This is a genomic window from Pseudomonas cedrina subsp. cedrina (genome assembly GCF_001983175.1).
Classification (GTDB): Bacteria; Pseudomonadota; Gammaproteobacteria; order Pseudomonadales; family Pseudomonadaceae; genus Aquipseudomonas; species Aquipseudomonas cedrina.
Map to the genome: position 1 here is coordinate 171,253 of NZ_MNPW01000002.1, position 111,030 is coordinate 282,282.

Annotated in this window: 113 protein-coding genes, 2 tRNA genes and 3 pseudogenes (2 of these 118 cut by a window edge); 57 read left to right on the plus strand and 61 right to left on the minus strand. The window is 60.3% G+C overall.

The features are described 5' to 3' along the window. Window positions 1–1,251 carry the 5' portion of a beta-glucosidase BglX gene (bglX, locus tag BLL36_RS03840; protein ID WP_076950148.1) on the minus strand. Its footprint begins 1,041 nt before the window's first position, so 1,251 of the gene's 2,292 nt are visible here — the first part of the coding sequence; it begins with the start codon at window positions 1,249–1,251; the stop codon falls past the left edge of the window. Window positions 1,252–1,489: 238 nt separating this feature from the next. Between bglX and BLL36_RS03845 the strand changes: the two genes are divergently transcribed. From BLL36_RS03845 to BLL36_RS03860, 4 genes are all read left to right on the plus strand, one after another. Then, window positions 1,490–2,101 (plus strand): LemA family protein, encoded by a 612-nt coding sequence (locus tag BLL36_RS03845; RefSeq protein WP_010212287.1) that lies wholly within the window; start codon window positions 1,490–1,492, stop codon window positions 2,099–2,101. A gap of 18 nt (window positions 2,102–2,119) precedes the next feature. Continuing rightward, window positions 2,120–2,848 (plus strand): TPM domain-containing protein, encoded by a 729-nt coding sequence (locus tag BLL36_RS31460; protein ID WP_076950149.1) that lies wholly within the window; start codon window positions 2,120–2,122, stop codon window positions 2,846–2,848. Window positions 2,849–2,876: 28 nt separating this feature from the next. After that, window positions 2,877–3,494, plus strand: coding sequence for a TPM domain-containing protein (locus BLL36_RS03855; RefSeq protein WP_076950151.1), 618 nt, complete (start codon window positions 2,877–2,879; stop codon window positions 3,492–3,494). 225 nt (window positions 3,495–3,719) lie between these two features. After that, the gene (locus BLL36_RS03860; RefSeq protein ID WP_076950152.1) at window positions 3,720–4,922 is read left to right on the plus strand and encodes a class I SAM-dependent methyltransferase; all 1,203 of its coding nucleotides are present in this window, start codon (window positions 3,720–3,722) and stop codon (window positions 4,920–4,922) included. 37 nt (window positions 4,923–4,959) lie between these two features. Here BLL36_RS03860 and BLL36_RS03865 read toward each other — a convergent pair whose 3' ends face one another. The 4 genes from BLL36_RS03865 to BLL36_RS03880 form a co-directional block, all read right to left on the minus strand. Then, window positions 4,960–7,530: a TonB-dependent receptor gene (locus BLL36_RS03865; RefSeq protein ID WP_076950153.1), complete on the minus strand. Its 2,571-nt coding sequence runs from the start codon at window positions 7,528–7,530 to the stop codon at window positions 4,960–4,962. A 126-nt stretch (window positions 7,531–7,656) separates the two neighbouring features. After that, window positions 7,657–8,625: a FecR family protein gene (locus BLL36_RS03870; RefSeq protein WP_076950155.1), complete on the minus strand. Its 969-nt coding sequence runs from the start codon at window positions 8,623–8,625 to the stop codon at window positions 7,657–7,659. Then, window positions 8,622–9,161 (minus strand): RNA polymerase sigma factor, encoded by a 540-nt coding sequence (locus BLL36_RS03875; RefSeq protein ID WP_076950156.1) that lies wholly within the window; start codon window positions 9,159–9,161, stop codon window positions 8,622–8,624. The genes BLL36_RS03870 and BLL36_RS03875 overlap by 4 nt, the downstream gene beginning before the upstream one ends. A gap of 83 nt (window positions 9,162–9,244) precedes the next feature. Then, window positions 9,245–10,261 (minus strand): DUF4917 family protein, encoded by a 1,017-nt coding sequence (locus tag BLL36_RS03880; protein WP_076950157.1) that lies wholly within the window; start codon window positions 10,259–10,261, stop codon window positions 9,245–9,247. Between the two features lie 123 nt (window positions 10,262–10,384). Between BLL36_RS03880 and yiaY the strand changes: the two genes are divergently transcribed. Further along, window positions 10,385–11,533 (plus strand): L-threonine dehydrogenase, encoded by a 1,149-nt coding sequence (gene yiaY / locus BLL36_RS03885; RefSeq protein WP_076950158.1) that lies wholly within the window; start codon window positions 10,385–10,387, stop codon window positions 11,531–11,533. Here the strand turns inward: yiaY and BLL36_RS03890 are convergent. Continuing rightward, the gene (locus BLL36_RS03890) at window positions 11,500–12,687 is read right to left on the minus strand and encodes an MFS transporter (RefSeq protein WP_076950160.1); all 1,188 of its coding nucleotides are present in this window, start codon (window positions 12,685–12,687) and stop codon (window positions 11,500–11,502) included. The two genes, yiaY and BLL36_RS03890, sit on opposite strands and share 34 nt — an antisense overlap. Window positions 12,688–12,781: 94 nt before the next feature. Here BLL36_RS03890 and BLL36_RS03895 point away from each other — a divergent pair, with 94 nt between their 5' ends. The 5 genes from BLL36_RS03895 (at window position 12,782) to BLL36_RS03915 (ending at window position 18,048) form a co-directional block, all read left to right on the plus strand. Further along, complete coding sequence (locus BLL36_RS03895; protein ID WP_076950162.1) at window positions 12,782–13,456, plus strand: NAD-dependent epimerase/dehydratase family protein; 675 nt, start codon at window positions 12,782–12,784, stop codon at window positions 13,454–13,456. Further along, window positions 13,456–14,394 (plus strand): LysR family transcriptional regulator, encoded by a 939-nt coding sequence (locus BLL36_RS03900; protein ID WP_076950163.1) that lies wholly within the window; start codon window positions 13,456–13,458, stop codon window positions 14,392–14,394. Before BLL36_RS03895 ends, BLL36_RS03900 begins: the two co-directional genes overlap by 1 nt. A gap of 118 nt (window positions 14,395–14,512) precedes the next feature. Beyond that, window positions 14,513–15,706, plus strand: coding sequence for a CaiB/BaiF CoA transferase family protein (locus tag BLL36_RS03905; RefSeq protein WP_076950165.1), 1,194 nt, complete (start codon window positions 14,513–14,515; stop codon window positions 15,704–15,706). Continuing rightward, window positions 15,703–16,656 (plus strand): hydroxymethylglutaryl-CoA lyase, encoded by a 954-nt coding sequence (locus BLL36_RS03910; protein ID WP_076950166.1) that lies wholly within the window; start codon window positions 15,703–15,705, stop codon window positions 16,654–16,656. The genes BLL36_RS03905 and BLL36_RS03910 overlap by 4 nt, the downstream gene beginning before the upstream one ends. A gap of 60 nt (window positions 16,657–16,716) precedes the next feature. Next, on the plus strand, window positions 16,717–18,048 hold the full coding sequence (locus BLL36_RS03915) for an MFS transporter (RefSeq protein ID WP_076950168.1): 1,332 nt from the start codon (window positions 16,717–16,719) through the stop codon (window positions 18,046–18,048). Here the strand turns inward: BLL36_RS03915 and BLL36_RS03920 are convergent, their stop codons facing one another. Then, the gene (locus BLL36_RS03920; protein ID WP_076950169.1) at window positions 18,049–18,537 is read right to left on the minus strand and encodes a DMT family transporter; all 489 of its coding nucleotides are present in this window, start codon (window positions 18,535–18,537) and stop codon (window positions 18,049–18,051) included. Window positions 18,538–18,614: 77 nt separating this feature from the next. On the opposite strand from BLL36_RS03920, the gene BLL36_RS03925 reads away from it, so the two are divergent. Then, window positions 18,615–19,538 carry a LysR family transcriptional regulator gene (locus BLL36_RS03925; protein WP_394329470.1) on the plus strand — a complete coding sequence of 308 codons (924 nt, stop codon included), beginning with the start codon at window positions 18,615–18,617 and terminating at the stop codon, window positions 19,536–19,538. 92 nt (window positions 19,539–19,630) lie between these two features. Next, entirely contained in the window at window positions 19,631–20,158 is a 528-nt protein-coding gene (locus BLL36_RS03930) for a DUF4142 domain-containing protein (RefSeq protein ID WP_076950172.1), read from the plus strand. Between the two features lie 52 nt (window positions 20,159–20,210). On the opposite strand, the gene BLL36_RS03935 is transcribed toward BLL36_RS03930, so the two are convergent. From BLL36_RS03935 to BLL36_RS03955, 5 genes are all read right to left on the minus strand, one after another. Beyond that, window positions 20,211–20,636: a low affinity iron permease family protein gene (locus tag BLL36_RS03935; protein ID WP_076950173.1), complete on the minus strand. Its 426-nt coding sequence runs from the start codon at window positions 20,634–20,636 to the stop codon at window positions 20,211–20,213. Window positions 20,637–20,742: 106 nt separating this feature from the next. After that, entirely contained in the window at window positions 20,743–21,243 is a 501-nt protein-coding gene (locus tag BLL36_RS03940) for a methylated-DNA--[protein]-cysteine S-methyltransferase (RefSeq protein WP_076950174.1), read from the minus strand. Window positions 21,244–21,334: 91 nt separating this feature from the next. Continuing rightward, on the minus strand, window positions 21,335–21,745 hold the full coding sequence (locus BLL36_RS03945) for a type II toxin-antitoxin system HicB family antitoxin (RefSeq protein ID WP_076950176.1): 411 nt from the start codon (window positions 21,743–21,745) through the stop codon (window positions 21,335–21,337). Window positions 21,746–21,767: 22 nt separating this feature from the next. Beyond that, window positions 21,768–21,950, minus strand: a complete 183-nt coding sequence (locus tag BLL36_RS03950; RefSeq protein WP_012722731.1) for a type II toxin-antitoxin system HicA family toxin — start codon at window positions 21,948–21,950, stop codon at window positions 21,768–21,770. A gap of 168 nt (window positions 21,951–22,118) precedes the next feature. After that, window positions 22,119–23,012: a LysR family transcriptional regulator gene (locus BLL36_RS03955; RefSeq protein ID WP_076950177.1), complete on the minus strand. Its 894-nt coding sequence runs from the start codon at window positions 23,010–23,012 to the stop codon at window positions 22,119–22,121. Window positions 23,013–23,107: 95 nt separating this feature from the next. Here BLL36_RS03955 and BLL36_RS03960 point away from each other — a divergent pair, with 95 nt between their 5' ends. Both BLL36_RS03960 and BLL36_RS03965 read left to right on the plus strand, forming a co-directional pair. Continuing rightward, window positions 23,108–24,271: an MFS transporter gene (locus BLL36_RS03960; protein ID WP_076950178.1), complete on the plus strand. Its 1,164-nt coding sequence runs from the start codon at window positions 23,108–23,110 to the stop codon at window positions 24,269–24,271. A gap of 318 nt (window positions 24,272–24,589) precedes the next feature. Then, window positions 24,590–24,829, plus strand: coding sequence for a DUF6124 family protein (locus tag BLL36_RS03965; protein WP_076950179.1), 240 nt, complete (start codon window positions 24,590–24,592; stop codon window positions 24,827–24,829). Between the two features lie 80 nt (window positions 24,830–24,909). Here the strand turns inward: BLL36_RS03965 and BLL36_RS03970 are convergent, their stop codons facing one another. The 8 genes and pseudogenes from BLL36_RS03970 to BLL36_RS04005 form a co-directional block, all read right to left on the minus strand. After that, window positions 24,910–25,215, minus strand: a complete 306-nt coding sequence (locus BLL36_RS03970; RefSeq protein WP_076950181.1) for a DUF6482 family protein — start codon at window positions 25,213–25,215, stop codon at window positions 24,910–24,912. Window positions 25,216–25,309: 94 nt separating this feature from the next. Next, entirely contained in the window at window positions 25,310–25,675 is a 366-nt protein-coding gene (locus tag BLL36_RS03975) for a BrnA antitoxin family protein (RefSeq protein WP_076950182.1), read from the minus strand. A gap of 3 nt (window positions 25,676–25,678) precedes the next feature. Continuing rightward, window positions 25,679–25,960 (minus strand): annotated as a pseudogene (locus BLL36_RS03980) (BrnT family toxin). A gap of 269 nt (window positions 25,961–26,229) precedes the next feature. Further along, window positions 26,230–26,303: transfer RNA gene (locus tag BLL36_RS03985), tRNA-Gly, on the minus strand. A gap of 93 nt (window positions 26,304–26,396) precedes the next feature. Beyond that, complete coding sequence (locus BLL36_RS03990; protein ID WP_076950184.1) at window positions 26,397–27,281, minus strand: alpha/beta fold hydrolase; 885 nt, start codon at window positions 27,279–27,281, stop codon at window positions 26,397–26,399. 112 nt (window positions 27,282–27,393) lie between these two features. Beyond that, window positions 27,394–28,086: a pseudouridine synthase gene (locus BLL36_RS03995; protein WP_076950185.1), complete on the minus strand. Its 693-nt coding sequence runs from the start codon at window positions 28,084–28,086 to the stop codon at window positions 27,394–27,396. After that, window positions 28,086–28,298 carry a cysteine-rich CWC family protein gene (locus BLL36_RS04000; RefSeq protein WP_076950187.1) on the minus strand — a complete coding sequence of 71 codons (213 nt, stop codon included), beginning with the start codon at window positions 28,296–28,298 and terminating at the stop codon, window positions 28,086–28,088. The genes BLL36_RS03995 and BLL36_RS04000 overlap by 1 nt, the downstream gene beginning before the upstream one ends. An 83-nt stretch (window positions 28,299–28,381) precedes the next feature. Beyond that, on the minus strand, window positions 28,382–30,004 hold the full coding sequence (locus tag BLL36_RS04005; RefSeq protein ID WP_076950188.1) for a methyl-accepting chemotaxis protein: 1,623 nt from the start codon (window positions 30,002–30,004) through the stop codon (window positions 28,382–28,384). Window positions 30,005–30,267: 263 nt separating this feature from the next. On the opposite strand from BLL36_RS04005, the gene BLL36_RS04010 reads away from it, so the two are divergent. Further along, window positions 30,268–30,630: a hypothetical protein gene (locus BLL36_RS04010; RefSeq protein ID WP_076950190.1), complete on the plus strand. Its 363-nt coding sequence runs from the start codon at window positions 30,268–30,270 to the stop codon at window positions 30,628–30,630. A 54-nt stretch (window positions 30,631–30,684) separates the two neighbouring features. Here BLL36_RS04010 and BLL36_RS04015 read toward each other — a convergent pair whose 3' ends face one another. Then, a complete protein-coding gene (locus BLL36_RS04015) occupies window positions 30,685–31,797 on the minus strand; it encodes an enoyl-CoA hydratase/isomerase family protein (RefSeq protein WP_076950191.1) in 1,113 nt (370 codons plus the stop codon). Window positions 31,798–31,931: 134 nt separating this feature from the next. On the opposite strand from BLL36_RS04015, the gene ung reads away from it, so the two are divergent. The 4 genes from ung to BLL36_RS04035 all read left to right on the plus strand — a co-directional run bounded on the left by ung (window position 31,932) and on the right by BLL36_RS04035 (window position 39,502). After that, window positions 31,932–32,624, plus strand: coding sequence for a uracil-DNA glycosylase (gene ung, locus BLL36_RS04020; RefSeq protein ID WP_076950193.1), 693 nt, complete (start codon window positions 31,932–31,934; stop codon window positions 32,622–32,624). 212 nt (window positions 32,625–32,836) lie between these two features. Beyond that, window positions 32,837–34,858: a hypothetical protein gene (locus tag BLL36_RS04025; RefSeq protein WP_076950194.1), complete on the plus strand. Its 2,022-nt coding sequence runs from the start codon at window positions 32,837–32,839 to the stop codon at window positions 34,856–34,858. Between the two features lie 193 nt (window positions 34,859–35,051). Continuing rightward, the gene (locus tag BLL36_RS04030) at window positions 35,052–37,013 is read left to right on the plus strand and encodes a hypothetical protein (protein WP_076950196.1); all 1,962 of its coding nucleotides are present in this window, start codon (window positions 35,052–35,054) and stop codon (window positions 37,011–37,013) included. A gap of 197 nt (window positions 37,014–37,210) precedes the next feature. Then, window positions 37,211–39,502, plus strand: a complete 2,292-nt coding sequence (locus tag BLL36_RS04035; protein ID WP_076950197.1) for an autotransporter outer membrane beta-barrel domain-containing protein — start codon at window positions 37,211–37,213, stop codon at window positions 39,500–39,502. 520 nt (window positions 39,503–40,022) lie between these two features. On the opposite strand, the gene BLL36_RS04040 is transcribed toward BLL36_RS04035, so the two are convergent. The 5 genes from BLL36_RS04040 to BLL36_RS04060 form a co-directional block, all read right to left on the minus strand. Further along, a complete protein-coding gene (locus BLL36_RS04040) occupies window positions 40,023–43,178 on the minus strand; it encodes a carbohydrate binding domain-containing protein (RefSeq protein WP_076950198.1) in 3,156 nt (1,051 codons plus the stop codon). A gap of 141 nt (window positions 43,179–43,319) precedes the next feature. Further along, entirely contained in the window at window positions 43,320–44,348 is a 1,029-nt protein-coding gene (locus tag BLL36_RS04045) for an AbrB family transcriptional regulator (RefSeq protein WP_076950199.1), read from the minus strand. Next, window positions 44,341–45,855 carry a tripartite tricarboxylate transporter permease gene (locus tag BLL36_RS04050; protein ID WP_076950201.1) on the minus strand — a complete coding sequence of 505 codons (1,515 nt, stop codon included), beginning with the start codon at window positions 45,853–45,855 and terminating at the stop codon, window positions 44,341–44,343. Before BLL36_RS04050 ends, BLL36_RS04045 begins: the two co-directional genes overlap by 8 nt. Before the next feature lies 1 nt (window position 45,856). Further along, window positions 45,857–46,315, minus strand: coding sequence for a tripartite tricarboxylate transporter TctB family protein (locus BLL36_RS04055; protein WP_076950202.1), 459 nt, complete (start codon window positions 46,313–46,315; stop codon window positions 45,857–45,859). 164 nt (window positions 46,316–46,479) lie between these two features. Continuing rightward, window positions 46,480–47,463, minus strand: coding sequence for a Bug family tripartite tricarboxylate transporter substrate binding protein (locus BLL36_RS04060; protein ID WP_076950203.1), 984 nt, complete (start codon window positions 47,461–47,463; stop codon window positions 46,480–46,482). A gap of 230 nt (window positions 47,464–47,693) precedes the next feature. On the opposite strand from BLL36_RS04060, the gene BLL36_RS04065 reads away from it, so the two are divergent. Both BLL36_RS04065 and BLL36_RS04070 read left to right on the plus strand, forming a co-directional pair. Then, on the plus strand, window positions 47,694–48,365 hold the full coding sequence (locus tag BLL36_RS04065) for a response regulator (protein ID WP_076950204.1): 672 nt from the start codon (window positions 47,694–47,696) through the stop codon (window positions 48,363–48,365). After that, entirely contained in the window at window positions 48,358–49,746 is a 1,389-nt protein-coding gene (locus tag BLL36_RS04070) for a sensor histidine kinase (RefSeq protein WP_076950206.1), read from the plus strand. The genes BLL36_RS04065 and BLL36_RS04070 overlap by 8 nt, the downstream gene beginning before the upstream one ends. A 49-nt stretch (window positions 49,747–49,795) precedes the next feature. Here the strand turns inward: BLL36_RS04070 and BLL36_RS04075 are convergent, their stop codons facing one another. Beyond that, window positions 49,796–50,617, minus strand: coding sequence for an HDOD domain-containing protein (locus BLL36_RS04075; RefSeq protein ID WP_076950207.1), 822 nt, complete (start codon window positions 50,615–50,617; stop codon window positions 49,796–49,798). 36 nt (window positions 50,618–50,653) lie between these two features. Next, window positions 50,654–51,595 carry a CAF17-like 4Fe-4S cluster assembly/insertion protein YgfZ gene (gene ygfZ, locus BLL36_RS04080; protein ID WP_076950208.1) on the minus strand — a complete coding sequence of 314 codons (942 nt, stop codon included), beginning with the start codon at window positions 51,593–51,595 and terminating at the stop codon, window positions 50,654–50,656. A 139-nt stretch (window positions 51,596–51,734) separates the two neighbouring features. Between ygfZ and BLL36_RS04085 the strand changes: the two genes are divergently transcribed. Beyond that, complete coding sequence (locus BLL36_RS04085; RefSeq protein WP_076950210.1) at window positions 51,735–51,989, plus strand: FAD assembly factor SdhE; 255 nt, start codon at window positions 51,735–51,737, stop codon at window positions 51,987–51,989. Then, on the plus strand, window positions 51,973–52,419 hold the full coding sequence (locus BLL36_RS04090) for a protein YgfX (RefSeq protein WP_076950211.1): 447 nt from the start codon (window positions 51,973–51,975) through the stop codon (window positions 52,417–52,419). Before BLL36_RS04085 ends, BLL36_RS04090 begins: the two co-directional genes overlap by 17 nt. Here BLL36_RS04090 and nadB read toward each other — a convergent pair. Further along, complete coding sequence (gene nadB, locus BLL36_RS04095; RefSeq protein WP_076950213.1) at window positions 52,388–54,004, minus strand: L-aspartate oxidase; 1,617 nt, start codon at window positions 54,002–54,004, stop codon at window positions 52,388–52,390. The two genes, BLL36_RS04090 and nadB, sit on opposite strands and share 32 nt — an antisense overlap. Window positions 54,005–54,467: 463 nt before the next feature. Between nadB and rpoE the strand changes: the two genes are divergently transcribed. From rpoE to BLL36_RS04115, 4 genes are all read left to right on the plus strand, one after another. Further along, the gene (rpoE, locus tag BLL36_RS04100) at window positions 54,468–55,049 is read left to right on the plus strand and encodes an RNA polymerase sigma factor RpoE (protein ID WP_003172477.1); all 582 of its coding nucleotides are present in this window, start codon (window positions 54,468–54,470) and stop codon (window positions 55,047–55,049) included. A 32-nt stretch (window positions 55,050–55,081) separates the two neighbouring features. Continuing rightward, window positions 55,082–55,669 (plus strand): sigma-E factor negative regulatory protein, encoded by a 588-nt coding sequence (locus BLL36_RS04105; protein WP_016975168.1) that lies wholly within the window; start codon window positions 55,082–55,084, stop codon window positions 55,667–55,669. A gap of 15 nt (window positions 55,670–55,684) precedes the next feature. Next, on the plus strand, window positions 55,685–56,647 hold the full coding sequence (locus BLL36_RS04110) for a MucB/RseB C-terminal domain-containing protein (RefSeq protein ID WP_076950214.1): 963 nt from the start codon (window positions 55,685–55,687) through the stop codon (window positions 56,645–56,647). Window positions 56,648–56,871: 224 nt separating this feature from the next. Next, entirely contained in the window at window positions 56,872–58,308 is a 1,437-nt protein-coding gene (locus BLL36_RS04115; RefSeq protein ID WP_076950215.1) for a DegQ family serine endoprotease, read from the plus strand. A 61-nt stretch (window positions 58,309–58,369) separates the two neighbouring features. On the opposite strand, the gene BLL36_RS04120 is transcribed toward BLL36_RS04115, so the two are convergent. Next, complete coding sequence (locus BLL36_RS04120; RefSeq protein WP_076950216.1) at window positions 58,370–59,803, minus strand: M48 family metalloprotease; 1,434 nt, start codon at window positions 59,801–59,803, stop codon at window positions 58,370–58,372. A 94-nt stretch (window positions 59,804–59,897) separates the two neighbouring features. Here BLL36_RS04120 and BLL36_RS04125 point away from each other — a divergent pair, with 94 nt between their 5' ends. Both BLL36_RS04125 and BLL36_RS04130 read left to right on the plus strand, forming a co-directional pair. Further along, window positions 59,898–60,137 carry a sulfurtransferase TusA family protein gene (locus tag BLL36_RS04125; RefSeq protein WP_010212198.1) on the plus strand — a complete coding sequence of 80 codons (240 nt, stop codon included), beginning with the start codon at window positions 59,898–59,900 and terminating at the stop codon, window positions 60,135–60,137. Window positions 60,138–60,166: 29 nt separating this feature from the next. After that, window positions 60,167–61,237, plus strand: a complete 1,071-nt coding sequence (locus BLL36_RS04130; RefSeq protein WP_076950218.1) for an AI-2E family transporter — start codon at window positions 60,167–60,169, stop codon at window positions 61,235–61,237. Between the two features lie 164 nt (window positions 61,238–61,401). On the opposite strand, the gene BLL36_RS04135 is transcribed toward BLL36_RS04130, so the two are convergent. Both BLL36_RS04135 and BLL36_RS04140 read right to left on the minus strand, forming a co-directional pair. Next, entirely contained in the window at window positions 61,402–61,875 is a 474-nt protein-coding gene (locus BLL36_RS04135) for a peroxiredoxin (protein ID WP_076950219.1), read from the minus strand. 10 nt (window positions 61,876–61,885) lie between these two features. After that, window positions 61,886–62,446 (minus strand): glycine cleavage system protein R, encoded by a 561-nt coding sequence (locus tag BLL36_RS04140; protein ID WP_012722773.1) that lies wholly within the window; start codon window positions 62,444–62,446, stop codon window positions 61,886–61,888. Between the two features lie 273 nt (window positions 62,447–62,719). Between BLL36_RS04140 and dapA the strand changes: the two genes are divergently transcribed. From dapA to hepT, 7 genes are all read left to right on the plus strand, one after another. Continuing rightward, complete coding sequence (dapA, locus tag BLL36_RS04145) at window positions 62,720–63,598, plus strand: 4-hydroxy-tetrahydrodipicolinate synthase (RefSeq protein WP_076950220.1); 879 nt, start codon at window positions 62,720–62,722, stop codon at window positions 63,596–63,598. 17 nt (window positions 63,599–63,615) lie between these two features. Beyond that, window positions 63,616–64,731, plus strand: a complete 1,116-nt coding sequence (gene bamC, locus BLL36_RS04150; protein WP_076950221.1) for an outer membrane protein assembly factor BamC — start codon at window positions 63,616–63,618, stop codon at window positions 64,729–64,731. 4 nt (window positions 64,732–64,735) lie between these two features. Next, complete coding sequence (locus BLL36_RS04155) at window positions 64,736–65,494, plus strand: MBL fold metallo-hydrolase (protein WP_076950222.1); 759 nt, start codon at window positions 64,736–64,738, stop codon at window positions 65,492–65,494. A gap of 27 nt (window positions 65,495–65,521) precedes the next feature. Next, the gene (purC, locus tag BLL36_RS04160; protein WP_027604309.1) at window positions 65,522–66,235 is read left to right on the plus strand and encodes a phosphoribosylaminoimidazolesuccinocarboxamide synthase; all 714 of its coding nucleotides are present in this window, start codon (window positions 65,522–65,524) and stop codon (window positions 66,233–66,235) included. 83 nt (window positions 66,236–66,318) lie between these two features. Next, a tRNA-Ser gene (locus BLL36_RS04165) sits at window positions 66,319–66,408 on the plus strand. A 121-nt stretch (window positions 66,409–66,529) separates the two neighbouring features. After that, window positions 66,530–66,925, plus strand: a complete 396-nt coding sequence (gene mntA, locus BLL36_RS04170) for a type VII toxin-antitoxin system MntA family adenylyltransferase antitoxin (protein WP_076950223.1) — start codon at window positions 66,530–66,532, stop codon at window positions 66,923–66,925. Further along, window positions 66,915–67,343, plus strand: coding sequence for a type VII toxin-antitoxin system HepT family RNase toxin (hepT, locus tag BLL36_RS04175; RefSeq protein WP_076950224.1), 429 nt, complete (start codon window positions 66,915–66,917; stop codon window positions 67,341–67,343). The genes mntA and hepT overlap by 11 nt, the downstream gene beginning before the upstream one ends. A 482-nt stretch (window positions 67,344–67,825) precedes the next feature. On the opposite strand, the gene BLL36_RS04185 is transcribed toward hepT, so the two are convergent. The 3 genes from BLL36_RS04185 to BLL36_RS04195 all read right to left on the minus strand — a co-directional run bounded on the left by BLL36_RS04185 (window position 67,826) and on the right by BLL36_RS04195 (window position 69,964). Continuing rightward, window positions 67,826–69,052, minus strand: a complete 1,227-nt coding sequence (locus BLL36_RS04185; protein ID WP_076950225.1) for an MFS transporter — start codon at window positions 69,050–69,052, stop codon at window positions 67,826–67,828. 234 nt (window positions 69,053–69,286) lie between these two features. Continuing rightward, entirely contained in the window at window positions 69,287–69,658 is a 372-nt protein-coding gene (locus tag BLL36_RS04190) for a helix-turn-helix domain-containing protein (protein ID WP_076950227.1), read from the minus strand. A 3-nt stretch (window positions 69,659–69,661) separates the two neighbouring features. Next, window positions 69,662–69,964, minus strand: coding sequence for a type II toxin-antitoxin system HigB family toxin (locus BLL36_RS04195; RefSeq protein WP_076950228.1), 303 nt, complete (start codon window positions 69,962–69,964; stop codon window positions 69,662–69,664). Window positions 69,965–70,264: 300 nt separating this feature from the next. On the opposite strand from BLL36_RS04195, the pseudogene BLL36_RS31605 reads away from it, so the two are divergent. Both BLL36_RS31605 and BLL36_RS31610 read left to right on the plus strand, forming a co-directional pair. Beyond that, a pseudogene (locus BLL36_RS31605) lies at window positions 70,265–71,032 on the plus strand (MCP four helix bundle domain-containing protein); the annotation flags it as partial. A gap of 48 nt (window positions 71,033–71,080) precedes the next feature. Further along, window positions 71,081–71,890, plus strand: coding sequence for a methyl-accepting chemotaxis protein (locus BLL36_RS31610; protein ID WP_394329471.1), 810 nt, complete (start codon window positions 71,081–71,083; stop codon window positions 71,888–71,890). A gap of 9 nt (window positions 71,891–71,899) precedes the next feature. On the opposite strand, the gene BLL36_RS04205 is transcribed toward BLL36_RS31610, so the two are convergent. The 8 genes from BLL36_RS04205 to BLL36_RS04240 all read right to left on the minus strand — a co-directional run bounded on the left by BLL36_RS04205 (window position 71,900) and on the right by BLL36_RS04240 (window position 78,138). Continuing rightward, window positions 71,900–73,825, minus strand: a complete 1,926-nt coding sequence (locus BLL36_RS04205) for a response regulator (RefSeq protein ID WP_076950230.1) — start codon at window positions 73,823–73,825, stop codon at window positions 71,900–71,902. Continuing rightward, entirely contained in the window at window positions 73,815–74,678 is an 864-nt protein-coding gene (locus BLL36_RS04210) for a sensor histidine kinase (protein WP_076950231.1), read from the minus strand. Before BLL36_RS04210 ends, BLL36_RS04205 begins: the two co-directional genes overlap by 11 nt. Continuing rightward, window positions 74,671–75,678 (minus strand): ATP-binding protein, encoded by a 1,008-nt coding sequence (locus BLL36_RS04215; protein ID WP_083735257.1) that lies wholly within the window; start codon window positions 75,676–75,678, stop codon window positions 74,671–74,673. The genes BLL36_RS04210 and BLL36_RS04215 overlap by 8 nt, the downstream gene beginning before the upstream one ends. Further along, window positions 75,669–76,073 (minus strand): ATP-binding protein, encoded by a 405-nt coding sequence (locus tag BLL36_RS04220; protein WP_076950232.1) that lies wholly within the window; start codon window positions 76,071–76,073, stop codon window positions 75,669–75,671. The genes BLL36_RS04215 and BLL36_RS04220 overlap by 10 nt, the downstream gene beginning before the upstream one ends. After that, window positions 76,070–76,432: an STAS domain-containing protein gene (locus BLL36_RS04225; RefSeq protein WP_017254285.1), complete on the minus strand. Its 363-nt coding sequence runs from the start codon at window positions 76,430–76,432 to the stop codon at window positions 76,070–76,072. Before BLL36_RS04225 ends, BLL36_RS04220 begins: the two co-directional genes overlap by 4 nt. A 2-nt stretch (window positions 76,433–76,434) precedes the next feature. Beyond that, window positions 76,435–77,286, minus strand: a complete 852-nt coding sequence (locus BLL36_RS04230) for an STAS domain-containing protein (protein ID WP_076950233.1) — start codon at window positions 77,284–77,286, stop codon at window positions 76,435–76,437. A gap of 133 nt (window positions 77,287–77,419) precedes the next feature. Beyond that, the gene (locus tag BLL36_RS04235) at window positions 77,420–77,737 is read right to left on the minus strand and encodes a type II toxin-antitoxin system RelE/ParE family toxin (protein WP_076950234.1); all 318 of its coding nucleotides are present in this window, start codon (window positions 77,735–77,737) and stop codon (window positions 77,420–77,422) included. Continuing rightward, entirely contained in the window at window positions 77,734–78,138 is a 405-nt protein-coding gene (locus BLL36_RS04240) for a ribbon-helix-helix domain-containing protein (RefSeq protein ID WP_083735258.1), read from the minus strand. Before BLL36_RS04240 ends, BLL36_RS04235 begins: the two co-directional genes overlap by 4 nt. Before the next feature lie 207 nt (window positions 78,139–78,345). On the opposite strand from BLL36_RS04240, the gene BLL36_RS04245 reads away from it, so the two are divergent. Next, a complete protein-coding gene (locus tag BLL36_RS04245) occupies window positions 78,346–79,248 on the plus strand; it encodes a LysR family transcriptional regulator (RefSeq protein WP_076950506.1) in 903 nt (300 codons plus the stop codon). Here the strand turns inward: BLL36_RS04245 and BLL36_RS04250 are convergent. Further along, on the minus strand, window positions 79,240–79,998 hold the full coding sequence (locus BLL36_RS04250; RefSeq protein ID WP_076950236.1) for a substrate-binding domain-containing protein: 759 nt from the start codon (window positions 79,996–79,998) through the stop codon (window positions 79,240–79,242). The two genes, BLL36_RS04245 and BLL36_RS04250, sit on opposite strands and share 9 nt — an antisense overlap. Continuing rightward, window positions 79,995–81,302 (minus strand): MFS transporter, encoded by a 1,308-nt coding sequence (gene tcuC / locus BLL36_RS04255; RefSeq protein WP_076950237.1) that lies wholly within the window; start codon window positions 81,300–81,302, stop codon window positions 79,995–79,997. The genes BLL36_RS04250 and tcuC overlap by 4 nt, the downstream gene beginning before the upstream one ends. Window positions 81,303–81,498: 196 nt before the next feature. Between tcuC and BLL36_RS30960 the strand changes: the two genes are divergently transcribed. Continuing rightward, a complete protein-coding gene (locus tag BLL36_RS30960; protein WP_165448103.1) occupies window positions 81,499–81,642 on the plus strand; it encodes a hypothetical protein in 144 nt (47 codons plus the stop codon). A gap of 159 nt (window positions 81,643–81,801) precedes the next feature. On the opposite strand, the gene BLL36_RS04265 is transcribed toward BLL36_RS30960, so the two are convergent. Beyond that, window positions 81,802–82,236, minus strand: a complete 435-nt coding sequence (locus BLL36_RS04265) for a hypothetical protein (protein ID WP_076950239.1) — start codon at window positions 82,234–82,236, stop codon at window positions 81,802–81,804. Between the two features lie 183 nt (window positions 82,237–82,419). Here BLL36_RS04265 and BLL36_RS31960 point away from each other — a divergent pair. After that, window positions 82,420–82,560 (plus strand): annotated as a pseudogene (locus BLL36_RS31960) (MFS transporter); the annotation flags it as partial. A 137-nt stretch (window positions 82,561–82,697) separates the two neighbouring features. Here the strand turns inward: BLL36_RS31960 and BLL36_RS30965 are convergent. Beyond that, entirely contained in the window at window positions 82,698–82,874 is a 177-nt protein-coding gene (locus tag BLL36_RS30965) for a hypothetical protein (RefSeq protein ID WP_165448104.1), read from the minus strand. Between the two features lie 128 nt (window positions 82,875–83,002). Between BLL36_RS30965 and BLL36_RS04270 the strand changes: the two genes are divergently transcribed. Continuing rightward, on the plus strand, window positions 83,003–83,926 hold the full coding sequence (locus BLL36_RS04270) for a LysR substrate-binding domain-containing protein (protein WP_076950240.1): 924 nt from the start codon (window positions 83,003–83,005) through the stop codon (window positions 83,924–83,926). A 49-nt stretch (window positions 83,927–83,975) separates the two neighbouring features. Next, the gene (locus BLL36_RS04275; RefSeq protein ID WP_076950241.1) at window positions 83,976–84,338 is read left to right on the plus strand and encodes a 5-carboxymethyl-2-hydroxymuconate Delta-isomerase; all 363 of its coding nucleotides are present in this window, start codon (window positions 83,976–83,978) and stop codon (window positions 84,336–84,338) included. A 3-nt stretch (window positions 84,339–84,341) separates the two neighbouring features. Here the strand turns inward: BLL36_RS04275 and BLL36_RS04280 are convergent, their stop codons facing one another. The 4 genes from BLL36_RS04280 to BLL36_RS04295 form a co-directional block, all read right to left on the minus strand. Continuing rightward, window positions 84,342–85,277: a LysR family transcriptional regulator gene (locus tag BLL36_RS04280; protein ID WP_076950242.1), complete on the minus strand. Its 936-nt coding sequence runs from the start codon at window positions 85,275–85,277 to the stop codon at window positions 84,342–84,344. A 136-nt stretch (window positions 85,278–85,413) separates the two neighbouring features. Continuing rightward, window positions 85,414–86,601, minus strand: coding sequence for a cyanate transporter (locus BLL36_RS04285; RefSeq protein ID WP_076950243.1), 1,188 nt, complete (start codon window positions 86,599–86,601; stop codon window positions 85,414–85,416). A gap of 290 nt (window positions 86,602–86,891) precedes the next feature. Further along, window positions 86,892–87,506, minus strand: coding sequence for an NAD(P)-dependent oxidoreductase (locus BLL36_RS04290; protein WP_076950244.1), 615 nt, complete (start codon window positions 87,504–87,506; stop codon window positions 86,892–86,894). Between the two features lie 33 nt (window positions 87,507–87,539). Next, entirely contained in the window at window positions 87,540–88,406 is an 867-nt protein-coding gene (locus BLL36_RS04295) for an MBL fold metallo-hydrolase (protein WP_076950245.1), read from the minus strand. Window positions 88,407–88,510: 104 nt separating this feature from the next. Between BLL36_RS04295 and BLL36_RS04300 the strand changes: the two genes are divergently transcribed. Next, window positions 88,511–89,425, plus strand: coding sequence for a LysR family transcriptional regulator (locus BLL36_RS04300; protein WP_076950246.1), 915 nt, complete (start codon window positions 88,511–88,513; stop codon window positions 89,423–89,425). A 90-nt stretch (window positions 89,426–89,515) separates the two neighbouring features. Continuing rightward, window positions 89,516–89,692: a hypothetical protein gene (locus BLL36_RS30970; RefSeq protein ID WP_165448105.1), complete on the plus strand. Its 177-nt coding sequence runs from the start codon at window positions 89,516–89,518 to the stop codon at window positions 89,690–89,692. A gap of 180 nt (window positions 89,693–89,872) precedes the next feature. On the opposite strand, the gene BLL36_RS04305 is transcribed toward BLL36_RS30970, so the two are convergent. Beyond that, entirely contained in the window at window positions 89,873–90,730 is an 858-nt protein-coding gene (locus tag BLL36_RS04305) for a helix-turn-helix domain-containing protein (RefSeq protein ID WP_076950247.1), read from the minus strand. A gap of 188 nt (window positions 90,731–90,918) precedes the next feature. Between BLL36_RS04305 and pobA the strand changes: the two genes are divergently transcribed. Both pobA and BLL36_RS04315 read left to right on the plus strand, forming a co-directional pair. Further along, on the plus strand, window positions 90,919–92,103 hold the full coding sequence (gene pobA / locus BLL36_RS04310) for a 4-hydroxybenzoate 3-monooxygenase (RefSeq protein WP_197678478.1): 1,185 nt from the start codon (window positions 90,919–90,921) through the stop codon (window positions 92,101–92,103). A gap of 66 nt (window positions 92,104–92,169) precedes the next feature. Beyond that, a complete protein-coding gene (locus tag BLL36_RS04315) occupies window positions 92,170–93,687 on the plus strand; it encodes an MDR family MFS transporter (protein ID WP_197678451.1) in 1,518 nt (505 codons plus the stop codon). Between the two features lie 337 nt (window positions 93,688–94,024). Here BLL36_RS04315 and BLL36_RS04320 read toward each other — a convergent pair whose 3' ends face one another. Both BLL36_RS04320 and BLL36_RS04325 read right to left on the minus strand, forming a co-directional pair. Next, window positions 94,025–94,864, minus strand: a complete 840-nt coding sequence (locus BLL36_RS04320; protein WP_076950249.1) for a cache domain-containing protein — start codon at window positions 94,862–94,864, stop codon at window positions 94,025–94,027. A gap of 50 nt (window positions 94,865–94,914) precedes the next feature. Beyond that, entirely contained in the window at window positions 94,915–95,685 is a 771-nt protein-coding gene (locus BLL36_RS04325) for a transporter substrate-binding domain-containing protein (protein ID WP_076950250.1), read from the minus strand. Between the two features lie 126 nt (window positions 95,686–95,811). On the opposite strand from BLL36_RS04325, the gene BLL36_RS04330 reads away from it, so the two are divergent. From BLL36_RS04330 to BLL36_RS04350, 5 genes are all read left to right on the plus strand, one after another. Continuing rightward, window positions 95,812–96,411, plus strand: a complete 600-nt coding sequence (locus tag BLL36_RS04330) for a class I SAM-dependent methyltransferase (protein WP_076950251.1) — start codon at window positions 95,812–95,814, stop codon at window positions 96,409–96,411. A 122-nt stretch (window positions 96,412–96,533) separates the two neighbouring features. Then, window positions 96,534–97,664 (plus strand): ribonuclease D, encoded by a 1,131-nt coding sequence (rnd, locus tag BLL36_RS04335; RefSeq protein WP_076950252.1) that lies wholly within the window; start codon window positions 96,534–96,536, stop codon window positions 97,662–97,664. Further along, complete coding sequence (locus BLL36_RS04340; protein ID WP_076950253.1) at window positions 97,661–97,954, plus strand: YcgL domain-containing protein; 294 nt, start codon at window positions 97,661–97,663, stop codon at window positions 97,952–97,954. The genes rnd and BLL36_RS04340 overlap by 4 nt, the downstream gene beginning before the upstream one ends. A gap of 107 nt (window positions 97,955–98,061) precedes the next feature. Beyond that, on the plus strand, window positions 98,062–98,994 hold the full coding sequence (locus BLL36_RS04345) for a D-2-hydroxyacid dehydrogenase (protein WP_076950254.1): 933 nt from the start codon (window positions 98,062–98,064) through the stop codon (window positions 98,992–98,994). Window positions 98,995–99,146: 152 nt separating this feature from the next. Next, a complete protein-coding gene (locus BLL36_RS04350; protein WP_231998952.1) occupies window positions 99,147–102,617 on the plus strand; it encodes an OspG family effector kinase in 3,471 nt (1,156 codons plus the stop codon). 81 nt (window positions 102,618–102,698) lie between these two features. Here the strand turns inward: BLL36_RS04350 and BLL36_RS04355 are convergent, their stop codons facing one another. After that, on the minus strand, window positions 102,699–103,283 hold the full coding sequence (locus BLL36_RS04355) for a nitroreductase family protein (protein WP_076950256.1): 585 nt from the start codon (window positions 103,281–103,283) through the stop codon (window positions 102,699–102,701). Between the two features lie 155 nt (window positions 103,284–103,438). Between BLL36_RS04355 and BLL36_RS04360 the strand changes: the two genes are divergently transcribed. Continuing rightward, complete coding sequence (locus BLL36_RS04360) at window positions 103,439–103,888, plus strand: YcgN family cysteine cluster protein (RefSeq protein ID WP_003172524.1); 450 nt, start codon at window positions 103,439–103,441, stop codon at window positions 103,886–103,888. A gap of 137 nt (window positions 103,889–104,025) precedes the next feature. Here the strand turns inward: BLL36_RS04360 and BLL36_RS04365 are convergent, their stop codons facing one another. The 4 genes from BLL36_RS04365 to BLL36_RS04380 all read right to left on the minus strand — a co-directional run bounded on the left by BLL36_RS04365 (window position 104,026) and on the right by BLL36_RS04380 (window position 106,196). After that, window positions 104,026–104,367, minus strand: coding sequence for a YgaP family membrane protein (locus BLL36_RS04365; RefSeq protein WP_076950257.1), 342 nt, complete (start codon window positions 104,365–104,367; stop codon window positions 104,026–104,028). 68 nt (window positions 104,368–104,435) lie between these two features. After that, window positions 104,436–104,903, minus strand: coding sequence for an RNA methyltransferase (locus BLL36_RS04370; RefSeq protein WP_003189607.1), 468 nt, complete (start codon window positions 104,901–104,903; stop codon window positions 104,436–104,438). Window positions 104,904–105,075: 172 nt separating this feature from the next. Then, window positions 105,076–105,450, minus strand: a complete 375-nt coding sequence (locus BLL36_RS04375; RefSeq protein WP_003210675.1) for a YajD family HNH nuclease — start codon at window positions 105,448–105,450, stop codon at window positions 105,076–105,078. A 59-nt stretch (window positions 105,451–105,509) separates the two neighbouring features. Continuing rightward, window positions 105,510–106,196: a spermidine synthase gene (locus BLL36_RS04380; protein ID WP_076950258.1), complete on the minus strand. Its 687-nt coding sequence runs from the start codon at window positions 106,194–106,196 to the stop codon at window positions 105,510–105,512. A 78-nt stretch (window positions 106,197–106,274) separates the two neighbouring features. Here BLL36_RS04380 and BLL36_RS04385 point away from each other — a divergent pair, with 78 nt between their 5' ends. Beyond that, window positions 106,275–106,553 (plus strand): hypothetical protein, encoded by a 279-nt coding sequence (locus BLL36_RS04385; RefSeq protein WP_076950259.1) that lies wholly within the window; start codon window positions 106,275–106,277, stop codon window positions 106,551–106,553. Here the strand turns inward: BLL36_RS04385 and BLL36_RS04390 are convergent. Beyond that, the gene (locus tag BLL36_RS04390) at window positions 106,550–107,023 is read right to left on the minus strand and encodes a cyclic nucleotide-binding domain-containing protein (RefSeq protein WP_076950260.1); all 474 of its coding nucleotides are present in this window, start codon (window positions 107,021–107,023) and stop codon (window positions 106,550–106,552) included. The genes BLL36_RS04385 and BLL36_RS04390 overlap by 4 nt on opposite strands. 69 nt (window positions 107,024–107,092) lie before the next feature. Continuing rightward, window positions 107,093–109,135, minus strand: coding sequence for a S9 family peptidase (locus BLL36_RS04395; protein ID WP_076950261.1), 2,043 nt, complete (start codon window positions 109,133–109,135; stop codon window positions 107,093–107,095). A 24-nt stretch (window positions 109,136–109,159) separates the two neighbouring features. Between BLL36_RS04395 and BLL36_RS04400 the strand changes: the two genes are divergently transcribed. The 3 genes in view from BLL36_RS04400 to BLL36_RS04410 are tightly spaced (at most 30 nt apart) and all read left to right on the plus strand, a layout consistent with a single transcriptional unit that may run on beyond the window. Beyond that, window positions 109,160–109,696 (plus strand): MFS transporter, encoded by a 537-nt coding sequence (locus BLL36_RS04400; RefSeq protein WP_076950262.1) that lies wholly within the window; start codon window positions 109,160–109,162, stop codon window positions 109,694–109,696. Between the two features lie 30 nt (window positions 109,697–109,726). Then, window positions 109,727–110,503, plus strand: a complete 777-nt coding sequence (locus BLL36_RS04405; RefSeq protein WP_076950263.1) for a class II glutamine amidotransferase — start codon at window positions 109,727–109,729, stop codon at window positions 110,501–110,503. An 11-nt stretch (window positions 110,504–110,514) separates the two neighbouring features. Continuing rightward, window positions 110,515–111,030, plus strand: the 5' portion of a protein-coding gene (locus BLL36_RS04410) for a DUF2937 family protein (protein ID WP_076950264.1). 27 nt of this gene lie beyond the right edge of the window; 516 of the gene's 543 nt are visible here — the first part of the coding sequence; it begins with the start codon at window positions 110,515–110,517; its stop codon lies off the right edge, out of view.

A 111,030-nucleotide genomic window follows, 5' to 3' on the forward strand; every position in this document is an offset into this window, starting at 1 on the left:
TGCCTTGGCCAGCGGGCCGACCAGGGCGATGGTCGCGGATTTTTTCAGCGGCAGGGTGTTGTTGTGGTTTTTCAGCAGGACCAGGCTGCGGCGTGCGATGTCGCGCGCCTCGCTGCGATGCAGGCGGCTTTCGGCGTAGGTGTCGGCCGGGTCATCCTCGGCCTTGCCGATGCGCAGGTACGGGTCCTTGAACAGGCCCATGTCGTACTTGGCGCCGAGCACTTCGCGCACGGCGTTATCGATGTCGCTCTGCTCGATCTCGCCGGATTTGAGCAGGCCGGGCAATTCCTTGCCGTACAGTGAGTCGTTCATGCTCATGTCGATGCCGGCCTTGATCGCCAGCTTGGCGGCTTCACGCCCGTCCTTGGCCACGCCGTGCTTGATCAGCTCGAAGATCGCGCCATGGTCGCTCACGGCCAGGCCCTTGAAGCCCCAGTCCTTGCGCAGCAGGTCGTTCATCAGCCAGGTGTTGGCGGTGGCGGGCACGCCGTTGATCGAGTTGAGCGCCACCATCACGCCGCCGGAGCCGGCCTTGATTGCCGCGTGGTACGGCGGCAGGTAGTCCTGGTACATCTTGACCGGGCTAATGTCGACCACGTTGTAGTCACGCCCGCCTTCCACCGCGCCATACAGGGCGAAGTGCTTGACGCTGGCCATGATGCTGTCGGCATTCGCGGCGCTCACGCCCTGGAACGCCTTGACCATCACTTCGGCAATCCGCGAGACCAGGTAGGTGTCTTCGCCGAAACCTTCGGAGGTGCGGCCCCAGCGTGGGTCGCGGGAGATGTCGACCATCGGCGCGAAGGTGATGTCGAGGCTGTCGGCGGCGGCTTCCTGTGCGGCGATGCGCCCGGAGCGGCCGATGGCGTCCATGTCCCAGCTGGACGCCAGGGCCAGGCTGATCGGGAAAATCGTGCGGTGACCGTGGATCACGTCGTAGGCGAAGAACATCGGGATCTTCAGCCGGCTGCGCATGGCCGCGTCCTGCATCGGACGGTTTTCCGGGCGGGTGATGGAGTTGAACGTGCCGCCGATGCGGCCGGCGGCGATTTCCTTGCGGATCAGCTCGCGCGGCATCTCGGGGCCGATGCTGATCAGGCGCAACTGGCCGATCTTTTCGTCCAGGGTCATCTGCTTGAGCAGGTCGCTGACAAAGGCGTCCTTGTCTTTAAGCGCGACAGGCGTTGTTTCTGCCCATACGGGCTGGGTGGCCAGAGTGGCAACAAGGCCGAGCAAGCACAGCTTCTTCATGAATATCCTTTTTCGGCTCACTGCACAGCGATTAGGCTGGTCGGCCAAAATGTGGGGAGCGTCTATTGTTGTTCGGGTGTTGTTCAGATAAATGCAGCACACTCTGAACTCTTTTTCGCGCTGGGCATCTTTGTAGCTGATTGGCTCGACGCAATCCAGTGGTGGCGGATTATGCCCCAAGCGCGTGGTTTATAGGGTTAGTCGTCAAATTCCATCAAGATTGGGCAGGAGAAACACCATGCAAGCAGCACAAGGTTACCGCTGGGGCTTGAAAGCCGCGGCTTTGCTATTGATCAGCACGGTGCTGAGCGGTTGCGGGATCAACAACATCCCGACCCTGGATGAACAGGCCAAAGCCGCTTGGGGCCAAGTGCAGAACCAGTACCAGCGCCGCGCCGACCTGATCCCCAACCTGGTGGAAGTGGTCAAGGGCTACGCCGCCCATGAGCAGGACACCCTCACCGCCGTGATCGAAGCGCGCGCCAAGGCCACCTCGATCCAGGTGGATGCCAGCACCCTCGACAACCCGGAAAAACTCAAGCAGTTCCAGCAAGCCCAGGACGGCTTGAGCGGTGCACTGAGCCGCTTGATGGTGGTGTCCGAGCGCTACCCGGACCTGAAGGCCAACCAGAACTTCCTGGCCCTGCAATCGCAGCTTGAAGGCACCGAAAACCGTATCGCTGTGGCCCGCCGCGACTTTATCCAGGCGGTGCAGGCCTACAACACCGAGATCCGCACCTTCCCCGGCCGCCTGTGGCACAGCGTGATGTACAGCGACTTGCCGATCCGCGCCACGTTTGAAGCCACCAGTGCCGATGCCGATAAAGCGCCGCAAGTGAAGTTCAAATAAGGCTGCATTGAGGTGTCGATGCGTTTATTAAGGATAGGCCTGGCGCTGTGGCTGTTGGCCTGCGTAGGCGTGGCCCAGGCGGCGCTGACCTTCCCGGCGCTGACCGGGCGGGTGGTGGATAACGCCCAAATGCTGGACGAGGCCACGCGCCAACGGCTGACGCAACAATTGCAGGCGCTGGAGCAGACCACCGGCAACCAGGTCGTGGTGGTCACCGTGCCAGATTTGCAGGGGGTGCCGATTGAAGACTTCGGTTATCAATTGGGCCGCCACTGGGGCATCGGCCAGAAGGGCAAGGACAACGGCGCGCTGTTGATCGTCGCCCGCGATGAGCGCAAATTGCGCATCGAAGTCGGCTATGGCCTGGAAGGCGTGCTCACCGATGCGCAGTCGTGGGTGATCATCAACCAGGTGATTGCACCCAAGTTCAAGGCCGGCAATTTCAGCCAGGGCATCAGCGACGGTGTGGCGGCGATGGTGCAGGTGGTGGGCGGCGAGCCATTGGCGGTGCCGGCCCATGTGGCGGACGCCAACTTTGCCAAGGATAATCCTGGGTTTTCCATTGGCCTGTTTATTCTGTTGATCGGCGTATTGTGGCTGTGCAATCGCATGGGGCTGCCGGTCGGCGCGATCCTGCTGGCGATTCTCAGCAGCAGCGGTCGTGGCGGCGGAGGCGGGGGAGGTGGCGGCGGTTTCCGCGGCGGCGGTGGCGGCTTCGGCGGCGGCGGGGCTTCGGGCGGGTGGTGATGACAATAATCAGAGAGCAACTACAACCATGGCATTACTGACTGAACACGAGCAGCGCCAAGTCGCCGAAGCGATCGCCCGCGTGGAAAAAACCACCGACGCGGAACTGGTGACCGTATTGGCCGCCCGCGCGGATGACTACGCCTACATCCCGCTGTTGTGGGCCAGCCTGATCGCGTTGGTGGTGCCGGGTGTAGTGCATTACTTGTCGGGTTACCTGACCATGTACACCTTGCTGTTGGCGCAATGGGCGACGTTCATCGTGTTGTGCCTGGTGTTCCGCTTGCCCAAGGTCACCACGCGGTTGATCCCCCGCTCGGTGCGCCACTGGCGCGCATCCAACCTGGCGCGGCGGCAGTTCCTGGAGCAGAACCTGCACCACACCGTGGGCAGTACCGGGGTGCTGATTTTTGTCAGCGAGGCTGAGCGGTATGTGGAGATTCTGGTGGATAACGGCATCTCCACGCGCCTGGATGACAGCTGCTGGGATGCGATCGTCAAGGTATTTACCCAGCAGGTGAAACAGGGGCAGACGCTGGCCGGGTTTATCAGTTGCATTGAAGCCTGCGGCGAGTTGTTGAAGGTGCATGTGCCAGTGACGCAGGCGCGTAATGAATTGCCCAATCGCCTGGTCGTACTCGAATAGCCCAGGCAACGTATCTTACTGTGGGAGCTGGCTTGTCGGGTCGCCGCATCGCTGCGATTGCATCACCTCGGTTTGCCTGATGGACCGAGGTGCCCGCATCGCAGGCAAGCCAGCTCCCACATTTGTTCTGCAGTGTCTGATCGACCGTTGATCAAATAACCCCGTGCCCAAAACCCCCATCCCCTCTAAAATGCCCGGCATTCCCTGCCCGAGGCGTTTTTGTTCATGTCTGTCACCGCTCAACCGGATCATTACGCCCAGTTCATCGAACTGCTCAGCGCAAGCCTCGCGCAGAACGCCTTCATCAAACTGGTGCTGGCCAAGTACGTCGGTACCGAGGCCGAGTTGCAGCGGCTGATCATCAAGCCTGTGACGGTCAAGGAGCAGCCATGCCTGTCCTTCGTCTATCGCTACAAGACCCGCGACATCACCAAGAATTTTCCTGTGGCAGAAGGCGTGGCGGTGATTGTCGAACTGCTGCCGGCTCAGTTCAAGAACGCGCACTTGCTGTCGCTGACCGACGAAGCCCAGCTCGAATACAGCAAGAAGAACAAAAGCTCGCTGTTCAAAAGTAAGCCGCAGCAACTGCGCGAAGCGCCTTCGGCCGAGCATAACCGCGAGAAGCATCGGTTTCTCGACCTGAGCCGGCCGTTCCTTGCCGACCTGGGCGTGACCGATGCCAGGCAGGCGCTGATCCCGTCGATGTCGCGCAAGTGGAAGCAGATCAACAAGTTCATCGAAGTGTTCAGCCATGCGCTGACTTCTTCACCCTTGAAGCTGGATCAGCCCGTGCGCGTGGCCGACTTTGGCTCGGGCAAGGGTTACCTGACGTTCGCCATCCACGACTACCTGCGCAACACCCTCAAGGCCGAAGCCGAAGTGACCGGTGTTGAATTGCGCGAAGACATGGTGACCCTGTGCAACACCGCCGCCGCCCGCCTGGAACATCCGGGGCTGGTGTTCAAATGCGGCGATGTGCGCAGCGTGGCGCCAAGCGAGCTGGACGTGATGATCGCCCTGCATGCCTGTGACATTGCTACCGACTATGCGATTCACACCGGCATCCGCTCCGGTGCGTCGATCATCATGTGCTCGCCGTGCTGCCACAAGCAGATCCGCCTGCAGATCCAGAGCCCGGTGCTGCTCAAGCCGATGCTGCAATACGGCCTGCACCTGGGCCAGCAGGCGGAGATGGTCACTGACAGCCTGCGCGCGTTGTTCCTCGAAGCCTGCGGTTACGAGACCAAGGTGTTTGAGTTCATCTCGCTGGAACACACCAACAAGAACAAGATGATCCTCGCGGTCAAGCGCGCCGAGCCTTTGGGCAACGCGCAGTTGCTGGAGAAAATCCAGGAGCTGAAGGCGTTCTACCACATCACCGAGCACTGCCTGGAAACCCTGCTGCGCGCCGATGGTTACCTGACCTGAACCCTGGCGCGCTCCTACACATTGACCTTGCCTGTTTTCAGAAGAAACGCGTGATGCTGATCTTGGCATTGCGTCCTTCGCTGAAGGCGCGGTCGCCGCTGAGCGCTGGGCGGTAGTTGCGGTTGAACAGGTTGTCGACAGTGAAGTTGACTTCGGTGCCTTTGAGGCCTGCCTGCTGGGGCTTCCAGCTGGCAAACAGGCCCTGAGTATCATAGCTGGGGTTTTCATACTGGTCGTAGAAGCTGTCACCGGCCACGCTGTTGAGGCTGCTGGAATATTTATCGCTGGGCAGGCGGTCGGTCTTGCGCACGAACTGCCCCTGCCAGCCCACTTGCGCGTCCCAGCTCGGAATTTTGGTGCCCAGCACCACCACCCATTTGGCAGGTGGAATATCACGGGCCCACACATGCGTGCTGGTGGCCCAAGGGTTGGTGTAAGGGTTGTCGCGTTTCCCGGTGGCCCAGGAATACGACAGCGAGCCGAACACGTAAGTCGAGTCGTAGTAACCCTCAACCTCGAAGCCCTTGATGGTCATGCCGCCGACGTTGCGGTAATTGGATTTGGCCGCCATGTCGCCGCCGCAGACGGTGTCGATATTGCCTGAAACCCAATTCTGCCGGTTACAGCCGATTCCCGTGGCCTTGAAAATTTCATCCTCGATGCGGTTGTGAAACAGGGTGGTACGTAGTTGCAGGCTGTCATCGCGGCTGAAAACGTTGGAAAAGTGGGTAACGTTACCCGCTGTGATCGCCGTAATGCGCTCCGGGTCAAGGTCGACGCTGGTGGCGGTTCGGCTGCCAACGCCTTGCACTTCATACTGCTCGTCGATTACCGGGGCGCGCCAGGTTTTGTTCCAGCTCGCGAACATCGCCACGTCCGGTGTGATGTTCCAGTAGGCCGCCAGGCGCGGCGACCAGCCGGTGTAGGTGCGGTTGCTGTAGTCATGCCCGAAAGACGGGTTTGGGTTGCTGTAGAACGGCGCATCGTTGGCTTCGCCGCGGTTTCGCACGTGGTCATAGCGCAGCGACGGCGTGAGGGTGACGTCGCCGATAGTCACCGCATCCTGCAGGTAGAACGAATGGGTGTCGACTTTGCCATGGGGCATGAAATACGGCTGAAAGTGCCCGTAGTTGTAACGGGGCGTGTTGTAGGTTGCGCCCGGCATCCAGCTTTCGGTCTCACGGATGTGTTTGCGAATCTGCACACCGCTGGTCACCGCGTGTTCAAGTGACCCTGTGGTAAACAGGCTGATGTTGCGCGCTTCCAGAATCTTGTCGTTGTAGGCGGTGTCCATTTTGCGTCCGCCGGTGGCGAGGGAGAACGATGCATTTTCGTTGCGCTCATCGGTCTGGTCGGTATTGGACAGGGAGTAGCTGAGTTTCAAGTCCACCAACGGGTTGTCCAGTGGCTGGTATTCATACTTGCCCGAGTAAGTGGTGTCGATGGTCTCGCGATCCGCCAGGAAACGTTTGAGGGCGCCTTCGTAGCCATAACGGTCAATCGCCGACTGCAGCGGTGGCGTGGGATAGCTTTTGGCCGAGAAAGGCGTCCAACGCTGGCTTCGCGAGCGCGAATACGACAACCCCACGCTGTGTTCGTCGGTGAAGTGCGCGTTGAACTTGAACAAGGCACCGTCGACGTTCTGCGCACTGTTGGGTAAGCGTTTGGGATTGATCGGGTACTCGTTGCGAGTGTCTGGCGGGGTAGCCGCCAGCTTCATGTCGCCGCCGTCGCGCTGGGTAATATAGGCCAGGCCGTCGAAGCGAGCATCGTCGGTACGCCCATAGAGGGCAGAGCTGTAGACTTGTTCGTGATTGTTGCTGGAGTAGCCATATTTGAGCATGGCACCGGCATCGCGACCGTTTTCAAGCAGGTCCGGGGCGTCCTTGGTTTCCATATGCACCGTGCCGCCGAATCCGCCGTTGCCGGTAAAGGCCGAGTACGGGCCTTTCTCCACTTCGATGCGCTTGATCAGTTCCGGTTCGATGAAGATGGTGCCTTGCTGATAGCGCTCGAAGCCACTCTTGGTCGCGCCGTCCACGGTCATCGGCACATCTTCGGCCTCGGCCATGCCGCGGATGTTGATGGTCTGGCCACCCGGCTTGGGCGAACCGCCCATGAACACGCCGGGCAGGGTTTGCAGCAAAGAAGGGATATTGCTCGGCTGGTAGCGGTCGATATCCGCCTGGCTCAGGGTCGAGCGGCCCACAGTGCTGGAGTCTACCCGATTACCAGTACCGATCACGCTCAGGGCATCCAGCTGGATCGCTCCGCTTTGGGTGGTCTTTGCCTCTTCGGGCCTCACCACGTAGGTGCTGCCGACCTTGACCAACGTGAATTGGGCGTTTTCCAGCAGCGTACGAATCGCCACTTCCGGGGTGTAATCACCGTTGAGCGCCGGCGCCTGCATGTTCTTGAGCAGCTCTTCATCGAACAGCAGCTGTATCTGTGCCTGTTGCGCGACCTGACTCAAAGACGTAGCCAGCGGCTGGGCGGGCAGTTGCAGCTTGAGCGACTGAGCCTGGGCGCTGAGGCTAAAAGCCAGGCAAGTGGCGATGAGGGTCGGTCGAAAAAACAGATACGAAGCGTGGCAAGGCGCGCGAAACATGAAATCCCCCGGTGTGGCCAAATGGCCGAAAAGTGTGCGTATCAAACGCAGACCGGAGGAAGACGGGGCAGATGAACAAATCCACACCTGCGAATGCAAAATATTCTCAAATAAGGCTTGGGCAGATTATTTGCTCGGCTCGATCCTGATACCGCCATCCGCCGACGCCACGGTTTTCACCGGCAGCAGGGCGGGCAGGGCGTTTAGCAGGGCGTCCGGATCATTCACATCAAGATTGCCCGAAACTTTCAGGTGCGCCACCGCATTACTGACCTGCAGCGATGCCTGAGGGCGGTACAGGCTCAACTCATCGACGAGACTGGCCAGTTCACGGTTGCGAAACGACAGATGTCCGCTGCGCCAGCCGGCAACCTCCCCGGCGGTAAGGGTTTGCTGTTGCAGTGTGCCGTCGGCGTAGCGGTAGACGGCGCTCTGCCGGGCGCCCAGCAAAGTGACGGGGTTCTTCGCATCGGGCGCGAAAGCGACCTGGCCATGGGCAACGCTGACCACCAGTTGCTGCTGGCTGCGTCGTACGTCAAGGCCAGTGCCGACCACGCGCACGCTGGCCTCTCCCGCTTGCACGAACAGCGGTCGTTCCTTGTCGGCGGCCACTTCGATATACAGTTGGCCCTTGTCCAGGCGCACGATGCGCTGGTGCGCGGTGAAGTCTACGCGCGCGCGCGTGTTGGCATTTACATACAAGGTGCTGCCATCGGGCAGGTTCAGGCTGCGCATGCCTTTGGCGTGGGCCGATACCTGGGTGTGATACAGCTCGCGGGGCGCGCCGATCGGGGTGGCGAGCACCGCGCACAGTAAGGCGGCGGCAATGGCCAGGGCAGGTCGCCATATCGACGTTGTGCGCTTGGGCGGTGCCACGGGTTTGTTCAGTGGCTGCAACTGGGCCAGGTCCGCCCACAGTTGCTCGACTTCGGCATAAGCACGGGCATGGGCGGGCTCGGCTTGCCAGGCAGCAAAGGCCTTGCGATCGGGGCTTGCTGTGTGATTGCGGTTGCGAGCAAACCAGCTGGCAGCTTGGGCATCGATGGCGTCGCTGTCCTCGATAGCCAGGACTTCGGTGTCCTTCAGGCGGTTCATTCTGGCTGCTCCGTGCCGGGTTCGGGTTGAAGGCGTCGCTTGCAGTGCAGCAGGGCAATGGCAATGTGCTTTTCCACCATGCTGGTCGAGATACCCATGCGCTTTGCGATCTGTGCCTGGCTCAAGCCTTCAAAGCGGTGCAGCATAAGGGCTTCTCGCCTGCGGGGCGAGAGTTCGGCGAGGACATCTTTCAACTGTTCCAGGCGTTGCAAGCGTTGCGCGGCGGCCATGGGATCGTTTTGTTCGTCGGTGGCTGGTTCCATGGCCACTTCAGCCTGATCCTGGTACACGGTCTGCCGAACCCTCTGTCTGCGCCAGTGATCACGCAGCAGATTGCGCGCCATCTGGAACAGGAACGCCCGCGGCTGCTCAACCTTCGCCCGGTCGTGGTAATCCAGCCATCGGGTGAAGACATCCTGTGTCATATCCGCCGCATCGCAGGCGTTGTCCGTGCGTTTGCGCAGGAAATACAGGATATCCGTATAAAACCCGCGAAAGGCATCGGCCGATGAAGGGTCGGGCTTGTGACGAGACATGGATATCCTTCTTGACGAAGCACGGCTTGGAAAAGTCGCGAATGATATCGAGAATTATTGTCATTTGTCTCGTTGGATTTTGATCAGCGCTCCACAGGGACGGACAGTGCCGGATTGCCCAATGGATGCGTACGCGCCGCAAAGAACTTCAGTTCCACTCCCGTGCCATCAAACAACTCCGAGTACCGCCGCTTCTGCTGGCGAATAAACCCGTCGCTGCGCCCCGAGACCGAGATCGCCAGGGTCGTCAATTTGGCCTGGCGAATCGCATCCACCAAGTGTGCGTCCTGCGGCCCCAGACCATGACCGAAGATGCACAGCGCGCCTTTGTGGTTCAGCAACTGCTCATAACAAAACGACAGATAATCCGAACTGCGGATGGTCTTGAGCTTTTCCTCAACCTTGCCCTCGCTGACAAACAACGGCACGTCGTCCAGGGTCTTGAGGGTGTTGTTGATCGCAAAACTGCTGAGCAAGGTGCTGTCGGTGGTCGGCAATTTGCGCGCGGTGCCGTCGAGGTTACGCACCAGGTGCAGGCCGCCGTGCAGGTAGAGAATGCGTGTGGCGCTTGTGCGATTGTCGCGCAGGTCAAAGCTGGCGTCGGCGCTGCGGAACAGGTCGTCGATGCCCGGCGTGTGCAGGATCGCCCAGTAGTTGAGCAGGTCGTAGTTGCTGGTGAACACCGTGGGGTAATTCATCAGTTCGCTGCTGATTGTCGCCAAGGTCGAGGGCTGCACCAGGCGCCACGGGATGTGCACGGCGTGGATGGTGTTGATCAGGGCTTCCTTGATTGCGTAGTAGCGATTGCGCGGCGCCGCCGAACTGACTGCCAGGGCCTTGTTGACCCGGCTGGTGGTCTTCAGCGCGCCCAGCGCTTGTTCGAAACTGCGGGTTTGCAAGGCGTCGAACACGCTGAGCTCGGATTGGCTCAGGGGTTTTTCTTCGATGGTGCGTGCGTTTTCGAACAGTGAGTCGTAGGCAAAGTCTTCCCAAATCGTGCGGCTGGCGCCGTTGCCGATCAGAATCCCGTTGAAGTCGAGGATCGCGCGCACTGCGCTCCAGTCTTCAAGGTGGGCGTCAATATCCTGGAAATCCTTCATTGGTGCGGCTCTACTCGAAATCGGCTGAGCGGTGACTTTATCACGGCCAGGCGTTGATCCTGATCAAGATGCCGCACGCGTCACCGGTTGATCCTGTGGGCATAACGCCTCTGAGGATTCGCCATGAGCAGCACCTTTTTCATTCCCGCCGTGAACATCATGGGCACCGATTGCCTCGACGAAGCCATGATCGCTATTCGTAACTATGGTTTTCGCAGGGCGCTGATCGTCACCGACACCGGCCTGGCCAAGGCCGGTGTAGCAAGCATGATTGCCGAGAAACTGGCGATGCAGGACATCGATTCGGTGATCTACGACGGCGCCAAACCCAACCCCAATGTGGACAACGTCGAGAAAGGCCTGGCGCTATTGCAGCAGAGCGACTGTGACTTCGTGGTGTCCCTGGGCGGCGGTTCGCCCCACGACTGCGCCAAGGGCATCGCCCTGTGCGCCACCAACGGCGGGCATATCGGCGACTATGAAGGCGTCGACCAATCGAGCAAACCGCAATTGCCGCTGGTGGCCATCAACACCACTGCCGGCACCGCCAGCGAGATGACCCGTTTCTGCATCATCACCGATGAAAGCCGCCACGTGAAAATGGCCATCGTCGACCGCAACGTCACGCCGCTGCTGTCGGTCAACGACCCAAGCCTGATGGTGGGCATGCCCAAGGGCCTCACCGCCGCCACCGGCATGGACGCGCTGACCCATGCCATCGAAGCCTACGTATCCACCGCCGCCACACCGATCACCGATGCCTGCGCAATCAAGGCCATCGAACTGATCAGCGCCAACCTGCGCCTGGCCGTTCGCGACGGCAGCGACAAGGCTGCACGGGAGAACATGGCCTATGCGCAATTTCTTGCCGGGATGGCCTTCAACAATGCGTCCCTGGGGTTCGTGCATGCCATGGCGCACCAACTGGGTGGTTTCTATGACCTGCCCCACGGCGTGTGCAACGCAGTGTTGCTGCCCCACGTGCAAAGCTTCAACGCCAGCGTCAGCGCCAAGCGCCTGAGCGATGTGGGCCGCGCGCTGGGCGCCGACATCAAGGGCAACACTGACGAAGAGGGCGCCCAGGCGGCCATCGCGGCCATTCGCAGCCTGGCCCATGACGTTGAGATTCCCGCCGGGTTGCGCGAGTTGGGCGCCAAGTTGCAAGACATTCCACTGCTGGCAACCAATGCGCTGAAGGATGCGTGCGGGCTGACCAACCCGCGCAGGGCGGATCAGCGTCAGATCGAGGAGATCTTTCGCAACGCGTTCTGACCTTCGCGACAGCGGGCGACGCACAGGCATGCGGCGCCCGCCAACGCCATACATAGAACCGCCATCGGCCATGCCTGATGACTCACCAGTAGGCTCGCCATTGCGCCAATCAACGCCGCCAGGAGTTGGTGCATGAAGCCACTTAACGCCATGGCGTAAGCACCGTTTACGGGTGACGTATCGTTGGCCAATGACAAGCTGATCGGGTAGCTCATTGACTGACCCAACACTGCCAGGCAATACGGCAGCCACAACAAGATGGCGAGCCCACCAGCAAATACACTGCCCAGCAACATCGCGGCTGTACCCGTCAGTACCAGTGACACACCCCAGCCCATCATCCTCAACCGTCCCGCGCGAGTGACGAAGCGATTGACCATCAACGCCCCCGCCAGATACGCCGCGCTGATTGGCCAGCCCAACCAGCCATACTGCGCGGCGCTCCACTCGAACCGCCCTTGCATTATCAAGGGCGCGCAAGTGTTGAACGTAATGATCACCCCATAACCCAGGCCGCCAGCCAATGCCGCATACAGAAATGGCGGATGCCGCGCGATCGTGGCGTAGATGCGCCAGGCGCAAACCGACGAATCCGCCTTTGTCCACGTGGGAAATTCCAGCCGTTGTAACACTCCCATCAACATGATGGCCCCAATCGCCAACCCGTAAAAAATCGACTTCCAGCCGAACACCACCTGCAATAACGAACCTATGAATTGGCCGATACCCAAGGCGATCACAAAGGTCATTCCCAGCCACGATAAACCCTTGGCCAACAATGCACCGCTGAAACTGTCCCGCGCCAACACCCGCGCCATCACCGAAACACCGCCTGCGCCAAAACCTTGAATCAGCCGTAATGACAGGAAGGCTTCAATGCTCAGCGCCAATGGAATTGCCGCGCTTGCCAGCGCATACACCGCGAGCGCCGCCAACAGCACGGGCTTACGCCCAAAACGTTCGCCCAGACTGCCGCACACCAACATCGGTAATGCCATGCCAATCAGGTAGAACGCCAGGGCCAGCGCAACGTGATCTTCGGCGGCGGTGAGCGAGTGGGCGATGACGGGGACGGCAGGCAGATAACTGCTGATGCCCACTTGGGCGAGAAAGGCGGCACTGCAGGCGAGGGTGAGGGTAGTAGTATTGTTCAAGGGCCAGCTTTTCCTTTTTCAGCGGTAAGCTACAAGCTGATAGTGTGTTTGTCTGTAACGTGCGGCTAATCGTTTGTAACCAAGGAACTAATCCATGAGAGTTCTGCTATTCGGCGCCACCGGCATGGTCGGCCAGGGTGTGCTACGCGAGTGCCTGCTGGCCGCCGACGTTCAGGAGATCGTCACCGTTGGCCGCACGCCGTTGACCCAGGAGCATGGCAAGCTGCACCAGGTGTTGCACAGCGACATGCTGGATTTCCAACCGCTGGAAAACCTGCTGCAAGGCTTTGATGCGTGCTTCTTTTGCCTCGGTGTTTCGTCGGCGGGGATGAATGAAGCCCGGTACACCCACCTCACGTATGACCTCACCCTCGTTGCCGCCAGCACCCTGGCGCGGCTCAACCCGCAGATGACATTTTTGTATATTTCCGGCGCGGGCACCGACAGTTCCGAGGCGGGCAAATCGATGTGGGCGCGGGTCAAGGGCAAGACGGAGAACGCCTTGTTGCGCCTGCCGTTCGAGGCGGTGTATCTGTTTCGCCCTGGGCTGATTCAGCCGTTGCACGGTGTGCGTTCGAAGACGCCGTTGTACCGGCTCTTTTATGGCGTGCTTGGGCCATTGCTGTCTTTGGTACGTCGGGTAAAACCGGATTGGGTGGTGAGCACCGAGACGGTGGGGCGGGCGATGTTGCAGGCTGCAAGCCACGGCGCGCCGCAGCCGGTGGTGGAGCAGGCGCAGATCAATCGCTTGGCCAACGAGCGTCGCTGATGCTGCACAAGAGCCTGGTGCGCCGCCTGGACCTGATCACGCTGCAGCTGTTCGTTGCGGTGTTCGAGGAGGGTACGCTGACGCGCGCCGCCAACCGTGAGGCGATTGCCGTGTCGGCTGCCAGCAAGCGCCTGATGGAACTTGAGCAGGTGCTGGGCGTGAGCCTGTTCGTGCGCCGGGCCAAGGGCATGGACCTGACGGCCGCCGGCGAAACCTTGCTGCACCACGCGCGGCAGATGCTGTTCAACGTCGAGAAGATGGGGTTGGAGCTGGGCGAGCACAGCCACGGCGTGCGCGGGTATGTGCGGATGCTGGCGAATCTGTCGGCGATCATTCAGTTTCTTCCCGAGGACCTGCGGGATTTTTCCGAGTTGCATCCCGAGGTGAAAACCGATCTGGAGGAGCGCCCCAGCAATGGCGTGGTGCAGGGCGTTCTGGATGGCGTGGCGGACCTCGGGATCTGCTCCAGTGACACCGACACCAAAGGCCTGCCCGGCGTGACCTATCGCCATGACAAACTGGTGGTGCTGATGCCGGCTGATCACCCGCTGGCGGCACGCGAAAGCCTGGCTTTTGCCGAAACCCTGGGCAGCGATTACGTCGGCCTGCACGCCGCCAGCTCCATTAATATGCGCACCCACGCCGCCGCGCGCGAGGCCGGCAGGATGCTGCGCCTGCGTATTCATGTGCCGGGGTTCGATGCCATGTGCCGGATGGTCCAGGCCCATATGGGCATCGGGATCCTGCCGCATAAGGCGTATGAGTTGTTTGGTCGCGCGCTGGGGTTGCATGCCGTGCCCCTGACGGATGCCTGGTCGGATCGCAGCTTGATCCTGGTGGTGCGCGATGAAGCGATGCTGTCGCCCGTCAGTCGATTGCTGTTCGATTACCTCAGAATGGCCGCGCCTGTTCTAGAGCGGCCCGACAGTCTGGTCTGACAGACTATTCCTTGATCGTTCGCGTTTCGCGAACGCTCCTTGCCAACTGACGGTTGGATTTCCTGGGCGGCTGTCCTCTAGCCTTGGCCGTACATTCCAAGAATAAGAGGTACACCCCATGACGGCTCCCCTGAGCGGTATCAAGGTGATCGAGATCGGCACGCTGATTGCCGCGCCGTTCGCCGCCCGGCTGATGGCCGACTTCGGCGCCGAGGTGATCAAGATCGAAGCCATGGGGCAGGGCGATCCGCTTCGCAAATGGCGAAAGCTGCACGAAGGCACGTCGTTGTGGTGGTACCTGCAGTCGCGCAACAAGAAGTCGCTGGCGCTGGACCTGAAGTCGCCTGAAGGCCTGGAGCTGGTCAAGCAACTGCTGAGTGACGCCGATGTGCTCATCGAAAACCTGCGCCCCGGCGGCCTGGAAAAACTCGGCCTGGGCTGGGACGTGTTGCACGCGCTCAACCCCAAGCTGACCCTGGTGCGCATCTCGGGCTACGGCCAGACCGGCCCGTATCGCGACCGTCCGGGCTTCGGTGCCATCGGCGAGGCCATGGGCGGCATTCGCTACACCACCGGCCACCCGGATTCGCCGCCGGCGCGGGTCGGCGTGAGCCTGGGTGATTCGCTCGCTTCGCTGCACGGCGTGATCGGCGCGTTGATGTCATTGTTGCGCGTCAAGACTGGTCAGGGTGATGGGCAGATTGTGGATGTGTCGCTGGCCGAAAGCGTGTTCAACCTGATGGAAAGCCTGGTGCCGGAATACGACATGCTCGGCCATGTGCGTGAACGCAGCGGCGGCGCCTTGCCCGGCATTGCACCGTCCAATACCTACCTGACCGCCGACGGCGCCTACGTGGTGATCGCCGGCAACAGCGACCCGATCTACAAACGCCTGATGACCGCCATCGGCCGTGTCGACCTGGCCGACGCCCCCGAATTCGCCCACAACGATGGCCGCGCCGCCCAAAGCGGTTTGCTCGATGCCGCCATTACCCACTGGACCAGCAGCTTGCCCATCGATCAGGTGCTCAGTGCCCTGGAAGCGGCGCAAGTGCCGGCCGGGCGTATCTACTCGGTGGCCGATATCGTCAGCGACCCGCATTACCAGGCGCGCGATATGTTGCTTAATGCCCAGTTGCCCGGCGGCGTGTCGGTGAAGATGCCCGGCATTGTGCCCAAACTCTCGGACACCCCCGGCGGTGTGAACTGGCAGGGCCCGAGCCTGGGCCAGCACACGGATGACATCCTTGGCGACCTTGGCCTGACGGCTGCCGATATTCAACGCCTGAAAACCTCGGGAGTGGTGCAATGATCACCGACTATGGCGACCCGCTGATCGTGCAGGAAGTGTCCCCGCGCGACGGCCTGCAAATCGAGCCGACCTGGGTCGAAACGGCTGACAAGATTGCCTTGATCGACCAGCTTTCCCTGGCGGGTTTTTCGCGGATCGAAGCCGGTTCATTTGTATCGCCCAAGGCCATCCCGGCGTTGCGCGATGGCGAGCAGGTGTTCCATGGCATTGAGCGCAAAGCCGGTGTGATCTATGTGGCGTTGATCCCCAACCTCAAGGGCGCGCAGCGTGCCATCGAGTCCCGCGCCGATGAGTTGAACCTGGTGATGTCCGCCAGCCAGACGCATAACCTGGCCAATATGCGCATGCGCTGCGAGGCCTCGTTGGCCGCGTTCGCCGATATCACACGCTTCGCCGCCGACCATCCGGTGCGCCTCAACGGCAGCATCGCCACCACGTTCGGTTGCCCGTTCGAAGGCAAGATCGATGAAGACCGTGTGCTGCACATTGTCGAGGCGTATCAGCAACTTGGCATCCAGGGCATCAGCCTGGCCGACACCACGGGCATGGCCAATCCGCGTCAGGTGGAGCGCCTGGTCAAGCGTGTGCTGGAGCGCGTATCCGCCAGTGACCTGACCCTGCATTTCCACAATACCCGCGGCCTCGGGTTGTGCAATGTGCTGGCCGCTTACGAAGCCGGGGCCCGCCGGTTTGACGCGGCGCTTGGCGGCTTGGGCGGCTGCCCGTTTGCGCCAGGGGCGTCGGGCAATATCTGCACCGAGGATTTGGTCAACTTGTGTGACGAAGTTGGCATCCACACCGGTATCGACCTGCCGCACTTGCTGCAAATGTCCCGCCGCTTGCCGGCCCTGCTGGGTCATGAACTGCCGGGCCAGGTGGCCAAGGCCGGGCGCAATTGTGACCTGCACCCACCACCGGGCCACATAGCAGGTTCTATCGCCACGCTGTAACGCCCTGCCAGACAACAAAAACAATCGGACGCCCTGTGAGCAGTCCGCTGGAGAGAAACCATGAGCACTAATACGTTGGAGGCCGGCATGCGCCCGGCTGCTGAGATCACTGCCGAAAAAGCCCTGGTCAGCAAGGTCGCCTGGCGCCTGATGCCGCTGATCATGGTGTGCTACCTGTTTGCGTTTTTTGACCGGATCAACATCAGCTTCGCCAAGTTCCAGCTGCAAGCGGACCTGAGCCTGAGCGATACCGCCTATGGCCTGGGTGCCGGGTTGTTTGTGGTGGGCTATGTCATCTTCGAAGTGCCGAGCAACATGATGCTCTACAAGGTCGGCGCCCGGCGCTGGATCGCGCGGATCATGATGTCGTGGGGCCTGGCGACGGCGGCCATGGTGTTTGTCACGGCGGAATGGCAGTTTTATGTGCTGCGTTTCATCATCGGTGCGATGGAAGCGGGTTTCGCGCCCGGCGTGTTGTATTACCTGACGTTGTGGTTCCCGCAACACTTCCGTGGGCGGATCACGTCGATGCTGTTCCTCGCGTCGGCTTTTGCCGGGCTGGTGGGCGCGCCGTTTTCGGGGTTGGTGCTTGAGCATCTCGACGGCGTGCTGCAGATGCGTGGCTGGCACTGGCTGTTCCTGCTCGGCGGCTTGCCGTGCGTTGGCCTGGGCTTTCTGGTGTTGACGTTGCTCAAGGATCGCATTGAAGACGCCCAGTGGCTGAGCCCGGCGGAGAAGACCTTGTTGGCGAGCCGTATCGCCAAGCATGAGCCGAACCAGCATGGTGGCTCGCTGTTATCGGCGATCCGCATTCCTGGCTTCCTGATGCTTGGCTTTATCTACTTCCTGATCCAGGTGGCGTCGTACGGGCTCAATTTCTGGGCGCCGCAACTGATCCGCAGCGCCGGCACCCAGAGCCCGGTGATGATTGGCTTGCTCACGGCGATTCCTTACGTGTGCGGCGCGATCACGATGGTCGTGATCGGGCGGCTGTCGGACGCTACCGGTGAGCGTCGCAAGTTTGTCTGCGGTCTGGTGGTGCTCGGCGCGCTGGGGTTCTTCAGCGCCGGGATCTTTGCCGACCACACCACCTTCCTGATCATCGCATTGGGCATGTTGGGCGCCGGCATCATTGCCTCTATCCCGACCTTCTGGACCCTGCCACCCAAGTTGTTGGCCGGCGCGGGGGCAGGCGCGGCCGGCGGTATTGCGGTGATCAATACCCTCGGTCAATTTGGTGGCATTGTCAGCCCGGTGATGGTGGGGCGGATCAGGGACCTCACCGGCAGCACCACGCCGGCGCTGTACGTGATCGGTGTGTGCGCGCTGCTGGCCGCGGCGCTCCTGCTGTGGGGGTTGCCGCAGAAGCTGCGCACTCTGGACAAGGGCTGATCAGCCAGCGGTTGCCAATGCGCGGGCGGGCGTGGCGCTGAACTGAATCAACACCACCCCGCCGATCAACAACAACGCCCCCAGCACCCGGGGCGTTGTGAGTTGGCGCTCAGCCAGTCCGAACAGGCCGAAGTGATCCAGCACCAGCGACGCCAGGATCTGCCCGGCCATGGCCAGGGCGATAAATCCCGATGCGCCCAGCTTTGGCAGCAACATTAACGCCAGAGAAATAAAGCACACGCCAAACGCGCCCCCCGCCCACATCCACAGCGGTGCCTGGGTGATAAACGCCAGGCTCGGCAACGGCAAGCGCAGCGCCAGGATCACCGGCAGCAATACGATGATGCTCACCAGCAGCGAAGCCAGGGTGGCCCATAACGGATGGCCGAGCCCGCGCCCGAGGTTAGCGTTGATCGCGCTCTGAAACGGAACCACCGCCCCGGCGAGGGCCGCCAGCGCCAGCAAACCTACCCAATGCAACGTCGTCATGTCAGATCTCCCAGAGGTTTTGCTGGACTCTAGGCTATTCGTCGTGCAAATTTAAATTCCAAATTATTATGCCGGGCATGCAGCCGATGAATGATCTGCGTCGCATCGACCTTAACTTGCTGGTGATCCTCGACGCCTTGCTCAGCGAACAACACGTCACTCGCGCCGCCGAGCGCCTGTACCTGAGCCAGCCGGCGGTCAGCCACGCCCTGGCGCGTTTGCGTGACCTGCTTGGCGATCCGCTGCTGGTGCGCCAGGGCGGTAGCCTGGTGCCGACCGCTCGCGCACTTGAGTTGGCCACGCCACTGGCTGAAGCCCTGGCTCAGGTGCAGGCCCTGCTGGCGCCGAATCGCTTTGACCCTGCTTCAGCCAAGCGTAAATTTCGTGTGGCGATGTCTGACTACAGTGCGGCGATTTTCCTACCCGACCTTGTGCGTACTTTGCGCAGTGAAGCGCCGGGTATCGATCTGCAAATCATCCAGGCCAGCCGTGAAGGCATGGTGGATGGGGTGCTCAATGGCGACCTCGACCTGGCGGCGGGTGTCTTCCCCGACCTGCCCGCCGAATTGCGCACGACGCCATTGTTCGAAGAGCACTACACCTGCCTGGTGGACCGCAACAGCCTGCCGGCAAGTGGCACGCTGGACCTGCCGACTTACCTGTCACGCCCTCATGTATTGCTGGAAATGCGCGGCAGCGGCACACCGGAAATCGAGCGGGCGTTGACGGCGATTCGTGAGCGGCGGCATGTGGCGGTCAGCCTGCCGCATTGGAGCGTGGCGCCGCAGTTGATTCAGGGTACCGACCTGATCCTCACCGTCTCGTCCCGAGGTTTGCTCAATATCGATCACAGGCAATTGATGGCGGTACCGCCGCCGTTTCACATTCCATCATTTGCGTTCGAACTGGCCTGGCATGCGCGGCGGGGTGGAGATGCGGGGTTGCAGTGGTTGATCGGGCGGGTGCAGGGAGGGCTTGAAGACGACCGCTCGTCGTACTAACAAGTTTTTTCTAAACCTTTACCGCCCTGAAAATTCCAATTGAGGGCGGGGTGTGCTCTCCCGCCCTTATTTTCAGCCTGGAGGAACCCATCATGAGCCGCATGGCTATCCGGTTACGCACCGCCAGTTTCGCGATGCTGCTGGGCCTCGGCGCCAGCAGTGCTTTCGCCCAGTCGCCCGCTGAATTCATCGAGCAGGCTTCGGCCAAAGGCATGGCCGATATTGAAACCAGTCGCATGGCCCACGCCAAAACCTCGTCCCAGGAGATCAAGGACTACACCATCGAGGTGATCAACGAGCGGACCCTGGCCAACCAGCATCTGGCAGCCATCGCCAAGAAGCTCGACCTGCCCGTGGCACCGCGGGAGAAGATCGTCGATAAAGCCGAAACCCTGATGCCCGAACTCAAGGACGGCGACTCCTTTGACGCGGCCTACACCGCGCAGCAGGTGAAGGAAAACGAAGACGCCATCGCCCTGTTCAAGCAGGAAGGCGCCGCGTCGAGTGTGCCGGAAATAAAGGCCCTGGTGGACGAGACGCTTCCGAAGTTGGAAGAGCGTCTTCAGAAAGCCCGCGCATTGGCCTCGACCTACGGCAAAGGTCATCAAGGCGACGGTTAACACTGTATCGAAATGAAAAACGGCGGTTGGATCAGCTCCAACCGCCGTTTTTTTATGCCTGGTTCAAATCGGTTTTAGTCGGCGCGGCATCGTCTGCGGCAGGCCCACAACTGCTGTTGAGGTTCACAGTGCCGGCTTTGCCGATGGCGCGGTATTCCTGGCGCAGTTTTTCCAGTTCCTTGCGGTCCAGGCCATCCAGGCTGAGCACGGCATTTTGCGCATCCTTGGACACCCGCAATAGCTCGTCGATCTTGATGTGCAGGATGTCATTGTCGCGGTTCTGCGTATTCTGGATCAGGAAGACCATCAGAAAGGTGATGATGGTAGTCGAGGTGTTGATGATCAATTGCCAGGTATCGTTGTAGTGGAAATAAGGCCCGCTCAAGCTCCACGCAAGGATCAACGCCACCGCCGCGTAGAACGTGCGTGGGCTGCCGGCCCAGCGGGACAGGGATTGGGAGACTGCGGAGAATTTCATGACCGTTTTTCCTCTTGAAGGGGTGATGAAATAATGGACCGCAGGGACTCTTTGAAATTTCTTTTTACATTTACCCCCACGACAGCGCTCTACATCGCCTACCGCCTTAAAAGGCCAGTTCGGCCTGACCGAAGCCTTCGAGCGCCAGCAGATACTGCTTGGCTGCCAGGCCCCCGGCGAACCCCGTCAGCCCACCCGATGCGCCGATGACTCGGTGACACGGCGCAATGATCGAGATTGGGTTGCGCCCATTAGCTGCGCCCACTGCGCGTACCGCAGTCGGGTTGCCGATCTGTCGGGCAATCTGGCTGTAGCTGCGGGTTTCGCCAAAGGGAATCGTCAGCAACGCTTGCCAGACTTGTTTCTGGAACGCGGTGCCGGTGAAGTCCAGTTCCAGCTCGAAACGGTTGCGGCTTCCGGCAAAATACTCTTGCAACTGGCGTTCGGTTTCCACTAGCACCGGGTTGCCATTGGCCTCGCGCAATTCACCCAGGCGCACACGGTTGGCGCGCTCTGTTTCCCACAGGATGGCGCCGAGTTTGTCATTGCGCGCGACCAGGGTAAGTTGGCCGACAGGGGAGGGCATGAGTTTGTATTCATAGGGCACGGCGGGCTCCTGAGGGTGGGTGCGGTTGAAGTCTGGAGCGGTAGGCTGATCTGCAAACTACGTTTCTTGCGGTCAAGTTCAACCTGACTGATCACCCCTCCTGCTGCAACACCTTGAGCGCCGCCGACGCAAGGAAACCCGAGCGGCTTTTTTCTTCGGGGTGGTGCAATACATATTCATCGATGCGATTGAGCAGGTACCCAGGCAGCGTGATATTGAGCTTCTGCGCCTTGCCCAGGTACTTGGTGACATCGATGTCCACCACGGCCCACGTGCAGCCTGCGTATTGGGGGTTGGCGGCATGCAAGGTGACCTTTTGCGCGCTGGGAATCGGCGCACCGTCTTCCGCGAGAAGCTCGAAATGCCCCTCGATGGCTTCGCGGGCCATCGCCATGGCGTCGTCCAGATCGTCGCCGGCAGAATAGCAGCCCGGAATATCCGGCACCTCCACGCCCCATGCGTGGTCTTCGTCGCCGGTTGAAATTGCAATCGGGTAAAGCATGTCTGTTGTCCTCCTCGGACGGTTAACTCAACAGAGCCTGTTTCAAAATGCTCTTGGCTGTCTTGTCCAGCAGATCCTTCTTTGGATGAGGAATCGTTACCAGCCCCGGTTTCGTCGGATGCTTGAAGTGGTGATGACTGCCTCTGATGCGCGCCAGGTACCAACCGTCCGCAACGATGTGACCTATCAAATATCGGCTATCCACAGCACCTCCTTGTGGTGTGTGATGGTGGCGACTATAACCACTGGATTAAAATTATCAACACTCTACCTACCGGTGGTCGATGACCAGCAGTTCGATAGGCGGTAAATGCAGTGTATGAGCGGCCAGGAATGGCGCCGCAGAGAGGTATTGCGGGGTTTTACGAAGGCGTTACCGGATGTGTAGGGATCGCGCAATGACGGCGAGAAAGGCATCAACCAGAACACTTTGTGTTTCAGTTCGGGTCAGTACCAACAGCTGCGCACACGCATCACGCTCCACCAACGGCCTGTACGTCACGCCTTTGTTCATCAAGCTCTGCGTGCATTCCGGCACCAACGCCACCCCTTGCCCAGCCGCCACCAGCGCAATGATCGAGGTGATCTGCCGTCCGGTTGGCCCTGGGCGCAGGGGCAGCCCGTGGCGCCGGTAAAGCTGTTCGATGGATGTGTTGAGCCCAGACCCATAGTCGGCAGGAAACAGTATCAACGGGTAGGCGCTGAGCTGTGCCAGGTTGACGCTTGGCTGACAGGCCAGCGCACTGTCGCTGGACACGGCGGCCACCAGCCTCTCTTCGCCCAAGGACAGCGCTTGCACCTCTTCACCCTGCGGCGACAGGCGACTCAATCCGATATCCAGCCGCCCATCCGCCACCTGTGCGCCGAGGCTGCCGGAGGCGCACTCCACCAAGGTCAATTGCACATCGGGAAAGCGCTGGGCAAACGCCTGGATCGCCTGGCTGAACAGGTCCGACAAGGCAATCGAGCTGACGTAACCCAACGTCAGTTGCCCGGCGGTGCCCGCAGCCAGTTTGCCGGCGATCACCTGCGCCAGTTCCACCTGCTCCAGGACGCCGCGCGCATAGGGCAGGAAGGACCGGCCTTGCGCAGTGAGCGTGACCGTGCGGCTGGTGCGATCGAACAGCTTGAAGCCCAGCTCGCTTTCCAGCGCCGAGATCTGCCGGGTCAGTGGCGGCTGGGCAAGGTGCAGGCGAATGGCCGCGCGACCGAAATGCAATTCTTCGGCGACCGTCAGAAAGTAGCGCAGCTTGCGTAGGTCGAGCATCCTGATCCTTGGGTATCAATCGGTCCGAAATCGGTATTGGTTTTAGGCCCGCCGGCCATTCTATAAAGCCCTCACAAAATAAAACGAGAGGTTTCATGAAACCGCGCCTGCATTGTGCCCGCCTTGCCCTGTTCCTGTGTGGCTGCGCGGCGTTTCTCAACCTCTATGCCACCCAGAGCATTCTCCAGACCTTTGCCACGCAGTTTCAGGTCAGCGCCAGGACTGCGGGGTGGAGCATCACCGTGACCACGTTGGCCGTGGCGATCACTGCGCCTTTTGTGAGCCGGCTGACCGGGCGTTTCGAACAGCGCACGGTGATCAGCGCAGCGGCATTACTGCTGGCGGTGCCTGCACTGATGACCGCCTATGCCGACAGTTTTGCCGAAGTACTGGTGTGGCGGTTTGTCGAAGGTATGTTGATCCCGGTGGTGTTCGCCACCAGCGTGGCGTATATCGGCGACCGCTGGAGCGGCGGGACGGTGACGGAGGTCACCAGCCTGTATGTGGCGGGCACGGTGTTGGGTGGGTTTGCCGGGCGCTTTGTCACGGGCGTGATGACGGAGTATGTGGGCTGGCGCGAAGCCTTTGAATTGCTCGCGGCGCTGAGCCTGATGGTGGGTGGCTTCATTCAGTTCCTGCTGCCTGTGAGTCGTGCGCGAACGAAGCGGGTGGGTAATTTCTGGACGGGAGTTTTTCGCAAACCCTTGCTGGCCGCTTATGCAGTAGGTTTTTGCGTACTTTTTTCCCAAGTCGCAGCTTTTACCTACGCAGGTTTGTACCTGGGACTACCTCCGTTCAACCTCGGGCCTGCGGCCTTGGGTACGCTTTACATGGTGTTTCTGCTGGCGTTGATCGTGATCCCCATCGCCGGTCGCATCAGCAAAGCCCGGCCCCATGCCGAGCTGCTGAGCGTGGCCGCGGTGCTGGGCATTTCCGGCTCGACGTTGACGCTGGTGCCATCCTTATGGTGCATCGTCGTGGGCCTGGCCCTCAGCTCCACCGGCGTATTCCTCGCCCAAGCGGCTGCCAACGCGTTCACCGCCGCGACTGCCCGTGACAACAAAGCGGGTGTCGTGGGCGTGTACCTGACGTGTTACTACCTGGGCGGAAGTTGCGGTGCCATTGTTCCGGCGCTGATCTGGGAGCGTTGGGGCTGGGCCGGGTGTGTGGTGTTGATTATTGCTTTTCAGGTGTTGACCCTGCTGATCGCCCTGACGGGTTGGAAGCCCGCTGAACCTGAACGGGGCCAGGCGTTGTGAAGGCCACTGGCGCGTGTTTTGAACCTTGCGGCATTGCCTACACAACGATCAGAATCGTCTGAGTTGTGCGCCTTGGGCGACCTCTTTAAGGTTCGTCTGCCGCTGCCCATCAGCGGTCGGGTTTAGTAGCCCGTTGAAAATTTATCCGGCGTACGGCTGTCCTTATCGTCAGGCACTTTCATGCCTGTACTTATGGTAGTTGTACGTAGGGCGTCTTCGGGCGCGCCGGTTTTTTCGGATGAATTTCCCCGGTCTACTAACCTGCGTACAGCTGCCACCCTAACCCTTCGGGTGGCGGTCCTTACCGAGGATCAACAGATGTGTAATGACTCATGTAATCCATCCGTAAAACTGTTCAGCGTCCGTCCCGAAGCCAACACCGAAGCGTTGCTCGCCAACGCCTACGAAACCATCGCCGGCGCCGGAGCGATGACCAATGAGTTTGCCGAAACCCTACCTTCCCAACAGCGCTACCTGGCCCTGGCCATCCAGCAAATGATCGAGTTGGGGCTGATGCTGGTGGAAGCGGCGCAAGACCGCGTGGACCGCGCCGCGTAAGTCATTTCGCGCAGTGCCCAGGCTTGCCTTCCCAGGCCGCCCATACCAAGGGGGAGGGGAGCCAAAAAACGCCACGCGCCTTAAAGGGACGAGGCCAGCGTAAACGGAATGCGCAGGGCGCCGATCGGCCCTTCTCGAACGCCGCACATTTCATCGTGCGCGCACTGCTGCACCAGCACGCAGGGAAACGGCGGGACCCGTTGCAACAGGGCGCGCAAATGCGTGGTGGAGCCGATACGCAGCGGCTTGGCATCGTCGCCCAGCAACGTCACCACGCCGTGATCGAGCCTGACGCGCGCGATGTAGAAGCCACCCTCCAGCGACAGCAGCTCCAGCTCACGAACCTCTCCTTTTACCGCTGATTCAGTCAGCATGTGCACGTTCATGATTCACCCGCGTTATACAAGCGGCTATAAAAGGCGTTTCGCAAAGCCCGCTGTCTGGAAGTATTGCTTTCTTTTTCCCGGTCGCAAACCTGGATCAAGTGATTTTAGCCTTTTGCCGAGATGGCTTTTGCGTGCCCAGCACACGATTCAGTTCGCCAGCCACAGCGATCAGTTGCTGCTCAAGTGCTTCCACCTCGGTCACGCTGATACCGTCGTTAATAACCTGAAGCGTCTTTGTCTTTTTTTGTGGGGCTGGCGCCAAGTTGTGCGCGTCCTGGGAAATCAGTGCTTGGCGCAACAGATTGTTGATCACTGTCTGATAGCCCGTTCCAGCCTGTTCCGCTCGAGAGCGAGCGGCACTGATCACCGCATCGTCGAGCATGATCGTGATACGGGTTTTGCCCTTACTGCTCGCGATAGCGCCGCGCTTGGCGGTGCTGAAGTCATATTCATTTTTCATGGTTCAAACCTCCAGGTACTGGCATCGTTCATTCTTGGTGGCGAGCCTTGCACTGATCAAACGTACGAAGTTTGGATCCCGGTACGTATAAGCCACCACCAAGATCCGTCCCTCGGCATCTTTGCCCATGATGACCCAGCGCTCTTCATCATGATCGCGATCCGGCATGCTCAACGCTGCTTCGTCGTAGAAAACAAGTTCTGCATCGGACAAGCTGATGCCTCTGTGCTTTCGCTGGTTGGCGCTGTTTTTTACTGCGTCGTATTAAATCCTGAATGTTTTCATTATGCATATTTTATATGTATAGGAAAGCGTTTGAGCCGAGGGCCGGTAGGTGAGGGGTTCAGCTTGACAAGATCGCCGTCACGTTTGCGCGCGTAATCGGCGATACGTTGGGTATGAGGATTCTGTTTCGATTGTCGGAAGACGGGAGTCTCAATCGATATGCTGGGTGTGGCCGGGGTTTGTTCAAGACGTGCTGAAAACCCCTTACTGAGGGGGCTGGTCGCTGAGGGCGTGGGGGATGATGCGGTAAACGAGGGGAACGCAAAAAGTGGAGCGGGTAGAGGGAATCGAACCCTCAACTAAAGCTTGGGAAGCTTTCGTTTTGCCACTAAACTATACCCGCTAAGAGCGGCTGACTTTGTACCAGATGTTCGCCGTGATTTGAAGTTTTTCTTCAAAAATCTGTAGGTTGCTCGCGCCAGCAGCGCATAGCGCTTCAAAGGGCAAAGGCCTGCTGCGTCTGGCCCTGTTGATAACGCGAGCGACTGATCTGCCGCTGCCCCGTCAAGAAGCCCACCACCGCATCCCGGCTGTCCCGGCACGCCGCCTTGTGCTCCATGTCCAGAAAGTGCCCGGTGGCCTGGATGGTGCTGAAGCTGCTGTTCGCCACATGCTGGCCAAACAGCTTGGCATCCTGGGCACTGGTGTACTCGTCCCATTCGCCGTTGAGAAACAACACCGGAATGTCGATCTGCCTGGCTGCCCTGAGGTAGCACGAGCGATCGCTGTTCAACACATGGCTGATGTGAAAACGAATCTGCCCGTATTCGTGCTCGGCCAGGCTGCTTACATGTTTGTGATTAAAGCGTTTGAACAGCGACGGCAGATGTTTGCCGAGGGTGCTGTTGACCAGGTGCCCGACGCGGTCGCGGTCGAGGTTGCCGAGGTAGTCGACGCCGCGTTCAAGGTAGTCACGCATCGGTGCGTTGATCACCGGTGAGAACGAACTGATCACCGCCTTTTCCACGCGGCGAGGGCGGTGGGCGAGGGCGACCAAGGCTGCAGCGCCGCCCCAGGAGAAGGACAGCACATGTTCGGCGGCGAAGTGGTCGATGAGCTCCAGCAGGATCTGGCCTTCGACTTCCTTTGTCAGCATCTGCTCATGGCGGTTATGGATTTTGGAACGGCCAGCGTAGGGCTGGTCGTACAACACCACATTGAACTGCGGGTGCAGGCTTTTCACGGTCTGGCCGAAGGACGCCGTGGTGGCCATGGAGCCGTTGACCAAGATGATGGTCTTTGCAGCAGCGTCCGCGCGATAGCACTCCGTGTAAACCCGATACTGACCCTGTATATCCAACACTGCGATTTCTGGCCTCATGTCGTCAGACTCCTGGCAAGCGGGTAGTGCGCGCAGATCACTTTGCACGTGCTTTATGACAGGTAGGCATACGCCTGGGAGAGGGAGGGCGGCGTGGCGTTCCGAACGGTCGTCAGATTTGCCGGATTTCTTCGTCGGTCAGCGTCCGGTACTCGCCCGGTGCCAGTTCTGCGTCCAGCACCAACGGGCCCATTCGCTCGCGATGCAGGCTGACCACCTTGTTGTTGAAATGCCCGAACATGCGTTTGACCTGATGATAGCGCCCTTCGATGATGCTCAACCGCGCAGTCCTCGGCCCCAGCAGCGCCAGCTCGGCGGGTTGGGTGGTGAGGTCTTCAAACGCAAAATACAGGCCCTTGGCAAACGTTGTTGCGTACTGCGCGCCAATGTCCTGCTCGGTCCCTACGAGGTAGACCTTGGGCAACTTGGTCTGCGGTTGCGTCAGGCGCCGCGACCACTGGCCATCGTTGGTGATCAGCATCAGGCCGGTGGTGTTGAAATCCAAGCGTCCGGCGATGTGCAGTTCGGCCTTGTCCGGCTCATCCAATAAGTCGAGCACGGTCGGGTGTTGCGGATCCGCCGTGGCGCTCACGCAACCCTTGGGTTTATTCAGCATGAAATAACGCGCGGGTTTACCCGCTTGCAGCACTTGGTTGTCAACGCATACATGGCTGAATTCGCGCACCTCATGATGAGGATCGCTGACCGCCACGCCATCGACCCACACCCGCCGTTCAACCAGCAACAGGCGCACTTGCCTGCGATTGAACCGCGGCAAATTACTGAGGAAGCGATCCACCCGCATTACGTCGGCTCAGCCCCACGCAATTGCTCATCGGCCTGGGCGCAACGCGGGCACAAACAGGCTTTATTGCGCAGCTCGGGGGGCAGCGCTTGGAGCACGGCCTTGTCGATGGTGACGCTGTAGCACCAGCACGCCTGGTCGACGGTACGTGGGTCGGCCAGGGTGCAGTCGTTGCGGCCGCCGCAGGCGGGGCAGAGGGTTGGCGTGGTCATGGTCGGTTCGGGCCGGATCGGGCAAGGTTGCGCAGATGCCCTGCGTGCCGTGCACGATACAGGGCCGGCCCGGCCCAGGCTACTCAGAGCTGGAACTTGCTGACCAATACATTGAACGAGGTGGCCAGGCGCGACAGGTCCTGGCTGGACGCATTGGTCTGGTGGGCACCGGCGGCCGTCTGGCTGGACAGGTCCTGGATATTCAGCAGGTTGCGGTCCACTTCACGGGCAACCTGGGCCTGCTCCTCCGAGGCCGAGGCGATCACCAGGTTGCGCTCGTTGATCATCGCCACGCTGGCGGTGATCCGCTGCAATGCCTGGCCGGCATTCTGTGCCAGGGTCTGGGTGTTGTTGGCCCAGGTCAGGCTCTTGTTCATCGCCGCCACCGCTTCATCGGCGCCGGTCTGGACTTCACCGATCATCTTCTCAATGTCGACGGTGGATACTTGCGTACGGTGGGCCAGCGCCCGCACCTCATCGGCAACCACCGCAAAACCCCGGCCCTGCTCACCTGCACGGGCCGCTTCGATGGCGGCGTTGAGCGCCAACAGGTTGGTCTGGTCGGCGATGCCTCGGATCACATCGATCACCTTGCCGATTTCCCGCACCTGTCCGGCCAGATCGGCCACCGATTGCGTGGAGTCGTTGATCTCTCCCACCATTGCACTCATGCCGGACACGGCCTGTTCCACTTGCAGGCGGCCGTCCTCGGCTTCGGTGGTGGCCTGGCGCGACGCTTCCGAGGTGGAGACGGCGTTGCTCGCCACTTCGTCCACGGCGGCGGTCATCTGGTTGACGGCGGTGGCGGCTTGTTGGATTTCGTCATTCTGGCGCGTCAGGCCGCGGCTGCTTTCATCGGTGACCGCGCTCAACTCTTCGGCGGCAGAGGCCAACTGGTCGGAGGCGTTGGCGATTTCCACGAGGGTACTTTTCAAGCCGCCCTGCATATCCGACAGCGCCATCAGCAGTTGCCCGGCTTCGTCGGTGCGCTCGGTGATGATGGCCTGGGTCAGGTCGCCCTGGGCAATGCGTTGCGCGCTCTGCACGGCCTGGGCGATGGGGCGGGTGATCAGGCGAGTGATCAACACGCCAACGGTGATGGCAATAATGAAGGCCAGGACGATGCCGCTGATCATCCACGTCAACGCACTGGCGCGCAGCGCGTCGGCGGCGATGGCGCCTTCCTTGATCTGACGGTCATTGGACTCGATCATCATGCGGATCAGCTCGCGCGCCTGCCGGAAGAGTTCATTGTTGGTGGTGTTGAGCAGGGTACGGGCCTGGTCGACCTGGCCGCCGTCAAGCAGCGACATGATGCGTTCGGAGCTGCTGATGTAGGTGGGCCAGATCTGGTCGAGTTTGTCTCCCGCCGCCCGTTCGTCGCTTTCCAGCGGCGTTGCACGGTATGTTGCATACGCCGCCTGGCTACGCTTGAGCTCGTTGGCGGTGTCCTGGCGCACGCGTTCGCGGTCCTGGGACGCAACGTCGCCTTTGCTGGCGTCCATCAACCGGTACAGGCCGCGGTTATGGGCCACCAGGCCGTTGAGCGTGGTGCCCGTGTTACTGACGGAAACCAGGTTGTTGGAGAAGGTCAGCTCCAAGGCGGTGGCCAGGCGCACCACCCCTTTGATGCCCAGCAGGCCTACCCCGAGGGTGACCACCGCGCACAGGAGAAAAGAGAGCAGCAGTTTGGTTGAGATTTTCATGCGGTCGAGTCCGACAATAGTTGCGAAGGGCGCACGCTAGAGCCTCCCTGGCTTCGTGCGATATCATAGTGACATCATCGCAATTGATAAAGTTGCTCGCCAGGAAAATTTACTGAATCGATAAACCTGGCGTAGATGTATCAAGCTGTTGCTAGAACGCACCAGATTCTGTTTTTGATGTCAGATACTTCGTCATTCAGTGAAAGCTGAATGCCGCACTCCAGCGTCGCTGGAGGTGCTCTTCCGCGGTCCAGGAGGCCGCCATGTATCGACGACTGCTGCTCAGCGCTTTACTCGGTCTGACCCTTTGCGCTTGCGTTCCCTATTACGAAGGAGGCCAGAGTTATTACCGTTCCGAGGTCTACACCTCTCCGGCGCCGGTGTATTACTACGGCGGTGGCACCGCGTACCCGTACCGCCGGGACTATTACCCCGCGCCACGCTATTACGCGCCGCAACCACGCTATTACTCCGCGCCGCGCTATTACCAGCCGGCACCGCGCTACTACGGGCCACGCGCGGGTTATCGGCCTTATCCGAACCAGGGGTGGGGCGGTGATCGGTGGGGTAACGGCGGACACGGTCGCGGTTCAGACCACGGACGAGGGCGCGGCGGTCACCGCTGAGTCCCACCTGAAAAAGCGGCGCTTGAAGCGCCGCTTTTTCATAGGCGAACTTAATCAGTAATCAGACAGGTCCGCCAAGGGATGGCGGCCTTCCCATGCCTTGCTGAAGTGCGCCTGTACCACAGCCTGCGGAATCGTGTTGATATCCGGCCAATGCCAATGGGGCGTCTGGTCCTTGTCGATCAACCGCGCGCGCACCCCTTCGCTGAATTCCGGGTGACGGCAGCAATTGAGGCTCAGCGTGTATTCCATCTGAAACACCTCGGCCAGGGACAGGTGCCGGGCACGCTGGATCTGTTCCCACACCAGGTGCGCGGTCAGCGGGCAGCCTTCGCTCAGCGTCTTGCCGGCACGGCTGAACAATGGATCGGCATGCTCGCGCAGTTGGCTCAGTGCCCGCCACGCACACCGCACATCGCCCACATCCAGCCATTCGTCGATCTGCTGGCGTCGCGGCAGCCATTGCGCTTGCGGCTGCTGGCCGACGGCTTCCTGCGCCAGTGCCTTGAACAGGCTATTGAGTTGCATCGAGGTCTGCTCCTGCCAGTTCAGTTGCAGCAGGCCGTCGAGCAGTTCGTCTTGTTGGTCGTCGCGCAGGAAGCGGTCGGCCAGGCCCAGGTCCAGCGCGTCTCGCCCGTTGATGTGGGCCCCGGTCAGGCCCAGGAATAACCCGAGTTTGCCCGGCAGGCGCGACAGGAACCAACTGGCGCCGACGTCTGGATACAACCCGATACTGATCTCCGGCATGGCCAACCGGCTGCTCGGCGTGACGATGCGCACCGACGCACTTTGCAGCAGGCCCATGCCGCCGCCCAGCACGTAGCCGTGGCCCCAGCAGATCAAAGGTTTTGGGTAGGTATGCAGGGAATAGTCCAGGCGATACTCCGCCGCAAAGAACTGTGCGGCCAGCGCCGGTACGGTGCCTGGTTGTTCCCGACACGCTTGCGCCAGGCTACGCACTTCGCCACCGGCGCAAAACGCCTTGGAGCCATTGCCGCGCAGCAGCACGCAGACGATGTTCGGGTCTTTGGCCCAGGTATCCAGGCGTTCGCTCAAGGCCAGGATCATCGGCAAGGAGAGGGCATTCAGGGACTTTTCAGCGTCGAGGCTGGCGATGCCGATGTGGGCACCGTCGCTGCCGGTCAGCTCTTCGAAGTGCAGGTTCATCGTGACCTCAATCGAGAAGGTGGAGGATGAGTATGATCGCTTGGCAGGAAAGTGCCGGGGTGTGTCAGATCAATTGACAAGCGGGGTCGGCTTTCCTAGGGTTCGCCTCATTCTTTTTACAAGACAATTGAACCATGACCGAAGAAGACCGTATCAAACTCGAACCCAGCTGGAAACACGCCCTGCGCGATGAGTTCGACAAGCCTTACATGGCCCAGTTGCGCGAGTTCCTGCGCCAGGAACACGCCGCCGGCAAAGAAATCTACCCGCCCGGCCCGCTGATTTTCAACGCGCTCAATTCCACGCCACTGGACAAAGTGAAAGTGGTAATCCTTGGCCAGGACCCGTATCACGGGCCCGGCCAGGCCCACGGGCTGTGCTTCTCGGTGCAACCGGGCGTGCCGGCACCGCCGTCGCTGGTCAACATCTTCAAGGAGCTCAAGCGCGACCTGAATATTGACATCCCCAACCACGGCTGCCTGCAAAGCTGGGCCGATCAGGGCGTGTTGTTGCTCAACACCACCATGACCGTCGAGCGCGCCAATGCCAACGCCCATGCGGGCAAGGGCTGGCAGTTCTTTACCGATCGGATTATCGAGGTGGTCAGCGAACACCAACCGCACCTGGTCTTCCTGTTGTGGGGCGCGCATGCCCAGAGCAAGCAGAAGCTGATCGATGCCACCAAGCACCTGGTGTTGACCTCGGTGCATCCGTCGCCGTTGTCGGCGTATCGCGGGTTTCTGGGCTGTGGGCATTTCAGTCGCACCAACAAGTTTCTTGAGCAAAATGGCGAGACGCCGATTGAGTGGCGGTTGCCGCCTGTCTGATGATTATGAGGGGACAAGCCCCTACCGCTCTCGCAAGTCATTGTTTGAAGGTGCTTTGGACGTCCGCGCCATGGAAGCCAAGCACTTCAGGCCCGTCCCTACCTGTTAGATCTGACAGTATCCGTTTCGATTTCAATCGCATTAACTCTTCTCTCTGGCCTCTGGAACCGATGGCCAATGACCCTCACTGAGGCTTGCCGAGGAGAGTAGACATGCCAAATCCTGAACCCATTGGGGTGACAAACGACGGCACCCTGGAGTTGCATGCACCGCTGGCGCCTGACTCGCTGGATCTGATGCCTGATGATGTCGGTCGGAAAATACCTGTGACGGTTCAAAGCACGGGACTGCGCGTTGAGGTGCCTGAGCTCCCGCCTGGCAGTGATGTTCTCGATCCTGGCGATATAACGGTGTTCTACTGGTATTGGGATACGACTCTGTTTGCGACCAAAAGGCTGGAGGCGCCCTACGACGAGTCCGACCTGCCTGATGTCGATGCCGTGGTGCCTTCACATCTAATGGATGTAGCTGGGCTGCATAGCTTGAGATACGGCGTGGTCTTGAGAGAAAGCAGCAGCAATCCCACCGTTTCCTCATTCATAACCCTGTTGGACAGCGACAAGGAAGGCCCGAATCGGGGGCAGCGCGGATCGCGGCTGCGGTTTGCTGCGGTGATCGATGCCGAAGGTGTCACGGACGAATACCTGGATAATCCAGCCAATGGAGATCGGGTGATTGGCACCATCGATCCCCTCTGGTTGGACGCCCGTTTAGGCGACATTGTCACGGGGTACCTGACCCAATTGCCCTTCCGCAAACCTGCGCGCAAACGTAACCGGCGTCTGGACGTTGTTGCCACGACAGTGATCACGCAAGAGCACAAGGACGGGATTCGTCCCGTCGAGTTGCATTTCCGCGGTGACGATCTGCGCAGGCTGAAAAATGTCGAGTACAACGCCCACTATTATCTGAAGGACCGCTCGGGCCGCGAGTCTGGACCCTCTCTGACTGCCCCTCTATTGATCAATTTGACGCCGACGCCCACCGAGCTGCGTGCTGTTCAGATACCTCAATTGGCAGACGGCCTGATAAACCTCGATGACGCCCGTGAAAAGCCAGATGGCGTGTACATGCAAATCCTCCAAGTGTTCGGTGCGGCAGCGGGAGATTTTCTGCATCCTTTTTGGGACCGTATTGAGCTGTCCTCTATCAGGATTGCCGAGATTCAGGCGTGGCCTATCAACGTTCCTATTCCGTATTCAAAGTTGGCTAGTGGCGGTTATGAGTACACACCCGGAGTGATACGAGCGGAATACAACTGGCGACGGGGGACTGCGCCTGCGAGGCCTTCTGTTACCCGGTTTGTTCCGGTCGACCTGACCGTGGCAGGGAATGTGAGCCCTGATAACCCAGACCCGATCAACCGCTTGCTGCCGGTGGTGACCGTCAAAGGTAGAGATGGTGATAACCAGTTGAGCGTGAATGATGAAGGGCTACAGGTACGTGTGGTGACCCTTCTATACGACGATCCGAAACCGGGTGAACTGCTGGAGTTGATGGCGGGGACCCTTGCGACACCTATTGCTGAATATGAAGTAAAGCTGGGGGACAAAGCCGGGAAGCAAATCGAATGGTTTGTCGAGTGGGCAATCATCGAGCTTCTGGGCGGCGGGCTGGTTCCGTTCTTTTATTGGACCTTCAACGGCGTTAACAGGCAGCGGGCGCGTGATACGCAGGTGTTGATCAATATCATCCCTATCGTGGGGTTGAAAGACCTGGAATACGTCGGGGTGACCTACGGCCCAGGCCCGGATGCCGGGTTCATCAGTTGCCCTTTGCGGCCATGGGTCAACGGCGTGGGCGTCAAGATTCCCGGAGACGAAAGCCGGTTAGCCTGGGGCGATGAAGTGAAATTGCACTGGGCCAGCTATGCGCATCCCGCCGGCTTTTCCGGTGCGGTCATCCCTGAAACCATCCATACCTTTACGCACACGCTGACCGGGAATGAACACCGCGACGGATATACCTTCCAGGTGCCTTTCGTGCCGTACATCAAGGCGCCCGGTCTGGTAGAACCCGCGCCGGGCAAGACTGAACCTCGACATGGCTCGGCTGTGTCGCGCTATCAGGTCATCAAACCCGTGGGCGCTGGCATGGGCTACTCCGGTCGCAGGTTGGTGTACATCAAGTTGACTCGGCTGGCTGGACAACCGCCGTGTCTTTCGGATGATTAAAACGCTGCGTAACTGTCAGGTTTGACAGTTACGCATCCCTCTAAAATTCCATTTAATGAGCGAGACGTCATCAGGTTTGTGAAGCCAGACCAGTTGAAAGTCAGTTGTTTTTTCGAGCAATAACACCCGGGTGTGTGGTCAAGCATTCTTTGTATACCCGGACAGATACCTATCCCAATCAGGAGTTGGAGTCATGTCCAGTAACACACAGAAACCCATCAACAAAAGCAGCGATCAAGAGCAAGGGCCTATGGAAGAATGGGCGGACCCCACCCCCAATCCTGAATTTTCGCCCGCAGCGGTTATCGACGGCCTTCTCCCTGCGATCGCGGGTGATAACCACCGTGATGTGGTGCCCCGGGCGATGCAACAGGCGGGCTTGGTGCTAAGAATAGGTCCTTGGGAACGCGGACTTTTTAATCTGTTCGAGCCGCTCACGGTATTCGTGAATGGCCGCCCTGTATTCATTACCAGCTTTGACACGGATGTCCCTCTACCTGACCCAGTGGTTGTCGACCTGGGGGTTCAATCCACTTTGCAGGAAAACGGGCTGAAGGACATCGGCGTCCATGTCCTTAATGCCAGCGATAACGACATCAACTACAACATCAGGCGAGTGTATGTGGATGCGCGGGATCCGAATGGCAATAGACAGCCCGCCCCGATTGAATTTGAAGACTATGGCACGGAATTGACTCCCGCAGATCTGGCGGGGAAGCTGGGTCTTGAATTCACCATTCCCGAACCTGCAGAGCGGCGGGGCGGGGACACGTTCAGTGTTCACGTAGACACCTTCACGGCGTACATTGAGGATAATGTCCCCCTGACTGGCCCTATAACGGGAATCATCCCCAGTGCAATGATCCTGGCACGCGCCGGTGTAATCCCGGTTACCTACAGGTTGAAGGATCGTTCAGATAACCCGACGGATCTCTCTGACCCGGCCTATGTGCGCGTCAGTCTCAACAACCCGCCGGTATACGGTCCTATCAGCGTTCTGGAAGCGCCGTTGGTCAACAAAGAAGAAGCCCGTAATGGTGCAACAGTACGCCTGCAAAGCATTACAGGTCACTTGCCCACGGATTTCCTGAGAGGAATGTGGGGAACGGTAGAGATTTATAACAAAGCCATCGGCTCGACCGGTGGGCCGATTGATATTCCCGCTGTTTATGCTGACATTGCGGTTGGCGGTAGTTTTTACACTGCGGATATTCAGCTGTTTGTGGATCGTATTAACAGCCCTACCTTCCCATCACCCATTGTTCAAGTGGATGTCAACCTGCGTGAGCCAGGTGACAGCCAAAACCCCGGCCCAGGGCCTGAGGACTCGACGCTCCCCAAACCCGTACTGTTGGGTGGCGGGCCTTTGCCGCGTCCAGACAACCGTATCTCTGACAAGGACCGGGGCTTTGATGCAACGGCTACTCTAGCGTTGCCTGCAGGATTGACAGTGGGTGACTTCATCGACCTGATCTATGGCCCCAACGCAGATGTTGCGTCCACTTACACCGTCACAGGCGCGGAGCCAACGGGTTTTCAGGTGCCTTTTACCGTTACCTGGACACTCATCGAGTCGCTTGGCAATAACCCGGCTCTCCCGATTTATTGCAAGGTCCGGGACGCCGTCAATTACAAACACACCCCGACTCAAAACGTGGTGGTAGAAATTTTCAATCTGGCGGGGCTGGCCGACCCCATTTTCAATAATGCACAAGCCTTGTCATCCCATCCTCATGCCACGTGGTTTATCAATTGCACACGCAGCCCATGGTTGAACGTTCCAATCAAAGTCCTGGACCCTGCGATACTCAAAGTGGGGGATAAGGTCACGGTCGAGGCCTACCGGTACGCCTATGTCCCCGCTGGTACGCCTATCGGTGCGCCTATTGGTGATCCTGTGAAAACTGCTGAGTTCGACATCGACAGTACCCATGTAAACCTGGGCTTGATCGTGCCGTTGGATTTGAATGCCTGGTTTAAGGACTACACGGGTACTCAAGGCCGGGGTTATGTCGGTGTGCGCTGGACGCTCTTGCGGCCGTCCACAGATGATCGTGGGCATTCCATGGAAGTCAGGGCACTTTGGGATCTGGTTGCTTCTGGCAACCCACCCACTTGTGTGCCAGGGGCGACACGCCGTAAAGGGACGCTCTGATTAACACGGCCCCGTTCGCCTCTGTGAGGCGATGGGGCCTTTTACTGCAATACCTATCGTCGTTAAGCAGGAGGTGTTAAGGAAAGTCCTACGTGTTCGGGGAATTCAGTTCTTTAGTCTCAGCGCCGTGGAAAACGGAAACCTATTCGATACGGGTTCCGGGTTCGAACTGGTGTTTACTTCTGAGACTACAAAACATGAAAGCCATTACTCCCCATCATTTTCGTTATTCGCGTTTATCGGCAGCCGTAAAGCTGATGGCTGTTGCGCCGCTGTATCTTTTGAGTGAACAGGCGCTGTCGGCGGTCATCGTGGACGGCAACGTAGGCACCGGCCAACTTGACGTTTATCCCGGAGCAGGTGCTCAGGCCTATATTGCGCGAAATAATGCGACCCTCAACATTCATCAAGATGCCATCGTTCAAGAAATACAGGCTAACAACGGCTCGACGCTGACCATTTCGGGCGCCACGGTGAACTCGACGCACAGCTCCCAGGCAGCTGTAGCGCTCAGTAACTCGAACGCCACGATCACAGACGCGAATGTGACCAGCTACACCAGTGGCGGCTTGAGCGTTGCTCATCAACCAGGCACTGCCACAGGCTCTCACGCTCAAGTCAGCAGGAGTGAAATTACGGGCGCGACTTACGGCGCCAACGTTACCTCCCACAGTCTGCTGGAGCTGAATGACTCCACGGTGACCGGCAGCAGCCAGCAGGGCTTGAGGCTGCTGGGGGGCGCGGCCATTGCCAGGGGCAGTGAAATCAAGGGGGCGACGGCTGGTGTCGTTATGGCGCGAGAGAGCTCGACATCCGTTGAGTCGCCACACCTGACCCTGGACGGTTCACGTGTTGAGGGGCTTGGCGGCCCGGCCATCTCTGTGTTGAGCCCTGTCACCGCCGAAATTGACGTGACCAATGGTTCGTCCCTGAGCGGCCAGAACGGCAATATGCTGGAACTGAGCGGTGGCGGCTCGGCCAACATGCGCGTCAATAACAGCGCGCTCACCGGCGACATTCAAGTGGGCACAGGCAGCGCCCTGGACCTGAACATGGATTTCGCCTTCATGAACGGCGATATCATCAACAGCGGCGGCACCGCCAATGTTGGTCTGAACAACGGCTCAGTGCTGACCGGGCGCCTGGACAATGTCGACAAACTGTCGGTCAACAGCGACGCCACTTGGGTAATGGTGGATGGCCAACAGGCGCTCAATGCGTTGTCGATGAATGGCGGTAACGTTAAGTTCGGCGACTCGGCCGCCTTTTATAAGTTGGACGTGGCTAACTTGTCCGGCACCGGCGGCACGTTCATCATGAAGGCGGATTTCGGCTCGATGACCGGCGACTTTCTCAATGTAACGGGCACCTCCGCCGGTAACCATCAGTTGTTGATCGCCAGTACGGGCGTCGATCCGTTGACCGAGCGTCTGCAGATGGTGCACACCGCCGACGGCGTGGCGAACTTCAGCCTGGTGGGAGGGCGGGTCGACCGCGGCACCTATTCCTATGACCTGGTGGCAGACAACCAAAACCATGATTGGTACCTTGACCCGGACAACAAGGTCATCAGCCCGAGCACCAACTCTGTATTGGCCTTGTTCAACGCGGCGCCGAGTGTGTTGTTGGGCGAAATGACCAACCTGCGTACGCGCATGGGTGAGTTGCGTTTCAATGGCGGCCAGACCGCCGGCTTGTGGACCCGCGCCTATGGCAATAAATATGAAGTGTCCAACGACAAGACGGGCCTGGGCTATAACCAGAACCAGCGCGGCTTTACCCTGGGTGCGGATGCGCCGCTGGAGGCTGGCGATGGGCAATGGCTGATCGGCGCAATGGCCGGCCACAGCCAATCGGACCTGGACCTGAACCTGGGCAGCAAAGCCACCATCAACAGTTACTACCTGGGCGGCTACGCAACGTGGCTGGACAGCGAAAGCGGCTTTTACTTCGACGGCGTGCTCAAGTTCAACCGCTTGCACAATGAATCCAACGTGGCCATGAGCGACGGCAAGAAGAGTAAAGGCAACTACACGCAAAACGCCATGGGCGCCTCGGCGGAGTTCGGCCGTCATATCACGCTGGATGACGGTTATTTCGTCGAACCCTACGGCCAATTGGCGGCGGTGATCACCCAGGCCCAGAGCTACACACTGGACAACGGCCTGCAAGCCAAGGGTGACCGTTCGAGTTCGGTGATCGGTGAGTTGGGCGTCACTGCCGGCAATAACATCCAACTCGACAGCGGCGGCGTGCTGCAGCCTTACTTGAAAGCCGCGGTCGCCCATGAGTTTGACCAGAGCAACAAGGTGTTCGTCAACGACAATGCGTTTAACAACGACTTGTCGGGTTCACGTTTGAAACTGGGGGCGGGTGTGGCGCTGTCGGTATCGCAGGCATTGAGCGTGCATGCGGACGTGGAGCGCAGCGTGGGCAAGAATATCAAGCAACCCCTGGGTGTGAATGTGGGGCTTCGCTACGCGTTCTAAGTGTCGTCGGGGCTGATTTCCGTTCGTCAGGCAAACCGCTAACCTGTCAAATCTGACAGTAGGCGGTTTGTTTTTTTGGGTGCTAACTGGATGGGCATTCCTTATCAGGAGATTCCCATGCATTATTTTATTAATAAAAAAGTTATGCGTGCCGTGCCCAGGCTATTGGTTGCCTCGGGCATGGCCGTATGGGTGGCCGCGTGTTCAAGCAGCCCTTCCGAGCCGTTGTCCGAGTACCCAAGCCTTGACCCTCCCTGCACAAGTGCTGGGTGGTTTAAAAGCGTATCGCCCAGTTGGTATTATTTATGCCGTAAAAGTACTTCTGGTGATCGATGGATAAGGCATCCGAGGCAATGCGTACCGAACACTACTAACTTTGATCCGGTTCTTGGACGCTGTGTATAAAACCCTTAAATGAACAGGCCTCTCTTCCTTACGGTAGAGAGGCCTTTTTTATTGCCTTAGGAATCGTAGTGTCGGGTGGCAATATCACCACCCAGCAGCGTTTTTAACAATAAGCCTATGGCTGCTCCACAACCAAAATATCATCCAGTGAAAATTCTGCCCCTGAGTAGGTACTCTTGAAGTAGATGCGCATAGGCAAGAACTGAGAGGGAACTCCGGCAGGCAATGAAAAGGTCCTCGAATGTGAGGTCCACACACCTGGGTTAACATGGACGAACGTCTGTGACTGAGTGCCGAACTCTATGAAAACCTGGGGTTGATAGGGGTTCAGGTCCACCTTCATCTTGAAGCTCAAGTCGTAGGTTTTACCGCTCTTGATATAAAAGGTTTTAATGACGCCGGGAGCGACAGGGCTGCCGTTATTCAGTTTTACATACCAGAAATTATTGTTATTGATATTTCTGATTACGCCCGTACCGTTGATGATATTGGCCCATCCGTTCCAGGACAATAATTCAAAGTCTGTCAAATCATAGAGCCGAAGCGCTTTGATGATGTAGTTGCTCAACGGAAAGGACTTGGCGTTCAGTTCATTTGAATTACCATCGAAAGTGACGGCTGCCTTTGCCGTAACCTGGCTGTCATCGGCGAGTGCGGTAAACCAACTGCGCATGGCCTTTTCATTCACTATCCCGTTGTCGGCTTGGGTTTGGTCGATCGGATGGCCGTTCAACAGTGTTAAGGGTATTGCACCAACACTATGGAGCCTGAGCCAGATCCGTTGGTCTTTTCTGCTCAACAGCCACCGCGCCACGTCCACCCAGCAGTCGGTGTTGAATCTGTTCAAGTCGACGATTGAGCCGGGTTTCAGGCCATTGAGTCTTGGCTGCGGCAGTGGATTGCCGCCGGGTAGTTCATCGAAGTCCAGTACGCGCAGATTCAGTGCCCTGGAGTCATCGGTGACGCCGTTGGTGGTGACATGATACAGAAGACGCAGGACGCTCCCAACGTGGTCACCGATCACACTGTTGGAGAACTTGAAATCGACGAAACCTGTGGTGGGGTTGCCGTATTGGGGCGTTATGGACGGCAGCGTCGCACCGGGTTTGCCCAGCAGTTCGAGCTTAATGAGATCGTTCGAAGACATCGGTGCAAACTGCACGCGCGCCGTCACCTCGGGAGTGTTGTCAGCAATCACCGGGCTGATCGTCGCGTTTTCGTCGTCCACCGGCGTGCTGTTGTAAACGAGGGGCGCAGGTAGATGGCGCACTGCGAGGATTTTCATGGGCACGGTGTACGAAAAGCGTGTTGCAACGCTTGGGCGGGAGCGGTCGTAGAAAATATTCATGAATTGATTTAGCCGGATGTACTGGCGCTCGAGCGTGAAAGGCAGCGGCCGGCCTTCCCAAGTGCGTGAGACAAAGAAGGGTTGCGGCGGAGCGCTTCCTCCGTTGCCTTCAGCATGCAGGGTGACCGTATCCCCCACTTTGATATCCTTGTTGGGGTCGACCTCAATGGTGGCATCGCCGGTGGATTGGTTCAGATTAAGCACGTAATCAGGCGGCAGCGCTTCATGCACCCTCGGTTCGGGCAGTGCGGCCTCGGAGGCACCGACATAAACCGTTGTGTCCGGGGATGGCCGTATTCCCTCGCTATTCTCACTCGTATAAAAGGCTGTCAGGCTGCCCCCTGCCAATTTGGCAATATCACCCTCGGGGCCATTGACAATCGAGAACACCACATTGCCTGCGCCTGCATTCTTGGATTCTTCGTGGTAGTAAAACTTGCCGTTAGGGTAGCGGCCCAGCAGCTTCAGCGTGATGCGGTCAAAGAAATCCTGTCCGTGAGATTTACGGATGTCAATGTTAACGACGGGGGTATCAGCAGGCAGTGTTTCACCGACAGCCTCCCGAAATATCGGGGCGTAGAGCCCACCGGGAAGGGCGCTGCCGATCACTCTGACCTGGGTGAGGTGTGAGCCTCTATTCGGCGCGCCAAAGCGAATGCGCTCATAGCGAAGTCGAGCCTGCCCTCTGATCAACGGGACCAGGTCGCTTACCGGGCATGGAATTTTGAGCTGGCGCGTCGTGGTGGATGTCAGGGGATCGGAACTGTAGGTTTTCTTTTTCACCGTTTGCCCATCCACCGTCCTACCAGTGAGGGTCACCTTGATCACGTCGCCCAACAGGTAGGCGTTACCCGCGATTAGAATGATGATTGTCACGAAGGCACCAACGACCTCGTCGAGGTTGAGGATGTCTTCCGGAGCCTCATCGAAGAAGCAGTGGGGCAACAATGGCTCTGAACCATCGTTCAAGAATACCTGGATGAATTCGGGGAGCGACCAGCCGTCCGAATAGTTTCCGCACTCATCAATCACGTTCCACTCAGCGACGTGAGAGCCGCTGCCGATCTGGCGCCACTGTTCAATGCACAACCTGAAAACAATGTCGTCAAAGTTATCCGCTTCTGCCTGCGACACCTCGTGCTTGAATAATGCGTCGCCGATTTTAAGGCGAACAGCATCACGCACGGCCCGATGGGTACGGGGTGACAATGAGGTATCGGCGGGGTAGTAGGGGACGCGAATCTCTATGCAGTTTTGCGCGTCGTCTTCTGTAACGCCAAAGTCGAGAAATTCTTGGGGAATGAGCGGCTTGGGCAGGTTCGGGTTTACAAAACTGTGGTCGTCCGGGTTTTTTCCGGCAGGTTCCACCTTATCGACCTTCAGCGTGAATTTTCTGGTTTCTCCTACCGCATTGCCGAGGCGTGTGACCTTGATGAACGCGGTGACAATGCCATCGGTGATCACATTTTGGGGTACGAACAGCACAATCAACTCAGCATTATCCACTTCATGCTGATGGATGGTGGTGGACGCGACGGCTTTGGTCAGATCACCAAAGAACAGTTCCACGAAATCCAGCGCTGCCATTTCCAGAAATGGCAGCAAGGCGATCAGTAGTCCCTCGATATGGGTCGTTATTGCGGCGAGATTGATACCTGCATCGACGCCTTGCACCGGCTGGGTACTTGCGGGGATATACAATACCAAGTCTTCGAGGCGAACCTTTTTGAAGGCTTGCGTCGAGTTGAGAGATACGTCCGAGGGGCGTGGCACCAGGTAACGAGGATCAATGAAAGTACGCCGTGCAGCCTGTTTCTTTTTTTGTTGTTGCTTGGAGGCGTACGGTGCAAGCAGTGATCGCCCCTGTGCAAGCTTGATCAAGCGTTGGCCGGGCGGCGTGGAAGATTCTTCTTCGTTATCCATGATGGAACCCTCTGCAGTCAGTGAGGAACTCAATGTCTACGGCCCATTTACTGAGTGGGAGTAGCTGCGAAGAGGTGTAACGCGGAACTCGGGGGGCAACCAGCTGTGAGAATTGACAGTGCCGACAAACGGTAACGGTTGTCAGGGTTGACGATTCCAATACCGGAACAATGGCTCCGCCAGAAACAGTACAAATAACAATCGCATCACCTGCATGGCCGTGACCAGTGGTACCGACAATTGCAGGGTTTCGGCGGTGAGGCTCATTTCGGCAATACCGCCGGGCATCATGCCCAGGGTCAGCGAGCGCAGGTCCAGGTGGGTCAGGGCACTCAGGCCCACAGCCGCCAATGTCGCCAGCGCCATGGTCAAGGCGGTGCCGATCAACGTGCGGGCCATGAAGGATGGAGCCCTGCGAAAGAACTGTCGGTTGAAGTGGCAGCCCAACCCGCTGCCGATCAACCACTGGCCAATCTGGCTGCCGCCGTCGGGCAAACCGATATGCAAGTCCCAGACGACACTGGCCGTCGCACTCACCAGCAACGGCCCGAACAGCCAGGGATTGGGCTGGCGCAAACGCTGCCAGCCCCAGGCCACCAGCGCGCCCATCGGAAACAGCATCAAAAGCCAAGTCCAGCTCACCGGTGCCGGGTGAAACTGCGGTGTCCCGCCTTCAAGCAAATACTTGAAGATCGCCGGCACACACAGCACCACCACCAGCACCCGCAGACTTTGCCCCGCCGCCACACGGCTGAGCACCGCGCCGTTGCGCGCACCGAGGTTGACCATCTCGCCGGAGCCGCCCGGCATGCTCGAAAAAAACGCCGTGGCGCGGTCTTCGCCGCTGCGACGCATCAACCACACACCGACCACGCTCGACAGGCTGGTGACCAGCGCGCCGAAGAAGATCAGGCCGAAGTGGCTCATCACCTGCTCGATCACCACCGGTGTGAAGTGCAGGCCGATGCCGATGCCCACCACCCATTGGCCGCATTTGCGCCCGCCGGGAATCTCCGCCAATTGCCACGGCGTGAGGCAGCGCACCAGGATGATCGCCAGCAACGAGCCGACCATGTACGGCAACGGCCAGCCGACGAGGCTGGCCAGGTAACCGCCGGTCAGGCCGACCAGCGGTGTTCCCCACCAATGTTTAAAAGTGACCTCAGACATCGGCCAGGGCACGACGCTGCAAGGCACGTTTACGGTAGATGCGCACCAGCGGGAACATCAGCATCAACGCGGTCAGTACCCATACACCAAAGGTGATCGGGCTCGACCACAGGATCTCCAGCGCGCCGTTGGAGATCGACAGCGCCCGGCGCAGGTTCTGCTCCATCAGGCCGCCGAGGATAAAGCCCAGCAGCACCGGCGACAGCGGGAAGTCGAGCTTGCGCAGGATGTAGCCGAAGATGCCGATGCCGACCATCAGGAACAGGTCGAAGGTGGTGGCGTGCACCGCGTATACACCGATCGCGGTGATGATGGCGATCACCGGCACCAGCGCCCAGTTCGGCACGGCGAGGATACGGGTGAAGATGCGGATCATCGGGATGTTGAGGATCACCAGCATGATGTTGGCGATGAACAACGAGGCGATCAGGCCCCAGACAATGTCCGGTTGCTGCTGGAACAGCAGCGGGCCCGGGGTGATGTTGTACAGCGACAATGCGCCGATCATCACCGCCGTGGTGCCCGAACCAGGCACGCCCAGGGTCAGCATCGGCACCAGCGCACCGCAGGCAGAGGCGCCGATCGCGGTTTCCGGCGCGGCGAGACCGCGCATGTCGCCCTGGCCGAATTTACCGCTGGCACCGGCCAGGCGTTTCTCGGTCATGTAGGCAACGGCCGAGGCCAACGTTGCACCCGCGCCCGGCAGCACACCCATGATGAAGCCGAGCAGGCCGCAACGGATGTTGACTACGAAAACGGAAGACGCTTCCTTCAGGTTGAACATCATCCGTCCGGTGGCCTTCACGGCCTCCTGGCCACGGTGGGTTTTTTCCAGCAGCAACAGGATCTCGCTGATGGAGAACAGACCCAGCACCAACACCACGAACTGGATGCCGTCGGTCAGGTGAATGTTATCCCCGGTAAAACGGTACACGCCGCTGTTGGCGTCGATGCCCACGGCCGACAGGAACAGGCCGATCAACGCCGCCACGAAGGTCTTCAAGGGTTTGTCACCGGCCATGCCGCCCAGACAGACAATCGCGAACACCATCAGTACGAAATATTCCGCCGGGCCGAAGGCAATCGCCCATTTGGCCAGCAGCGGCGCAAACAGCACCATGCCGCAGGTGGCGATGAATGCGCCGATGAACGAACTCCAGGCCGACAATGACAGGGCCACGCCGGCCAGGCCTTTGCGGGCCATCGGGTAGCCGTCGAGGGTGGTCATCACGGTGGAGGCTTCGCCCGGAATGTTCAGCAGGATCGAGCTGATACGGCCGCCGTACTCGCAACCCAGGTACACGGCGGCCAGCAGGATCAGCGCCGACTCCGGCGGCAGGCCGAGGGCGAAGGCGATGGGTATCAACAGCGCCACGCCGTTGATCGGCCCCAGGCCCGGCAACAGGCCGACCACGGTGCCGATCAAGGTGCCGCACAACGCGGTTATGAGGTTGTAAGGGGACAGTGCAACGCCGAAGCCCTGGCCCAAGTAGCCGAAAGTATCCATGTCAGTTCTCCAGAACGTCGAGCAGGCCAAGGGGCAGCGGCACATCCATGACTTTATCGAACAGCAGGTAAAGACCGATGGCCATCAGGCCGACGATCACCACGCTGGGCAACCAGCGGCCGCCATACAGGCGTGCCATCGGGATGCCGATCAGCAGGCTGCTGAGGATGAAACCCAGGGGTTCGAAGGTGCCGGCGAACACGATCAACAGCGCGACGCACACGCCGATCTTGATCAGCGTGGCGCGGTCCAGCGCCGGTTCTTCTTCGGTGTGTTTGGTCGCTTGCGGGCGAATCAGCATGTAGATCAGCGCCAGGCTCATCAGCCCGAGCATCAGCAGCGGGAAGGCGCGTGGCCCGACCGGCTCGTAGGAAAAGGCTGCCTGATACGGCCAGGCCATCAGCGCCAGGCCGGCGCAGGCCAGCAGCAGCACGGCGGCAAAAATGCGTTGTATGAGCATAGGACACTCCTGCGCCACGCACTATAGGAGCGAGCTTGCTCGCGAAAAACGTCAACGATAACGCGTGCATTCTGGATATACGCGGTGCCTGTGAGGTCTTCGCGAGCAAGAACTAGGCGTCCCCCTCGCTCCTACAGTTACAGTGGCATTGCGGACGGGGGCGATTACTGGATCAGGCCGAACTCTTTGGCCAGTACTTTGTAGTCCGCCACCTGTTTCTTCACGTAGGTGTCCAGCTCCGGGCCGGTCATGGCGAACGGGAACAGCTCGCGCTGGTCACGCAGCTTGGCGAACTCTTCGGAGGCCAGCAGCTTGTCGAAGGCGTCTTTCCACCAGGCGTAGTCGGCATCGCTGACTTTTGGCCCGAGGTAGAAACCGCGCACCACTGGCCAGACGATGTCGTAGCCTTGCTCTTTGGCGGTCGGAATGTTCTTCATTTCCGGCTCGTCCAGGCGTTTCTCGGAGAACACCGCCAGCAGGCGCATGTCGCCGCTCAGGATGTGCGGCATGGAGTCGGAGATGTCGGTACTGCCCACCTGGATATGACCACCGAGCAGGGCGGTGGCGATTTCACCGCCGCCTTCCATGGCCACGTAACGCAGCTCGCGTGGGTTGATCCCGGCGGCCTTGGCGATCAGCGCGGTTTGCATCCAGTCCTGGCTGCCGACGGTGCCGCCGGAACCGATCACGACGCTGCCCGGATCTTTTTTCAAGGCTTGGACCAGATCGTCGAGGGTCTTGTAGGGCGAGTCGGCTTTCACGGCGATGGCACCGTAGCTGGTGCCGACTGCTGCCAGCCAACGCACGGCGCTCTCATCGAAGCGCCCGAACTTGCCCTGTGCCAGGTTCAACAGCGAACCGCTGGACCACGCCACCAGGGTGCCGCCGTCCGCCGGGCGCTGGGCGACCACGGCGTTGTACGCCACCGCGCCTACGCCACCTGGCATGTAGGTCACGCGCATCGGTTTGCTCAACAGTTTTTCGTTGACCAGTGCGCTTTGCACCAGTTTGCAGGTCAGGTCGAAACCGCCGCCAGGGGAGGCCGGGGCGATGCATTCGGGGCGCTTGGGTTCTTCGGCGGCCAGCAGGTGGCCGGCGAACAGCATGCAGCCGGCAGCGAGGGCGAGTTTACGTAGGGGGAACGTCATGTGTGTCTCCATTTATTGTTCTTATTTGGCGAAAACGCTTCGAGGCGTTTTTCGGGTGCTATCGCTCAATAGCTTGGCGGGCGTAACCTGCCGTCGCCTGATGCTAAACGGCGAAGCTTTCAGTAACCTTTCAACTGCCTTTCACTGTTTTCGGGCTTCACAGGGCAGTCGGCGCCTGTAAACTGCCTCGCAAAGCGTGGCGCCGACCACCCCGAATAAGGTAGAAATCCATGCGTGTCCTTCTGGTAGAAGACCACCTGCAGCTCGCCGAAAGTGTGGCCCAGGCGCTCAAGAGCACGGGTTTGACCGTCGATGTGCTGCACGATGGCGTGGCCGCGGACCTGGCCCTGAGCAGCGAGGAATACGCGGTTGTCATCCTCGATGTGGGCTTGCCGCGCATGGACGGTTTCGAGGTGCTCGCACGTTTGCGGGGCCGTGGAAAAAACCTGCCGGTGCTGATGCTGACCGCGCGCAGTGATGTGAAGGACCGCGTTCACGGCCTGAACCTGGGGGCTGACGACTACCTCGCCAAACCTTTCGAGCTGACGGAGCTGGAAGCGCGGGTCAAGGCGCTGCTGCGACGCAGCGTGTTGGGCGGGGAGCGGCAGCAGACCTGCGGCGTGCTGGTCTACGACCTCGATACCCGGCGGTTCACCGTCGGCGGCGAGCTGATGACGCTCACCTCCCGTGAACAGGCGGTGCTCGAAGCGCTGATCGCCCGCCCGGGACGGGTGATGAGCAAGGAGCAGTTGGCCTCCCAAGTGTTCGGCCTGGACGAAGAGGCCAGCCCCGATGCCATCGAAATCTACGTGCACCGCCTACGCAAGAAACTTGACGGCCAGCCTATCGCCATCGTGACCTTCCGGGGCCTCGGCTATTTGCTGGAAGCCCGCGATGCATAAGCCCAGCAGCCTGCGCTGGCGTCTGTTATGGAACCTGGCGTTGCTGCTGGTGTTGCTGATGTTGGCCAGCGGCATGAGTGCCTACTGGAATGGCCGCGAGGCCGCCGACACCGCCTACGACCGTACGCTGCTGGCCTCGGCGCGCACTATCGCCGCCGGCTTGACCGAGGTGGATGGCACCTTGAGCGCCAATGTGCCTTATGTGGCCCTGGACACCTTTGCCTACGACAGCGCCGGGCGTATTTATTACCAGGTCAATGACATCGACCAGAAGCTCATCTCCGGCTACGAAAACCTTCCCGGCCCGCCACCCGGCACGCCGCGCACCGACGATTATCCGGCGCTGGCGCGCTTCTACGACGCTGTCTACCAGGGCCAGCAGGTGCGCGTGGTCAGCTTGCTCAAGGCCGTATCCGAACCGAACATGAACGGCATGGCCGAAATCCGTGTCGCCGAGACCGATGAAGCGCGCGTGAGCATGGCCCGCAGCCTGATGGCCGATACCTTGCTGCGCCTGGGTATGCTCGCCATCGGCGCCTTGTTGCTGGTGTGGTTTGCCGTGAGTGCGGCGCTGCGTCCGTTGGAGCGCCTGCGCACGGCGGTGGAAGAGCGCCAGCCCGATGACTTGCGGCCGCTGCCCTTGGTGGAAGTGCAGGATGAGTTTGGCCCGCTGGTGCGCTCCCTCAACCACTTCACCGAGCGCCTGCGCGGCCAGTTCGAACGCCAGGCGCAATTCATTGCCGATGCGGCCCATGAACTGCGCACGCCGCTGGCCGCGCTCAAGGCCCGGCTGGAGCTGGGCTTGCGCTCAGAGGAACCCGCCGTCTGGCGCAACACGCTGGAAACCGCGGCCCAGGGCACTGACCGCCTGACGCATCTGGCCAATCAACTATTGTCCCTGGCGCGTATTGAAAACGGCGCCCGGGCAATTGCCGAAGGCGGCGCGCAGCTGCTCGATCTCAGCCAGTTGGCCCGGGAGTTGGGCATGGCCATGGCGCCGCTGGCTCACGCACGTGGCGTGGCACTGGCGCTGGAAGCCGACGAGCCGGTGTGGCTGCGTGGAGAGCCCACCCTGTTGAACGAGTTGCTGAGCAACCTGGTGGACAATGCCCTGGCCCACACGCCGCCCGGCGGCAACGTGATCCTGCGGGTGACGGCGCCGGCGGTGCTGGAAGTTGAAGACGATGGCCCCGGTATCCCGCTGGATGAACGGGACCGGGTGTTCGAGCGTTTTTATCGCCGCAGTCAGCAGGGCATGGGCTCGGGGCTGGGGTTGGCGATTGTCGGTGAAATCTGCCGGGCGCATCTGGCGCAGATCAGCCTGCACGATGGCGAGCAGGCAGGGTTGAAAGTGCGGGTGAGTTTTATCGCGGCAGTGTAGGAGCGAGCTTGCTCGCGAAAATCGTTAACGATGACTGGGTAACCTTGAATCAATAAAACATCGAGCGGGCTTCATCCAGCTCGGTGCGCAGTTTTTCGCTGTAGGGGTCAACCCGCAGCTTTTTCATTGCAGGCACGCTGGAAACGTCCACTTTTGCCAGTGGGTGATCGGTGCCGCGATGGCAATACAGCACGGCGACCTGTACCAGGTCGATGTAATCGAGGCTGGCCGAGTCGCGCTCCAGGTCCAGGTACAGGCCAGGCAATTTCGCCAGCATCTCCGGAAAGTCCCAGACGCCCAGCAGCTTGTCGCCCAGCAGCGGATGAATGCTCTCTATCACGTGGTTGAGGCTGACCGGGTCCGCGAGCAACTCGTAGTGGTCTTCGGCATAGGTCAGGATCGGCAGTACGCCGATCTGGTGCACCAGGCCGCCAAGGGCTGCCTGGTCCGGCTTGAGCTGGCTGTGGCTGCGGCACAGGGCGTAACTCACCCCGGCGACTTCCAGGCTGCGGCGCCACACATCACGCATCTTTTGCTCGACTACGTCGGAGCGGGCGTGGAAGATCTGCTCCATCACCAGGCCGATCGCCAGGTTGCTGCTGTAGTTGGTGCCCAGTCGGGTGATGGCGGTGTGCAGGTCGGTGACTTCCTGGGTGGCGCGCAGCAAAGGGCTGTTGACTACTTTGATCAGGCGCGCCGACAGTGCGGTATCGCGACCGATGACTTTGCTCAAGTGGCTGATGCTGATGTCCGGGTCTTCGGCGGCCTGGCGAATGTTCAGGGCCACTTCCGGCAATGTCGGCAGAACCAGGTCATCGTTGTCGATGGCCTTCACCAAAGCCTGTTGGACTCTTTCCGCCAGCTTGTTCATTCATGATCTCTAGGGTGTTGCAAAAAGGTACGGCGATTAACGCTGGATCTCTCGATCGCGGTCGAGTGTGTAAGGCAGGTCGAGCAGTTGCAGGCCGGGGCCTTCCAGTGTGCCTAAATGCACATCGCCACTATCGGCAGCTTCGGCTTGCAACACGGCAAGAAGTTCAATGGTCAGGTCAGCTTTCGCTGCAATCACCACTTCGCCGATCGAGCTGTTGTGGCTGGGTGAAAACAGCGGCGTGCCTGGCTCGGGTAGTTGCGCCGCATCAAGGCGCAGGCGGTACAGGCGACGCTTGAGTTTGCCCAGGTACTGCATGCGAGCGACGATTTCCTGGCCGGTGTAGCAGCCCTTCTTGAAGCTGACGCCGCCCACGGCTTGCAGGTTGAGCATCTGTGGGATGAACAATTCGCGTGTCTGCGGCATGACCTGGCCGATGCCGGCGCGGATTTGACCCAGCAGCCATTCATTCAAGTCAGCTTGTTGCAGGTGTTCGGCCAGTTGGCTGCGTACGCTCTCGGCTTGCTCGGCTGGCGCCCAGAGTTCGGCCCGGCCAGGGGAGACGCGAATGGCGATCAGTGCATCGCTGCGGGCGACGCTGTCGGTCTCGGCCGGCAACTCAAGGCCAAGGCTGGCCAGGGCCGCGTCGGCATTCATCAGGCCAAAACGCACCCAGGCGGCACTTTCGTCGGTGAGTTTGGATTTGGAGAACACTGCGTATTTCTTCAGGTCCGCCAGTTGCGGCTCCAGCAGCTCGGTGGCCATGGCCAGTAACACGCCGTCACCTTGCAACAAAGTGCGGAAACTGGACTGCATGCGCCCTTTTTGTGTGCAGCGCGCGCCGAGGCTGGCCTGGGTATCGCTCAGGTAGTTGAGGTTACATGTCAGTTGGCCCTGAAGGAATTTGGACGCGTCGGCGCCGCGGACGGCGAGAACACCTTCGTGGGACAGGGGGCAGAAGAAAGCAGAGTCAGCCATGGGTCATCGCAGGTTAAAAAGTCATAGGTGCATCATAGAGGGGCGCCCGGCAAATGGATAGTTTCGTCGTGGGCGACCAAAGCTGACTGTTCCGGTGCCGTCGGGCCTGTATACTTGCGCCCTATTTGAGGAGCGCTCCATGGTCGAAGAAGTCGAAATCAATCGTCTCTACTGGCACAGCCGTCGCGGCATGCTGGAGTTGGACGTGTTGCTGGTGCCTTTTACCAAAGAGGTCTACGCGACGCTCGATCAGGTAGATCGCGACCTGTATGTACGGCTGCTGGAATGCGAAGACCAGGACATGTTCGGCTGGTTCATGGAACGTGCCGAGTCCGAAGACCCGGAGCTGCAGCGCATGGTCCGGATGATTCTGGATCGTGTCCAGCCCAAGTAATGTTTTCGAATGCCGCTGGCAGGCCTCACGGCTGTTGCTGGCGGCGTATCTCCTCGCCCAGCCATTCGCGTTGGGTGCGCTGTCGGCGATTGAGTTGCCTTATTCGAGCCTGGGCATACTGTTGTGTATAGCGCACGCCACCTGGGTCTTGCCGCGTTTTATCCTGTTGACTCACCGTTCGTCCGTCCGTGGCCTGCGCCGTGATGCGGATGGCTGGCAGCTATTCAGCGCTGAGCGCGGTTGGCACGGCGTGCAGTTGCGTCCCGACAGCCTGGCCTTGCCTTTGATCGTGGTGCTGCGTTATCGCGTGCCGGGGGAGTGGCGGGTGCGCACGATCTGCGTACCCAGGGACGCGCAAAGCGCCGATGTGCATCGGCGCCTGCGGGTACGCCTGAAGTTCAGCCGCCGTAGGTGGTTGGTACCAGGATAGTGTCACGGGCCTCGGGCAGCATCTGCGGGTAGTCGAGGGTGTAATGCAGGCCCCGGCTTTCCTTGCGCTCCATGGCCGAGCGGATCATCAGTTCGGCGACCTGGGCCAGGTTACGCAGCTCGATCAAGTCGCGGCTGACCTTGTAGTTACTGTAGAACTCGTCGATCTCATCCAGCAGCAAGCGTACGCGGTGCTGCGCCCGTTGCAGGCGTTTGTTGGTGCGTACGATCCCCACGTAGTCCCACATGAAGCGGCGCAGCTCGTCCCAGTTGTGCGCGATAATTACATCCTCGTCCGAATCGGTCACCTGGCTGGCGTCCCAGCGGGGCAGGGCGGCCGGCACCGGAATGCGTGGCAGCTGTTCGAGAATGTCCGCCGCCGCGGATCGCGCATAGACGAAACATTCAAGCAACGAGTTGCTGGCCATGCGGTTGGCGCCGTGCAGGCCGGTGAAGCTGGTTTCGCCGATCGCATAGAGGCCGGGTACGTCGGTGCGGCCGTGTCTGTCGACCATCACGCCGCCGCAGGTGTAGTGCGCGGCCGGCACCACGGGGATCGGGCCTTTGGTGATGTCGATGTTGAAGGCCAGGCAGCGCTCGTACACCGTGGGGAAGTGGGTCTTGATGAAAGCTTCGGGCTTGTGGCTGATGTCCAGATAGACACAGTCGACGCCCAGGCGCTTCATTTCATGGTCGATGGCGCGGGCGACGATATCGCGGGGCGCGAGCTCGGCGCGCGGGTCGAAGCGCTGCATGAAGCGTTCGCCGTTGGGTAGCTTCAAGTGCGCGCCTTCGCCACGCAGGGCTTCGGTGATCAGGAAGCTCTTGGCCTGCGGGTGATACAGGCAAGTGGGGTGGAACTGGTTGAATTCCAGGTTGGCCACACGGCACCCGGAGCGCCAGGCCATTGCGATGCCGTCGCCACAGGCGCCGTCCGGGTTACTGGTATAGAGGTAGACCTTGGCCGCGCCACCTGAAGCCAGGACAGTGAAGCGCGCGCCGTAGGTGTCGACTTCTCCGCTGCCACGGTTGAGCACGTAGGCGCCGAGGCAGCGTTCTCCGTCCAGGCCCAGACGCTTTTCGGTGATCAGGTCGACGGCGACACGCTGTTCCAGTAATTCGATGTTGGGGCGTTGCCGGGCTTGTTCGAGCAGCGTCTTGAAAATCGCAGCGCCGGTGGCGTCGGCTGCGTGGATGATGCGGCGATGGCTGTGGCCGCCTTCGCGGGTCAGGTGGAATTCGAAACCGCCGTCGTCGCTGCCCGCGTGTTCGTCACGGGTGAACGGCACGCCCTGGTCAATCAGCCATTGGATGGCTTCGCGGCTGTGCTCCACGGTGAAGCGTACCGCTTCTTCATCACACAGGCCGCCGCCGGCGTTAAGGGTGTCTTCGACATGGGACTGCACCGTATCGGTGTCGTCCAGCACGGCGGCAACACCGCCTTGGGCCCAGAACGTCGAGCCGTTGGCCAGGTCGCCTTTGCTCAGCACTGCAATGCGCAGGTGGCTGGGAAGGGTCAGCGCAAGGCTCAAGCCGGCCGCGCCGCTGCCGATCACCAGGACATCGTGTTGAAACTGTTGGCTCATTTGAAGGATTCCGCAAAAAGCGATCCGAAGGGTTGGCGCAAACAGGACGCCTGGATCGGCGAATCAAAGGGTCACACGGGCCACTAGTATATAGAGGGGTGGAGCGGCACAATAGCCGGGCATTCGTGGCAATCTGAGATTACCGTGCACGGCTCGGGTAAAACCGGGCGGTTTTGAGAAGGGAACTTTTTGCATGAGCCCTGACTCAATAGCAGGTTGCCCGAAAGCTGGGAAAACGTTGAGTTTATTGGCCCGTCGGGAGCATTGGACGCGTCAGAAAAACCGGCGACAAGATTATTCGCGCAGCCGGCGTTGCCCGCGCTGCGTTTTTCGTGTGTGCCAAATCAGTGCGTGCCGGAAACTTGCTTGAAGGGGGAGAACTTTTGCGAAAAGACCGAGTCTATGTTTGCAAGCCTGATCGTTTAGTTATGCAAGCCTCCTACGAGCACAACGAGGAGTGTTCATGCTAACCCAGGAAGAGGATCAGCAGCTGGTCGAGCGCGTACAACGTGGCGACAAGCGAGCTTTTGATCTGCTAGTGCTGAAATACCAGCACAAAATTCTCGGGTTGATCGTGCGGTTTGTGCACGACACCCATGAAGCGCAGGACGTTGCACAGGAAGCCTTTATCAAGGCTTACCGTGCACTTGGTAACTTTCGCGGTGATAGTGCGTTTTACACGTGGCTATACCGAATCGCCATCAACACGGCGAAGAACTATCTGGTGTCTCGCGGACGCCGCCCACCGGATAGCGATGTAAGTTCAGAAGATGCGGAATTTTACGATGGTGATCACGGGCTCAAGGATCTCGAGTCCCCGGAGCGTGCATTGCTGCGCGACGAGATCGAAGGCACCGTTCATCGCACAATTCAGCAACTGCCAGAAGATTTGCGTACGGCGTTAACTTTACGTGAATTCGATGGTCTGAGTTACGAAGACATTGCGAGCGTCATGCAGTGTCCGGTGGGGACTGTAAGGTCACGGATTTTCCGGGCCCGGGAAGCCATCGATAAAGCCTTGCAACCGTTGTTGCAAGAGAACTAAAGACAGCGGCGACAGCCAAGAGAGGAACCGCCATGAGTCGTGATGCCCTGCAGGAATCGCTGTCCGCAGTGATGGATAACGAAGCGGATGAACTGGAACTTCGTCGGGTGCTCAATGCATTTGACGATGCCGAAACCCGTGATACCTGGTCTCGTTACCAAGTCGCTCGGGCGGTGATGCACAAGGATCTTCTAATCCCTCGTCTGGATATTGCTGCGGCCGTTTCTGCCGCGCTGGCTGATGAAGCCGTTCCGGCGAAAGCTGCTCGTGGTCCTTGGCGTAGCCTGGGTCGCTTGGCAGTGGCTGCCTCGGTAACTGTTGCCGTGCTGGCGGGTGTTCGCCTGTACAACCAGGACGAAATCGCCGGTGCCGAACTGGCCCAGCAGACTCAGCAGCCGGTCATGGCCGGTCCGCAAGTCAAAGGCCCGGCGGTACTGGCCGGCTACAAGGAAAGCTCCGACACCACCGGGCCTATGGCCAATGGCGTCTTGCAAGGGCAATCCGGCTGGCAAGACCAGCGTCTTCCAGGCTACCTGCGCCAACACGCACAGGAATCGGCCCTGAAAGGCACTGAAACCGCTCTGCCCTATGCTCGCGCAGCAAGTCTGGAAAACCGCTAATCCGTAAGGAGCTCTATGCGAGCCATACCGCTCCTTACGCTTTTGCTCAGTGGTTGCTTAGCACTCCCCGCCCATGCCGATGAAGCCCAAGACTGGCTGACTCGACTTGGGCGTGCAGAGCAGCAGCAAAGCTTTCAAGGTACGTTCGTCTACGAACGTAACGGCAGTTTCTCCACCCATGACATCTGGCACAGAGTCCAGAATGGCCAGGTCCGTGAGCGCCTCTTGCAGCTCGATGGTTCTGCCCAGGAAGTCGTGCGCGTGGATGGCCGCACGCAATGCGTCAGCGGTACCCTTGTCGCAGGCCTTGGCAATTCCCGTGACGCACCCTCGCGTGCGCTTGATCCGCAAAAACTCAATCAATTCTACGAACTGGCCGTCATTGGCAAATCCCGTGTGGCCGGTCGAAATGCGGTGATCGTGTCGATCACGCCGCGTGATCAATACCGCTACGGTTTTGAACTGCACCTGGACCGTGAAACCGCGCTGCCGCTCAAATCCTTGCTCTTGAATGATAAAGACCAGTTGCTTGAGCGCTTCCAGTTCACGCGATTGAATACGTCCGTCGTGCCTGACGACCGCGATCTGCAGCCCAGTGCCGAATGCGCACCGATTACCGTGGCGAGTAGCAAGGCACCCAAGGTACAGTCCACCGAGACGTGGCATATGGAATGGTTGCCGCCAGGTTTTCAACTGACCACCAGCAGTGCCCGTAAGGACGCCCAGACCAAAACGACGGTAGACAGCCTGATGTATAGCGACGGGCTGGCGCGTTTCTCTGTGTTCCTTGAGCCGGTCAGCGATGGGGGCGTCACGGAGGCTCGCACGCAACTGGGCCCGACGGTGGCCGTTTCCCGCCGCCTGAACACGGTAGATGGCGAAATGATGGTCACGGTGGTGGGCGAGATCCCTGTCGGCACCGCTGAACGTATCGCGTTGTCGGTGCGCGGTGAAAAAAAGCCAGCCGTGAATCGTTAATCTTATGTTCATCCTGACGTTTCACTGTAGGCGCATGGCAGGTGGGTTGCCGAGAGCATGAAATGTCTGGATCAGTATTTTCACTTGCAAAAAACACTCACGTTTTTTATAGGTCAGGGCTTGTCGGCGCTGGCCTTGTTTTGTTCGCGGAACAAAGATGCCGGTCGTATTGCGGCGTTTCTTGAACCCTGTCGCTCAACCCTGCTCGTCGTAACGGGAGCTGTATGTCGATACCACGCTTGAAGTCCTATCTATCCATAATCGCCACGGTATTGGTGCTGGGCCAGGCCTTGCCTGCGCAAGCAGTCGAGTTGCCTGACTTCACCCAATTGGTCGAGCAGGCCTCGCCGGCCGTGGTGAACATCAGCACCACGCAAAAACTGCCGGATCGCAAAGTCTCCAACCAGCCAATGCCGGACCTTGAAGGCCTGCCGCCAATGCTGCGCGAGTTCTTCGAGCGCGGCATGCCCCAACCGCGCACGCCCCGTGGCGGTGGTGGCCAGCGTGAAGCGCAGTCCCTGGGTTCCGGCTTCATCATTTCGCCGGACGGCTACATCCTCACCAACAACCACGTGATTGCCGACGCTGACGAGATCCTGGTGCGCCTGGCTGATCGCAGTGAGCTCAAAGCCAAGCTGGTCGGCACCGATCCACGTTCCGATGTGGCCTTGCTGAAAATTGAAGGCAAGGACCTGCCGGTGCTGAAACTGGGTAAATCCCAGGACCTGAAAGCCGGGCAATGGGTGGTCGCCATCGGTTCGCCGTTTGGCTTCGACCATACCGTGACCCAAGGTATCGTCAGCGCCATCGGCCGCAGCCTGCCGAACGAAAATTATGTGCCGTTCATCCAGACCGACGTGCCGATCAACCCGGGTAACTCCGGTGGCCCACTGTTTAACCTGGCGGGCGAAGTGGTTGGGATCAACTCGCAGATCTACACCCGTTCCGGTGGTTTCATGGGGGTGTCTTTCGCCATCCCGATTGACGTCGCCATGGACGTTTCCAACCAGCTCAAAAGCGGTGGCAAGGTCAGTCGCGGCTGGTTGGGCGTGGTGATTCAGGAAGTGAACAAAGACCTGGCTGAATCCTTCGGCCTCGATAAGCCTGCCGGTGCCCTGGTCGCGCAGATCCAGGACGACGGCCCGGCTGCCAAAGGTGGCCTGCAGGTCGGCGACGTGATCCTGAGCATGAACGGCCAGCCGATCGTCATGTCGGCCGATCTGCCGCATCTGGTGGGCGCGCTCAAGGCTGGCAGCAAGGCCAAGCTGGAAGTGATCCGCGATGGCAAGCGCCAGAACGTTGAACTGACCGTTGGCGCCATCCCTGAAGAGGGCGCAACCCTGGATGCCCTGGGCAACGCCAAGCCGGGTGCCGAGCGCAGCAGCAATCGCCTGGGCATTGCCGTGGCCGAGCTGACCCTTGAGCAGAAGAAGACCTTCGACCTCAAGAGCGGCGTCGTGATCAAGGAAGTGCAGGACGGTCCTGCTTCGCTGATCGGCCTGCAGCCCGGTGATGTGATCACTCACCTGAACAATCAGGCAATCGACAGCACCAAGCAGTTCACCGACATCGCCAAGGCGTTGCCGAAGAATCGTTCGGTGTCGATGCGCGTATTGCGTCAGGGGCGTGCAAGCTTCATTACGTTCAAGCTGGCCGAGTAACTCGGTAAAAAAAGCCCCGCCTTCGTTTAGCGAAAGCGGGGCTTTTTTGTGCGCGATGGGTTTAGCTCATCATGCCTTTGACCAGGCGTTCCTGCTCGATCAGCTCACGCTGGCGTGCGTCGATACGAGAAGACAGGGGGAAATTGCTCCCGGCCCTGCGCTTGGCAAAATCCAACTGCTGGATCGCTTGCTGAAAATCGCCCACCAGCGCGAAATACTCGGCACGCGCTTGATGCAGGCCAATGATGTTGCCGGACAAACCGCGTGTCTCGGCGACCTGGTACCAGACGTCGGGGTCGTCGGGACGGGATTTGAGCAGTGCATCCAGGGCTTTCTCGGCATCGGCCGTACGGTTCTGCTTGAGCAACAGGTCGACCCGAATCTGGTTCAGCGGATAGTTGCCGGGGTACTGGGTGAGCAGCCGATCCGTGCGTTGCTGGGCATCAGGCAGGCGATTGTTGTCGATATCCAGCTGGATCTGCGCCAGGTTGTAGGTGATGTCGTTTGGTGCCTTAGCCAGCAGCGGTGCCAGGTTGTCCCGCGCCTGCTTGAACTGAGAGGCTTTGATCTGGGCGATGGCCAGGCCGTAACGCGCTACATCGTTCTTCGGGTTCTCGTCCAGCTGCGCCTGGAAACGCTTGGCGGCCAGGCCTGACGTGTCTTCGTACTGCAACTGCACCCGTGCGCGAATCAACTGATAGCGCAGGCTGTCTTCCTTGCCGCCGGGTTTGGCTTGTTCGGCGCGGTTACGGGTGTCGGCTATCCGTGATTCGGTGACCGGGTGCGTCAGCAGGAACTCCGGTGGCTTGGCGTCGAAGCGGTATTGGCGGCCCAGGCGCTCGAACATGGTCGGCATCGAGCGTGGGTCGTAGCCGGCCTTTTCCAGGTTGACGATGCCGATGCGGTCGGCCTCTTGTTCATTTTGCCGAGAGAACCTGCGCTGTTCCTGGATCGCGGCGGCCTGGGTGCCGGCAATCGCCGCGATGCCCGCATCGCCAGCACCGGCCGCCGCCGCAATGATGCCGCCAAGCAGCGCTGCCATCATCGGGATCTGCATGCGCTGCTGCGCTTCCACGCCACGGGCGAAGTGACGCTGGGACAAGTGCGCCAGTTCATGGGCCAGTACCGAGGCATATTCCCCTTCGGTCTGGGCGTTGAGGAACAGCCCGCCGTTCACCCCCACAATGCCGCCTGGCGCCGCAAAGGCGTTGAGTTGCGGGCTGTTGATCAGGATGAACTCCAGGCGCCGGTCATTGACCTGGCTGGTTTCCACCAGTTTGTACACGCTGGTTTCGACGTAATCCTTGAGCTGCGGGTCGTTCAGTTGCGAGACCTGCCCGCGCAGGTAGGCCAGCCATGCACGGCCCAACTGGTATTCCTGTTGTGGCGAGACAATGGCAGAACTGGCGTCGCCAAGTGACGGCAGGTCGTCGGCGAAGCCTGGGGAGGCCAGCAGGCAAGCCAGCGTCAGCAGGGTGGGGCGCAAAAAAGTCATGCACAGAGCCTTTCGACAAAGAGCTTACTGTAGCCGGACACTGAGCTTCGGACCAGATATTCTAAGCGCCCGAATGCGTGCCCGGAGTAAAACCATGACCGACGCTGTAGCCTTTGATGCCGAACTTGACGCCAGCGGCCTCAATTGCCCATTACCCTTGCTCAAGGCCAAGCTGGAGCTCAATCGCTTGGCCAGTGGCGCGGTGCTCAAGGTGATCGCTACGGATGCGGGCTCCCAGCGGGACTTTCGCACGTTTGCCAAACTGGCCGGCCACACCCTGTTGCATGAAGAAGACGCCGCCGGTGTGTACCGTTACTGGTTGCGCAAGGCCTGAACCGTTTGCCCATCCTCCGAGGTTGATTGATGTTCAAAGTGTTACGAGACTGGATCCAGCGCTACTTCTCCGATGAAGAAGCGGTGGTGCTGGCGGTCCTGCTGTTTCTCGCCTTTACGGCCGTGCTCACCTTGGGTGGCATGCTGGCGCCGGTGCTGGCGGGGATGGTGCTGGCGTACCTGATGCAGGGCCTGGTCACTACCCTGGAACGCTTGCGCTTGCCGGGCGGGGCGGCCGTGGGGCTGGTGTTCGCTTTGTTCATGGGGCTGCTGGTGCTGTTTATCGTGGTGGTGTTGCCGTTGCTATGGCACCAGTTGATTACCCTGTTCAATGAATTGCCGGGCATGCTCGCCAAATGGCAGTCGCTGTTGCTGCTGTTGCCGGAGCGCTACCCGCACCTGGTCTCGGATGAGCAGGTGCTGCAAGCCATCGAAGTGGCGCGCGGCGAGATCGGAAAGTTCGGGCAATGGGCGTTGACCTTTTCCCTGTCCAGCCTGCCGCTGCTGGTCAATATCATGATCTATCTGGTGCTGGTACCGATCCTGGTGTTCTTCTTCCTCAAGGACCGCGTGATGATCGGCCGCTGGGTGCGGGGCTACCTGCCGCGCGAACGTGCACTGATCACTCGCGTTGCCGAGGAAATGAACCGGCAGATCGCCAACTACATTCGTGGCAAGGTGATCGAAATCATCATCTGTGGAGGCGTGACCTACATCGCTTTTATCGCCCTGGACCTGAACTACGCGGCCCTACTGGCGTTGCTGGTGGGAATATCGGTAGTGGTGCCGTACGTCGGCGCCGTGGTGGTGACAGTACCCGTGACCTTGATCGCATTGTTTCAGTGGGGCTGGAGCGACCAGTTCATCTACTTGATGGCGGTATACGGGATCATCCAGACCCTGGACGGCAACGTGCTGGTGCCGCTGCTGTTCTCGGAGGCCGTCAACTTGCACCCGGTGGCGATCATCTGCGCGGTGCTGTTGTTTGGTGGGTTATGGGGATTCTGGGGCGTGTTTTTTGCGATACCCCTTGCGACGCTGTTCAAGGCCGTGCTGGATGCGTGGCCTCGCAAGGAACCGGTTGTAGCACCGCTGCTGTAACGACATCCCGTCATTTGTAGTGAGCGGGCTTGTCGAATCGTCGCACCGCCCGCGCTGGGTTGCGAAGCAGCCCTAAAACCTGCGACCGCGTTTTATCTGGAAGAATGCGGCAGCCGTATCGGGGTCGCTTCGCAACCCAGCGCGGGGCAAGCCCGCTCACTACATCAACCCTTGTCCAGCGCCTGGGCCGCTGCCAGAACAGCATCCACATGCCCCGGCACTTTCACACCGCGCCATTCCTGACGCAGCACGCCCTCCTTGTCGATCAGGAAAGTGCTGCGATCCACGCCCAGGTATTCCTTGCCGTACAGCTTCTTCAGCTTGATCACATCAAACAACTGGCAAACCGCTTCATCCTTGTCGCTGATCAGCTCGAAGGGGAATGCCTGCTTGCCCTTGAAGTTCTCGTGAGACTTCAAGCTGTCGCGCGACACGCCGAACACCTCGGTGTTGGCGGCCTTGAACGCTTCATGTTGATCCCGAAAACCCTGGCCCTGAGTGGTGCAGCCCGGCGTGCTGTCCTTCGGGTAGAAGTAGATCACCACCTGCTTGCCCTTGAGTGCGGCCAGGCTGAAGGTCTGGCCGCTGGTGGCCTGGGCTTCGAAATCGGCGACCGGTGTATCGATGACTACCGCCATGAAAACTTCCTTACATTGGGTTCTGTGGGCGCCATGGTTCGATCAGTGCGTCGAGGTTCAACGCATCGGCGAAATCCAGGAACTGGTCGCGCAACCAGCTGATCTGCACGCCGGCCGGCAAAGTGACGGTGAACGTGGCGTTCAGCATGGTGCCGCCGGTCTGCGGAGCCAGGTAGGTGTCGCAGGTCAGGTTCTCCAGTTCGACGTTGTGGTCGATAAAGAACTGGCACAGCTCGTTGACGATGTCCGAACGATACGCCGAGCTGACATACGCCACGTAGGGCAGGGCCTGTGGCCGGTTCTCGAGGGCGGCGCTGCGCACCACGTTGACCGTGAAGTCATGCTTCTTGGCCAGGCCCGGCAGGCCGGTCTCCAGGCGCGCCAGGGCATCCCAGGTGCCGGAGATCTGCAAGACCAGCGCACTGCACTCGCCATGGCGGGTCAGGCGCGACGTTACGACGGCGCAGCGGTTTTCATGGCTGGCGCGGCACAGCACGTTGGTCAGCTCCATGGGGTTGGCGCCGAGGGCACTGATAACAAGGAATTGTTCGCGAACTGTGGGGGTGGACATGCAGCCTTCCTAAAACGATGAGCGGTCGATACCGTGGGGGCCGTATCGATCAAAGGATCAAGGGTAGCGAAAAGCGCCGCCAAGGGATAGGAGGTGGCGGTTTCATTGCGTGATCGGTCCTATTTCATCGTGCTTCATGACGTGGTTTGGTCCGATGATGGCCTTGTCCAACGTTTAGTTGCGCCAGAACGCATCCTCAGGCGGTACTTCGCTTGTGCAAGCATCTTGGCGCCAGTACCATTACCGCTCTCTTTTTCCGGCAGGAGCGGTTGCATGATTGCGGGCAGTATGGTGGCACTGGTCACACCCATGGATGCACAAGGTCGTCTTGACTGGGACAGCCTGGGCAAACTGGTGGACTTCCACCTGCAAGAAGGCACCAACGCCATCGTGGCGGTCGGCACCACCGGTGAATCGGCCACCCTCGATGTGGAAGAGCACATCCAGGTGATCGAGTTCGTGGTCAAGCGCGTCGCGGGCCGTATTGCCGTGATCGCCGGTACGGGCGCCAACTCGACGCGTGAAGCCATCGAGCTGACCAAAAACGCCAAAAAGGCCGGCGCCGATGCCTGCCTGCTGGTGACCCCGTATTACAACAAGCCGACCCAGGAAGGCCTTTACCAGCACTTTTGCGCCATTGCCGAAGCCGTCGATATTCCGCAGATCCTCTATAACGTACCGGGTCGTACCGCGTGCGATATGAAGGCCGAGACCGTGATTCGCCTGTCCACCGTGCCGAACATCATCGGCATCAAGGAAGCTACGGGCGACCTGCAGCGCGCCAAGGACATCCTGGCCGGCGTGGGCAGCGACTTCCTGTTGTATTCCGGTGACGACGCCACCGCCGTGGAACTGATCCTGCTGGGTGGCAAAGGCAACATCAGCGTGACCGCCAACGTGGCCCCGCGCGCCATGAGCGACATGTGCGCCGCCGCCATCGCCGGCGACGCCGTGACCGCCCGTGCCATCCACGAAAAGCTGATGCCGCTCAACAAGACACTGTTTATCGAATCCAACCCTATTCCCGTGAAATGGGCGCTGACTGAAATGGGCATGATGCCGGACGGTATCCGTCTGCCGCTCACCCGTCTCAGTGAAGCCTGTCACGAACCGCTGCGACAGGCCCTGCGCCAGTCCGGCGTCCTGGTTTAATTGAGGAAGCACTACGCATGAAGCGATTGGCCGGACTTTCCGCACTTGCCTTGATTATCTCCAGCACCAGTGGCTGCGGTTGGATCTGGGGCCCGGAAGGCTACTTCCGTGACCGCGGTAGCGATTACCTGGAAGCCCAACCCACCAAACCCATGGAATTGCCGCCGGGCGTCAATGTCGCCAAGCGCCTTGACCCGTTGCTGCCGATCCCGCGCAACGTCGCCGACGACACCACCAAGGGTGAGTACGTGGTACCGCGTCCGCAGCCGATCGCGTCCGTGGCGGATGCCAGCGACTACAGCCTGCAGAAGAGCGGCGACTCCCGCTGGATCGTGGCCCAGCGCCCACCTGCCGAAGTCTGGCCGGTGGCTGTGCAGTTCTTTCAGGACAATGGTTTTCGCATCGACGAACAGCGCCCGCAAACCGGTGAATTCACCACCGCATGGCAGCAGGGCAGCGAACTGTCGGCCACCATGGCCAAGCGTTTGCAGGCCGGCGGTGTAGCCGCCGACAGCGAAGCCCGCGTGCGTGTGCGCATCGAGCCAGGCGTGCAGCGCAATACCAGTGAAGTCTACGTGGTCAGCGCCGAGCGTCCTGCCGGCAGCACGGCCAACGTTGAATTCACCAACCGCTCGGTCAATACCGGCGTCGACTCGGCACTGGTCGACGAAATGCTGGCCAGCATGAGCCGTATCTCCGAGAAGGGTGGTTCCGTATCCCTGCTCGCCGCACGCGATTACGACACCCCGAGCCGTGTCAGCCTCACCGAAGACGGCAGCGGTAACGTGGTGCTCAACTTGGGTGAAGACCTCGACCGTGCCTGGGCCAGTGTGGGCCGCGCGCTGGAGCAGGGCCCATGGCGTGTTGAAGACATCAACCGCAGCCTGGGCCTGTACTACATCAACGTGGCTGAGAAGGCCGAGCGTAAAGATGAAGAGCCCGGTTTCTTCGGCAAGCTGTTCGGCAGCCAGCCGACCAAGGAAGAGATCGAGACTCGCGCCGAGCGTTACCAGGTTCGTTTGAGCAAGGTAGGCGACGCCGTGCAAGTCACCGTCGAGAAAAACATCAATACCGTTGCGCCCGCTGAAACAGCGCGCAAAGTATTGGGCGTGATTCAGGACAACCTGGGCTGATCCGATGCGTTTTGCCGTTCTCGGCAGCGGTAGCCAAGGGAACGGCACGCTGGTCGCACATGACGACACGTATGTGCTGGTGGATTGTGGTTTCTCGTTACGGGAAACCGAGCGGCGCCTGCTGCGGCTGGGGGTTCACCCCGTACAGCTGAGCGCGATTCTGGTGACCCACGAACATGCCGACCACGTGCATGGCGTGGGTTTGCTGTCTCGGCGCTACAATCTTCCGGTCTACCTCAGTCGCGGCACCTTGCGCGGGATGCGCAAACCCATTGAACCTGCGGGTTTCCTGGCCGGTGGCGAGCAACTGCAGGTCGGTGCCCTGAGCATCGATGTCATTGCCGTTGCGCACGACGCCCAGGAGCCGACGCAGTATGTGTTCAGTGACGGTGAGCGGCGCTTCGGCGTACTCACCGACCTGGGCTCCTACTGCGCCAAGGTGCTGGACGGTTACCGGAACCTCGATGCGTTGATGATCGAGTCCAATCACTGCCGTGACCTGCTGGCCCGCGGTCATTACCCGTACTTTCTCAAGCAGCGGGTGGGCGGCGAACTGGGGCATTTGAACAACCATCAGGCGGCGTACCTGGTGTATGAGTTGGGCTGGCAAGACTTGCAACACCTGGTCCTGGCCCACCTGAGCAGCAAGAACAACCTGCCGACGCTTGCCCGGCAATGTTTTGTCGACACCCTCGGGTGCGACCCGGACTGGCTGCAACTGGCCGATCAAGATTCAGGGCTCGACTGGCGACACATCGCCTAGCCCACCATTTAGCAAGCGGAGCCCATCATGGAAAAACGTGAAGAACTCTACCGCGGCAAAGCCAAGTCGGTGTACAAGACCGACGACGCCAACCGCCTGATCCTGCTGTTTCGCAACGACACCTCGGCGTTCGACGGCAAGCGCATCGAACAGCTTGATCGCAAGGGCATGGTGAACAACAAGTTCAACGCCTTCATCATGCAGAAGCTCGAAGCGGCCGGTATCCCGACCCAATTCGACAAACTGCTGGGCGACAACGAGTGCCTGGTCAAAAAGCTCGACATGATCCCGGTGGAATGCGTCGTGCGTAACTACGCCGCCGGCAGCCTGGTCAAGCGCCTGGGCGTGGAGGAGGGCCTCAAGCTCAACCCCTACACCTTCGAACTGTTCCTGAAGGACGACGCCAAGGGCGACCCGTTCATCAATGAATCCCACGTCGTGGCGTTCGGCTGGGGCACCGCTGAACAACTGGCCCGCATGAAGGAGTTGTCCCTCAAGGTCAACGACGTGCTGAGCAAGCTGTTCGACGACGCAGGCCTCTTGCTGGTGGACTTCAAGCTCGAATTCGGCGTGTTCCACGACGGCTCCATCGTCCTGGGCGACGAATTCAGCCCGGACGGCTGCCGCTTGTGGGACAAGGACACCAAGAAGAAGATGGACAAAGACCGCTTCCGCCAGGGCCTCGGTGACGTGATCGAAGCCTACGAAGAAGTCGCCAAGCGCCTCGGCGTACCGCTTTAATCGACGCAAGCATCTGATAGCACGGAAAAAAATCGCTTCGGCGCTTTGCATCCTCGAATCATGCTGTTATGATGCGCGCCGTTGGAGAGATGCCAGAGTGGCCGAATGGGACGGATTCGAAATCCGTTGTACCTTCACCGGTACCTAGGGTTCGAATCCCTATCTCTCCGCCATTATTTGTAAACGAGAACCCCCAATAACTTAAATGTTGTTGGGGGTTTTTGTTTTTGTAGCAGAAAGGGTCAAGTGAATTCTGCTACGGTCATCATCACCGGATTCCAATGCGGGTCGATCATGAACTTTGAAACAGTGCTCACGCATTTACGGGCGAACCTCCCTGGTCTGTTGGCGGTGTATGCGTTTGGCAGCCAGGTAACGGGCGAGGCACAGGCAGACAGTGACCTTGACCTGGCTGCTCTGGTTGAGGGGCGTATTGACCCACTGCAGTTGTGGCGCCTATCTGGAGAGTTGGCGGATATCGTCAAAGTACCTGTCGATTTGTTGGACTTGCGTGCTGCGTCAACCGTCATGCAATACCAAGTCATAACGACAGGGCGCCTGCTCTGGAGTAAGGGCAGTCAGGCAGGTATTTTTGAGAGCTATATTCTCAGCGAGAAAACGGCGTTGGATGCTGCCAGAGCCGGGCTGCTAGCCGACATTCATAAGGACGGGACGGTATATGGTCGATGACGTACTCATCAACAAGGCTGCCAGCATTGAGCGTTGTGTGGCGCGTGCCCGGGAGGAATATGAAAAGGACCCTGCCAGTTTTGCCACTGATTACACTCGCCAGGATGCAGCCATTCTCAATATTCAGCGTGCATGTGAAGCCGCGCTGGACATGGGGCAGCATCTGATTCGTCGTGAGCGCCTTGGCGTTCCCCAAGGCGCGCGCGACGTGTTCGAACTGCTGGCCCAGGGCGGTTGGGTGAGCCCATCTTTGTTGACCAACCTGAAGAATATGGTCGGCTTCCGCAATATCGCCGTGCATGAATATCAAACGCTTCAGTTGCCGATCACGGTTGCGATCATTACTCAGCACTTGGGCGATTTCCTGGCATTCAGTTCGCACATTTTAACTAAGGACTCGGCCGTCCGGCGGCTTTAAAAAAACCTCGTGAACGCTACATCGAGACGGGCCTGGCTGACCATTGATCCCACTCTGTGATTTGGCACTGCAGGACCCTTCAGTTTCTTGCCCTGCGGTTTTGCTGGCGGCTTTTTGTCCGTCTCCTTAACCGTCTCCCTCGGCCTTTTCTTTGCCTCACCCTCTGTCACGTATTCCCCTGTTGCCGCATCACGATATCGCGTTGGCATATAAGCTCCCTTTGCAAGTATGTCGCCACACCGGCGACCTTCTGAGGCTAGCTCAGAGGCGTGGGTGCTCAAGCTTCACTCTGGGAATTCTCATTACCAAGCTTTTCCGAAACAGTCGCTTACGTTGTGCGGGATCGGTAGTTTCCGAGCAGGATTGATATGCAGGTGCAGCTGTTTAACGTGCTTTCCCAAGTTCAGATAAACACCTTCCCTGAAACAAAAAAAGCCCGCTGAGCTCAATGCTCAGCGGGCTTTTTAGCGTGTCCTGTCTGGTCAGGCCGGCTGCACCACCAGGCGATTGCTGATGTTACGCCCCAGCACCAACACCGTGACAAAACCCACGCCCACCAGCGCCGTAGCCAGGCTCAATAACACCGAGGTGCCCAGGTGGTCGACGATCTGTCCACCAAAGAACGAGCCCAGCGCAATGATCACTTGGAACAACGCAACGAACAACGGCATGCCACGTTCCACATCCTTGGGCGCGACCACGAACATCCAGATACTGGCGCACGCCGGGAAGGCGCCGAAGGCGAAGCCCCACAGCGCGATCAGCATCGTGGCGCCGATCAGGCCGGTGGCGAAGTAGGGGAACAGGGCGGTGCTGGTGCCGATCATCAGCGCGACCAGCAGCAGGGTGTGACGTACGCTGCGGTTGGCGGCGAAACCGGCAAAGATGTTACCTGCGACCCCGGCCACGCCAAACATCAGCAACAGCGAACCGATCGTCGGCCCGTCGAAGCCGGCGCTGTTCTTGAAGAACGGCGCGACATAGGTGTAGGCGGCAAAGTGCGCAAGGCCGATCAGCAACACGGCGATCAGCCCGACCCGAGCGCGGGGGTTGATAAACAACGCCGGTAGGTCACTGACCAGAATGGCCTTCTCCGGATGGAGTCGAGGCAACAGGAAGACCTGCGCGAGCAGGACCGGTATGCCCACCAGCGCTGTGACCAGAAAGGTCATGCGCCAGCCCATCAGGCCACTCAGCCAGGTACCGACGGGCACGCCCAATACGGTGGCGAGGGTCACGCCCATCATGATGATCGAGGTGGCTTTGGCGACGTCCACGCCCCTGGGCGCCAGGCGACCGCTGAGGGCGATGGCCGTGGCCCAGAAACCGCCAATGCTGATGCCCAGCAACACGCGGCCGAACAGCAGCAGGCTGAAGTCACTGGCGAAGGCCACGACCAGGTTGGCAATGATCATGACCAGCGTCAGGCCGATCAGCAGATAGCGGCGATCCATCTTGCCGATGACCACGGACAGCAACGGCGCGGCGAGGGCGGCCATGATGCCCGGCAGGGTCACCATCAGGCCCGCGTGGCCGGCGCTGATGCCGAGGTCGCTGGCAACGTCGTTGAGCACGCCCACCGGCAGAAACTCGCTGGTCACCAGGGCAAAGGCGCCCACGGCGACCGAGAGAATCGCCAGCCACTGCTGTTTGACGCTCTGTTGGTTATGTTCGGGAAGGCCGCGAGGGGCCTGGGTGGCGCTTGGCATGGAGTCAGGTTCCGGGGTGAACGTCGCCTGAAGCCAGGCGAAGGGGAGGGAATTTGGAGCCGATTATAGAAACCTGTTGTGGTAATTGAGCAGGCGCTCGGTTCGATAGTAATCATCAGTGCAATCGATGCGTCTGGATTCAGCCGTTACGCAGGCTACAAACGTGCCCTTGAGTGTCGCGCTGCTTGAACAGACAAAGCGCTTCGCTCTACGGGCTTTTTCGTACCTTCGATTTCACGCATTTTTTACCGGCCGAATCAGGCTCCCGGCTGGAATTCCAAACATTTCATGCAGTTTCCAGATCATTGGCAAAGTGAGTGCGCGTTTTCCATTAAGCACTTCATAGACCCGGTTTTGACGGCCAATGGCGGGCACCAGATCTGCTGCCGAGAGACCAGACTGTTCCATTCTGAAACGAATGGCGTCGACGGGGGTGGGCAGGTCAATCGGGAAATGCTTGGCCTCATAGGCTTCAATCAGGGTGATCATTACATCGAAGTAATCACCTTCTGGCGTACCGGGTTCCGGTTCGTCATCGAACAGCGGGGAGACTGACTTCAGTGCGTCTTTATAGTCTTGCTCGGTATGGATGGGTCGGATATTCATGGGTTACTCCGTTTCAACGGTGTCGGCGTCAATCGCGTCGTACTGCTTATGCGTACCGACGAACTTGATGTAGAGAGCGCCGTAGCGATAGGCGATCGCGACCACTAGCCGGTAGTCGTTGCCTTTTATATTGAAGACGACTCTGCGGCTCTTGAGGACGCTTGCATTACGAAACTGTTCCTTGATGTCAGCCGGGGTGGACCAGTCGGCGTTTTTTGCCTCATCTATCCAGGCCAGTAGAGATTGCTCGGCGTCCGGGTACTTGCGCCAAAAGGTTTTGAGTTGGCTGATCGCGATGATTCTCATGAGGAAATCCTAGTCCCGCTATGGGACTTGTGCAAGCTCGTATTATTGGTAACGGTTGTTTTGGGTAGCTGCCTTAGGTCAGAAAAGGTTTTGCCGCATAAGAAATCTCCGTTGTAACGGTGAAGGAATACGTTCCGAACCCAGTATTGCCCTCAAGTAGCTTTTTGCTCGTCAATAGGTCAAATAACTCCCTGATATTCATGACAATTAATTTCCTTTCCACCTGCGCTCTAAAGTCCCGCCTACGCAGGCCGAAACCCTCTCATACGACGTCATATCCCCAATAAGAGATCCCCCGAAATGTCCCTTCGCAACCTGTCCATCGCTCGCCGTGCGGGTCTGGGTTTTGCCTTGATCGCTTTGCTCGTGGCCCTGCTGGGTTTTTTTGCGCTGTCGAACATGGCAAGCATTCGCGCCAGTGCGGTGCAGGTTGAAAGCGGGCTGGTGCCCAAGATGCGGCTGGTGGCGGACATTCGCGAAATCATGCTGCGCATTCGGACGATCTCGTTGCGCATGGCGCTGGACCCTAATCCGGCCAGCATCCCGCAATACCGCAGTCAGATGGACACCCGCAGCCAGGACCTGACCAAACGGCTGGGCGAACTCGATGCGTTAATCGATACCCCAGAAGTACGCGCGCTCTACGATCAGTTCCAGGGTTCGCTGCGTCAGTACCAACAGGGGCTGGCGCAATCCTTCGTGCTTGCCGACAAGCAGCAGTCTGCCGAGCTGAACAAGCTGCTGCTGGTGGACATGAAAACCGTGATCGATGGCTCCGGTGTGCAGCTCAACGCATTGGCTGACTACTACAACGCGCAGATCAATCAGCAGGGCCAACTGGCCGAGTCGCAGTACAGCCGCTCGCGGACCATGGTGTTCGGCTTCGTACTCCTGGCCGCGTTGAGCACCGTGGCGCTCGCCTGGTTGTTGACGCGCAGCATTGTCGGCCCGCTGAGCCATGCGGTGCGGGCTGCCGAAAACGTGGCTCAAGGCGACCTGACCCAGACGGTAGACGTTACCGGTGATGACGAAGTGACGCGTCTGCTGGTTGCACTCAAGAGCATGCAGGCCAACCTGCGCGGGACCTTGCAGCTGATCCGCCAGTCAGCGGGGCAGATGGCCTCATCCGCCACTGACCTCAATGGCATCACTGATCAAAGCAGCCGCAACCTGCAGAAGCAGACCGCCGAAATCGAGCAGGCCGCTACCGCCGTCAATGAGATGACGTCCGCGGCGGACGAAGTGGCGCGCAACGCAGTGTCCACCTCCGAGTCCACGCGTATATCCAATGAAACGGCGCGCGAAGGCCAGCATCGCGTTGGCGAAACCGTCAGCGCCATCCAGGCTCTGAGCACGAACATAGGTGAGACTTCGACGCTGGTGCAGAACCTCGCCGAGCAATCCCGGGATATCGGCAAGGTGCTCGACGTGATTCGCTCCATTGCCGAACAGACCAACCTGCTGGCCCTCAATGCCGCCATCGAGGCTGCGCGGGCCGGTGAGTCCGGGCGCGGCTTTGCGGTCGTTGCCGATGAAGTGCGCGCGCTGGCGCATCGTACCCAGCAATCCACCCTGGAAATCGACCAGATGGTCACAGCGATGCGCACAGGCTCGGATCACGCGCTGACTTCAATGCAGTCGAGTACCCAGCGCGCCACCGATACCCTGGCCTTGGCCGAAGGGGCGGGTGGCGCGTTGAGCCAGATCACCGACTCCATCGACCAGATCCATCAACGCAACCTGGTGATTGCCAGCGCCGCGGAAGAACAGGCGCAAGTGGCCAAGGAAGTCGACCGCAACATCGTCAACATTCGCGACTTGTCTGCCCAATCCTCATCCGGCGCCGGGCAGATCAATGGATCGAGTCGCGAACTGGCCCAGTTGGCGGCTTCGCTGAACGAGGCGGTGGCGCGGTTCCAGCTGTAATCAGCGGCGCTAGGACTTTGCTTCCAGGCCCTGGCGAATCTTCTCAAGCAGCTCATCGATGTGAAACGGCTTGGTGATCAGGTCCATGCCTTCACCCAGGAAGTTTTGCCGATTGGCTGCATTCTCGGCGTAGCCGGTCATGAACAGGATCGGCAAATCGTTGCGCAGGCCACGGGCGAAGTCGGCCAATTCACGGCCGGTCATGTAGGGCAGGCCGACATCGGTGAGCAGCAGGTTAATCGTCACGTCGGTCTTCAAGCTAGCGATCGCTTCGTCACCGTCGGCTGCCAGGCTGCAGCGGTAACCGGCGTCTGCCAGCACTTCGGCGACAAAGCTGCGCACCGAGGGCATGTCTTCGACGATCAATATGTGCTCACCGTTGCTTTTGCCTGGCTTCGCCAGCGTCCTGGTGGCCACCGAAGCGGGACCCTCGGCCGCCGGGAGCATGATCGTCACTTCGGTGCCTTGGCGGGTGACGCTGCGGATCTGCGCATCACCGCCGGACTGGCGTGCGAAACCGTAGATGGTCGACAGGCCCAGGCCGGTGCCCTGACCTACGGGTTTGGTGGTGAAGAAGGGGTCGAACACCTTGTCGATGACGCTGTGCTCGATGCCCACGCCGTTATCGCGTACCGACAGCGCGATGTAGGGGCCGTTTTCCAGCTTGAGGTTGCCGTTGGAGTAGGCCGGGTAAGTGGTCACCCAGATGTTGCCGCCTTTGGGCAGTGCATCGCGGGCGTTGATCACCAGGTTCAGCACCGCGCTTTCCAGTTGGATCGGGTCGACCATCGCCACGGCAGAGTTGTTGGTCAGCTCCAGTTTCAGGGCGATGTGTTCGCCGATGGTGCGCACCAGCAATTCTTCCAGGGATAGGATATGCGCGTTGATGTCGATCGGCCGCGTGTCCAGCGGCTGCTGGCGGGCGAACGCGAGCAGGCGGTTGGTCAGGCCGGCGGCGCTCAGGGCTGAACTCAGCGCGGCGTCGGCATAGCCCAGGACCTTATCGGTGCGCTGGCTTTCGATGCGCTTCTTGATCAGCTCCAGGCTGGTGATGATACCGGTAAGCAAATTGTTGAAGTCATGGGCGATGCCACCGGTGAGTTTGCCCAGGGCATCCATCTTCTGCGCCTGCAGCAGTTGCGCTTCAGTGCGTGCCAGGCGGGTCGCCGCGTTGGCCAGTTCGGCCTGCTGGTGACGCTCGCGATGACGGTGTTCAGTGACGTCCTCGACAAATACCAGGCTCAGCTCGGCACGGTCATAGGGCGAAATCTGCCATTCGGTTTCGCGCAATTGACCGTCGACTTTCATCTGCAACGTGCCTTTCCAGCGTTCACCGGCCGCCAGGCGCAGGCACAGTTCTTGGATGACCGCATACTGGTCGCCGGCGAAGCATTCAAGCAGCGCATCGGGGTTGAGGTTGTCGTGAATCAGCTGGGCGAACGCATGGTTGCATTCGTGGACCTTCAGTTGCGCGTCGATCACGGCAATCGGCGCGCTGATATTAAAGAAGATCTCTCGAAAACGTGCCTCGCTTTCCCGTAGCGCGTATTCGGTGTCGCGCACGCGCAAAAGGGTGCGCAGGGTCGCCAGCAGGACCTCGGGGTCGATCGGGTGGATCAGGTAGGCGTCAGCCCCGGCGTCGAGGCCGGTGATGATGTCGCCGGTCTCGATGGAGGCCGCCGAAACGTGCACCACGGGCAGCAAGGCCGTGTTCGGGTCGGTGCGCAAACGGCGCACGATATCGAAGCCGCTCATGTCTGGCAGGTTGACGTCGAGGATCAGCGCATCGATTTTTCCAGCGGCGATCAGGTCCAGCCCGTCCTGGCCCGTGCCGGCTTCAAGCACCTGGTAGTGATGGCGTTCGAGGCGTCGGCGCAGGGCGTAGCGCGTGGCGGCATTGTCGTCGACGATCAGCAGTTGGATATCACGTTTCATCGACGTTCTCGCTGGAGATGGACAGAGGAATAACCACAAAGAACAGCGAGCCCACGCCGGGCGTGCTTTCAACGCCTACCCGGCCTCCCAGCAACTCGGCGAAACGCTTGCACAACGACAGGCCCAGGCCCGTGCCGCGCAGGCGTTTCTGCAAGGGTGAGTCGATCTGGGAAAAGTCTTCGAACAGGTTATTGTGCAACTCGGCGGGTATGCCCAGGCCGGTGTCCTGCACCGCAAAACGGATCTCGTGTTCGCTCTCCATGCGCGCCGACACCCGCACTTCACCTTGCAGGGTGAATTTAAGCGCATTGGAAATAAAGTTGCGCAGTATCTGCGCGAGTTTCTTGTCATCGGTGTAGAGCTTGGGCAAGCCGGAAGGCTTCTCGAAGATCAGGTCGACCGATGATGCGTCGACAATCGGGCGGAACATCCCGCGCAACGCCGAGAACAGGTCGAACATATCGAACCAGCCCGGGGAAATAGTGATGCGCCCGGCCTCGATCTTGGCCAGGTCGAGCAAGTCGTCGACCATCTCGCGCAATTCGCGCGCCGAGGTGCGGATGAACCCCACCTGAGTGTGTTGCTCCGGGCTCAACGGGCCGTCCAGCTCGTCGGCAAGCAGGCTGGTGATGCTCAGGATCGAGCCCAGGGGCGTGCGGAACTCGTGGCTCATATACGACAGGAAACGACTCTTGAGGTCTGACGCCTGGCGCAGTTGATCGGCTTGCATGTCCAATTCGGCATACAGCGCCAGCACGCCTTGGTTGGTTTCATCCAACTCCGCGCGCAGGGCATCCGCTTCCTGGCGCAGGCGTTGGATTTCAGCGGCGAGCGAGGCAGTGGTTTCAGCCATCGATGGCCTCCAGGGCAATCACGAAGACGGTAACGTCATCCCGGCCGCGGCAGAAGTCACGGTGCAGGATGGCGGCGATCAGGGCAGGGTGGCGTTGGACGAGCCCTGGGTAGTCCGACAGGTTCCAGCGTGATTGCAGGCCGTCGCTGTAAAGGATCAGCAACTGATTGGCCACCTGAGCATAGTCGAAGGGTTGAGCCTTGCGAAACTGCACGCCGATGATACCGGGGTGGGACGCCAGGCCACGCGACTTGTCGGGCCCGATCAGGCTGCCGCCGATATTGCCCACGCCGGTGAAGCGGAGCGTGTCGGCCACGGCATCGTACTGCGCCAGCGCCATGGCAGCGCCACGGGTACCGTTCATGCCGACGTGCATGTCGTTCATCAATACTGTCGAATCCACGAAGGCACTCTGTGCAAACACCGCTTCTCCCGCTCGGGCTGCCTGCTCGGCATATTCGCCATGGCCGAGGCCGTCGGCCATCATCACACTGAAGCGCCCAGGCTCGATCGCCAGGTGCCAGGCATCACCGCAGTGAGGGTCGTGATGCAGCGAATGCTGGCTGACGCCATAGCGAATATCCCTGGCCTTCACGGCGCGCGGTGTCAGCCTGGCCAGTATCGCCGCGCCGCGCTGATCGGCATGTGCATCGAACACCTGCGCCAGGCGTGATATTGCTCCAAGCCCGATACCTTGGGTGCCTCCGGTGGAGAAGCCGTCGACCAGCCCGCTGTTGATATCAAAGCCTTGCCCACGGTCGATGGCGATCATCTCGACGCCGCCGTTGCCGGTGGCGCGCAGGTGCAATTCACCTTGGGTAGCATGTTTGAGGATGTTGCTGGCGAGCTCGGTGGCGACCAGCGCCACCCGCCCCGCATCGGTCTCATCGAAGCCCAATGATTCGGAAAACTGCTGGGCCGTGCGCCGGGCGTGGCCGATCTGGCTGGTATCTTCAATCAGGAGCACTTGCGTGAGCGCGCTGGGAATATTCAGGCCCATCGAGTGATCGTCACGCGGGTACCCTTGCCAGGCTCGGTGTCCAGTTCAAACTCATCCACCAGGCGCTTGGCGCCGGTGAGCCCCAGGCCAAGGCCGCTGCCGGAGGTCCAGCCGTCGGTCATCGCCAGCTTGAGGTCGGGAATGCCCGGCCCTTCGTCGCGAAACGTCAGGCGTACACCGGGGCGGTGGTCTTTCTCGATCACAGCCCAGTCCATATAGCCGCCGCCGCCATAGACCACCGTGTTACGCGCCAACTCACTGACCGCCGTGACCAGTTTGGTCAGGTCGATCAGGCGCATGCCGCAGTCCTGGGCCAGTTTGCGTACCAATTGTCGAGCCAGCACAACGTCCTGTTCTATCAGCACAGGGTGTGTGCCGCTGCTGGCTTGGCTCATGAGTGTTCTACCCGGTCACGCAGCAGCTTCATGCCGCGCTCGACGTTGAGTGCGGTCGCGACGCCGGGCAGGGTCATGCCCAACTCCACCAAGGTGATGGCGACCGCGGGCTGCATGCCCACCAATACGGTTTGTGCATCCATGATCCGGGACAGCCCGGAGATGGTGCCGATCATGCGGCCGATGAAGGAGTCGACCATGTCCAGCGCCGAGATATCGATGAGCACGCCGCGCGCCGAGGTACGGCTGATACGCTCGGACAGATCGTCCTGCAAGGTCAACGCGAGTTGGTCGTGCATATCCACCTGGATGGTCACGAGCAAAAACTCGCCCATCTGCAAAATAGGGATGCGTTCCATGCTTAGACAGCCTTGGTGATGTTGACGCCCAGGCGTTTGAGCGCCAAGGCCAATGCATCGGCGAGGTTGGCCTTGGTCACCACGCCCTGAAGGTCCAGACCCAGGTGCACGATGGTCTGGGCGATCTGCGGACGCACGCCGCTGATGATGCAGTCAGCGCCCATCAAGCGGATGGCGGTGACGGTTTTCAGCAGATGCTGGGCGACCAGGGTATCGACGGTCGGCACGCCGGTGATGTCGATGATGGCGATTTCCGCGCCGGTGTCGACGATGCGTTGCAGCAGCGATTCCATCACGACTTGGGTGCGTTGCGAATCCAGGGTGCCGATCATCGGCAGGGCCAGTACGCCATCCCACAGCTTGACCACCGGGGTGGAGAGTTCCAGCAGTTCTTCCTGCTGGCGCTTGATCACCGACTCCCGGGATTTCTGGAAGGTACGGATGGTGTGCATGCCCAACGCATCAAGCAGCTCGGAGATTTCCCAGAGTTGTTCGCCCAGTTGCGCCGGTTGCTCGGCGTATTCGCGCTGCAGCAAGGCGAACAGTGGTCCCTTGAGGGCGAAAATGAAGCTGGCGGTCTGTTGCGAGTCCTGTCCGGCGAGGGCACGGCTGTGGGACAGTTTCTCCAGGAATACTCGGGTTTCCGCCCAGTTTTCGTGGTGGGTATTTTGCGAGCCGCCTTGTTGCAAGGCGGCGCTCAGCAGCCCGAGGAATTCACGGGTCTGCTGTTTGACATCGTCGCCTTTGACGTTACGCGTCGCACCCGAAGCCTCAAGGCTGGTATTCCATTCCTCAAGGAGAGCGATACGATTTTCATGCAGTGCCTGGATTGTTTTCGTTTGCAGAGTTGCCACGGGTGACCTCCTTGAGTGCCTTGAATAAGCTGCACGCAATTTATACTAAATTGAAGAAATTAGAAGTATTTCGCGGGCGTTTCCTGTCTAAGTTGACAGGAAACGCCCGCGCGTACGATTCGGCCGATGCGGATCAGTATTTACAGGGCTGAAACAGTGCCGCGTAGCTTTGCCCGCCATAAAACACACCCAGGATCGACACCGTTTCGCGGGTAGTATCCACCGTGAATGCGATGATCGTGGTACATCGATAGTGAGTGATGCGCAGGTCAGTCAGCAGGTCGTCACGACGGGTGCCGCGCAAGGGAAACAGTGAAAAGCTTTCGCAGTGGCTGATGAGCTTGTCGACAAAGCGTGCAGCCACTGTCGCAGAAGCGGCCTCGCTGATGAATGCTTCAAGGGCGTCGAGGTGCGCCAAGGCTTGCGGCGCGAAAACCACCGAGTAGCTCACGGTTTGCCGGGGTTTTTTCGCTGACGTTTGGCCGCCATATGCTCGCGAACCTGCTCAGCGGACAATGCTCGGTCAGGCTCCGCCCTCAGGGCCGCGGCCGCAGGGACCACCTCGTCCCGCAGCCAGTCTTCCATGGCTCGGTCGCGCGCCAGCAAGGCCCGCAGGCCATCGCGGATCACTTCACTTTCGGTGGCATATTCACCGGCCGCGACTTTGGCTTTGACCAAGGCTGCCATTTCAATTGGCAATGTAATGCTCATTTGCTGGGTTGAGCGCATTCGGAAGTCCGCCGGGGTTGGGTAGGATTCAATCCTACTGGACCATTGGCGCGATGCAAGAAGCAATAGATCAATGCCGACATGCGGCGACTCGTCGTCTATCCAGAGGTGATTGGTTTCCATGAGTGACTACGTCCTGTTATGTGGGCCAGGCCGAAAGTATTGACCCATTTCGACGATTGCGTAGCCGCGCACCGGCAATAACCCGCTGATATGTATGACTTCATATTTGTAGCAAGGTTATTAGCGCCACCGCTCCTTGCACACATGGCGCCCCATCCGCTCCCATACGATAATGCCCGCCACCTCGACCACCCTGGTTTCCCTGCCGTGATCATCAACTTCGACCTCAACGACCTCCAAGCCTTCCGCGCCGTGGTAGACAAGGGCAGTTTTCGCGGCGCCGCCGAGGCCATCCGGATCTCGCAACCGGCCCTCAGCCGGCGCATCGAAAAGCTCGAGACCGCCCTGGATGTGAAACTCTTCGAACGCACCACCCGGCGCGTCAGCCTGACCATGGTCGGCCGCGCTTTCCTGCCGAAAGTCGAACGCATGCTGGACGACCTCGATGTCGCGCTGATGGGCATCAGCAACGTCGCGTCCACGCGCATGGGCAATGTCACCATCGCCTGCGTGCCGTCGACCGCGTATTACTTCATGCCCCACGTGATCTCCGAATTCCATAAGCTGTATCCAAAGATTCGCCTGCGGGTGCTGGACGCCAGCGCTGGCGAGGTGTGCCATGCGGTGGCAAGTGGCGAGGCGGATTTCGGCGTGAGCTTCAGCGGCAGCCTGGCCGATGAAGTCGAGTTCGAACTGTTGCTGCAGGAACGTTATGTACTGGCCTGTCGCCGCGACCACCCGCTTGCCCAGCGTGACAGCGTGACCTGGGCCGAAGCCTATGAGCATGACTACATCACCGTGGACAAGACCTCCGGCAACCGCTTCCTGCTGGACCAGGCGTTGCGCGGTGTGCGCGTGAAAAAGCCGAGTATCTGCGAGACGCACCACGTGACCACGATGATCGGGCTGGTGGAAGCGGGGCTGGGGGTTGCCATGGTGCCATCGATTGCGATGCCGGCGGGTGAGCACCCGATTCTGGTGAGTGTGCCTTTGGTGGAGCCCCACGTGATGCGTAACGTGGGCTTGATAAAACGCCGCGGGCGGACCTTGCCGCCAGCGGCGCTGGAGTTGGAGCGGTTGGTGCGCGAGATGCCGTTTCGGTCAGCGTGACACCGAGTCCAGGCCGGTGGATTGCACCACCGGTTGCGCCTCGGGTGACGCCAGAAATTGCAGCAGCGCCCTGGCCTGGGCCGGGTGTTCGGCGTTCACCGGAATGCCGGCCGCAAAACGCGTCACCGATTGCACATCTTCCGGGATCTTGCCGACGTAGGTCACGCCCGGCACCGGCAACAACTCCGCGACCTGCTGCAGGCCCACTTCGTAGTCACCCTTGGCAACCTGCTCGGCCACCGGGAGGCGTTCGATCATGGTGCCTTTGGCCGGCATGCCGAGCTTCTTGAATAACTCTTTCTCGACATACACACCGCTGGCGCTGTCCGAATACGCGATGGACTTGGCGTTGCTCAGCACGGCTTTAAGTTCCGCGTCAGTGCCGATGGCAGGTTTTGCCGCGCCTTCCTTCACCACCAGGCCGATGCGCGAGTCCGCCAGTTCCATGCGGGAGGCGGGGTCGACCTTGCCTTGTTTGATCAAATCATCCAGTGCGTAGCCAACCATGATCACCACGTCGGCGTGTTCGCCACGGGCCAGGCGGTTGGGGATCGCTTCCGGCGCCTTGCCCATTGACGGGCCGAGGAGGGTGTCGAGGGTGTCGCCGCTTTTGCGGGCGTATTGCGGGCCGAGCAATTTATACGCGGCGGTGAAGCCACCGGAAGTCATCACGGTGAGCTGTTCGGCCTGGGCCGTCAGCGCGATGGCGCCAAGGGCCAGCGCGACGAGGGTATTGAACAGCGGCTTCATTGCACCGCCCCCTGCATTACCTGCCCACGGGCATTGGCGCGACGGTACAGCGCCAGGGTCGAGCACAGCGCGCACAGCGCGGCGAACATCATCCAGTAGGCCGGCGAGGCCTTGTCTTCAGTGATGTGGATGAACCAGGTAGAGATCGCCGGCGTGAAGCCGCCGAATATCGCCGTCGCCAGGCTATAAGCCAGGGAGAAGCCTGCCACGCGGACTTCCACCGGCATGATTTCGGTGAGGGCCGGGATCATCGCACCGTTGTACATGCCATAGAGGAACGAGAACCAGAGCAGGGTTTCCAGCATATGGCTGAAGCTCGGCGCATTCACTACGTAGGACAATGCCGGGTATGCGGTGAGAACAGTCAGCACGGTCATGGCGACCAATACCGGCTTACGGCCGAAACGGTCGCTCAAGGTGCCGCCGATCGGCAACCAGACAAAGTTCGACACGGCCACCAGCAAGGTCACCAGCAGCGCATCGGAGGTGCTCAGATGCAGCACGGTTTTGCCGAAGGTCGGCGCGTATACGGTGATCAGGTAGAACGCCGTCGTGGTCATCGCCACCATCAGCATGCCGCCGATCACCATGGTCCAGTTTTTCACCAGAGTGGCCATCACCTCGCGCATGGTCGGGCGATGCTTGCGGTTGGCGAACTCTTCGGTTTCCTGCAGGTTGCGACGCAGGATAAAGATGAACGGGATGATCACGCAGCCGAGGGCGAACGGAATGCGCCAGCCCCAATCGGCTACCACGGCCGGGTCCATCCATACGTTCAGGCCATACCCCAGCGCGGCGGCGACCACGATGGAGATCTGCTGGCTGCCCGATTGCCAGCTGGTGTAGAACCCTTTGCGGCCCGGCGTGGCCATTTCCGACAGGTACACCGACACGCCGCCCAGCTCCGCGCCGGCCGAAAAGCCCTGCAACAGGCGGCCCAGCAGCACCAGCAACGGCGCCCACAAACCAATGGTGTGATAACCGGGCACCAGCACGATCAGCAGCGTGCCGCTGGCCATGATCGCCAAGGTCACGATCAGCCCTTTGCGGCGGCCAACGTCATCGATGTAGGCCCCCAGGATGATCGCGCCCAACGGGCGCATCAGGAAGCCCGCGCCGAATACGGCGAAAGTCATCATTAATGATGCAAACTCATTAGCGGCGGGAAAGAACGCGGCAGCAATGTAGGTGGCGTAGAAGCCGAACAGAAAGAAATCGAACTGTTCGAGGAAGTTGCCCGAAGTAACGCGAAATACCGCGCCAACTTTCGAACTGGCAGCCTGGGGCCGGGTGGGGCTAGTCATCGTCTTGTGTCTCCAGCGTTCTTTTTGAAGTGCTTGTTTCGCTTAAGACCTGGGATAGTGGCTGACACATTTAGAAATGATAAGTGACAAATTTGGATTGATTGATGTGTGTTAGCTATCAATTGGCAGTGCATCAGGAATGCATGCGTTGTCCTATGCTGACGGAGTGACCAATTCTTACGGATGGGAGGCGGCAATGGCTGACGAACAAAAACGGCAGGATAAACCGGAGCGTGGGCAAACCCCGCGACGAGAGGAAGAGAAACCGCAGACTTGGAAGCATCCCGATGATGGGACGGAGCTCTCCGAGCGCGATCAGGAACGTCCGCTGAAGCCCTGAAGACTGAAATGCAAATGGCCCAGGGCAGGGATGAGGTGGCTGTGGTGGTTAAGTGCTCCCACTGCAGCGACCTCTTTCCCTTTAGTCCCGCGCTTATAACCTGAAAGTGACTCTACACCTGACACAGGGCCTATCACTTTTGCCATTTATAGAAACTGATTACGGTTGTTTGCATGGCGCAGCATTGCTCGCGGACGCGCCCTCAAATTTTCCGTCGCCATAAATTCGCATGCGCTGCTCCGGGAACTGTCGATTCATTACAACAAACTCGAAAGACATGTGGATTTCGAATTCGGAAACCGAGTGCACGGTCACTGTGTCGTTATCGTCGGTCCCGGATGTAGTCCAGCTATTTCGATTTTCACCGGGATTGAACCAGCCATCAACCTGGGTGGCCCTGTTCATTTTGTGCACGCCTGGCTGAACGTCATCCGGGAGAGAAAAAAATACACTTTTGTGTGCTATTCCCCCTTCCGGCCCACCCACTTGAAAGCTACCGAAACCTTGATAAAGCACCACGGATGACGCCTTCCAGCTTTCTTCTCCAAGAGTTGCCTCTAAATGTCCGGTTGTCGCGTTGGTTGAGCTGCCCATTTTCTTGTCCTCATGCCCGATCCGAATTGAATTTGTTGGGGGGGTGCGGTTTATAAGTTAGCTGATGCACAGGGTAAAACTACTGTCGAATCTGCCAGTAAATCGATTCAGCGGTCAAAGCTGGTCGCTGTCCAGCGCGCTGCGCTCCAGCCATTTTTGGATCATCAGAGAGTAATCAGGGGGGGCCGAATCTCACACCTCACCTACCGGTTCAACCGTGAACGGCGGGTGCGCGCCACCGGTTATTTCCTGCTCGGCGTGTGCTTCGCCAATATCATTGGCGGCCCGGTGGGCGCCGCGTTGATGCGCATGGACGGCCTGCTGACCATGGCGTTGGGCCTGGGCATTGCGTCGGTGTCGGGGCCGTTCTTCAGTCTGCTGGGTTTCTGCCTGTCGGCGGTGATGTTGCTGGTGGTGGCCGCGCTGGCGGCGTTGCGCCTGCGTCAGGGGCAGGAGGCGTCTCAGACCAGCAGCGACGTGGGGAACCCCCAGGCCAGCACCAGGTAAGCCACGACCGCCGCCAGGCATAAACCGACAAAGACGCGCAGCAGTGTCCTGGCGGTGGGGTGAGTGATGAACTTGATGGCCCAGAGCAAAACCCCGCCGAGCAGGACGCTTAAGGCAAGAATGACCAGCACGGTGATGTTCCCTGTGACTTTCGAGAGCTGATTTATAATCGCAAAGCCTGGCGATGAACAGTGTGCACATAGACGCAGGCCCCCGCGCTTTCTAAACTGCGGCTTGTCTTGGAGAAGGGCAGGCGCCGATGAATCGCAATGAATTACGCAAGGCCGACATCAACCTGATGGTGGTGTTCGAAGCGCTGATGCTCGAGCGCAACGTAACGCGGGTAGCGGAGAAACTGTTTCTCGGCCAACCGACCATCAGCTCGGCCCTCAACCGCTTGCGCACCTTGTTCAACGACCCGCTGTTCATTCGCGTCGGCCACCGCATGGAGCCCACCGCGCGCGCCGAGGAAATCATCCAGCACCTGTCGCCGGCCCTGGATTCGCTGTCGTCGGCCCTGAGCCTGACCCACGATTTCGACCCGTCCGTCAGCACCATGACCTTTCGCATCGGCCTCTCCGATGATGTCGAGTTCGGCCTGCTGCCGCCCTTGCTGCGCGCCCTGCGCCAGGAAGCGCCGCAAGTGGTGTTCGTGGTGCAGCATGTGGACTACTGGCGCATTCCCGACCTGTTGGCATCCGGTGACATTACCGTTGGCATCACCCAGACCCGTGGCCTGCCGGCGAATGCCAAACGCAAGCTGCTGCGCCATATCCGCCCGCGATTGCTGCGTGCCGATGCGTCGGACACGCCACTGACCCTCGACGAATATTGCTCACGGCCCCACGTACTGGTTTCCCACACCGCCAACGTGTCGGGGTTTGCCGATGAATGGCTGGCGGAAATCGGCCGCAAGCGCCACGTGGTGCTGTCGGTCCCGCAATACAGCGCACTGCCGGCCTTGCTGGCCGGCACCGACCTGATCGCCAGCCTGCCGGATTACACCGCCGAGGCCATGGCGGTGTCGGGCCAGCTGTTCTGTGAGCCGTTTCCGTTCGAGACACCGACCCTGGATTTGTCCATGGTCTGGCTCAGCCATGTGGACACCGATCCGGCTGAGCGTTGGGTGCGTTCGCGGCTGGAAGCCTTCATGAGTGATCGAGGGTTGGCGACCAAAGTCTGATTCACGTGGTATATCTAGAAATCTTCCTACAAAAGACTCGGAGCGATCCATGCCACACCTGCACCTGGAATACACCGCCAACCTCACAGAGCTGGCCGTTGAGAAGACCCTGTTGCGGCTCAATAACGTGCTGATGGCGTCTGGGCAGTTCGGTTCCGAGTTCGACATCAAAAGCCGTGCGATCAAGGTCGAGAGTTTCCAGGTAGGCACTTCCCTCAACCCGCGCGGGTTTATCGCGGTCAAGTTGTCGCTGCTCAGTGGGCGCTCACCGCAGGTCAAGCAGCAGCTATCGCAAAGCCTGCTGGCGGCGTTGCAGGACATGGGCGACTGGCCGGCGGATATCCAGGTTCAACTCAGCGTGCAGTTGGTAGACATGGATCGCGAGTCCTACAGCAAAGTCGCCATCGGCTGAGGGCTACAACAGCCCCTGGTCCGCGCATACCTTCACCACCTGCTCACGAAACCAGGTATTGGCACTGTCCTGTTCACTGGTTTCGTTCCACTGCATCTCCAGCGTGAACCCCGGCAAGCCGTGGGGCGCTTCGCAGTGGCCGAACGTCGTCGCAGGTGCCAGCAGCTTTTGCACGCGGCGCGGCAGCGTGACGACACAGTCGGTGCCGGTGATCATCTTCAAGGCCGCACCGTAGCTGTTGGCGCGGGCGATCACCTGGCGCTTGTGGGCCTGGCGCGCCAGCCAACCGTCGATCATGTTGGTGTCGGATGTCCACGGCGTGGGGAACACATGGCGCCGCTCGACGAAGGCTTGCAGGCTCAACGCCGGCTCTTGCGGTGTCGAGCGTTTATCGAACACGCACACCAGTTCGTCCTCGAGCAGCATCTGGCTGCGCAAGTCCTTATGGGCGCGGTGGAAGTGGGGGCCGAAGCAGATCACCAGATCAAGGCGACCTTGGCGCAGGTCGTCGGCGGGAATCTCGGTTTCCAGTTTCTGCACATTGACGATGACCGGCAGGTTGGCGCGGTCGAAGTGTTTCAACAGGCGCGGCAGGATCAACTGTTCGAAATATTCCGGCGCGCACAGGTTGAAGGTCACGGCCTTCTGCGTTGGGTCAAAGGCTTGGCCACCGGCGTGGCACAGGTTGATGCTTTGCAGAATTTTCTGCACATGGCCGTACATGGTGGTGGCTTTGTACGTCGGCCGCATGCCCGCGCGGGTGTTGATAAACAGGTCGTCTTCAAAGCTGGTGCGCAGTTTCTTCAGGCTATAGCTCACGGTGGACTGGCTGACAAACAGCGTTTCAGACACCTCGGTAACGCTGCGTTGGTCATAGACGGCGATAAATACCATCAAGTCCTGCATATCGAGCTTTCTGAGCAAGTTACTGTTTAACATCGGTTTCGTCCGTAAACCCGTTGTACCGAACTCAGTACAAGACAGCGCAAAAGCTTACGGAACGAGCGTGCCAATAGAAAGCGCTGTAGGGCGTTACCCTGTCCGCAGTGGGACAAATTATGTTTGCAACACGACGTCAGCGAATATGCCGTGCGTAATGCTGCGGGTTGAAACGCGTGACGATCAGCAGCATCAGCACGATCATGGCGGTCAGCGACCACCAGGCCCACTCGAAGCTGCCCAATTGGTCGCGGATCATTCCGGCGATCAGTGGCGACAGCCCGGCAATCAGGTAGCCCACGCCTTGCACGAACGCAGTGAGGCCACCGGCGCGGCGCGGGTTGTCCAGGTGGTCGAGGGACAGGATCAGGCTCATCGGGAACAGGCCGCCGATGCCCAGGCCCAGCAGGCAGGGCCACAACAGGGTCAGGTGTCGAGGGCTCAGAATCAGGCCGCAGAAACCCAGGATGATCAGCACCAGCAGCACGGCAACGACACCGCGTTTATCCCGGCGTCGATTGGCGATGGCCGGTGTGATCAAGCCGGAAACGACTTCCATTGCCGTCAGAAAACCCAACAGCAAGCCGGCGTCCTGTTCGCTCCAGCCTTGCTCCACGTAGTACGGCGCCAGCCAGGCCAGTACGCAGGTGTAGGACGCGGTGCCGAGGCCAAAAAACACGGCGAGCAACCAGGCTCGCCGATTGCCGGAAAATGCGTCCTGCGGGCCGGTATCGGCTTGGGGCAGCGGCGCCAGCACCGAGCGCTGCGCCAACCAGAACGCCCACGCCAGTAACGCGAGCACCGCCCAGATGGCCAGGCCGGTGCGCCAACTGCCGGTCTGCGCCTGCATCAACGGTGCGAACGACGCCGCCAGCGCCGCGCCGCCCATGATCGCGGTGACATACAGCCCCATGAACAGCGAGACGTTGTCGCTGAACCGCGACTTGATCAGCGCCGGCATCAACGCCTGGATCATCGCGATGCCCACGCCGGCCGCGATGGCGCTGACGATCAGCTCCAGCGCCGAATCCAGCCACAGCCGCGACAGCGTGGCCACGCCAATCACCACTAGCGACACCGCTATGCTGCGGTGCTCGCCAAAGCGCCTGGCCAAGCCCATGCCAAAGAACATCGCCAAGCCCATGGCCATCACCGGCAACATGGTCAGCAGTGCGGCGCTGCTGAAGCTCAATGGCACGTCGCCGCGAATCGATGAGAGCAGCGGCCCCACGGCGGCCATCGACGGACGCAGGTTGAGCGCGACCAGCACGACGCTGATCATCAGCCAGAGGGCGGTGGTGGGTTTGGCGTGAGCGGTCGTCATGGGCGGGCCTTGAAAGAACAAAGGTGAATCAGGCCATGCCCATGACAGCGGCGCAAATGAGAAAGTCGATGGTGCGATTGAAAAATCGCTGACTGGCTGGAACACCGCCGATCAAGCTGGCTGTAGTGAGCGGGCTTGTCCCGCGCTGGGTGGCGAAGCCGCCCCAAACCAGGCGACTAGGATAGACCTGAGCACCGCAGCGTCTTTATTGGGGCGGCTTCGCCGCCCAGCGCGGGGCAAGCCCGCTCACTACAAAAGGCAAGCCAGCCCATAGTATTAACTGCGTTCTGTCAGTAGCCGACGGTGAAGCGCTGGCGCGAGTGCTTGGGTGTTTCTACCTCATCAATCAACGCAATCGCATAGTCAGCAAAACTGATCCAACTGCGACCTTCACTGCTCACCAGCAAATCATCCTGGCCCACCCGGAATGTACCGGTGCGCTCGGCTTCAACGAACTCCGCCGACGGCGACAGGAAGGTCCAGTCCAGCGCCTGTTCCTGGCGCAGTGCATCAAGAAACGCAGCGCCCGCGCTGGCTTCGGCTTTGTATTCGGCCGGGAAGCCCGCGCTGTCGATCACCCGCCCGCCACCCGGCAGCAACAGCGAACCGGCGCCGCCCACCACCAGCAGGCGTTTTACCCCGGCTTTCTTTACCGGCCCGAGCACGGCAATGGCGGGCAGAGTGGCGAAGTGTGCGGCGCTGATCACCACATCGCTGCCGCTCACGGCGTGTTGCAGGGCTTCGGCGTCCAGCGCGTCGACCTGTTTGACGGTGACGCCAGGGCGCGCGGCCAGCTTGCTGGTATTGCGCGCGATGGCAACGACGCTATGCCCGCGACGCAGCGCTTCTTCCAGCAGTTGGCTGCCGGCACGGCCGGTGGCCCCGATGATTGCGATCTTGCTCATGACGTTCTCCAGTACGTTAGGGTTTAAAACCATTCACCACTTCATTTCGCCCTTGGCGACTTTGGCGCTCAGTTCCAGCGAGCTTTCGTCGGCGAGGGTGGGGTAACGCTTTTTCATCGCTGCGATCAATGCGGCAGAATCCTTGGCCTTGGCTGTCTCGATGTCGAAGGCCTTGATGTAATCGGCGGTAAAGGCCACGGCGGCTGGCGTCGGCGTGCCCAGGTAGTGGCCTGGAACTACCGTGCGTGGCTTGAGCTGTTCGATGCGTTGCAGGGTGGCGAGCCAGTCTTTGTGGGATTGCGCGCCCTGGGTGTCGGCCATCCACAGGTGGATGTTTTCAGAGACCACCACGCCGCCAACCACGGCCTTGATCGACGGGATCCATACAAAGCTGCGCTCCGGTTGCGCGCCATCCAGGCCGATCACTTCCAATTGCTTACCTTCCAGGCTCAGGCTGTGGCCTTTGAGTACCTGCGGCACGATAGTTCTGGCCGGTGTGTCGGCGCCCATTTTCGGGCCCCAGAACGCAAGCTTGCCGGCCACGGTCGCGTTGATATGGTCGACCACCGGTTGTGGTGCCAGCACCTTGGCGTCGGGAAACGCGGCGGTGAGGGTGTCGAGGCCGAAGTAGTAGTCCGGGTCGCCATGGCTGATGTAGATAGTGGTGAGGTGTTTGCCGCTGGCGCGAATCTTCTGCACAAGCTGCTCGGCCTGGCCTTTGCCGAATTGTGCGTCCACCAGGATCGCATCCTTGGCGCCGCTGACCAGCACCGAGCTGACCGGGAAGATCGCTGCTTCACCTGGGTTGTACACGTCCAGGGTCAGCTCGGCCGCTGCCGCGTGCGCGGCGAAGGCCAGGGCGGCGGTTGCCAGGGTCAGGCGCTTGAAGGTTGAGAACATCGGGCAGCTCCAGCATCGGTAAAGGATGCACAGAGCTTAGTTGCACAAAACCAGACTAAAAATGCGATGCTGGGACATAGTTTGTTTCTGAAATCGGGCAAATCATGGACCGTCTTCAAGCAATGCGCGTGTTTGTCACGGTGGTGGACCTGGGCAGCCAGTCCGCCGCGGCCGATCATCTGGACCTGTCGCGCCCGGTGGTGTCGCGTTACCTGGCGGAGTTGGAAGACTGGGTCGGCGCGCGTTTGCTGCACCGCACCACGCGCAAGCTCAGCCTCACGGCGGCGGGCGGTGAAACCCTGCCACGCTGTCGGCAACTGCTGGAATTGTGCGGCGACATGCAAGCCGCCGTCCGCGAGCCGGATGACGCGCCCCGTGGCCTGCTGCGCTTGAGCGTCAGCACCTCGTTCGGCCAGGCGCAATTGGCCGCGGTCATCGCCGAATACGTCAAGCGCTACCCTCTGGTAACGGTCGACCTGCAGATGCTCGACCGCACGGTGAACCTGGTGGATGAACGCATTGACCTGGCCATCCGCACCAGCAACGACCTGGACCCCAACCTGATCGCCCGGCGCCTGACGGTGTGCCGCTCAGTGGTCTGTGCTTCGCCGGCCTACCTGCTGGAGCACGCGGCCCCGCGAAAAGTCGAAGACCTGGCCGGGCACAACTGCCTCACCCACTCCTATTTCGGCAAAAGCCTGTGGCATTTCGAAGAGCGGGGCGAGCACATCGGCGTGCCCATCAGCGGCAATATCACCTCCAACGAGGCCAGCACCTTGTTGCGCGTCACGCTGGCCGGGGCAGGGGTGGCGATGCTGCCCACCTACCAGGCCGGCGACTACATCCGCCGTGGCGAACTGGTGCGCCTGCTGCCCCACGCCGAACCCCGGCAAATGAACATTTACGCAGTGTATGCCTCGCGCAAGCACATGCCATCGGCGCTGCGCAGCCTGTTGGATTTCCTGGTGTTGAAGTTCCCTGAAGAGCCCGCCTGGGATATTGGCCTGCAGGCGACATAAGCGTGTTGAATGTCGCCCGATAATGGCAACTCGCCCTGGTTGACCTATGCTTTAGACAGCACCGTGTAGATCCGCTCAGAGGTCTGTGCCATGAGTATTAAAACCAGAAAGTACCTGATGATTTTCAGCCTGTGCGCACTTGCCAGCGCGCTCTACGGGACTGCCGCCTACCGAGTGGAGCAAACCCGCATGCAGCCAACGTTTGCGATCAGTTGCCATCAGGACCAATGCGTCCCCCGCACCGGCAGTTTCAGCGCCTTGCGCTGAAGGCGGCACGACGATAACGATTGAAGCACACCGCCTTGTAGTGAGCGGGCTTGCCCCGCGCTGGGCTGCGCAGCGGCCCCAATAAAAACACTGCGGTGCTCCAGATACAACCGGGTCGCCTGGTTTGGGGCCGCTGCGCAGCCCAGCGCGGGCGGTGCGACGATTCGACAAGCCCGCTCACTACAGTTGTTCACGAAATGCCTTGGGCGAAAACCCGACCCTTCGCCGGAACAGCCGGGAGAAGTTGGTAGGATCCGAAAACCCCAGCACCTCCGACATCTCATTGATGGTCATGCTGGTATAGGTCAACAAGCGCTTGGCCTCCAGCAACTGGCGGTCATGCATGATCTGCAGCGCAGGCTGCCCACCCAATTCCCGGCACGTGCCGTTCAGGTGTGAGACCGAGATGCCCAACTGATGGGCCAGGTCCTCGATCTTCGGGTGCTCGCGGTAATGCTGTTCGACCAATTGGGTAAAGCGCCGGAAGTACTCACGCCCCCTCGGCGCGCGCGAATGGCGACGCTGGATGGCCTGGCGGCTGATCCACACCAGCAACACGCTGACCAGCGCGTGCATCATCATGCCCCGCGCCGGATGTAGGTTTGAGTACTCATCCTGCAAACGGGCGAACTGACTGTTCAGGTAATCACTGTCCTTGCCGGCCGGGTAACTGCCCAATGTCTGCAACCCGTCTACCGTGGCGTCCAGCTGGGTCTGCAAGTGGCTGACCAGCGGCGCTGCGAGGGTCAATACATAGCCCTCGATGTCCTCGGAAAAGCGAAACCCATGCACACACAACGGTGGCAGCACCTGCAGGGTCGCTTCGTTCAGCGTGGTGCGCCGGCCTTCGATTTCCAGCTGGGCCTGGCCTTTGTGTACATACAACAACTGGCAAAGATCCGCGTGCCGGTGGGGCTGGATTTCCCACTGGTATTCCCGACTGCGCCGGGAAATGGTTTCGCAGTGCAACAAATCGGGTGTCGGCCATTGCTGGTATTCCCCGTAAAGCTTGAAGACCGGAATCGCGGTTTTGGTCATGGTTCAATCCGAAGTTCGGCACAATGGTGCGGTAATCGCCCCAATTGGCAAAAAGGGCAGGCTTTGGCTCAGTTTTCACCTTCTTATGCTGCTCGCTCAAGTGAAAAATGTCTGCCACAAGACCAAAGACAACTTATTCACTCAATCCGTTCGAGTGGAACTTGCGGGCCATAAAAATAATGAAAACGCTGAAAACCCAAGTCGCCATTATCGGCGCCGGTCCTTCCGGACTGCTGCTCGGCCAATTGCTGCATAACGCGGGTATCCAGACCCTCATCCTGGAGCGCCAGAGCGCCGATTATGTGCAAGGCCGCATCCGTGCCGGGGTGCTGGAGCAAGGCATGGTCGACCTGTTGAGGGAGGCTGGCGTCAGCCGGCGAATGGATAGCGAAGGCCTGGTGCATGAGGGCTTCGAGCTGGCGCTCAATGGCCACCTCACGCATATCGACCTCAAGGGCCTGACCGGTGGCCAATCGGTGATGGTCTACGGCCAGACCGAAGTCACCCGCGACCTGATGGCGGCCCGCAGCGCTGCCGGCGCCACCACCCTGTATGAAGCCCATGACGTGCAGCCCCACGGTCTCAAAAGTGATCAGCCCTGGCTCACGTTTGAGCATCAGGGCGAAGCCTTTCGCCTGGAGTGTGACTACGTCGCCGGTTGCGATGGTTTCCACGGCATTGCACGCCAATCGATCCCGGCTGATTCACTCAAGGTGTTCGAGCGGGTCTACCCGTTCGGCTGGCTGGGCATTCTCGCCGACACGCCGCCGGTGCATGCCGAACTGGTGTATGCCAGGCACCCGCGCGGTTTCGCGCTGTGCAGCATGCGTTCGCCGACGCGCAGCCGCTATTACCTGCAAGTGCCAGTCGACGAACCTCTGGACCAATGGCCCGACGCACGCTTTTGGGATGAACTCAAAACGCGTCTGCCCAGCCAGCTTGCCGAACGGCTGGTAACCGGCCCGTCGATCGAGAAAAGCATCGCACCACTGCGCAGTTTTGTGGTGGAACCCATGCAGTACGGGCGCCTGTTCCTGCTCGGCGACGCAGCGCACATCGTGCCGCCCACCGGAGCCAAAGGCTTGAACCTGGCGGCCAGCGACGTGAGCACCCTTTACCGGATCCTGCTCAAGGTCTATGGCGAGGGGCGGGTGGATTTGCTGGAACGCTATTCCGCCATCTGCCTGCGACGGGTGTGGAAGGCCGAACGGTTTTCCTGGTGGATGACCTCGATGCTGCATCAGTTTCCCGAGGCCGATGGCTTCAGCCAGCGCATTGCCGAAAGTGAGCTTGAGTACTTCATCCACTCGGAGGCGGGTCGCAAAACCATCGCGGAAAATTACGTCGGACTTCCTTACGAAGCTATCGAATAGCCTGCTATCGTATCCAGCATTCCCGCGGGCCGCCTTTTCCCGCGGGCCTTGCTCGAAGGTCCTGCCGTGACGCACCTCAATCAGCCCGTTCCGCCGCTTCCTGCCGTGCGCAGTATTCTCGCCTCATTGATGATGGCGATTTTCCTCGGTGCCCTGGACCAGACCATCGTCGCCGTGTCCATGCCGGCCATCTCCGCGCAGTTTCACGACGTCAACTTGCTGGCCTGGGTCATCTCCGGCTACATGGTGGCAATGACCGTGGCGGTGCCGATCTACGGCAAGCTGGGCGACCTGTATGGGCGCCGGCCGATGATGCTGATCGGCATGGGTCTGTTTACCCTGGCGTCGCTGTTCTGTGGCATGGCGCAAAGCATGGAGCAACTGGTGCTGGCGCGGATCCTTCAAGGCATCGGCGCCGGCGGCATGATTTCGGTGAGTCAGGCGATCATCGGCGACATCATCCCGCCCCGCGAGCGCGGCCGCTACCAGGGCTATTTCAGCAGCATGTACGCCGTGGCCAGCGTGGCCGGGCCGGTGCTGGGCGGCTACATGACCGAATACCTGTCGTGGCGCTGGGTGTTCTTGATCAACCTGCCATTGGGCGCCGGCGCCTGGTACGTGGCCCACCGCACCCTGGCAGGGCTGCCGGTGCCGCAGCGCAAGCCGATCATCGATTACCTCGGTACGCTGCTGATGATCATCGGCCTCACGGCGTTGCTGTTGGGCATCACCGAAATCGGCCAGGGTCATCCGTGGCGCGACAGCGAGGTGCTGGGTCTGTTGGGGTGTGCGCTGGTGGCGTTGACGCTGTTCGTGTGGCACGAACGCCGTGCGCGCGAGCCGCTGTTGCCCATGCATCTGTTCGCCAACCGCAACGCGGTGTTGTGTTGGTGCACGATTTTCATCACCAGCTTCCAGGCGATATCCCTGACGGTGCTGATGCCCTTGCGTTACCAGACCGTGACCGGCTCCGGTGCCGACAGCGCGGCCCTGCATTTGCTGCCGCTGGCCATGGGCTTGCCGATGGGCGCCTATTTTGCCGGGCGCATGACCTCGGTGACCGGGCGCTATAAACCGATGATTCTCAGCGGCGCGCTGTTGAGCCCCTTTGCGATTCTCGGCATGGCCTTCAGCGCGCCCCAGGCGGTGGGCCTGACGGCGCTGTTTATGCTGCTGTGTGGGATCGCGGCCGGCATGCAATTTCCCACCTCGCTGGTGGGCACGCAAAACTCGGTGGACCAAGGCGACATCGGCGTCGCCACCAGCACCACCAACCTGTTCCGTTCCCTGGGCGGGGCCGTCGGGGTGGCTTGCATGTCGGCGCTGCTGCTGGCGTTGTTGCAAGACTTAAGCTTCGCCCACCTGGCCAGCGGCGCGCTGGGGGCCGAGGGCCGTTCCGGCAACGTGTTGCTCGACGGCCTCAACGCCGCCCCCGGCCCCGCGCAAGACGCCCTGCGCGGGGAACTGGCGGTGACGTTCCGGCATTTGCTGATGGTCAGCGCGGCCGTGTCGCTGCTGGGGTTGGCGGCGGCGATTGCGATGCCCAACCGCGTGTTGCGTGGTCGTGAGGACAAGGCGAAATAACTGACACGCTGGAGATCAAATGTGGGAGCTGGCTTGCCTGCGATAGCCATAGGTATCTACACAACTTTCTAAGGCTGACAAATCTCCCTGTAGTGAGCGGGCTTGTCCCGCGCTGGGTGGCGAAGCCGCCCCAATAAAGGCATCGCCGAGCTTCAGGTAGAATCCGGTCGCCTGGTTTGGGGCTGCTTCGCAGCCCAGCGCGGGGCAAGCCCGCTCACTACAAAGATGTGTAGATACCTATGCTGCGATAGCGGTATATCAGTAACAAATGTGTTCACTGGCCCACCGCTATCGCAGGCAAGCCAGCTCCCACAGGAGATTGTATTTCAACGGTCTATCAAGGGCTGTAGTACCCGACCGCCACCATGAAACGCCCAGCCTTGCGCACATACGCATGCTTGTTCTCAATCTTGTTGGTCACCGGGTTTTTCCAGCGGTATTTGTATTCCCCCTGGTCCTGCTCGGCCATCAGCTTGAGAATCGGCTCGCCCACCGGTTTGCCGTCGGGGTCCTTGACCTTGCTGAAGTCGGTATTGATCAGCCGCAGCGTGGTGCCGTGGGCTACGTAGCGCCGGGTATCGAGGTCCACTACAAACACGTAGAGATCATCCTGCAGGAAACCGCCCTGCAATGAATTGATGGCCTTGAGCGTGCCGGTTTCATCCTTGAGCAGCGCATTCACCGCCTTGTTGCGCAGGGCCCTGGCCTGTTCCGGCGTCGCCCTGGGCAAGTAATAACCCACCGCCAGGATGCGTTCGCCCACACGCTGGTAGAACACGTGCTTGTGTTCGACCTTGCCGTCGTTCCAGTTCTGCCAGCGGTAGTCGGCCTGCTGGATGCCTTGGCCGTCCGGTACCTTGAGCGCATCCTTGAATGACTGGCGCAGATCCGGGCCCAGCACTTCGGACACATCGCGGCCGATCAAGGCGGAGGAGGGCCCGCCACTGGCCAGCAACACGCCTTTTGTATCGACCACAAACACATAGCGGTCCTGGTCGATGAATTCGCCCTGCCGGCTGAATGCGGCAAAGGCCTTGTCGCCGTTGCTCTGGTAGTAAGCCAAGGCTTTTTCCAGCAGCGCCTTGGCGGCCTGGGCATCCTCATCCTGCCCTGTTGCGGCGTGCACCTGGCCCGTACACAACAGCAGCAGCCAGGTGATGCGGAGCAATCCCTTCATGTTCCGTCCCTCATTATTGTAGATGTGACCACAGCGTAGACGGCTGTGGCTCAAGGCGCCGCCAGCCACTGGTTGACGATGCCGTCATACACCCCGGTGGCGACGCTCAGGTGCAGCCATTGATCGACATAACTCTTCCACGCCACGTCATCACGGGGCAGCAGGAACGCTTTCTGGCTGTATTGCATGTGCCGCTCAGGGTTCACCGCGCACAGCCCAGGCTTGAGCTTCTGCTGGTAACGCGCTTCGCTGGCGTCGGTGATCATCACGTCGGCCTTGCCCGCCAGCAGTTCGTCGAAGATGGTCACATTGTCATGCAGGCGGATTTGCGCCTGGCCCAGATGGGCGCGGGCGAACACTTCGTTGGTGCCGCCCGCGGGCTCGATCACCCGCACCTGGGGCTGGTTGATCTGCTCGACGGTCTGGTAGCGCTGCACATCGGTGCAGCGCACCAGCGGGATCTTGCCATCGACGCCCAGGGATTGGCTGAAGAAAGCCTTTTTCTGGCGTTCCAGCGACACCGAAATCCCGCCCACGGCGATGTCGCAGCGCTGGGCAAGGAAGTCGGGCATCAGGGTTTTCCAGGTGGTGGGCACCCATTGGATTTTTGCGTTGAGGCTCTTGGCCAGGGACTCGGCCATGGCGATGTCGATGCCTTCATAGCGGCCATCGGCGCGCAGCGAAGTGTAGGGCTTGTAGTCGCCCGTGGTGCAGACCGTCAGCGTGCCGCGCTGGAGCACCTCGTCAAGGCGCGACGGGGTGGTTTCGGCCAGGGCGCTGGTGGCCAGGCCGAGTGCACACAGGGCAAAAAGAGCTTTCATGCGGTCGAGTCCTTGGGGCAGGGGGGCAGTTTTTATTTTCAGCAGGTTTCGACCTTTTTTTCACGTTGTGCTGTTTAAGCTGCGGATCAAGGTCGTTCGCTACCGTTCCACTTACATGAGCCCGAGATGTTGACACAACCTCCCTCTTCCATCGAGATCGAATACGCCGAACGCTGCGGCCGCGAACACGCCCGGGCCTGCGGCGATACGCGCCCGCCCGGTCTGCGGCGACGCCTGGCGTCATGGCGCGACGAGTGGCTGGTGCGCCAGGCACTCAAAGTTGCCGGCGAGCCGGGGCTGGTGCTGGACCTGGCGTGCGGCTCCGGGCGTTTCTGGCCGGTGTTGGCCGAGCACGTCAACCGGGTGATCCTGGCGTCGGACAACTCCCAGGACATGCTCGATCATGCCCGCAGCCATCACCCGGCGTCCCTGCTCAAGCGGGTCAAGACGTTCCAGGGCTCGGCGTTTACCATCGGTTTGTCGGCGAACGCGGTAGATTGCATTTTTTGCCTGGAATTGTTTCGCCATGTGCCCAGCAGCGAAGGGCGCCTGGCGTTATTGCGCGAGTTCCACCGAGTCAGCCGCGACACCGTGATCGTCTCCGTCAATTCGCGTACCGCCGTAGAGGATGAGTTCCGCCAGGCCGGCTTCAAGGTGCTGAATCACCAGGAGTTCATGCCCGGCTCAAACCTGTGGCGGGTCTACGTCCTGCGTAAGAGAGGATAAGTCCCGCCTGTCGGACTATTCTTCCATGTCTGTCTGAGTTTTCATGGTCGCCTGTGCACTGCGGATGCTCGCAAGCCCCTTTCGCGATATATACTGCGCGCCATTCTTCAAGGGAGAGCCGTGTGGCCATCGATATTCACTGGATCTGCGACAACGATAGCCTCGGCCAGCATTGCGCCGAATGGCAGCAGTTGCCATTCGTCGCCCTCGACACCGAATTCATGCGGGTCGACACCTTTTATCCCATTGCCGGGCTGATCCAGATCGGTGATGGCCAACGCGCTTACCTGATCGATCCCCTGACCATCGACAACTGGCAACCCTTGGCCGCCTTGCTGGAAAACCCGGCGGTGATCAAGGTGGTGCATGCCTGCAGCGAAGACCTGGAAGTGTTGCTGCGCCTGACCGGCAGCCTGCCCGTGCCGCTGTTCGACACTCAATTGGCTGCGGCTTACTTGAACCTCGGTTTTTCCATGGGCTACTCGCGCCTGGTGCAAGCCGTGCTGGATATCGAGTTGCCCAAGGGTGAGACCCGTTCGGACTGGCTGCAGCGGCCATTGTCCGACACGCAGGTCAGCTACGCCGCCGAAGACGCGGTGCACCTGGCCGAGGTCTACATCCGCCTGCGTCCGCGATTGTCCGACGACAAGTACGCCTGGGTGCTGGAAGACGGTGCGGAGTTGGTCGCCAACCTGCGTCGCGAAGTCGACCCGAACGAGGTGTACCGCGACGCGAAGCTGGCGTGGAAACTCTCCCGCGCCCAACTCGCCGTACTGCGTGAACTGTGCGCCTGGCGCGAGCAGCAGGCCCGCGCCCGCGACCTGCCGCGCAACCGCATCATTCGCGAACACTCGTTGTGGCCCCTGGCCAAATCCCAGCCGGATAACCTCGCCGCCCTGGGCAAGATCGAAGACATGCACCCGCGCACCGTGCGCCAGGACGGCCAGTTCCTGCTGGACCTGATCAAGCGTGCCGGCAGCGCGCCCATGGACCAATGGCCACCCGCCGTTGCCGAGCCATTGCCGGTGGAGGCCGCCGCCTTGATCAAGCAACTGCGCGCCCTGGGCCAAACCTTCGCCGAACGCCTGGACATGGCGCCGGAACTGATGCTGCGCAAGAAAACCCTCGAAGCCCTGGTCAAAAGTGGCTACCCCGATGGGCCTTATAAATTGCCAGACTCGCTGCGTGGCTGGCGCCGCGAGTTGATGGGCCAGGCGCTGCTCGACAGCCTGTCCGCCGGAGAACAGCCTTGAAACGTATTTGCTCCATCTACCGCAGCTTGAAAAAAGACGGCATGTACCTCTATGTGCTCAAAAGCGACGCCCTGGAGCGCGTGCCGGAACCGTTGATGGCCGCCTTCGGCAAGCCGCACCACGCATTCGATATGGTGTTGACGCCCGCGCGCAAGCTGTCGCGCGAAGACATCGCCGTGGTCCTGGAAAACCTCGACAAACAGGGTTACCACCTGCAAATGCCGCCGGCCGAAGACGAGTACATCGAGCACCTGCCCGAAGAGCTGCTGCGTCGCAACGACCCGATGTGATCGCTGGGTGCCTCATGCGCGGCACCGTTATCAATGAAATCGTATACGTGGGCGGTGGCCGTAAGGATGCGGGCGGCCGTCTGCACTGTTTTTGAAAGGTTTGAACCATGCGTGTTCTGATTGCTGAACAGGATCACCCGCTCTATGCCCAATTGCTGGGCGAAGCGGCACCGGACCTGGAGGTGCTGACCAGCGGCGACTCGGCCGAGCTGTCGCGCCTGGCCGCCGATTGTCCGGTATGGCTGGGCCAGCCGGACCTGCTCGCAACGCTGTTGCGTCAGGGCCATCACCCGCAATGGCTGCAGTCGACCTGGGCCGGCATCACCCCGTTGCTGGCCGAAGGCCTGCCCCGCGACTATCGCCTGACCCGTGCGGTCGGCATCTACGGCCAGGTCATGGCTGAATTTGTCCTCACCTACATGCTTGGTCATGAGCGCGAAGTCTTGGCGCGCCTGGTCAGCCAGGTCGAGCGCAAATGGGACAACCGCACCGGCCAGAGCCTGGCGGGGCGCAAGGCATTGATCGTGGGCACCGGCGATATCGGCCAGAGCGTCGCCGAGTTCCTGGTGCCGTTTGGCGTCAAGCTTTACGGCATCGCCAGCCAGGCCCGCGAGCAGGCGCCGTTTATCGAAGTCGCCGGGCTCGATCAATTGGGCCGGCTGGTGGGCGAGGTGGATTACGTGATCAACCTGCTGCCCAACACGCCCGAAACCCATGATCTGTATGACGCTGCGCTGTTCAGGCAATTCAAGCCGACCGGATTGTTTATCAATGTCGGGCGCGGCGTGGCGGTGGTCGATGCCGATCTGGTCGAGGCCTTGAAAGAAGGGCATTTGGCGGGTGCGGTGATCGACGTGTGCCGTCAGGAACCGTTGCCGCAACGCCACCCGTTCTGGACGGCTTGGGGCTTGCTGTTGACAGGGCACAGCTCGGCGCCGACGTCGCCGTCGATGATGGTGCAATTGTTTATGCACAACGTGCGTGCGTACCAGGCCAAGCAAGCGTTGCGTGGCGAAGTAAGTTTCACACGCGGTTATTGATCCCCCAGGCCCATAGCCGCCTGCCGTTGACATGAGACCTGACAATCAAGCTGGAACCTCGTCCCTGGGTTTTAACACCCAGTGAACGCAGGGGGTGCGTTTAACGCGCGTCGCCTGCAGGACGAGTTTCCCAACTATGGACAGGTACCCGAATGACGGCCATCGCCCCCTCACGCGTTTCTATACCCTCGATCATCCGCGCCGACGACGCTGCTCCGGGTGTTCCATCTCCCGCCCAACAGCCCCGGCTGGCGCAAACTCCTGTGGCTTTCCTCGACAACCCTGGCGCCTTGAAAACCGCGTTTGGCGACCACTGCGACTGGCAAACACTGGCAAAACACCTTCAAAGCATCCTTCAAACCCTTGGGCCAGATCCTGACAAGACTGCTGCCGATCTGGCGGCGCGCCTGAAAAACACCTCAATGCGGGTCTGTGAAGACTCTTCGTATCACCGCCAACAGGCCCTGAATCTGAACGACACGGTCAGCCTCCAGACCTTCATTCAAGGTCAGGGCTTGTCTGTTCCCAAGACGCTTGCCGAGATGATCGCGCTGAACAAGGCTGTTGCCAGGAAGGCGCAGACGTCACCGCTGGGCAATTTCGCCGGCGCGCTGGCCTGGCCCGTGCCTATCTCCGGGCACGATCAAAGTGCTATTGCCGCCCTGTTGCAGGACAGCCGCAGCGGGCTGGCCGGCGTGCCGCTGGCAGACATGGACAAAGGTGTGTTGGGCTATTTGCTCAGTGGCAGTTCAGTATCAGACGCTGATCTGAAATTCCCGAACCAAGCCATGGAAAAACTGCTCGGCTCACCTAAGGCCCAGGCCCTGGGGCGGGCTATTCAGTCAAAACTGGGTGGTCTGCCGACGGACACGAGTATCAATGATTACGTGATGGCAGCGATCCATCTTGGACTGGATTCCTCCTCCGATTTTGATCTGGCTCAACCGCGGCACTGGGGCGCGCCTGCATCTGAAGTCATCGCCGGGTTGAGTAGTCATTTGGTTGCCAAGGGCCGTGCGACGGTGCAAACGGCGAAGCTGGCCACCCGGTTATTGCTGGCCAGGACGGCCCCCGAATTTCTGGTCCGAGACATCCCTCGCAGTGTGACCTATGGCAGCCTTACCTGGACGCAACTGGCGATTGCCAGCGCCAGGCTCGAAGCCGACTCGCCAGGTCGTACGGTCAACCTGAGCTACGCCGAAGTGCTGGCGTATGGCGAGCAGGTCAACACAAGCCCCAGTGTGCTGCAGAGCATCCAGCGCAAAGCCCTGGCGGACTGGGGCCTGGCCAATGGCTTGCTGGCGAGCAACGCACCGACGGATATTGAGTACGAGGCGGTGCGTGTGGAGTACAACCGCCAGATGCAAGGACTGACCAGCGTCAGCGGGTTGGCACAAACGCCGTTGCCCAGTCGGCGCGAGATGGCGCTGGCGGCGTTGAAGGCGGCGTTTCCGGGGCTTGATCCTGCACTTTTCGAAACCCCGAGCCTGGCGAGAGTATTTCGCGTTCCTGGCAGGACGGGGCAGTTTCCGGGCATGCGTTCGATGCTGGACGTGGTGATGCACGGTGGCAAGCTCGGCGCGGACGAACACTGGGAGTCCCGCGACGCGCGTATTCCGGCGTCGGCGTTTTGCCGCCTGTATGAAAGCGGCACACTGGATGTGACCGCAGCGTTCAAGGCCGGGTATGACCAGGCGATCACTTCGATAGAACAGGGCCAGCAGGGGCTGGCCCAGTACCTGATCTCGACGCTACCGCCCGAAGACCGCAAAAATCTTGACTACGGCCAGTTGGAGTTCTTCCACACCAACGACTACACGATGGCCATGGACCTGTTTACCAAGCCTGCGCTCAGGACTCGCGGGCACACATTGCGGGTGAAAACCACGCTCAATGGCGAAGTGAATATCTATGAGATCGATACGCGGCGCGCCATCATCGAAAAGCAGAACTACCTGAAAACACGCTACACACCGCCTTATACGGACAAGAACCTGCAGCGCACGGAGGCCAACGTCATCAGTAAAACCGTGCTGTTCGATCCGTTCAAGGACGAGGCCGACAAGGCCCGCGAGCAGTCGATACCCCACGTAGCCACACCGCCATTGAACTCACCGCGCAGAGACTACATAGGCCGGGTGTTTGCCAAGTCTCTGGATTTGCGCAATGACGATTTGTTGCAGGAGGCCAGGGGGGGCACTTCCTTTGATAAAAACGCGGCGACAAACCAGGTAATCGGCGAATTCTTCCTGAACCTCATTCCGCTGAGGTCCGCCATTGTCAATTTCAGCAACGGCAATATTGCCGATGGGGTGTTTGACCTGGGCCTTGACCTTATTGGCCTGGTCACTTTGGGCGCCGGCAAGGCAGCGCAGGCGGCCAAAGCCTTCTCGAAGGGGCTCTCCAGCATGCGTGGGCTAGCAAAGGCGGCGCGATTTATCGGCGCGCTGACCATCGAAGCATTCAATCCATTGGGCGGTGTCGGCGACGTGGCGCTTGGCGTTGCCGGCGTGGTCAAGACAGGCGCCGGCCGGCTGATTTCCAAGAGCCTTGAGGGGGTAAACCGACTCAGAGGTGCCAGCGGTAGTTACGACCTGCTCAAAGCGGCGAGCCGGCAGCACGGGTCGACGGCAATCGGCACCTTCAAGGTTGCCGGGGAGACGGTTGAAGGCGCAGCGGTGTTGAACAAGGGCCAATGGTATGCGCTGGATGTAGACAAATTGCGCCCTTACGGCAGCCCTCTTGACGCATTTGCGCCCAACACTCAGGCACTGAACGGGGCGATCCACGCGAAGGTGGTGCCCCAAGGTGCTCGGTTGAACAACGCCTTGCATGACGCACTCAAAGTGCCTGAGTCGACCATCGCCGGGTTGTCACGCAACAGCCAGGGCGTTTATGTGGCGAGGAATGGGCACACGTCTTATATCCGCCATACGGATGACCTCGGGCAGCCAGCGGTGTATGAGGTTCGACAAGTCACGCGCACGGAAGAGGGCGCGGTCCAGGCACGGATCTATCACAACAATCGCCAGACCGAGTTGCTGGTGCAGCATGTTCAAGGCGATCAATGGCAGCGCTTGGGAGCGAAGGGGGGCTATCCGTTCCCGGTGAACAGCGATTGTGGCCGGGAAATTGGCTCGGGTGCGGAGGCTGTGCTGTATGAAAGTCGTGACGGCGCCAGCGTCTATAAGTGCTTCGACACCGAGCTTGAATCATTCGATATCAATACCGTCATGGATCAAGCCGATCAATTGAACGCTTACTACGGCGAAGGGTTTGCCGAGGCGTTCACCAGCATGGGCGATGCCTACATCAAGATGAAAAAGCTCGACGGCGTCAGCCTCAAAGGTGTTCAACACAACAGTCTGCCGGCGGATGTGCGCGTGTTGCTGGACGATGCGTTCAAAGCCATGGAGGACAAAGGCATTTTCCACAGCGATCTCCACCTGGGGAATTTTTTGTATTCGGCCAAAGACAAGAAAATCTACCCGCTGGATATCAGTACCAGGACGAGAAGCGACCTGGTTGACGGCGACCCGCTGCCGGATGACCTCCTGGAGGACTATGAACTTGAGAAGGCCGACTTGTACGACGAGTTCGATAAGCTGCTGATGAGCGCGTAAGCCTGGCCGTTGCCTGTGGTCCCCAGGCTTGAGCGTCGGCGGTGATTCAGCACTGATTCACCGCCGCAACGCTTGAGGGCATCAAAGGCTGAAATCACCCTCCGACACCAGCTCGCTCAGCGGCTTGCGCGGGCTCGGCATTTCACGGCCTTGCAGGTACTCGGGCAAGGTCGACTTGTCACCCAGCTTGCCGATCGCCACGGCGGCATGCAGCGCATAACCTTGCGGGATTTTCAGCTCGTTGCGCGTCAGTTCCTGATCGAAGCCGGCCATGCCATGGGTGTGCCAGCCGCTGAGGCTGGCCTGCAGCGCCAAGTGGCCCCAGGCCGAGCCGGTGTCGAAGGTGTGCCACAGCGCCGGGGTTTCTTCGCTGGCGCCAGGGGCGATGAAATCGGTCTTGGAAGCGATGATCACCAGGGCCGACGCGTGCTGCGCCCAGCCACGGTTGAATTCATTGAGCAGGCCCAGGTAGCGTTCCCAGTCCGGTGTGTCACGGCGCGCGTAGAGAAACCGCCAGGGCTGCGAGTTGTACGCCGAAGGCGCCCAGCGTGCGGCTTCGAAGAAGCTCAGCAGGGTCTCTTTGGCAATGCTCTCGCCGGTGAAGGCGCGGGGCGACCAGCGGTCGGTGAACTGGGGATGAATCGGATAGTCGGCAACACGTGTCATGGAGCAGTTCCTGATCGTTTAATTCGGTGCTCCAAGCTACTGCGCAGGCTCTAGGCTGACAAGCGTTGCAGCACCGCCAGTCGCCAGCGCTTGGCCCCAGGGGTCGTGGGCACTAGACTGGCGGCCTTTTCACCTACCGATACCGATGCAGAGCCATGGCCGCCAAAGTCGAACCTTTCTGGATACGCAAAACCCTTGAGCACCTCGATCAGGAGGAGTGGGAGTCGTTGTGCGACGGCTGTGGCCTGTGCTGCCTGCAAAAGCTTGAGGATGAAGACGATAACAGCGTCTATTACACGCGGATCGCCTGCAAACTGCTCGACCTGAAGACCTGCCAGTGCACCGATTACCCCAACCGCCGCGCGTCCGTGCCCGATTGCATCCAGCTCACGCCGGGCCAGGCCGACCAGTTCAAATGGCTGCCGCCGACCTGCGGCTATCGCCTGGTCAGTGAGCGCAAGGACTTGCCGCTGTGGCACCACCTGGTCTGCGGCGACCGCGATGCGGTGCACCACGAACGCATTTCCCAGTCCGGGCGCATGCTCAGCGAAGGCAGCGTGCCCGAGGATGACTGGGAGGATTACCTGATTTTCCGCGCGGGCTAACAGGTGGGAGATTGATCGTTCCCACGCTCCGCGTGGTAACGCATCCTTTGACGCTCTGCGTCACCTCGCATTGCGCCGTTCGGCGGGACGCGGAGCGTCCTGGGCGGCATTCCCACGCAGAGCGTGGGAACGATCATTCAGCCAACGGTTTTTTCAGCCGCCACTTCCGCCCTGGTCTTCAGGTTCTTCAGCTCATCCCCGGCGCGCTCGATCTTCGCGCGCACGGTGTTCATTTCCTGGCGGCCGTGTTCCAGCTTGTCTTTGAGCGAGCAGTGCCCGGTGAAGCCACGGGCCAACGCCATGCCGCCGATTGCCACCTGGATCAAACCGAAAATCCCGCCACGGCGCAGGCCTTTGCCCACCATTATCGCGCCGCCGGCCACCGAGCCGAAGCGTTCCCAGCCATGCACGTTTTGCGCGGGCTGGGTCTGGAATGGGGTGTGTTCGATGATAGGGCGCATGGTTGTGCTGTCGCTCATGGTCTGTCTCCAACAAGGGCTAGTGATAATAGGCTGACTACCCGCGGGTGCCGGATGTTCCGAAAATATCAGTACTTGGGGCCCGAACGGGTGTTGTTGCCTTTGGCCAGTCGGTCGTAGAGCACCACGTTGACGGTGGCCGCAAGGTTCATGCAGCCGGTGGTCGGGATGTAGACCACGTCTTCGCACCAGTCGCGGATCTCTTTATCGAGGGAGCCGTCTTCCGGGCCGAAAATGTAGAGGGCGCGGTCGGGGTGGGTGTACTCAGGCAGGGGACGGGCGCCTTCCACCAGTTCCACGGCGACGGGAATGCAACCCAGGGGCAGGATTTTCTTCAGGTCATCGATACCGATCAGCGGAATGTCGTGATGGACCTTCTTGGTGTCGGTAATGAAGTCCCGGGCGCGCTCGTAACGCACGCCGGTGTAGAACACCGAGGCCACGCCGTAGCAACCGGCGGCACGCATGACCGAACCGACGTTTTCGGGGGATTTGGGGTTATACAGACCGATGCAGCTGTAGCGTTTATTGCCCACGGGGAAGGGTGCCTTGGCGAAAAAAAACGCGATTATACGGGCTTGGGACATGTGGTGTTTGGGCTATCGCTATCGCGGGCAAGCCCGGCTCCCACATTTTTGAGTGTGTGAATACAGTCAAATGTGGGAGCTGGCTTGCCTGCGATGGCGGCATAACTGCCGGCGAGGCGCTTCAGTCGTCCTTCTTCATCAACCCCGCCAACGCCGCAAACGGGTTGTGCGTCGCCTTGGCGATCGTCGGGCTGCTGGTGGAGCCTTCGCCGAAGTACTGCTGGTCGGTGTAGCGCGAGTGTTCGTTGTCATGGCAGTACAGGCACAGCAATTCCCAGTTGGAGCCGTCCTGGGGATTGTCGTCATGATTGTGGTTGCGGTGGTGCACGGTCAGCTCGCTCAGGCGCTTGCCGGCGAATTCACGGGCGCAACGGCCGCACACGTGGGGGTACATTTTCAAGGCTTTGTCGCGGTAACCCATTTCACGGTCGCGCTGGGCATCGGCGAGGATGCGATCCAGCTTGGCGGTGTGGGAGGGCGGGTTGGTTGAGCTCATCATGGCTCCTATATTTTGGTGGTCACGGACAGGCTTGATTCTAGCCGTTCACGGCGCAATTAGCCCTTGAGCTTTTCGGCAATCCAGATGGTGTGCCGCGTGCCCTTGTTGCCATGGGCAAATACCTGCACTTCCTCGGCCTTGAAACCGGCCTTGCGCAGCTTGTCGCTGAACAGCCTGTCGGCGCTGGCCGACCACACGGCCAGCACGCCTTTGGGGCGCAGGGCCTTGGCGCACGCGGCTAGGCCACCGGCGGAGTAAAGCCAGCTGTTGGCCTTTTGCGTGAGGCCTTCGGGGCCGTTGTCCACATCCAGCATGATCGCGTCAAAGCCCTGGGGCTCGGCTTGCAGCACCTTGGCCACATCTTCCAGGCGGATCACCGTGCGTGGGTCCAGCAGCGGCCGGCCGGACTTTTCGCCCAGTGGCCCACGGTTCCATTCCACGACGCCGGGCACCAGCTCCGCCACTACCACTTCAGCGGTCTTGCCCAGATGCTTGAGCGCCGAAGCCAGGGTGAAGCCCATGCCCAAGCCACCGATCAATACCCGTGAATCCGGGCGTCCGGCGACTTTGCGGCAGGGAATCTCCGCCAGCGCATCTTCGGAACCGTGCATGCGCGTGTTCATCAACTGGCCGCCGTCGCCGCCCTGGATCTTGATGACAAAATCTTCACCGTACTCGAACAGGCACAAGGCACCGCCGTTGTCGGGGATCGGGGTGGTGTCGAGCAGAACGAAACGTTTCATGGAAATCTCATTGGGAAGGGCATTCTTGCGCGGTTGGGAGTAGCCTTGTGATATTCCGGTCAGGCCATGGAGCCATCGATGAAGTGCAGCATTCTAACGGTCATTGTGTTGAGCGCGCTCGCATCCGCTGCGGCGCAGGCTCAGGAATTGCAAACCGTACCGGTCGCGCCCGCCCCCACGCCAGGCGCGCCGGGCACCCCGACGCCGACACTGTATCCGCAAGTCACCCCGCCGGCCGTGCCCAAGACCAACGGCTCGCCGCCCCTGGTGCCTATCGTGCTGCCGACGCCGCCGAAGGACCAGACCGTGCCCGGCCTGCAGCAAAACGACAGCAAGCCGAAGACGCCCGGTGGTTAAACGTGTTGATTGAGTAATTGCCCATCCGCCATGCGCAGGCGTTTGGACAGGGCAATCGCAATCGCACGGATGATCTTGGCGGCCACCCTGGGCGCTTCGTTGAGCATCTTTTCCAGGGAGTCTTTGCCCAGGTTCAACAGCACGCAGTCACTGGCGGCCACGCAACTGGCCGAACGCCGCTCGCCGTCGAGCACGGCCATTTCGCCAAAGGCCCGGCCGCTGCGCAGGGTAGCGATGGTCAGGCGTTGGCCATCATGGTTGGCTTTCTGCACCGCCACCTGACCGCTGTGGATGATGCACATGAAGGTGCCGGCATCGCCCTCGAGGAAAATCACCTCGTCGCGGGCAATGCTGCTGATATTGAAGTAGCCGGCGGCGATGTGAAAATCCTCCGGCAACAAAGGATCGAACAGGCCGCAGTCCATCAGCATGTCGCGGATTTCGTCATTGAGGAGCGTGGGTTGTGCCATGGCTGCAATCTTGGTCCGTCAATCTTGTAGGGTGGTCCTTCGTTCAGACAGGACCACGGCGCTAAGTTCCTAAATCAATCCCAGTGCCTTGAACACAAATGCATATTCGAGTGCTACGTCACGCAATCCCTGGTAACGACCGCTCATTCCGCCGTGGCCGGCGCCCAGTTCGGTCTTGAGCAACAGCAGGTTGTCGTCGGTCTTGGTGTCGCGCAGCCTGGCCACCCATTTGGCCGCCTCCCAATACTGCACGCGGCTGTCGTTGTAGCCGGCGATCACCAGCATGGCCGGGTAGGCCTGGGCGCGCACGTTTTCGTACGGTGCGTAGGCCTTGATGCGTTCATACACCTCCGGCTCCTGCGGGTTGCCCCACTCGTCGTACTCGGTGACCGTCAGCGGCAACTCCGGGTCGAGCATGGTGTTGAGCACGTCGACGAACGGCACTTCGGCAATCGCCGCCTGGAACAGCTCAGGGCGCTGGTTGAGCACCGCGCCGATCAGCAGGCCGCCGGCACTGCCGCCGCTGATCACCAGTTGTTTGGAAGTGGTCAGGCCTTCGGCAATCAAGTGTTCGGCGCAGGCGATAAAGTCGCTGAACGTGTTCTGCTTGTGTTCCTGCTTGCCGTTGCGGTACCAGGCTTCGCCCAGCTCGCCGCCGCCGCGTACATGCGCAATCGCGAACGCCACGCCTCGGTCCAGCAGGCTCAGGCGGGCATGGGAAAACCACGGATCAAGGCTTGAACCGTAGGCGCCGTAGCCATACAGGTACAGCGGCGTGGGCTTGCCGAGCTGGTCGCGCTTGACCACCAGGCTGATCGGCACCTGGGTGCCATCCGCCGAGGTGGCCCACAGGCGCTGGCTCACGTAGTCGTCCGCGTTGAACACGCCGAGCACCGGGGTTTCCTTGAGCACCTGTTGCGCGCCGCTGGCAAGCTCCAACTGGCGTACCTGGGCCGGGCGGTTCAGGGCTTCATAGCGCAGGCGAATCCTGTCGCTGGCAAATTCAAGGCTGTTCTGCACGTAGAGGCTATAGGCCGCATCGGGCAATTCGACGCGATAGGCCGGCACGCCCTGCGGGTGCACTTCGATCACCGGCAGGCCGCCGATGCGCAGGCTCAGGGTCATGGCGCCGGTGTTCAGGCTCACGCCGTCGAGCATCACCTCGTCACTGTGGGGGATCAGGTTTTGCCACTCGTCCTCGGTCGGCACGTCGCCGATGTCTGTCGCCACGAACAGCGCGTAATTGATGCCGTCCCGGTTGCTGCGGATAAACCAGGTCCACGCGCCGTTCAACTGGCCGTGGTCGACGTCGTATTCATGGTCTTCGACCCGAGGCGCCAGGCAGGTGAACGCCAGATGCGGCTGGTCGGCGTCCAGCGCCCAGACTTCGCTGGTGGTCTTGCTGCCGAGCGAGAGCAGCAACTGGCGCTCGGAACTGGATCGGTAGCAGTGCAGGAAGAAACGGCCGTCGGGCTCGTGGAACACTTCCTGCGCCGCCGTGCCATCCAGGCGATAGCGATACAGCTTGTGCGGGCGGTGGGTGTCGTCCAGTTCGCCGAAGAACAGGGTCAGGCTGTCATTGGCCCAGATCATGCTGCCGTCGCAGTTCTCGAACGCCAGTTCGCTGACTTTGTCGGTGGCCAGTTCCTTCACGAACAGGGTGTAGATCTCTTCACCGCTGGTATCGAGGCTATAGGCCAGGCGCTGGTGGTCGGGGCTGATGCTGAACGCGCCGAGGGAGAAGAAACCGCCATTGGCCAGCACGTTCGGGTCCAGCAACAGTTGCTCGCTGCTTTCATCCACCTGGTGGCTGTCGTCGGCCGGGCGGCGGCAGCGGTAGTGGCGCGCGTATTCGTCACCGGCGGTGGTGCGGGTGTAGTACAGGTACGGGCCCCACGGCGAGGGCAATGAAAGGTCGGTCTCGAGGATGCGGCCCTTGATCTCCTCGAACAGGGTTTCGCGCAGCGCCTGCTGGTCGGCGAGCTGCGACTCCTGCCAGGCGTTTTCGGCCTTGAGGTAATCGAGCACTTCAACGCTGTCACGTTCTTGCAGCCAGGCGTATGGGTCTGGGCCTTGGGCCTTGCGGGCAATCGGGGGTGTCGATACAGGCATGGATTATTCTCTATCTGGCGGACGGTGGCAGGCATTGCAGCCGCGACTCGCAAAAGCCGTTATCATAGCCGCCTGTTTGCCAACCTTGCCATGGACACCATGACCGAGAACGACTATCTGATCGCTTGGGGCCTTTACGCCTTCGCCGCCTTGGGCTGCCTGCTGGTGTGGTGGCGCATCACCCGCTGGATCTGGCGCTGGCTGCGCGAGCCGCTGCAATTGCTGATGGCGGTGTTGCTGTTCAGCCCGACCATCGTCGATCCGGTCAAGACCCAGTTCGCGCCGGCCGTGGCCATCACCGCCCTGGACCTGGTGCTCAAGGTCGGCAACAACGCCTGGCGGGCCATTTCCGATTTGTTCATGTACACCCTGATCGCCTTTGGCGTGTACCTGGTGATTGTGCTGATCCGCTGGCCCATCGAGCGCGCCGCCAACGCCCGCCGCGAGCGCAAGGCCGCCGCCGATGCGGCATTGGCCGCCGAACCGCCTGAAGACGAAGACGACGTGCCTTTTCGGCGTCCCGCACCGGTGAGCGGCATGCGGGTCGAACCGCGCCTTTAACGTTGTCCGCCCTGCAGCGAGAGCCCCGGCATGTGTGAATTATTGGGCATGAGTGCCAACGTCCCCACCGATATCGTGTTCAGCTTTACCGGGCTGATGCAGCGCGGTGGGCGCACCGGCCCCCACCGTGACGGTTGGGGCATTGCCTTCTACGAAGGCCGTGGCCTGCGCCTGTTCCAGGACCCGGCGGCGAGCAGCGAGTCGGAAGTCGCGCTGCTGGTGCAGCGTTACCCGATCAAGAGCGAAGTGGTGATCGGCCATATCCGCCAGGCCAACGTCGGCAAGGTCAGCCTGGCCAACACCCACCCGTTCGTACGCGAACTGTGGGGGCGCAACTGGTGTTTCGCCCACAACGGCCAGTTGGCGGATTTCAACCCGCGCGCAACCTTCTACCGCCCGGTCGGCGATACCGACAGTGAAGCGGCGTTCTGCGATTTGCTCAACCGCGTCCGCGAAGCCTTTCCCGAGCCGGTGGACCTTGAAAAAGTCCTGCCGGACCTCATCACCGCCTGCGCCGAATACCGCAGCAAAGGCGTCTTCAACTGCCTGCTCAGCGATGGCGACTGGCTGTTTTGCTACTGCTCGACAAAGCTGGCGCAGATTACCCGCCGCGCGCCATTTGGCCCGGCGCGCTTGAAAGATGTCGACGTGATCGTCGATTTTCAGGCTGAAACCACGCCCAATGACGTAGTCACCGTGATCGCCACCGAGCCGTTGACCGACAATGAAAACTGGACCCGTTACGAACCGGGCCAATGGAGCCTGTGGCGACGCGGTGAATGCGTCAGCCAGGGCGTTACCGAGTAAGGATATCGACCATGTTGCTCAGTTATCTGCGGTTGGTGCTGTTCGCCATTGGCCTGTTGGTCGGCGTGCAAGTGCCGGGTTTCATCAATGACTACGCCAAGCGCGTCGAGGCCCACCTGATCGAGGCGCAGACCGGCCTGAGCGGGTTCGAAACCACCGCGCGGCAGTTCTTCAACGGGGATCTGCAGGCGTTGGTCGCGCATTATCGCGCCAGTGATGACCCAGTGTTCCAGAGCGACGCCAACAGCCTGGGCGCGATGCTCGACCGCCAGGTGGCGTTGGACAAACAATTCCAGGCCATGCAAGGCCCCTGGTACATCCGCGCCCTGCAAGTGGCGGTCGCGGCCGATCCGGACATTCGCCGGGAAACCTGGAATGGCTACAGCTATCAGATCCTGCTGACCCCCGAAGCCATGGGCTGGGGGCTGGGCGGGGCGATGTTGCTGTCGTTCGGCATCGAATGCCTGTTCCGCCTGATCGATTGGGTGGTGTTGGGCGGCAGGCGCCTGCGCCAGAGCCGGCCGATC

Excerpts from the sequence above, each read along its gene's own strand:
- BLL36_RS03930 (WP_076950172.1), top strand. The coding sequence starts at position 19,631 with ATGAGCCGCATGGCTATCCGGTTACGCACCGCCAGTTTCGCGATGCTG.
- BLL36_RS03915 (WP_076950168.1), top strand. The coding sequence starts at position 16,717 with ATGAGCACTAATACGTTGGAGGCCGGCATGCGCCCGGCTGCTGAGATC.
- BLL36_RS04300 (WP_076950246.1), top strand. The coding sequence starts at position 88,511 with ATGGACCGTCTTCAAGCAATGCGCGTGTTTGTCACGGTGGTGGACCTG.
- BLL36_RS03895 (WP_076950162.1), top strand. The coding sequence starts at position 12,782 with ATGAGAGTTCTGCTATTCGGCGCCACCGGCATGGTCGGCCAGGGTGTG.
- BLL36_RS04210 (WP_076950231.1), bottom strand. The coding sequence starts at position 74,678 with ATGGCTGAAACCACTGCCTCGCTCGCCGCTGAAATCCAACGCCTGCGC.
- purC (WP_027604309.1), top strand. The coding sequence starts at position 65,522 with ATGGAAAAACGTGAAGAACTCTACCGCGGCAAAGCCAAGTCGGTGTAC.
- BLL36_RS04330 (WP_076950251.1), top strand. The coding sequence starts at position 95,812 with ATGTTGACACAACCTCCCTCTTCCATCGAGATCGAATACGCCGAACGC.
- BLL36_RS04375 (WP_003210675.1), bottom strand. The coding sequence starts at position 105,450 with ATGAGCTCAACCAACCCGCCCTCCCACACCGCCAAGCTGGATCGCATC.
- BLL36_RS04220 (WP_076950232.1), bottom strand. The coding sequence starts at position 76,073 with ATGAGCCAAGCCAGCAGCGGCACACACCCTGTGCTGATAGAACAGGAC.
- BLL36_RS03960 (WP_076950178.1), top strand. The coding sequence starts at position 23,108 with ATGAAACCGCGCCTGCATTGTGCCCGCCTTGCCCTGTTCCTGTGTGGC.
- BLL36_RS30970 (WP_165448105.1), top strand. The coding sequence starts at position 89,516 with ATGAGTATTAAAACCAGAAAGTACCTGATGATTTTCAGCCTGTGCGCA.
- rpoE (WP_003172477.1), top strand. The coding sequence starts at position 54,468 with ATGCTAACCCAGGAAGAGGATCAGCAGCTGGTCGAGCGCGTACAACGT.
- BLL36_RS04395 (WP_076950261.1), bottom strand. The coding sequence starts at position 109,135 with ATGCCTGTATCGACACCCCCGATTGCCCGCAAGGCCCAAGGCCCAGAC.
- BLL36_RS04285 (WP_076950243.1), bottom strand. The coding sequence starts at position 86,601 with ATGACGACCGCTCACGCCAAACCCACCACCGCCCTCTGGCTGATGATC.
- BLL36_RS03935 (WP_076950173.1), bottom strand. The coding sequence starts at position 20,636 with ATGAAATTCTCCGCAGTCTCCCAATCCCTGTCCCGCTGGGCCGGCAGC.
- BLL36_RS04405 (WP_076950263.1), top strand. The coding sequence starts at position 109,727 with ATGTGTGAATTATTGGGCATGAGTGCCAACGTCCCCACCGATATCGTG.
- BLL36_RS03910 (WP_076950166.1), top strand. The coding sequence starts at position 15,703 with ATGATCACCGACTATGGCGACCCGCTGATCGTGCAGGAAGTGTCCCCG.
- BLL36_RS03920 (WP_076950169.1), bottom strand. The coding sequence starts at position 18,537 with ATGACGACGTTGCATTGGGTAGGTTTGCTGGCGCTGGCGGCCCTCGCC.
- BLL36_RS04365 (WP_076950257.1), bottom strand. The coding sequence starts at position 104,367 with ATGAGCGACAGCACAACCATGCGCCCTATCATCGAACACACCCCATTC.
- BLL36_RS04215 (WP_083735257.1), bottom strand. The coding sequence starts at position 75,678 with ATGGGCCTGAATATTCCCAGCGCGCTCACGCAAGTGCTCCTGATTGAA.
- BLL36_RS04350 (WP_231998952.1), top strand. The coding sequence starts at position 99,147 with ATGACGGCCATCGCCCCCTCACGCGTTTCTATACCCTCGATCATCCGC.
- BLL36_RS04195 (WP_076950228.1), bottom strand. The coding sequence starts at position 69,964 with ATGAGAATCATCGCGATCAGCCAACTCAAAACCTTTTGGCGCAAGTAC.
- BLL36_RS30960 (WP_165448103.1), top strand. The coding sequence starts at position 81,499 with ATGGCTGACGAACAAAAACGGCAGGATAAACCGGAGCGTGGGCAAACC.
- BLL36_RS04025 (WP_076950194.1), top strand. The coding sequence starts at position 32,837 with ATGCCAAATCCTGAACCCATTGGGGTGACAAACGACGGCACCCTGGAG.
- BLL36_RS04070 (WP_076950206.1), top strand. The coding sequence starts at position 48,358 with ATGCATAAGCCCAGCAGCCTGCGCTGGCGTCTGTTATGGAACCTGGCG.
- BLL36_RS04345 (WP_076950254.1), top strand. The coding sequence starts at position 98,062 with ATGCGTGTTCTGATTGCTGAACAGGATCACCCGCTCTATGCCCAATTG.
- BLL36_RS04050 (WP_076950201.1), bottom strand. The coding sequence starts at position 45,855 with ATGGATACTTTCGGCTACTTGGGCCAGGGCTTCGGCGTTGCACTGTCC.
- mntA (WP_076950223.1), top strand. The coding sequence starts at position 66,530 with ATGAACTTTGAAACAGTGCTCACGCATTTACGGGCGAACCTCCCTGGT.
- BLL36_RS03875 (WP_076950156.1), bottom strand. The coding sequence starts at position 9,161 with ATGTCTCGTCACAAGCCCGACCCTTCATCGGCCGATGCCTTTCGCGGG.
- BLL36_RS31460 (WP_076950149.1), top strand. The coding sequence starts at position 2,120 with ATGCGTTTATTAAGGATAGGCCTGGCGCTGTGGCTGTTGGCCTGCGTA.
- BLL36_RS04040 (WP_076950198.1), bottom strand. The coding sequence starts at position 43,178 with ATGGATAACGAAGAAGAATCTTCCACGCCGCCCGGCCAACGCTTGATC.
- BLL36_RS04270 (WP_076950240.1), top strand. The coding sequence starts at position 83,003 with ATGAATCGCAATGAATTACGCAAGGCCGACATCAACCTGATGGTGGTG.
- BLL36_RS04240 (WP_083735258.1), bottom strand. The coding sequence starts at position 78,138 with ATGGAAACCAATCACCTCTGGATAGACGACGAGTCGCCGCATGTCGGC.
- BLL36_RS04130 (WP_076950218.1), top strand. The coding sequence starts at position 60,167 with ATGTTCAAAGTGTTACGAGACTGGATCCAGCGCTACTTCTCCGATGAA.
- BLL36_RS04120 (WP_076950216.1), bottom strand. The coding sequence starts at position 59,803 with ATGACTTTTTTGCGCCCCACCCTGCTGACGCTGGCTTGCCTGCTGGCC.
- BLL36_RS04135 (WP_076950219.1), bottom strand. The coding sequence starts at position 61,875 with ATGGCGGTAGTCATCGATACACCGGTCGCCGATTTCGAAGCCCAGGCC.
- BLL36_RS04250 (WP_076950236.1), bottom strand. The coding sequence starts at position 79,998 with ATGAAGCCGCTGTTCAATACCCTCGTCGCGCTGGCCCTTGGCGCCATC.
- BLL36_RS04360 (WP_003172524.1), top strand. The coding sequence starts at position 103,439 with ATGGCCGCCAAAGTCGAACCTTTCTGGATACGCAAAACCCTTGAGCAC.
- BLL36_RS03845 (WP_010212287.1), top strand. The coding sequence starts at position 1,490 with ATGCAAGCAGCACAAGGTTACCGCTGGGGCTTGAAAGCCGCGGCTTTG.
- BLL36_RS03880 (WP_076950157.1), bottom strand. The coding sequence starts at position 10,261 with ATGAAGGATTTCCAGGATATTGACGCCCACCTTGAAGACTGGAGCGCA.
- BLL36_RS04295 (WP_076950245.1), bottom strand. The coding sequence starts at position 88,406 with ATGTTCTCAACCTTCAAGCGCCTGACCCTGGCAACCGCCGCCCTGGCC.
- BLL36_RS03925 (WP_394329470.1), top strand. The coding sequence starts at position 18,615 with ATGCAGCCGATGAATGATCTGCGTCGCATCGACCTTAACTTGCTGGTG.
- BLL36_RS04085 (WP_076950210.1), top strand. The coding sequence starts at position 51,735 with ATGGTCGAAGAAGTCGAAATCAATCGTCTCTACTGGCACAGCCGTCGC.
- BLL36_RS04320 (WP_076950249.1), bottom strand. The coding sequence starts at position 94,864 with ATGAAGGGATTGCTCCGCATCACCTGGCTGCTGCTGTTGTGTACGGGC.
- BLL36_RS04105 (WP_016975168.1), top strand. The coding sequence starts at position 55,082 with ATGAGTCGTGATGCCCTGCAGGAATCGCTGTCCGCAGTGATGGATAAC.
- nadB (WP_076950213.1), bottom strand. The coding sequence starts at position 54,004 with ATGAGCCAACAGTTTCAACACGATGTCCTGGTGATCGGCAGCGGCGCG.
- ygfZ (WP_076950208.1), bottom strand. The coding sequence starts at position 51,595 with ATGGCTGACTCTGCTTTCTTCTGCCCCCTGTCCCACGAAGGTGTTCTC.
- yiaY (WP_076950158.1), top strand. The coding sequence starts at position 10,385 with ATGAGCAGCACCTTTTTCATTCCCGCCGTGAACATCATGGGCACCGAT.
- BLL36_RS04205 (WP_076950230.1), bottom strand. The coding sequence starts at position 73,825 with ATGAAACGTGATATCCAACTGCTGATCGTCGACGACAATGCCGCCACG.
- BLL36_RS03865 (WP_076950153.1), bottom strand. The coding sequence starts at position 7,530 with ATGTTTCGCGCGCCTTGCCACGCTTCGTATCTGTTTTTTCGACCGACC.
- BLL36_RS04060 (WP_076950203.1), bottom strand. The coding sequence starts at position 47,463 with ATGACGTTCCCCCTACGTAAACTCGCCCTCGCTGCCGGCTGCATGCTG.
- dapA (WP_076950220.1), top strand. The coding sequence starts at position 62,720 with ATGATTGCGGGCAGTATGGTGGCACTGGTCACACCCATGGATGCACAA.
- BLL36_RS03975 (WP_076950182.1), bottom strand. The coding sequence starts at position 25,675 with ATGAAAAATGAATATGACTTCAGCACCGCCAAGCGCGGCGCTATCGCG.
- BLL36_RS03970 (WP_076950181.1), bottom strand. The coding sequence starts at position 25,215 with ATGAACGTGCACATGCTGACTGAATCAGCGGTAAAAGGAGAGGTTCGT.
- BLL36_RS04140 (WP_012722773.1), bottom strand. The coding sequence starts at position 62,446 with ATGTCCACCCCCACAGTTCGCGAACAATTCCTTGTTATCAGTGCCCTC.
- BLL36_RS03900 (WP_076950163.1), top strand. The coding sequence starts at position 13,456 with ATGCTGCACAAGAGCCTGGTGCGCCGCCTGGACCTGATCACGCTGCAG.
- BLL36_RS04045 (WP_076950199.1), bottom strand. The coding sequence starts at position 44,348 with ATGTCTGAGGTCACTTTTAAACATTGGTGGGGAACACCGCTGGTCGGC.
- BLL36_RS04385 (WP_076950259.1), top strand. The coding sequence starts at position 106,275 with ATGAAGTGCAGCATTCTAACGGTCATTGTGTTGAGCGCGCTCGCATCC.
- BLL36_RS04115 (WP_076950215.1), top strand. The coding sequence starts at position 56,872 with ATGTCGATACCACGCTTGAAGTCCTATCTATCCATAATCGCCACGGTA.
- BLL36_RS04275 (WP_076950241.1), top strand. The coding sequence starts at position 83,976 with ATGCCACACCTGCACCTGGAATACACCGCCAACCTCACAGAGCTGGCC.
- BLL36_RS04355 (WP_076950256.1), bottom strand. The coding sequence starts at position 103,283 with ATGACACGTGTTGCCGACTATCCGATTCATCCCCAGTTCACCGACCGC.
- BLL36_RS04010 (WP_076950190.1), top strand. The coding sequence starts at position 30,268 with ATGTATCGACGACTGCTGCTCAGCGCTTTACTCGGTCTGACCCTTTGC.
- ung (WP_076950193.1), top strand. The coding sequence starts at position 31,932 with ATGACCGAAGAAGACCGTATCAAACTCGAACCCAGCTGGAAACACGCC.
- BLL36_RS03955 (WP_076950177.1), bottom strand. The coding sequence starts at position 23,012 with ATGCTCGACCTACGCAAGCTGCGCTACTTTCTGACGGTCGCCGAAGAA.
- BLL36_RS04065 (WP_076950204.1), top strand. The coding sequence starts at position 47,694 with ATGCGTGTCCTTCTGGTAGAAGACCACCTGCAGCTCGCCGAAAGTGTG.
- BLL36_RS03905 (WP_076950165.1), top strand. The coding sequence starts at position 14,513 with ATGACGGCTCCCCTGAGCGGTATCAAGGTGATCGAGATCGGCACGCTG.
- BLL36_RS04005 (WP_076950188.1), bottom strand. The coding sequence starts at position 30,004 with ATGAAAATCTCAACCAAACTGCTGCTCTCTTTTCTCCTGTGCGCGGTG.
- BLL36_RS04290 (WP_076950244.1), bottom strand. The coding sequence starts at position 87,506 with ATGAGCAAGATCGCAATCATCGGGGCCACCGGCCGTGCCGGCAGCCAA.
- bamC (WP_076950221.1), top strand. The coding sequence starts at position 63,616 with ATGAAGCGATTGGCCGGACTTTCCGCACTTGCCTTGATTATCTCCAGC.
- BLL36_RS31610 (WP_394329471.1), top strand. The coding sequence starts at position 71,081 with ATGGCCTCATCCGCCACTGACCTCAATGGCATCACTGATCAAAGCAGC.
- BLL36_RS04380 (WP_076950258.1), bottom strand. The coding sequence starts at position 106,196 with ATGAAACGTTTCGTTCTGCTCGACACCACCCCGATCCCCGACAACGGC.
- BLL36_RS04075 (WP_076950207.1), bottom strand. The coding sequence starts at position 50,617 with ATGAACAAGCTGGCGGAAAGAGTCCAACAGGCTTTGGTGAAGGCCATC.
- BLL36_RS04125 (WP_010212198.1), top strand. The coding sequence starts at position 59,898 with ATGACCGACGCTGTAGCCTTTGATGCCGAACTTGACGCCAGCGGCCTC.
- BLL36_RS04280 (WP_076950242.1), bottom strand. The coding sequence starts at position 85,277 with ATGTTAAACAGTAACTTGCTCAGAAAGCTCGATATGCAGGACTTGATG.
- BLL36_RS03990 (WP_076950184.1), bottom strand. The coding sequence starts at position 27,281 with ATGAGGCCAGAAATCGCAGTGTTGGATATACAGGGTCAGTATCGGGTT.
- BLL36_RS04225 (WP_017254285.1), bottom strand. The coding sequence starts at position 76,432 with ATGGAACGCATCCCTATTTTGCAGATGGGCGAGTTTTTGCTCGTGACC.
- BLL36_RS03870 (WP_076950155.1), bottom strand. The coding sequence starts at position 8,625 with ATGAACCGCCTGAAGGACACCGAAGTCCTGGCTATCGAGGACAGCGAC.
- BLL36_RS03860 (WP_076950152.1), top strand. The coding sequence starts at position 3,720 with ATGTCTGTCACCGCTCAACCGGATCATTACGCCCAGTTCATCGAACTG.
- BLL36_RS04015 (WP_076950191.1), bottom strand. The coding sequence starts at position 31,797 with ATGAACCTGCACTTCGAAGAGCTGACCGGCAGCGACGGTGCCCACATC.
- BLL36_RS04190 (WP_076950227.1), bottom strand. The coding sequence starts at position 69,658 with ATGAATATCCGACCCATCCATACCGAGCAAGACTATAAAGACGCACTG.
- BLL36_RS03995 (WP_076950185.1), bottom strand. The coding sequence starts at position 28,086 with ATGCGGGTGGATCGCTTCCTCAGTAATTTGCCGCGGTTCAATCGCAGG.
- hepT (WP_076950224.1), top strand. The coding sequence starts at position 66,915 with ATGGTCGATGACGTACTCATCAACAAGGCTGCCAGCATTGAGCGTTGT.
- BLL36_RS04000 (WP_076950187.1), bottom strand. The coding sequence starts at position 28,298 with ATGACCACGCCAACCCTCTGCCCCGCCTGCGGCGGCCGCAACGACTGC.
- tcuC (WP_076950237.1), bottom strand. The coding sequence starts at position 81,302 with ATGACTAGCCCCACCCGGCCCCAGGCTGCCAGTTCGAAAGTTGGCGCG.
- BLL36_RS04030 (WP_076950196.1), top strand. The coding sequence starts at position 35,052 with ATGTCCAGTAACACACAGAAACCCATCAACAAAAGCAGCGATCAAGAG.
- BLL36_RS04325 (WP_076950250.1), bottom strand. The coding sequence starts at position 95,685 with ATGAAAGCTCTTTTTGCCCTGTGTGCACTCGGCCTGGCCACCAGCGCC.
- BLL36_RS04155 (WP_076950222.1), top strand. The coding sequence starts at position 64,736 with ATGCGTTTTGCCGTTCTCGGCAGCGGTAGCCAAGGGAACGGCACGCTG.
- BLL36_RS03965 (WP_076950179.1), top strand. The coding sequence starts at position 24,590 with ATGTGTAATGACTCATGTAATCCATCCGTAAAACTGTTCAGCGTCCGT.
- BLL36_RS03855 (WP_076950151.1), top strand. The coding sequence starts at position 2,877 with ATGGCATTACTGACTGAACACGAGCAGCGCCAAGTCGCCGAAGCGATC.
- BLL36_RS04185 (WP_076950225.1), bottom strand. The coding sequence starts at position 69,052 with ATGCCAAGCGCCACCCAGGCCCCTCGCGGCCTTCCCGAACATAACCAA.
- BLL36_RS04265 (WP_076950239.1), bottom strand. The coding sequence starts at position 82,236 with ATGGGCAGCTCAACCAACGCGACAACCGGACATTTAGAGGCAACTCTT.
- BLL36_RS04305 (WP_076950247.1), bottom strand. The coding sequence starts at position 90,730 with ATGACCAAAACCGCGATTCCGGTCTTCAAGCTTTACGGGGAATACCAG.
- BLL36_RS04390 (WP_076950260.1), bottom strand. The coding sequence starts at position 107,023 with ATGGCACAACCCACGCTCCTCAATGACGAAATCCGCGACATGCTGATG.
- BLL36_RS04055 (WP_076950202.1), bottom strand. The coding sequence starts at position 46,315 with ATGCTCATACAACGCATTTTTGCCGCCGTGCTGCTGCTGGCCTGCGCC.
- BLL36_RS03945 (WP_076950176.1), bottom strand. The coding sequence starts at position 21,745 with ATGCTTTACCCGATTGCAATTTCAACCGGCGACGAAGACCACGCATGG.
- BLL36_RS04110 (WP_076950214.1), top strand. The coding sequence starts at position 55,685 with ATGCGAGCCATACCGCTCCTTACGCTTTTGCTCAGTGGTTGCTTAGCA.
- BLL36_RS04035 (WP_076950197.1), top strand. The coding sequence starts at position 37,211 with ATGAAAGCCATTACTCCCCATCATTTTCGTTATTCGCGTTTATCGGCA.